The sequence below is a fragment of the Actimicrobium sp. GrIS 1.19 genome (genome assembly GCF_035984655.1).
Lineage (GTDB): Bacteria > Pseudomonadota > Gammaproteobacteria > Burkholderiales > Burkholderiaceae_D > Actimicrobium.
Genome location: NZ_JAXCHT010000005.1, coordinates 1 through 115,343 on the forward strand (window position 1 = coordinate 1; position 115,343 = coordinate 115,343).

General features: G+C 61.3%; 85 protein-coding genes, 3 tRNA genes, 1 pseudogene and 1 riboswitch (1 of these 90 running past the window's edge). Of the genes and pseudogenes, 46 read left to right on the plus strand and 43 right to left on the minus strand.

Features of this window, described 5'->3' with window-relative positions; translation table 11 throughout:
* Positions 1-92 precede the first annotated feature (92 nt).
* From RCH09_RS19700 to RCH09_RS05600, 3 genes are all read right to left on the minus strand, one after another.
* On the minus strand, positions 93-194 hold the full coding sequence (locus RCH09_RS19700) for a helix-turn-helix domain-containing protein (RefSeq protein WP_442785007.1): 102 nt from the start codon (positions 192-194) through the stop codon (positions 93-95).
* 12 nt (positions 195-206) lie between these two features.
* Positions 207-1,172, minus strand: a complete 966-nt coding sequence (locus RCH09_RS05595; protein ID WP_326940070.1) for a glycosyltransferase — start codon at positions 1,170-1,172, stop codon at positions 207-209.
* Between the two features lie 379 nt (positions 1,173-1,551).
* Positions 1,552-3,744, minus strand: a complete 2,193-nt coding sequence (locus RCH09_RS05600) for an InlB B-repeat-containing protein (RefSeq protein ID WP_326940185.1) — start codon at positions 3,742-3,744, stop codon at positions 1,552-1,554.
* On the opposite strand from RCH09_RS05600, the gene RCH09_RS05605 reads away from it, so the two are divergent.
* Positions 3,644-4,282 (plus strand): hypothetical protein, encoded by a 639-nt coding sequence (locus RCH09_RS05605; RefSeq protein ID WP_326940194.1) that lies wholly within the window; start codon positions 3,644-3,646, stop codon positions 4,280-4,282. The two genes, RCH09_RS05600 and RCH09_RS05605, sit on opposite strands and share 101 nt — an antisense overlap.
* A gap of 221 nt (positions 4,283-4,503) precedes the next feature.
* Here the strand turns inward: RCH09_RS05605 and RCH09_RS05610 are convergent, their stop codons facing one another.
* The gene (locus RCH09_RS05610; protein WP_326940071.1) at positions 4,504-6,240 is read right to left on the minus strand and encodes a right-handed parallel beta-helix repeat-containing protein; all 1,737 of its coding nucleotides are present in this window, start codon (positions 6,238-6,240) and stop codon (positions 4,504-4,506) included.
* 378 nt (positions 6,241-6,618) lie between these two features.
* On the opposite strand from RCH09_RS05610, the gene RCH09_RS05615 reads away from it, so the two are divergent.
* The 6 genes from RCH09_RS05615 (at position 6,619) to RCH09_RS05640 (ending at position 13,420) form a co-directional block, all read left to right on the plus strand.
* Positions 6,619-8,097 carry a lipopolysaccharide biosynthesis protein gene (locus RCH09_RS05615; protein ID WP_326940072.1) on the plus strand — a complete coding sequence of 493 codons (1,479 nt, stop codon included), beginning with the start codon at positions 6,619-6,621 and terminating at the stop codon, positions 8,095-8,097.
* Positions 8,098-8,103: 6 nt separating this feature from the next.
* On the plus strand, positions 8,104-9,222 hold the full coding sequence (locus tag RCH09_RS05620) for a glycosyltransferase (protein WP_326940073.1): 1,119 nt from the start codon (positions 8,104-8,106) through the stop codon (positions 9,220-9,222).
* A 188-nt stretch (positions 9,223-9,410) separates the two neighbouring features.
* Positions 9,411-10,208 carry a polysaccharide deacetylase family protein gene (locus RCH09_RS05625; protein ID WP_326940186.1) on the plus strand — a complete coding sequence of 266 codons (798 nt, stop codon included), beginning with the start codon at positions 9,411-9,413 and terminating at the stop codon, positions 10,206-10,208.
* Positions 10,209-10,292: 84 nt separating this feature from the next.
* Positions 10,293-11,537, plus strand: coding sequence for an O-antigen ligase family protein (locus tag RCH09_RS05630; RefSeq protein WP_326940074.1), 1,245 nt, complete (start codon positions 10,293-10,295; stop codon positions 11,535-11,537).
* A gap of 69 nt (positions 11,538-11,606) precedes the next feature.
* Complete coding sequence (locus tag RCH09_RS05635; RefSeq protein WP_326940187.1) at positions 11,607-12,782, plus strand: glycosyltransferase; 1,176 nt, start codon at positions 11,607-11,609, stop codon at positions 12,780-12,782.
* The gene (locus RCH09_RS05640; protein ID WP_326940075.1) at positions 12,779-13,420 is read left to right on the plus strand and encodes a polysaccharide deacetylase family protein; all 642 of its coding nucleotides are present in this window, start codon (positions 12,779-12,781) and stop codon (positions 13,418-13,420) included. The genes RCH09_RS05635 and RCH09_RS05640 overlap by 4 nt, the downstream gene beginning before the upstream one ends.
* Positions 13,421-13,426: 6 nt before the next feature.
* On the opposite strand, the gene RCH09_RS05645 is transcribed toward RCH09_RS05640, so the two are convergent.
* From RCH09_RS05645 to RCH09_RS05685, 9 genes are read right to left on the minus strand one after another with little or no spacing between them, the layout of a single operon-like run.
* Entirely contained in the window at positions 13,427-14,689 is a 1,263-nt protein-coding gene (locus tag RCH09_RS05645; RefSeq protein WP_326940076.1) for a carboxylate--amine ligase, read from the minus strand.
* On the minus strand, positions 14,686-15,573 hold the full coding sequence (locus RCH09_RS05650) for an alpha/beta fold hydrolase (RefSeq protein ID WP_326940077.1): 888 nt from the start codon (positions 15,571-15,573) through the stop codon (positions 14,686-14,688). Before RCH09_RS05650 ends, RCH09_RS05645 begins: the two co-directional genes overlap by 4 nt.
* A complete protein-coding gene (locus tag RCH09_RS05655) occupies positions 15,570-16,385 on the minus strand; it encodes an alpha/beta fold hydrolase (protein ID WP_326940078.1) in 816 nt (271 codons plus the stop codon). Before RCH09_RS05655 ends, RCH09_RS05650 begins: the two co-directional genes overlap by 4 nt.
* A complete protein-coding gene (locus RCH09_RS05660; protein WP_326940079.1) occupies positions 16,382-17,155 on the minus strand; it encodes a 4'-phosphopantetheinyl transferase family protein in 774 nt (257 codons plus the stop codon). The genes RCH09_RS05655 and RCH09_RS05660 overlap by 4 nt, the downstream gene beginning before the upstream one ends.
* Positions 17,152-23,598, minus strand: coding sequence for a non-ribosomal peptide synthetase (locus tag RCH09_RS05665; protein WP_326940080.1), 6,447 nt, complete (start codon positions 23,596-23,598; stop codon positions 17,152-17,154). Before RCH09_RS05665 ends, RCH09_RS05660 begins: the two co-directional genes overlap by 4 nt.
* Positions 23,595-30,320: a polyketide synthase gene (locus RCH09_RS05670; protein ID WP_326940081.1), complete on the minus strand. Its 6,726-nt coding sequence runs from the start codon at positions 30,318-30,320 to the stop codon at positions 23,595-23,597. Before RCH09_RS05670 ends, RCH09_RS05665 begins: the two co-directional genes overlap by 4 nt.
* Before the next feature lie 14 nt (positions 30,321-30,334).
* Entirely contained in the window at positions 30,335-31,363 is a 1,029-nt protein-coding gene (locus tag RCH09_RS05675) for an SDR family oxidoreductase (RefSeq protein WP_326940082.1), read from the minus strand.
* The gene (locus tag RCH09_RS05680; protein ID WP_326940083.1) at positions 31,360-32,649 is read right to left on the minus strand and encodes a nucleotide sugar dehydrogenase; all 1,290 of its coding nucleotides are present in this window, start codon (positions 32,647-32,649) and stop codon (positions 31,360-31,362) included. Before RCH09_RS05680 ends, RCH09_RS05675 begins: the two co-directional genes overlap by 4 nt.
* A gap of 2 nt (positions 32,650-32,651) precedes the next feature.
* Positions 32,652-33,980: a TIGR03013 family XrtA/PEP-CTERM system glycosyltransferase gene (locus tag RCH09_RS05685; RefSeq protein WP_326940084.1), complete on the minus strand. Its 1,329-nt coding sequence runs from the start codon at positions 33,978-33,980 to the stop codon at positions 32,652-32,654.
* 738 nt (positions 33,981-34,718) lie between these two features.
* Here RCH09_RS05685 and RCH09_RS05690 point away from each other — a divergent pair.
* On the plus strand, positions 34,719-34,955 hold the full coding sequence (locus RCH09_RS05690) for a hypothetical protein (RefSeq protein WP_326940085.1): 237 nt from the start codon (positions 34,719-34,721) through the stop codon (positions 34,953-34,955).
* A 95-nt stretch (positions 34,956-35,050) separates the two neighbouring features.
* Entirely contained in the window at positions 35,051-35,242 is a 192-nt protein-coding gene (locus RCH09_RS05695) for a Thivi_2564 family membrane protein (protein ID WP_326940086.1), read from the plus strand.
* A 72-nt stretch (positions 35,243-35,314) separates the two neighbouring features.
* On the opposite strand, the gene RCH09_RS05700 is transcribed toward RCH09_RS05695, so the two are convergent.
* Together RCH09_RS05700 and RCH09_RS05705 are read right to left on the minus strand one after the other, a co-directional pair.
* Positions 35,315-36,325: an AI-2E family transporter gene (locus RCH09_RS05700; RefSeq protein WP_326940087.1), complete on the minus strand. Its 1,011-nt coding sequence runs from the start codon at positions 36,323-36,325 to the stop codon at positions 35,315-35,317.
* 79 nt (positions 36,326-36,404) lie between these two features.
* Positions 36,405-39,566 (minus strand): bifunctional diguanylate cyclase/phosphodiesterase, encoded by a 3,162-nt coding sequence (locus tag RCH09_RS05705; protein WP_326940088.1) that lies wholly within the window; start codon positions 39,564-39,566, stop codon positions 36,405-36,407.
* A gap of 72 nt (positions 39,567-39,638) precedes the next feature.
* On the opposite strand from RCH09_RS05705, the gene RCH09_RS05710 reads away from it, so the two are divergent.
* From RCH09_RS05710 to RCH09_RS05735, 6 genes and pseudogenes are all read left to right on the plus strand, one after another.
* Positions 39,639-39,833, plus strand: a complete 195-nt coding sequence (locus tag RCH09_RS05710; RefSeq protein ID WP_326940089.1) for a hypothetical protein — start codon at positions 39,639-39,641, stop codon at positions 39,831-39,833.
* Between the two features lie 322 nt (positions 39,834-40,155).
* The gene (locus RCH09_RS05715) at positions 40,156-40,359 is read left to right on the plus strand and encodes a cold-shock protein (RefSeq protein WP_009665193.1); all 204 of its coding nucleotides are present in this window, start codon (positions 40,156-40,158) and stop codon (positions 40,357-40,359) included.
* Positions 40,360-40,829: 470 nt separating this feature from the next.
* Positions 40,830-41,987 (plus strand): annotated as a pseudogene (locus tag RCH09_RS05720) (ABC transporter substrate-binding protein).
* A gap of 228 nt (positions 41,988-42,215) precedes the next feature.
* A complete protein-coding gene (locus tag RCH09_RS05725; protein WP_326940090.1) occupies positions 42,216-43,106 on the plus strand; it encodes a branched-chain amino acid ABC transporter permease in 891 nt (296 codons plus the stop codon).
* Positions 43,107-43,108: 2 nt separating this feature from the next.
* Positions 43,109-45,091, plus strand: coding sequence for a branched-chain amino acid ABC transporter ATP-binding protein/permease (locus RCH09_RS05730; RefSeq protein WP_326940091.1), 1,983 nt, complete (start codon positions 43,109-43,111; stop codon positions 45,089-45,091).
* Between the two features lies 1 nt (position 45,092).
* Complete coding sequence (locus tag RCH09_RS05735) at positions 45,093-45,821, plus strand: ABC transporter ATP-binding protein (RefSeq protein WP_326940092.1); 729 nt, start codon at positions 45,093-45,095, stop codon at positions 45,819-45,821.
* Positions 45,822-45,895: 74 nt separating this feature from the next.
* On the opposite strand, the gene RCH09_RS05740 is transcribed toward RCH09_RS05735, so the two are convergent.
* A complete protein-coding gene (locus RCH09_RS05740; RefSeq protein WP_326940093.1) occupies positions 45,896-46,804 on the minus strand; it encodes a LysR family transcriptional regulator in 909 nt (302 codons plus the stop codon).
* A 126-nt stretch (positions 46,805-46,930) separates the two neighbouring features.
* On the opposite strand from RCH09_RS05740, the gene RCH09_RS05745 reads away from it, so the two are divergent.
* Positions 46,931-47,614 carry a haloacid dehalogenase type II gene (locus RCH09_RS05745; protein WP_326940094.1) on the plus strand — a complete coding sequence of 228 codons (684 nt, stop codon included), beginning with the start codon at positions 46,931-46,933 and terminating at the stop codon, positions 47,612-47,614.
* A 44-nt stretch (positions 47,615-47,658) separates the two neighbouring features.
* Positions 47,659-49,245 (plus strand): malate synthase A, encoded by a 1,587-nt coding sequence (gene aceB / locus RCH09_RS05750; RefSeq protein ID WP_326940095.1) that lies wholly within the window; start codon positions 47,659-47,661, stop codon positions 49,243-49,245.
* Between the two features lie 84 nt (positions 49,246-49,329).
* Here aceB and RCH09_RS05755 read toward each other — a convergent pair whose 3' ends face one another.
* Both RCH09_RS05755 and RCH09_RS05760 read right to left on the minus strand, forming a co-directional pair.
* A complete protein-coding gene (locus RCH09_RS05755) occupies positions 49,330-50,094 on the minus strand; it encodes a TerC family protein (protein WP_326940096.1) in 765 nt (254 codons plus the stop codon).
* 30 nt (positions 50,095-50,124) lie between these two features.
* The gene (locus RCH09_RS05760) at positions 50,125-50,817 is read right to left on the minus strand and encodes a Bax inhibitor-1/YccA family protein (RefSeq protein ID WP_326940097.1); all 693 of its coding nucleotides are present in this window, start codon (positions 50,815-50,817) and stop codon (positions 50,125-50,127) included.
* A gap of 123 nt (positions 50,818-50,940) precedes the next feature.
* Between RCH09_RS05760 and nhaR the strand changes: the two genes are divergently transcribed.
* Entirely contained in the window at positions 50,941-51,846 is a 906-nt protein-coding gene (nhaR, locus tag RCH09_RS05765; RefSeq protein WP_326940099.1) for a transcriptional activator NhaR, read from the plus strand.
* Position 51,847: 1 nt separating this feature from the next.
* Here the strand turns inward: nhaR and RCH09_RS05770 are convergent, their stop codons facing one another.
* The 5 genes from RCH09_RS05770 to RCH09_RS05790 form a co-directional block, all read right to left on the minus strand.
* Positions 51,848-52,447 (minus strand): MarC family protein, encoded by a 600-nt coding sequence (locus RCH09_RS05770; RefSeq protein WP_326940100.1) that lies wholly within the window; start codon positions 52,445-52,447, stop codon positions 51,848-51,850.
* A gap of 15 nt (positions 52,448-52,462) precedes the next feature.
* The gene (locus RCH09_RS05775; protein WP_326940101.1) at positions 52,463-53,521 is read right to left on the minus strand and encodes a restriction endonuclease; all 1,059 of its coding nucleotides are present in this window, start codon (positions 53,519-53,521) and stop codon (positions 52,463-52,465) included.
* 180 nt (positions 53,522-53,701) lie between these two features.
* Positions 53,702-55,303 (minus strand): methyl-accepting chemotaxis protein, encoded by a 1,602-nt coding sequence (locus tag RCH09_RS05780; protein ID WP_326940102.1) that lies wholly within the window; start codon positions 55,301-55,303, stop codon positions 53,702-53,704.
* A 15-nt stretch (positions 55,304-55,318) separates the two neighbouring features.
* Positions 55,319-55,885, minus strand: a complete 567-nt coding sequence (locus tag RCH09_RS05785; RefSeq protein WP_326940103.1) for a DUF7482 domain-containing protein — start codon at positions 55,883-55,885, stop codon at positions 55,319-55,321.
* 122 nt (positions 55,886-56,007) lie between these two features.
* Positions 56,008-56,526 carry a DUF1993 domain-containing protein gene (locus RCH09_RS05790; RefSeq protein WP_326940104.1) on the minus strand — a complete coding sequence of 173 codons (519 nt, stop codon included), beginning with the start codon at positions 56,524-56,526 and terminating at the stop codon, positions 56,008-56,010.
* A gap of 116 nt (positions 56,527-56,642) precedes the next feature.
* On the opposite strand from RCH09_RS05790, the gene RCH09_RS05795 reads away from it, so the two are divergent.
* Both RCH09_RS05795 and RCH09_RS05800 read left to right on the plus strand, forming a co-directional pair.
* A complete protein-coding gene (locus RCH09_RS05795) occupies positions 56,643-58,901 on the plus strand; it encodes a xanthine dehydrogenase family protein molybdopterin-binding subunit (protein WP_326940105.1) in 2,259 nt (752 codons plus the stop codon).
* A 116-nt stretch (positions 58,902-59,017) separates the two neighbouring features.
* Positions 59,018-59,104: riboswitch (cyclic di-GMP riboswitch) on the plus strand.
* Between the two features lie 86 nt (positions 59,105-59,190).
* On the plus strand, positions 59,191-61,806 hold the full coding sequence (locus RCH09_RS05800) for a S53 family peptidase (protein ID WP_326940106.1): 2,616 nt from the start codon (positions 59,191-59,193) through the stop codon (positions 61,804-61,806).
* A gap of 21 nt (positions 61,807-61,827) precedes the next feature.
* On the opposite strand, the gene RCH09_RS05805 is transcribed toward RCH09_RS05800, so the two are convergent.
* Entirely contained in the window at positions 61,828-62,250 is a 423-nt protein-coding gene (locus tag RCH09_RS05805) for a thioredoxin family protein (RefSeq protein WP_326940107.1), read from the minus strand.
* A 108-nt stretch (positions 62,251-62,358) separates the two neighbouring features.
* Between RCH09_RS05805 and tsaB the strand changes: the two genes are divergently transcribed.
* The 4 genes from tsaB to RCH09_RS05825 are packed head-to-tail and all read left to right on the plus strand — an operon-like array spanning position 62,359 to position 65,345.
* Positions 62,359-63,057, plus strand: coding sequence for a tRNA (adenosine(37)-N6)-threonylcarbamoyltransferase complex dimerization subunit type 1 TsaB (tsaB, locus tag RCH09_RS05810; protein ID WP_326940108.1), 699 nt, complete (start codon positions 62,359-62,361; stop codon positions 63,055-63,057).
* A 53-nt stretch (positions 63,058-63,110) separates the two neighbouring features.
* Complete coding sequence (rimI, locus tag RCH09_RS05815; protein WP_326940188.1) at positions 63,111-63,539, plus strand: ribosomal protein S18-alanine N-acetyltransferase; 429 nt, start codon at positions 63,111-63,113, stop codon at positions 63,537-63,539.
* A complete protein-coding gene (locus RCH09_RS05820; RefSeq protein ID WP_326940109.1) occupies positions 63,536-64,399 on the plus strand; it encodes a uracil-DNA glycosylase in 864 nt (287 codons plus the stop codon). Before rimI ends, RCH09_RS05820 begins: the two co-directional genes overlap by 4 nt.
* Positions 64,389-65,345: a DUF1853 family protein gene (locus RCH09_RS05825; protein ID WP_326940110.1), complete on the plus strand. Its 957-nt coding sequence runs from the start codon at positions 64,389-64,391 to the stop codon at positions 65,343-65,345. The genes RCH09_RS05820 and RCH09_RS05825 overlap by 11 nt, the downstream gene beginning before the upstream one ends.
* 100 nt (positions 65,346-65,445) lie before the next feature.
* Here RCH09_RS05825 and lplT read toward each other — a convergent pair whose 3' ends face one another.
* Positions 65,446-66,708, minus strand: coding sequence for a lysophospholipid transporter LplT (gene lplT / locus RCH09_RS05830; protein WP_326940111.1), 1,263 nt, complete (start codon positions 66,706-66,708; stop codon positions 65,446-65,448).
* 159 nt (positions 66,709-66,867) lie between these two features.
* Here lplT and alr point away from each other — a divergent pair, with 159 nt between their 5' ends.
* Together alr and radA are read left to right on the plus strand one after the other, a co-directional pair.
* Positions 66,868-67,944 (plus strand): alanine racemase, encoded by a 1,077-nt coding sequence (gene alr, locus RCH09_RS05835; RefSeq protein ID WP_326940112.1) that lies wholly within the window; start codon positions 66,868-66,870, stop codon positions 67,942-67,944.
* Between the two features lie 13 nt (positions 67,945-67,957).
* A complete protein-coding gene (gene radA, locus RCH09_RS05840) occupies positions 67,958-69,340 on the plus strand; it encodes a DNA repair protein RadA (RefSeq protein ID WP_326940113.1) in 1,383 nt (460 codons plus the stop codon).
* Positions 69,341-69,376: 36 nt separating this feature from the next.
* Here radA and RCH09_RS05845 read toward each other — a convergent pair whose 3' ends face one another.
* From RCH09_RS05845 to hpnC, 10 genes are all read right to left on the minus strand, one after another.
* Entirely contained in the window at positions 69,377-71,236 is a 1,860-nt protein-coding gene (locus tag RCH09_RS05845; RefSeq protein ID WP_326940114.1) for a polysaccharide deacetylase family protein, read from the minus strand.
* 144 nt (positions 71,237-71,380) lie between these two features.
* On the minus strand, positions 71,381-72,220 hold the full coding sequence (locus tag RCH09_RS05850) for a hypothetical protein (RefSeq protein WP_326940115.1): 840 nt from the start codon (positions 72,218-72,220) through the stop codon (positions 71,381-71,383).
* 4 nt (positions 72,221-72,224) lie between these two features.
* The gene (locus RCH09_RS05855) at positions 72,225-73,076 is read right to left on the minus strand and encodes a YaiO family outer membrane beta-barrel protein (protein WP_326940116.1); all 852 of its coding nucleotides are present in this window, start codon (positions 73,074-73,076) and stop codon (positions 72,225-72,227) included.
* The gene (gene wecB / locus RCH09_RS05860; RefSeq protein WP_326940117.1) at positions 73,069-74,241 is read right to left on the minus strand and encodes a non-hydrolyzing UDP-N-acetylglucosamine 2-epimerase; all 1,173 of its coding nucleotides are present in this window, start codon (positions 74,239-74,241) and stop codon (positions 73,069-73,071) included. Before wecB ends, RCH09_RS05855 begins: the two co-directional genes overlap by 8 nt.
* Before the next feature lie 298 nt (positions 74,242-74,539).
* On the minus strand, positions 74,540-75,514 hold the full coding sequence (locus RCH09_RS05865; protein WP_326940118.1) for a hypothetical protein: 975 nt from the start codon (positions 75,512-75,514) through the stop codon (positions 74,540-74,542).
* A complete protein-coding gene (locus RCH09_RS05870; RefSeq protein WP_326940119.1) occupies positions 75,511-76,503 on the minus strand; it encodes a polymer-forming cytoskeletal protein in 993 nt (330 codons plus the stop codon). The genes RCH09_RS05865 and RCH09_RS05870 overlap by 4 nt, the downstream gene beginning before the upstream one ends.
* 41 nt (positions 76,504-76,544) lie before the next feature.
* Positions 76,545-78,071 carry a glycosyltransferase family 2 protein gene (locus RCH09_RS05875; protein WP_326940120.1) on the minus strand — a complete coding sequence of 509 codons (1,527 nt, stop codon included), beginning with the start codon at positions 78,069-78,071 and terminating at the stop codon, positions 76,545-76,547.
* Between the two features lie 258 nt (positions 78,072-78,329).
* Positions 78,330-79,649 carry a hydroxysqualene dehydroxylase HpnE gene (hpnE, locus tag RCH09_RS05880; protein WP_326940121.1) on the minus strand — a complete coding sequence of 440 codons (1,320 nt, stop codon included), beginning with the start codon at positions 79,647-79,649 and terminating at the stop codon, positions 78,330-78,332.
* 3 nt (positions 79,650-79,652) lie between these two features.
* A complete protein-coding gene (hpnD, locus tag RCH09_RS05885; RefSeq protein ID WP_326940122.1) occupies positions 79,653-80,486 on the minus strand; it encodes a presqualene diphosphate synthase HpnD in 834 nt (277 codons plus the stop codon).
* Between the two features lie 73 nt (positions 80,487-80,559).
* Positions 80,560-81,390 (minus strand): squalene synthase HpnC, encoded by an 831-nt coding sequence (gene hpnC, locus RCH09_RS05890; RefSeq protein ID WP_326940123.1) that lies wholly within the window; start codon positions 81,388-81,390, stop codon positions 80,560-80,562.
* Positions 81,391-81,597: 207 nt separating this feature from the next.
* Here hpnC and RCH09_RS05895 point away from each other — a divergent pair, with 207 nt between their 5' ends.
* The 11 genes from RCH09_RS05895 to RCH09_RS05945 all read left to right on the plus strand — a co-directional run bounded on the left by RCH09_RS05895 (position 81,598) and on the right by RCH09_RS05945 (position 95,211).
* A complete protein-coding gene (locus RCH09_RS05895; protein WP_326940124.1) occupies positions 81,598-82,722 on the plus strand; it encodes an efflux RND transporter periplasmic adaptor subunit in 1,125 nt (374 codons plus the stop codon).
* Positions 82,719-85,808 carry an efflux RND transporter permease subunit gene (locus tag RCH09_RS05900; RefSeq protein ID WP_326940125.1) on the plus strand — a complete coding sequence of 1,030 codons (3,090 nt, stop codon included), beginning with the start codon at positions 82,719-82,721 and terminating at the stop codon, positions 85,806-85,808. The genes RCH09_RS05895 and RCH09_RS05900 overlap by 4 nt, the downstream gene beginning before the upstream one ends.
* A 173-nt stretch (positions 85,809-85,981) precedes the next feature.
* Positions 85,982-86,068 (plus strand) — tRNA-Leu (locus tag RCH09_RS05905).
* A 31-nt stretch (positions 86,069-86,099) separates the two neighbouring features.
* Positions 86,100-87,446: a trigger factor gene (gene tig, locus RCH09_RS05910; RefSeq protein WP_326940126.1), complete on the plus strand. Its 1,347-nt coding sequence runs from the start codon at positions 86,100-86,102 to the stop codon at positions 87,444-87,446.
* 26 nt (positions 87,447-87,472) lie between these two features.
* Positions 87,473-88,099: an ATP-dependent Clp endopeptidase proteolytic subunit ClpP gene (gene clpP / locus RCH09_RS05915; RefSeq protein ID WP_326940127.1), complete on the plus strand. Its 627-nt coding sequence runs from the start codon at positions 87,473-87,475 to the stop codon at positions 88,097-88,099.
* A gap of 170 nt (positions 88,100-88,269) precedes the next feature.
* On the plus strand, positions 88,270-89,538 hold the full coding sequence (clpX, locus tag RCH09_RS05920) for an ATP-dependent Clp protease ATP-binding subunit ClpX (RefSeq protein ID WP_326940128.1): 1,269 nt from the start codon (positions 88,270-88,272) through the stop codon (positions 89,536-89,538).
* A gap of 235 nt (positions 89,539-89,773) precedes the next feature.
* Positions 89,774-92,188: an endopeptidase La gene (lon, locus tag RCH09_RS05925; RefSeq protein ID WP_326940129.1), complete on the plus strand. Its 2,415-nt coding sequence runs from the start codon at positions 89,774-89,776 to the stop codon at positions 92,186-92,188.
* Positions 92,189-92,496: 308 nt separating this feature from the next.
* Positions 92,497-92,793 (plus strand): HU family DNA-binding protein, encoded by a 297-nt coding sequence (locus RCH09_RS05930; protein ID WP_326940189.1) that lies wholly within the window; start codon positions 92,497-92,499, stop codon positions 92,791-92,793.
* 63 nt (positions 92,794-92,856) lie between these two features.
* Positions 92,857-92,932 (plus strand) — tRNA-Val (locus RCH09_RS05935).
* Positions 92,933-92,983: 51 nt separating this feature from the next.
* Positions 92,984-93,060: transfer RNA gene (locus RCH09_RS05940), tRNA-Asp, on the plus strand.
* 216 nt (positions 93,061-93,276) lie between these two features.
* Positions 93,277-95,211: a SurA N-terminal domain-containing protein gene (locus RCH09_RS05945; protein ID WP_326940130.1), complete on the plus strand. Its 1,935-nt coding sequence runs from the start codon at positions 93,277-93,279 to the stop codon at positions 95,209-95,211.
* 75 nt (positions 95,212-95,286) lie between these two features.
* On the opposite strand, the gene ltaE is transcribed toward RCH09_RS05945, so the two are convergent.
* From ltaE to RCH09_RS05965, 4 genes are all read right to left on the minus strand, one after another.
* Entirely contained in the window at positions 95,287-96,303 is a 1,017-nt protein-coding gene (ltaE, locus tag RCH09_RS05950; RefSeq protein WP_326940131.1) for a low-specificity L-threonine aldolase, read from the minus strand.
* A 4-nt stretch (positions 96,304-96,307) separates the two neighbouring features.
* Positions 96,308-97,228 carry a cation diffusion facilitator family transporter gene (locus RCH09_RS05955; protein WP_326940132.1) on the minus strand — a complete coding sequence of 307 codons (921 nt, stop codon included), beginning with the start codon at positions 97,226-97,228 and terminating at the stop codon, positions 96,308-96,310.
* Positions 97,229-97,315: 87 nt separating this feature from the next.
* Positions 97,316-98,728: a sensor histidine kinase gene (locus tag RCH09_RS05960; protein ID WP_326940133.1), complete on the minus strand. Its 1,413-nt coding sequence runs from the start codon at positions 98,726-98,728 to the stop codon at positions 97,316-97,318.
* Positions 98,706-99,386 carry a response regulator gene (locus RCH09_RS05965; protein ID WP_326940134.1) on the minus strand — a complete coding sequence of 227 codons (681 nt, stop codon included), beginning with the start codon at positions 99,384-99,386 and terminating at the stop codon, positions 98,706-98,708. The genes RCH09_RS05960 and RCH09_RS05965 overlap by 23 nt, the downstream gene beginning before the upstream one ends.
* A 205-nt stretch (positions 99,387-99,591) precedes the next feature.
* On the opposite strand from RCH09_RS05965, the gene RCH09_RS05970 reads away from it, so the two are divergent.
* The 4 genes from RCH09_RS05970 to RCH09_RS05985 all read left to right on the plus strand — a co-directional run bounded on the left by RCH09_RS05970 (position 99,592) and on the right by RCH09_RS05985 (position 103,661).
* Positions 99,592-100,917 (plus strand): porin, encoded by a 1,326-nt coding sequence (locus RCH09_RS05970; RefSeq protein WP_326940135.1) that lies wholly within the window; start codon positions 99,592-99,594, stop codon positions 100,915-100,917.
* 88 nt (positions 100,918-101,005) lie between these two features.
* A complete protein-coding gene (locus tag RCH09_RS05975) occupies positions 101,006-102,001 on the plus strand; it encodes an ABC transporter substrate-binding protein (protein WP_326940136.1) in 996 nt (331 codons plus the stop codon).
* A 2-nt stretch (positions 102,002-102,003) separates the two neighbouring features.
* Positions 102,004-102,780: an ABC transporter ATP-binding protein gene (locus tag RCH09_RS05980; RefSeq protein ID WP_326940137.1), complete on the plus strand. Its 777-nt coding sequence runs from the start codon at positions 102,004-102,006 to the stop codon at positions 102,778-102,780.
* A 14-nt stretch (positions 102,781-102,794) separates the two neighbouring features.
* Complete coding sequence (locus tag RCH09_RS05985) at positions 102,795-103,661, plus strand: ABC transporter permease (RefSeq protein WP_326940138.1); 867 nt, start codon at positions 102,795-102,797, stop codon at positions 103,659-103,661.
* A gap of 19 nt (positions 103,662-103,680) precedes the next feature.
* Here the strand turns inward: RCH09_RS05985 and ybaL are convergent, their stop codons facing one another.
* A complete protein-coding gene (gene ybaL, locus RCH09_RS05990; protein WP_326940139.1) occupies positions 103,681-105,402 on the minus strand; it encodes a YbaL family putative K(+) efflux transporter in 1,722 nt (573 codons plus the stop codon).
* A 444-nt stretch (positions 105,403-105,846) separates the two neighbouring features.
* Between ybaL and RCH09_RS05995 the strand changes: the two genes are divergently transcribed.
* On the plus strand, positions 105,847-108,855 hold the full coding sequence (locus tag RCH09_RS05995) for a bifunctional diguanylate cyclase/phosphodiesterase (protein ID WP_326940140.1): 3,009 nt from the start codon (positions 105,847-105,849) through the stop codon (positions 108,853-108,855).
* 13 nt (positions 108,856-108,868) lie between these two features.
* Here RCH09_RS05995 and RCH09_RS06000 read toward each other — a convergent pair whose 3' ends face one another.
* From RCH09_RS06000 to RCH09_RS06010, 3 genes are read right to left on the minus strand one after another with little or no spacing between them, the layout of a single operon-like run.
* Positions 108,869-109,753: a DMT family transporter gene (locus RCH09_RS06000; RefSeq protein ID WP_326940141.1), complete on the minus strand. Its 885-nt coding sequence runs from the start codon at positions 109,751-109,753 to the stop codon at positions 108,869-108,871.
* A gap of 14 nt (positions 109,754-109,767) precedes the next feature.
* Positions 109,768-110,529 carry a sulfite exporter TauE/SafE family protein gene (locus RCH09_RS06005; protein WP_326940142.1) on the minus strand — a complete coding sequence of 254 codons (762 nt, stop codon included), beginning with the start codon at positions 110,527-110,529 and terminating at the stop codon, positions 109,768-109,770.
* A complete protein-coding gene (locus RCH09_RS06010) occupies positions 110,526-111,239 on the minus strand; it encodes a GntR family transcriptional regulator (RefSeq protein WP_442785008.1) in 714 nt (237 codons plus the stop codon). The genes RCH09_RS06005 and RCH09_RS06010 overlap by 4 nt, the downstream gene beginning before the upstream one ends.
* Before the next feature lie 121 nt (positions 111,240-111,360).
* Here RCH09_RS06010 and dctP point away from each other — a divergent pair, with 121 nt between their 5' ends.
* The 4 genes in view from dctP to mdcA are tightly spaced (each overlapping or abutting the next) and all read left to right on the plus strand, a layout consistent with a single transcriptional unit that may run on beyond the window.
* Positions 111,361-112,380 (plus strand): TRAP transporter substrate-binding protein DctP, encoded by a 1,020-nt coding sequence (gene dctP / locus RCH09_RS06015; protein WP_326940143.1) that lies wholly within the window; start codon positions 111,361-111,363, stop codon positions 112,378-112,380.
* Positions 112,377-112,931 carry a TRAP transporter small permease gene (locus RCH09_RS06020; protein WP_326940144.1) on the plus strand — a complete coding sequence of 185 codons (555 nt, stop codon included), beginning with the start codon at positions 112,377-112,379 and terminating at the stop codon, positions 112,929-112,931. The genes dctP and RCH09_RS06020 overlap by 4 nt, the downstream gene beginning before the upstream one ends.
* Positions 112,928-114,277: a TRAP transporter large permease gene (locus RCH09_RS06025; protein ID WP_326940145.1), complete on the plus strand. Its 1,350-nt coding sequence runs from the start codon at positions 112,928-112,930 to the stop codon at positions 114,275-114,277. Before RCH09_RS06020 ends, RCH09_RS06025 begins: the two co-directional genes overlap by 4 nt.
* A protein-coding gene (gene mdcA / locus RCH09_RS06030) for a malonate decarboxylase subunit alpha (RefSeq protein WP_326940146.1) crosses the window boundary here: on the plus strand, positions 114,278-115,343 show its 5' portion. The gene runs 602 nt beyond the window's last position; the window shows 1,066 of its 1,668 coding nt (coding positions 1-1,066); it begins with the start codon at positions 114,278-114,280; its stop codon lies beyond the right edge, outside the window. It abuts the gene before it with no gap.

Sequence of the window (115,343 nt, forward strand, 5' to 3'; positions counted from 1 at the left end):
TGTGCACTTTCCGCTTCTTTATTTCCGCCATTCGCCGCTACCCTAACGTGAGAAACATAGCTTAAACCGCTGTCTCAAATCGTGGGTCCACTTTACAGTGCGTGGGCTATCTGGCGAACGCTCTGGTTTTGCCGTTGCATCAGCATGATCGTGGCGCGTTCCTCGGCTTGCAGTTGTTGGTAGTGGTTTCGCATCGCCGCACCCTATCAGAGTTGGGTGTTGCACTTCAGTTTAGAGACCGCCCTGTTTTTCATCAACCATTTTATTGCGGGCCATTTCCCATCCAGCGAATTCAGTTTGCAATGCGACTCAGTCATTGCCATTTTCTGAATTAATTTCCGCCGCCGACTCGATTTCCGTCCAAATGCCCTGCAGCGATGATTGAATGCATTCGACATGGTTTCATTTTGCAGCAGCATGTCCTTCATTTTTTCCCGGGACAGCTCGGTTTGTCCGCCGCCGTAATCATTATTATTATGTATTAAGTATCCGCCAAGTCGCTTCGTGGTCGCGCAAACATCGCCATAAAAAACGATATTTCTTGCGCAATATGCGTCATTGAAGCCCTGCAAGGCATCCGGAAAAGGAAGTATTTTTGTCAAGGCCGCACGTCGCCAGAGACAAGCCGATGTCCATGCGGGCAGGGGATCGCCGCGCAGATACGATGCGAGTCCATCGCATGGTTGTTCGGTAAGCCTTACGTCAAGCGATTGCCAGCAGTGTCCTATGGTTGACGGATCGCTGTCGTTGTGAATATCAAGGTCATGAAAAACCGCGACGACGTTATCGGATTGCTCAAAGAGCGGGACGCATGTCGAGAGCTTGTTTGGGTACCAGAAATCATCAGAATCAAGTTGGGCAATGATGTCACCTTCTGCCGCCGCAAAGCCAAAGGTGCATGCCGAAATCATCTTGCCATTGGGTTTGTAGAGATAACGGACGCGATCGCCGTATTTATGTTCAATGACCGTCCTGGTATTGTCGGTAGAACCATCGTCGACAATAATAACTTCAAATTTCGTGGCGGGGTAATCCTGTGCCAATACACTATCAACGGCTTTGCACAACAGTTCAATCCGATTGTATGTTGTAATTAATACGGAGACATGTGGTTTGGTCATATGCAAATGCTTTACCGTTTTTAGCCGCCGCTTATCTTCAGCAATCTTCATGGCGAAGAATATGATCACGTGACAATATGCCTGCGGCGGCATTGTTCATTGTGCAGTGCCGCGGCAGTCAGGAGTGTCACAAGCCCCAGGGAAATAGTTTTTAAAAAATACGCTAAAGAAACTATTTTGTCTCGGTTTGAAATGACACAGCACGTCAAAACGCAACGAATCCCGTGCAGTCGATTCTTTCACTCAACATTTTAGTTGTTGCAGGAGGGACAGACGCGGTCAGATTAGCACGTGTCAGACCATCGGCGCCAGTGACTTGACGGGATGTGATGCGGCACTGACTCTGACCGGAAGCGAATCCTGTTCTGGCTGATCGGCCATGCTGAGCCGCACTGGGGGGGCGGGCAGCATGGCATGTGGTTTGGTTGAATTATCGCTCAAAGGCCCCGATATCCTTGGCCGCACCGCGCGGGCGCGAGACGAGGCCGGTGAGATCGTCGTTGACGGTGATCGGCGTGGCCTGGATGGCGGCGTCGATGGCGACGCTGCCCGCGCCAAGGGCGAGGGTGGCGGTCAGTTTCGGATCGCCATACAGTCCGGTGCTGTCCCGCGCCAGCGTACTCCACCCATTGCCATTGGCCCAGTACAAATTGCGCTTGAAGTCGAGATAGCTGTCCGACGAGCCCTCGTTGGCGTAATAGCTTGAGCTGGCCAGCGTGGCTGGTCCGGCGGCAAACAGGTTGTCGTAGATCCGGATGGTGCCGGTCGGACTGTAGTTGCCCCAGGTATTGAGGACCTGGGCATTGCCGGAGCCGCTGACGAGACGGTCGTTGTCATAGAACGTGTTGAACGCAATCGTCATGTTCATGTTTTGCGAGATTGTGTTGATGCGCAGGCCGGAGTAGGTCGCACCGGTGACGACATTGTTCCAGATCGTGCCGGAGATGATGCTGTCGGCCAGGTTCAGACCGTACTTGCCGGCGCCGTCGAACCAGTTGTGATGCACCTGCATGCCGCTGAAGCCTGCCCAGTTGGCCGGGAAGCCTACGTAGTTATTGCCCGCCAGGCCGACATTGTCGAACATCTGCAGCAGGTTGCCACCGGTGATGTTGTGCACCCAGTTGAAGCCGACATCCCAGTTGGTGGCGCCGGAATCGATATAGATGCCGTGGTTTTCCAGCGCACCGACACAGGCGATGTCATGGATGTTGTTGCCATACACCTTGACGTTGTCGCCATGGCCAGCTACCCCGCCGCCCTTGGCGTTGCCCGGTGCGGCCAGCGTCGACGGCCATGGGCCGAGTTCATTGTTGACCACGCGCCATGGGCCGGCGCCGTATTGCACATTGAGTGGCGCCGCGTCGGAACTGGCGGTGGCACTGACATCCATGCGCAGGTTGGAAATCGAGACCCAGTCACCGGTGGTGGCGTAGTAAGCCGAGTTCGGCCCCTGGATGCCGCCCTTGACGCCGGACGGTGTCGAGTAATGCACATCCTCGATGGCGTTGCCGCTGACTGGCCCCGGATAGGCGGTAATGTGGATCCAGCCGGTCTTGACCGCGCCAGTTGGCGCCGAACCCTGTTGCTGGGTGTCGCGGAAACGCAGCCAGGCGCCATCGAAGCCGGTGTCGGACCAGTTACCGCCGCGGATGACGACATGGTCGCCGGCCTGGAGCGTGGCATAGGCGCCGCCACGTGCGCTGGTTTGCAGGTAACGCCACGGCTTGCTGATGTCGCCGGCGACGGCGGTGCTGTCGTTGCCGTTCAGGGCGACGAACAGGATGCGGCCCGGATTGGGCGTGAAGGTCTGGTCGACATTGCTGGTCACGCCGTTGACGACGACGCTGATTGGCAGCGCGGTGCCGGCAACAGCATTGCCGAGATTGCCGACCTGCACAGTGAGTTGCTGCAGGCCGAGCTTGCTGCCGACCTTGGCGGTGCCGAGATAACGGTAATTGGCGACTTCGCTGCCACCGATATAGACCTTGGTGGTCGTGCCCATGCCGCTGGAGCCGAAGTTGTTGCCGAAGATCGACAGGTAGGCGCCATTGTTGCCTTCACCGCCGGTCACCGGACCGCTGACGGCGTCGATGTAGCGGACGTACGGGGCGCCGGTAATGGGAATGATTGGAACGAACGTTGCCGTCGCGCTGGTGCTGGCCGACAGCGCGATCGTGCAGGACGGGTTGCTGCCACTGCAGCTGCCGCTCCAGTGATTGAAGGCATAGCCGGACAGCGCCTGCGCCGCCAGCACGATACTGGTTCCCGTGCCGAAGGTCGCGCTACAGCTGGCGCCCGAAGCGCAGCTGATGCCGTTGGGGGTCGAACTGACTGTGCCGCCGACACTGCTGGTGAGCGACAGGACCGCCGTCGCGACAAAATTTGCTGTAGCGGAGGCATCGCCGTTCAATGTCATTGTGCAGGATGGCACAGTAATTCCGGCGCAGACGCCATTCCAGCTCGCGAAGGCATAGCCCGCATTGGGTTGCGCTGTCAGCATCACACTGGTACCCGCGGCAAAATTGGCGTTGCAGCTGACAGTGCAGGCGATGCCATTTGGGGTGGAAACGACCGTCCCGCCAGTGCTGGTGTTGACGACCAGCTTTGTGATCGCGGAAACCACGGTGCCGTTGACTGGCGGCACGACCACTACAGGAACGCCGTTGGGTGTAGCAACGACATTCGGTGCGGTAGGGACGTCCGGTACCGACGCGGATCCGGTTGCCGAACCGTCAGGCACCGCAACCGGGCTGGGATTGCTGGAAGACGCTGCACTATTGTTGTTGGTGGTGGCGGCTGTGCTGCCTCCTCCACCGCAACCACCCAGCAACAACGCCGAGATCAACAATGTTGCGAGGCTCAGCCGTAGCGGCAGGGCAGTCTTTTCGCAGGAGGATCCAGCCAGAGGGCGTACATCATCAAATGTAAGAGTCACGATAGGCGTCTTTATGTTTTTCGTTCTGCCGTACAGCCAGAATTCATTGACCGCTGACGCGGCCAACAACGAAGAATGCATGCGAGTTTGCGAGATCAAATTCGGTGGGACTTTGGCAGCGCATGTTCGCGACGCCACCAGAACCAGCACCATTTCAAGCGGGGGCGCTGGTTCAAGGAAAACTTGTTTTATGAGTAACTATTGCTTTGCGACAACTCAAGTGTAAGGGCGCATCCCTGCAATTGCAACTTGTTAAATAGTGTTAAACACAAAAAAATTGCCCAAAGGCAAAAATACGAAGAATTTTCTGAAAAGCATGGTCCGAACGGATGATGCTAAGTTGTATTTGCGCAACTTTTTTAATTCTGCAGCGTTTACATGCCTGAACGAATCGGGAATTTCACCCGTTCATGCGCTGTTCCAGATCAGTTTTGGCGGTGATGGACATCAACGCGTTGTCTCAAATGCGCCAATGTCGAATCCCAAGCCCTGCGGTCGGCGTGTCGTGATGTCGAAATCGTTGTTGACGATTCGCGCCACGGCAGCCGATCCTGCATCGATCGCCCAGCTCTCCGGCAGCAAGTGGAAATCCTTGTCCGCTGCGCGGAATTTGAGTTCGCCTGACTGCGGGTAACGATCAAACCCAACGTCGCCCTTGCCGCCGTGCCAGAAGTTCCGGTTGATGATGCCAATATTTCCACCGAATCCGACCGTTCCGCCTGCATAGTCCGTGCCGGGATGAGGGACAAAAATATTGTTTTGCATATCGATAGCATCAGGGGCAAGTTGCCAATCGTTCATGATTGCGCCGTACCTGGACTTGCCTTCGGTATTGGTATTGTTAAAGGTGTTGTTGTAGATTTTCGCCCGGTGCAGTTGCGTCGAATTCAGGCGCAGACCGGCGTAGCGCGTGTTGACGATAATGTTGTTGAATATCTTGATGCCGTCTTTGGTGCCATCGGCGAGATTGATGCCGTGCTTGCCGACGCCGCGGATGAGGTTGTGATGGAAGTTGACGTTGCCGGTCGTTTCCGAGCCGTTCGTCCCGCTCACGTACGTTTGAAAACCGCTGCCGCCAGCGATGTTCTCGATCACGTTGTACGCAATCTCAAAGTCGCCGTCGCCATCGATATAGATTCCGTGGTTTTGCAATGGGCCGCCTGTCTCGGGGCCGCAATACACGTCATGAATATGGTTGCCGAGCCATACTTCGCCGAAACCATTGCCAGCGATGCCGGCAGACTTCGCGTTGCTGTTTTTTACTGCGGTCGCTGCAGTCAGTTCATTGTTGACGACGCGCCAGTGGTTTCCCAGGATTTGTACATTAATGGGACCATCTGAGCCGCCTGCTTCGATGCGCAGGTTCGATATCGAGACCCACTGCCCGATGCCTGGCAGATTGAGTCCGTTGACCGCCGAAATCCCACCGGGTGTCCGATCACGCTTATCGGCGGTTTCGGCAACGAAGGGTCGGTAGATCATGACCATTTCGCCCGGATAACCCATCACACCGATAGGGCCGCTGCCGGCAACGCCTGTGGGCGCAGTGCCGGACTTGTTTTGAATGCGCAGGAAGTAATTTTCGAAGCCGGAATCAGTCCAGTTCGTCCCGGTCCCGCGCATGACAATAAAATCACCGGGCTGGACCACACCCCATGCGCCCTCAGTCAGGCGGCTGGTTTGCACGTGCCGGAATGGCCGGTCGACGTCGCCAACCACGGCGTTGAGGTCATTGCCGCGCACGTTGTCGACAAAGAGTATTCGTCCTGGATTGATCATGAACGAGACATCTCCGACCGATTCGTTGCCGTCGACGACAACCTTGACCGGTAGCGGCTTGCCGGCTTTTTGTCCACCGAGCATGCCAATCTGCACCGTAATCTGCTCAATATCCGGTCGGCCGCGCGCAGGTTTCAGGCCGCGGTAGTTATCCACCTCCGCATCGCCAATGAACACCTTGATCGTGCTGCCTAATTTTCCCTGCCCAAAGTTCTTGCCGAAAACGGACAGGTAGATGCCCTTGTTGTTTTCACCACCGTCGCTCGGACCTGACGCGATGTCGGTATAAATCAGAATCGGGCGCTGGACGATCCTGGGCGGTGTCGCCGCATGAAGGGACAGGTGCATTGCGGCCAGCAGCAACGCACACACCCGGGCTGAAATCCATCGGGGAAAAAACTTCATCGTGTAAATAATCCATTGAATGCTGAAATCGACGTCGACATCAAGTCAGGAAACCTGCATTGATGCAGACAGTGGGTGTCATTTCGCATCGCGTGACTGGCGGAACTGGATAGCATAGTCGCCATGCCGGCATCCCTGCAACGGCGGGGTAATTGTAGCTCCCATTGACGTTGTGACAATTGGTTATTCGCCTTTCTACCCCGGGTAAGATCAATGTTTCAGCAGATTCCGGATTGCCAATCGTGCTTCTACTGGCCATTGACAAGCGGACGGCCGGTTGTTGTTGTATTTGACAACCAGCCGTCGCTGGCCGATAGCAGTTGCGTTATTATCTCGCGGAACTTTTAACCATTCCCCTTTTTCAGACTGCACCCCGCTGTGACATCCCTCTCAGACCGCGCCGGATTTCTGGTCGTTGCCAATTTGATCAAGTATGCCGTTGGATTCATCATGCCGATGGTCCTCGTGCGCATGCTGAGCCAGGCAGACTACGGCAGTTATCAGCAAATGATCCTGATCAGCACGGCCGCCATCGGCATTCTCACCTTGGGACTGCCGACTTCCATCTATTATTTCTATCATTTCTCGGGTCCCGAAAAAACCGCGGCGCTGGTTGCACAAACCACGATCTTGCTGCTGGTAGCAGGCATTTTCGCAACGCTGGTGGTCTTCTTTGGTGCGGATCAGTTTGCTGCGACGCTGAACAACCCGTCGATGTCGGGGCTGCTGAAGCTATATGCGTTTTGCCTGGTGTTCATGATTGGCAGCGAGCACTGTCTGCATTTCATGATCAGTCAGAATCGCTATGGCCTGGCGGTGACCTTCGAGGTCGTTGAAACCGTTGTGCGGGTATTGACCCTGCTGGCCCCGTTGTGGCTGGGATTTGGATTTACCGGCCTGATCGTTGGCATCGTTGTGTTTTCCGCGCTGCGGTTCGTGGTGCGCAATGTGTACCTGTTCCAACGCAGCGGACTGGACTTTCACGGCTGGCGCAAGCAGTCCTTTTCAATGGAGCAATTGCGATACAGCACGCCGATTGCCCTGGTTTCCCTGTCGGGGCTGCTTGGCAATACGGTCAACCGCGGCATGCTGGCATCGTCGTTTACCCCGGCCAACTATGCCGTGTATGCCGTGGGTGCGCTCGAAATCCCGCTCGACGTGATCTTTCAGGCGTCCGTTGCAAATGTACTGCGCGCGACTTTGCCTGCGCTGGTCCGCGATGGCAACCTGACTGAAGTCGTGCGCCTCCTGCGCGAGTCGATGCGCAAACTCTCGATTATCGTGCTGCCGAGTTTTATCTTTCTGATGGGGCACTCCTACCAGTTCATTACGCTCCTGTTCACCTCCGCGTATGCCGAAAGCGTTGACGTATTTCGCATTTACCTGTGGCTCATGCCGCTGCATATGCTGGTGCTAAGCCTGGTTCCCCAAGTGTTTGGCAAACCGAAGCTGAATTTGTATATCGTGCTTGCAATGACGGCGGTGTTGCTGATCCTTGGCTTTGTCCTGCTCAAGACGATCGGGTTTTATGGACCTGCCATTGCCACGGTCGCAACGCAATATGTACAGACGATGGTGTACTTCATTGTGGTGCCGTGGCTGACCAAATCCAGCCTGATGAAATTGCTGCCAGTCGGACACATGGTGCGTGTCGTTGTCGCTGGATTGATTTCGCTGTCAGCTTCCTTTCTGGTGGACCATCTGACGCATTCCGGACTGCTCAATCTGGTCTTGAGCGGGGTGTTGTTCAGCCTGGTCTTCTTTATTGTCGCCATCCCCTTGCGCTTGTTTTCACAAGACGACATTCGCCTCATCAAGCGCTGGGTCGCCAAGATACTTCGCATAAAGCTGGCTTGAGAATCAATGAAAAAACGCATCCACGTTCAGCATGTCTTACTGAGTCTGCAGCCAGGCGGGCTCGAAAATGGCGTGGTGAACATCGTCAATCACTTGTCTCCCGAGCGCTTCCGGTCATCGATTTGCTGCATGAAGACGGCGGGGGAGTTTGCCGCGCGCATCAGCGATCGCACGCCCATTCATGAAATGGGCTGGCGCGGCGGGAATGATCCGATGCTGTTGTTGCGCCTGATCCGGCTGTTCCGCCGCACGCGCCCCGACATCGTGCATACCCGCAATGTGGAATCCTTTTTCTACGGCTTCGTGGCAGCGAAACTGGCGGGCGTACCCTGCATCGTCCACAGCGAGCACGGGCGCAACTTCGACGACCGGGCCATGCGCTTCCATGTGCAGCGCTGGTTCTCCGGTCTTTCCCAGGGCGTTTTCACGGTATCGGCGCAGCTGAAACAGGAATTGGTGGCACACATTGGCCTGCCGGCGGAGAGCGTTGCGGTTCTGTACAACGGCGTCGATCTGGACCGGTTTGGCTCCGGGGATCGCGCCCACGTGCGTGCCGCGCTTGGCTTGCCCGACGACGTGCTGGTGATCGGGAGCGTCGGACGGCTGGTGCCGGTGAAGAATTATCCGTTGCTGCTGCAGGCAGTGGCTGCGCTGGATCGACGCGATGTCGTGCTGATCCTTGTTGGTGACGGTCCGGAGCGGATAGCATTGGAGGCGCTGGCCGCCTCGCTTTCCATCAGCCAGCAGGTGCGTTTTCTTGGCCATCGCAATGACGTTACCGATTTGCTGTGCACAATGGATATTTTTGTCCTGCCGTCCCTGAATGAAGGCATGTCAAATACCTTGCTCGAAGCGATGGCGGCCGGTATTCCGAGTATCGCCAGCCATGTTGGTGGCAATCCTGAACTGATTTCGCACGAGCGCGATGGCTTCCTGTTTTCGAGTGGTGATGTGCTGGCCTTGACCCGATACCTGCAGATATTGTGTTCCGACGCCGACCGGCGCGCCACATTCGGCGCGGCGGGGCGCGCGCGCATGGTGCGCGAATTCTCATTCCCGGCGATGGTGGCCCGGTATGAAAAATTTTATCTCGATAGCCTCGCCAGGCGCGCGGCCGCAGCATGAGCCGGGCGATGTCCTTTGTCGTTGACATGTCGGCCCGATCGCGTGCGCTGGAACTGGCGATGAAGGTCAAGCGCAGTCCGCCAATCATCCTGATGTATCACGGGGTTTCGTCTGCGCCAGTCACGCATGGCATTCGCAATTGCGAGGGCAAGCATGTTGCTCTTGATGTCTTCATCAGTCACTTGCGCGTGTTGAAACGGTCGCGCCAGGTCATCAGTCTGGCGGCACTGGTTGACGGTCTGGTCCAGCAGCGGGATATGTCGGATACCGTCGCCATCACGTTCGATGATGGCTATCAAAACAATGCGCTTGTCGCAGCGCCTGCTCTGGCAGATTTCAACATGTCCGCCGCTTTTTTTCTGACCAGCGGGTTGATCGGGACGACCCGATGCATCTGGACCGACCGGCTGGAAATGCTCCTGGACCAAACCGCGCAGCAGAGCCTGCAGGTGTCAGGCCATGGCCTGACCTTGCCACTGCGGGACCAGGTGGAAAAGCGACGGGCATTGTCCCGGCTCAAGCGCCTGTTCAAGGAAGCGCCGCCACCGGATATTGATGCCGCTATCCTGCAGTTGGGCAAGGATCTGGCGGTCGCCGATGCTGCTGCTTCGGGGGATTACCATTTCATGAGCTGGGACCAGGCGAGGGCCTTGGTCGGGTCGGGGTTTGAGGTAGGGGCGCACACGGTATCCCACCCGATTTTGAGCAAGATTGCGTTCGATGATGCCCGCGCTGAAATTCTCGTCAGCAGGGATCGGGTTTTGCACGAAACCGGGCAGTGCAGCCCGATCTTCTGTTTTCCCAACGGAAAGCTGGCCGACTTCAACCCGGATTTGCAAAAGCTGTGCCGGGAACACTTTATTGCGGCATTATCGACCGAACGGGGGCCAGCGGTGCTGGACGATCTCTTTCAACTCAAGCGGCTTAGCCCGTCGGGGCCTGGCGCCGGCGAAAACATTGAATGGATGCTGTTGCGTGCACACTAATCTGAACAGGCCAACCGGATTGCCTCCGTGCCTCGTCGGCGCGGCGCACAGGAACGGCAACACGACATTTACCCGGGTGCTGCAATGAGCTTCCTCTACGTATTCATGAATTTTTTCCAGCCGGGGATTTTCTGGACGCAGCTTGCCGAATTCAAGCCGATGCTGGTGATGTCACTGCTCGCGATATTGGTGAGCCTGCCGAAAAAATCCGTGTACGCACGGCGCGAGGCATTCCAGCATCCGATCTTTGTCTGGATTTCGCTGTTTTTCCTGATTCAGGTCCTGTCGCTGTATTCGAGCGGCTTGTCGGCGATGTTGTCGGGCTTCTCAACCTGGTTGGTATTCTTTGTGTTTGTGGCGACCTCGGTGCTGCTGGTCTCCAACGATGTCGCGCTGTCACGCTATGTCTGGGGCATGATGGCGGGCGGCATGTTCATCGTGGTCTTCGGAATCCTTGCCGTCCTGCTCGGATGGCCACAGGCCCTTGGCGGACGCGCCGGCGCCTATGGCATGTACGAAAACCACAACGACTATTCCTTTATCGTCATCCAGATCGTGCCTTTCCTGTACATGATGCGCACCATCACCCGCAACACCATTGCGCGCTTGCTGCTGGCGGCTTCGCTGGGCACCTGTGTGATCGGCATCCTGCTGTCGCTGTCGCGCGGCGGCATTCTGGCGCTGGTACTGGAGTTCGCGCTGATCATCCTCTTTGGCATGACCGGGCGCAAGCGCTGGATGTGGGTGCCGGTGCTGGTCGTCGTCGGAGTGGCGGCGATCGGTTTCCAGTGGGCCAAGCGCGCGGAAAATCAAGGCAGCAACTACACCGCCGCGGATGCAGAAAATTCGCGATTTGAATTGTGGGATGCTGCCGTCAACATGATCATGGCCAAGCCGATCCTGGGTGTTGGCACCAGCATGTTTTATGACCATGCGCAGGAATACGGCGAAATCAGCCACGACAACCGCGGCAAGAATACGCACAACACCTATCTTGAAATTCTGACGGGCACCGGGCTGCTGGGATTCTTTGCCTTCTACAAGTTCATCTCAAAGCTGTTGCGCGCGCTGCACCGGCCATTCCTGCCTTGTGGTCCGCCCCTGCTCGATGCGGTTCGGCGCGCGACACTCATCGGCGTGTATTCCATGCTCATGCGCGCGACCCTCGACGCCAAGGTACAGGACTGGAGCTTTTACATTCTCGCCACGATCGGTCTGGTTTGCGTGATGCTGCAACGTGCTGCCGAGGCGCGCGCAAGGAAGAGCGAGGTCGCGGTGGCTGCGATGCCGGCTGGCGCCGCGCCGATGATGACTGCGGGATTGCTCTGATGCGACTGTATTCGGAGCAGGCGCGTGCCCGTGGCTGACCAGCCCAGCGGGCCGATCGAGCTGGTGACGGTGACGACGTTTTTTCCCAACGCCGTCAACCGGCAGCGTGCTGTCTTCGTCCACAACCTGTTGCGCGCAATGATGCAACGCTGCCATATCGAGGTGATCGCGCCCGTTCCTTATGCGCCGCCATTTGGCAACAATCCGGCGTGGCGCGAAAAGCGCAGTATCCCGGCTACTGAATGGATGGACGGCCTGCAGGTCGTGCATCCGCGCTTCGTGGTCGTGCCGAAAGTCGGCTGGTTGTCGGGCCTTGGGTATTTTCTCGGGATCGTGCGGACGCTGCGCCGGATCGTGAAAGATCGCAAGGGCGTGGTCATTCATGCCCATTGTGCCTACCCGGATGCGGTCGGGGTGGCACTGGCGGCGGCGCTGCTGCGCCTGCCGTTCCTGGTGACCGCGCACGGCAGCGACATCAATGTGTATGCCAGGCAGCCGCTCTTGCGCCCGCAAATCCGCTGGGCGCTGCGCCGCGCGATCGGTGTCGTTGCAGTCAGTCGCAGCCTGGAGGCCCGCATCGCTGCGCTGATTGGAACGGACGCAACCAGCATCGCCTGCATTCCCTGTGCGGCGTATGACACGACGGTGTTTTTTCCGCGGCCGCGGCAACAGGCGCGCACGGCGCTGCAGATCGCGCCACATGCCAGGGTCGTGTTGTTCGTCGGTATGCTGGTGCCGGTCAAAGGGCTCGAATTTCTGGTTGACGCATGGATTGCCTTGCAGCGCGCTGGTAAAGTGGACGCAACGGATCGGCTGGTCTTGCTGGGCGAGGGACTGCAGCGCAAGCTGCTTGCCGAGCGCATCGCAGAGGTCGGAATGGCCGAATCGGTTCTCTTTGGTGGCGCGGTGACGCAGGCGGAAGTGGCTACCTGGATGAGCGCGGCGACGCTGCTATGCTTACCGAGCCGCAACGAGGGCACGCCAAACGTGATTGTCGAGGCGCTTGCCTGCGGAATTCCGGTCGTGGCAAGTGCAGTAGGGGGGATCCCCGACCTGCTTGTGGAGGGCGAGACCGGCCTGCTGGTGCCGCCCGCAGACGTCGTTGCATTGAGTAATGCCCTTGCGCGCGCATTCGAACAGCCGTGGGATGCCAAGAGGATTGCCGATTCCGTCGCCAACCGCACCTGGCGACGCATCGCTGACCTGAATTGTGATTTCATTCAAACCGTACGCCAACAACCATGACACTTTCGATCAGCCAGGCTGCCAAGGCAGTATTGCAGCAGTTGTATTCGCCGGGCCGTTTCCTGTGGCGCTTGCCGGCCGCCCAGCCCACCGTCGCACTGACGTTTGACGACGGTCCTGATCCGGTGCATACGCCGGCGCTGCTGGATGTGCTGGCAGCGTTCGGCGTCAAGGCGACCTTTTTTCTGGTGGGTGAAAAAGCCGAAAAACATCCGGAGCTGCTGCGGCGCATGGCGCAGGACGGCCATCAGATCGGCGGCCACACCTGGGCGCATCGCGAGATCGTCGGCATGTCGCACGCCGAGCTCGACCTGGAATTGACCCGTTGCCGCGACATCATTGCCAAGGCCAGCGGGATTGATTCACGGCTGTTCCGGCCACCGCGCGGCCGGGTCGATCTGGCGTCGATCCGACGCGTCTGCGGGCAAGGATATTGTCTGGTGCACTGGACCAAAACCTACAGCGATTACAAGAAGGACGGCATCGAGAACCTGTTGCGCCGGTTTCGCGGGAATCGTCCGGTCGCACGCGACATCGTCCTGCTGCATGACCACAACGAAGACACGATCGCTGCGATGCGCACGCTGATTCCCGAATGGCAGGCTGCGGGAATCACGTTTTCCGCATTGCCTGACTGATGACGCTCAGAGTCGCCGGTCAGGAGCCAGTTCGGGCTCGTCGCCCACAGCGGGCCTGAGGACCCGCAAGACGACCCTGCGCATGATGGTCGCAATGCGGGCGATGGCCGGGCCGGGATCGCGCCAGTCGGTGTAATAAAAATAGCGGCATTTGCTCAACGCCGTTAGCCATTCGCGCACGGTCATGGTTCCCATGCGCTGTTTTTCCTGGAATGACTGCATGTCGCGCAGTACGTCGACGCCGATCAGATGACGCATGATCGGTGTTTGCTCCAGTCCCGTGATGTCATCGCCGACCATGTCGGCATAGGCCAGGGCCGGCAAGTTCAAGCCGGCTGCCGCAACCTGGCCAATGCTCATGAACGGCCGCGCATTCAGGTCGATCAGATAAAAGCGCCCGGTGCTGCGGTCAAGCAGCCATTCAACGCCGAAGATGCCGTTGTACGGAGTCCGCGCGAACAGGCGTCGGGTGCTGGCGTACAGCGTTGCCTCGGTGTCCTCATCCAGTAATGCCGGTATTTCACCCATCGTGCAGGTGCCGAAGTCGGGGGTGTGCTGATGCAGGCGCCGCTTGGTTGTCATCGCAACGATGCGGCCATTGCGATCGCAGTAGCCATAGCAGTCGAAGATGTATCCGTCGCCGCCGGGAATGACGCGCTGGACAATCAGCGAGTCCATGGCGCCGGTGCCGATGAACGCCAGCAGGGCGTCGCGGGTCGCAAGCACCTTGTTTTTTTCTTTCAGACGCGTGCCCGGAACACCGGTGTAGAACGGCTTGATCAGGTAGGGCGCCGCGTGAATGCTGCTCCAGGCAGTGGCTTCGTGGGCGCTGGGTGCAACGATGGCGGCAATGGTATTGAGGCCGGCGCGCTCGACCGCCACGTGCAGATTCTGCTTGCTGACGAGCCGTTGCAAGTCGGCATATTGTGCGGTCATCACCTGGCAATATGGCGCGAGCGCGTCACGGAATTCCGCCAGCAGCAGTGCATGTGCATCACACGACGGCACGACGATGGTCCGATGACCAATCTGCCTGGAAAGCGCCACCACAAATGCGAGCAGCGCCTGATCGTCGCCTTGGTCGGCGTCGTAATAAATGGCATGGCAATAGCGCGAGAAGCGCACCGGATCGTGACGATCAAAATAGATCGCATGCACGTTGACGCCGGCTTTGCCCAGGCAGCGCGTGGTTTCGAGTCCGGTCGAAGCGCGCGACAGGACAATCGCATCCGGGCGGTCACGCTGTTGCAGCGGTGTGGTCTGATTCATGGGTTGGAACGCTTCGAGGGTGGGCTGGCGACCTGCCTGGCCCATGGCATGATCGCCGCAATCAGTGCGGCGCGTGCCGCAATCCCGGTGGCGACATGGTCGATGTCGGGCAGGAAGGTGACCGGGATCCGGTCCGTCAGTGCGCGGTCATGCAAGGCGTCCGCAAATTGTTGCTGGTAGTTGTAGACCTCCAGGCCATCGCCGGCAAACATCATCGCGACATGCACATGGCGATCCAGCAGGGCGCGCAGGTCGCGCGAGAATTCGGCTTTCGGCGTGGAGTCGCCAATGAAACCGACCCCGGCTACTTTGGTCCGCAAGGTGTCGTGCTGCGGCGACCTGCCGCCGGCAAAAATGCCGGCCAGGGCCTTGTGGGCCAGGCGCTTCAGCGTGCGCCAGACGCCGAGTTGGCGAAACCGCAGCGACAGGCGAATCAGGCTGGATTTCACGGTGCGGTAACGGTAGGCATCGAACAGCAGGAGGCCGGTCACACGCTGGTCGACGCGCGCGGCATTCACGCTGTGAAAGGCGCCCGAGCAAAACCCGAACAGGCCAAAGCGCTGCACGCCAGTCGCCGCCGACAAGGTATTCATTGCAGTACGGAGGTCGTCGATTGCCTGCGCTTCGAAACTGATCTCGCCGCCGGCCCGATCGCTGTCGCCCAGTCCGGACAGGTCAAATCGAATCGAGGGTATGCCCATGCCGGCCAGCTCGCGCGCGAGCGTCACATTGATGCGGTGCGGCCCGACCCGATGCACGATGCCGGCGTTGAACAGGACGATCCCGGCGCCGGCCGCCGCGCCGGCACCGTCCGACGGTTCCGGCAGGCACAACGTTCCCACCAGGCCCTGCCCATCGCCGAACGCGAGTGACCGCTCGATCATGATGTTCCCTTCAGGAGTGCAACGATCGCCTTCAGGGCGTCGGGCGGAACGATCGACGAATCCATCGCTTCGTTGGAGGTCCAGTTGATCGCGGTACTGACGGTCGTCAGCGAGACGCTCTTGTTCTGGCGTGCCAGCTGCTGGCGCAATGCCTCGGCTTCCGGCACGCCGGGTCCGATCAGCAAGGCAATCTGATCCGCGTCGGTCCTGGCCAACTGCGCGTCGCCGAGACCGGCCAGTTGCGCCCGCAGTCGCGCGGTAAGGGCGAATCCGAGAACTTCCGTGCTGGCCTCGATATCCGCCTGGTCGCGTATCCGGCGCTCAATCGCCCAGCGCGCGCCGAACGACTCAGTGCGCGCGGCGCGATGTGCGGCAGCCATGGCGGCGAGGAAGGCATTGCCATCGATGACGGGGTCCCATAACACGAGGCGGCTCAGTGGCTGCTGCGTGCGGGCCGAGGCCATGGCGGCGACGGTCGCACCAAGCCGCAGGCCGAGCCACGCGATGCGCTGCGCGCCGCTGCGGCGCTGCAATTCCGTGCTGGCGGCGAGCACATCGTCGCACCACGCGTCGAGGTCGCCCACGGTATCGTCGCCGTCCGAATCGCCGGTGCCGAGATAGTCAAAGCGCAGGACATCGAAGCCCTGGCGCGCGAGCTGATCGGCCAGAATGCGAAACAGGCGATGGCAGCGAATGGCTTCCTGTCCGAACGGATTGCAGAGCAGAACACCTTCATGGCGCGGGGCGGCAGTGGCGGGGTGGTAGATGGCAAACAGCTGGCGTCCATCAGGGCCAAATCGAAATGGATTCAAACGCGCCTTTCAGTGAATGCCAATGAGGAAAACGACTGCAACCTTGCCACGCCATACGGCCAGTGTGGATTGTCGCAGACTGCCAGCGAGATGACTGCACCGTTTTCGGTACTCAGGGTGTCAAGCGCCAGCCAGTCGCGGCGCGTGGCATCAAGCAGACGCTCGCGCCGGGCCGTCAGGCCGACCGTGAGGCACTGCGGATCGCGGGTCAGGCCAACGCCAAGCGCCTTCAGATAGGCTTCCTTGCGGGTCCAGCAAATCAGGAATGGCAACGTCAACGCGTCGTCCGGCAGCGCAGAAAAGTCTGCGTATTCGTCATCGGAAAAAACCTGGCGTGCCAGCTGATGCACATGCGTCGGTGACTTGATCCGTTCGATGTCGATACCGATTTCCGGCTGGCGGCCGATCGCGACGACGGCCAGATTGCCGCTGTGGCTGAGATTGAAACCAGGTGCATCCGCGCCTGCCAGCGCCGGTTTGCCATGCGCATTGCAGTCAAAGACGAGCGTTGATGCGGCCCGACCGGCATAGCGCGCAAGCAGTGTGCGCAGACTGTAGCGCGCCTGCAGGTAATGGTTGCGATCGGCCAGCCGAATGAAACGGTCGGCGCGCCCGAACTCGTCCGCGCTCAGCACGCCGTGCCAGGCGGCGGGCGTCTGCTGGTCGATGTCAATGGTCCAGACATCGATATCGCCGCGGTCGATTGCCTGCGTGATGGACGCCCCCGGTGCGGTTGCCATCGCGGATTGGCCCGCCAGTGACGCGGTCATGTGTCGCGTCTTCCAAGGACTCCTGAAAACAGTCGATTGAACAGACCGGCCTTTGGCGCCTCGACCTCGGTGTCGTCGTAGGCACGGGCAATCTGGCGCAAGGTCTCGAAAATGAAACGGCGTGGATTGAGTCGTTTGCCGGTCTGGGTTTCCATCGCAAGGATCGCCTGCATGGCCAGCAACGAATGTCCGCCGAGGTCGAAGAAATTGTCCTTGAGCTGGATATCGCTGGTCTGGAGCAGTTCTGACCAGATGGCCGCGAGACGTTTTTCGGTCGCGGTCAGGGGCAGTTCGGCGGCGCTGCGTGCGGCAGTATCGGTGCTTGCCAGTCCTGGCCGCGGCAAGGCGGCGCGATCGATCTTACCGTTCGGCAGCAGCGGCAGGCGTGGCAGGGCGATGAAATGCTGCGGCACCATGTAGGCCGGCAGGGTGGCGGCCAGATGCTGGCGCAGCGCGGCCTCGTCGGGCGGCTCGGCGCGCGCCACCACGTAGGCCACCAGGCGCACATCGCCCGGCACGTCCTCGCGTGCGATCACCAGGCTCTCGGCCAGCGCCGGATGGGCAGCGAGGGCGGCCTCGATCTCGCCAGGCTCGATGCGGAAGCCACGCACCTTGATCTGGAAATCGTTGCGGCCGAGATGTTCGAGCAGGCCGTCGCTGCGCCAGCGTGCGCGGTCGCCGCTTTTGTACAGGCGTGCACCGGGCAGGTCCGAGAACGGATCGGCAATGAAGCGCTCGGCAGTGAGGGCCGGCTGGTTCAGGTAGCCGACGGCCACGCCGGCGCCGCCAATCCAGAGTTCACCGGGGGTGCCGATCGGGCAGGGCTGGCCGTGTTCGTCGAGGATGCGGATGACGGTGTTGGCGATCGGACGGCCGATGCGGATGCCGTTGGCCACCGAGTCGACCCGCCAGCAGGTCGACCAGATCGTGGTTTCGGTGGGGCCGTACATGTTCCACAGTTCGACGCCGCAGGCCAGCAGGCGGGCCGCCAGATCGGTGGCCAGCGCTTCGCCGCCGATCAGCGCCTTGAAGCCGGCCGGGGCCTGCCAGCCGGTGTCAAGCAGCATGCGCCAGCTGCTGGGGGTGGCCTGCATCATGGTGGCGCGGCTGTCGTCGAGCAGTGTCGCCAGCGCCTGCGGGTCGAGCGCCTGGTCGCGGCTGGCCAGCTCCACTTCGGCGCCGACGGTCAGCGGCAGCAGCAGTTCCAGCACGGCGATGTCGAACGACAGGGTGGTCACGGCGACCAGCCGGTCGGTGCTGGCGATGCCGGGTTGCTCGCGCATGCTGGTGAGGAAATTGACCACGGCGCGATGCGGCACCTGCACGCCCTTGGGCTTGCCGGTCGAGCCGGACGTGTAGATCACGTAGGCCACGTCGTCGGCGCGGGCGGCGCGCTCGTCCTCGGCCGGGGTGGTGTCCGGCTGCGCCGCCAGCAGCGCGGCGTCGTCGTCGAGCAGAATGGTGCGTGCGCGCGGCAGCGCCAGCAGGTCGGCGTGGCGGGCTTCGGTGACCAGCGCGGCGAGGTTGGCGTCGGCCACCATCCAGGCCAGCCGCTCGGTCGGGTAGGACGGGTCCAGCGGCACATAGGCCGCGCCGCTCTTGAGGATGCCGAGCTGGGCCACCAGCATGTCGACGCCACGTTCGAGGCACAGGCCGACCAGCTGGCCACGCCCGATGCCGCGTTCGCGCAGCAGCCGCGCCAGCTGGTTGGCGCGCTGGTCGAGCTGGCCATACTGCAGGGTGCGCGCGCCGCAGCGCACGGCCCCGCGTTGCGGACCGACGGCAACCTGTTGCGCGATCAGCGCGTCGACCCGCAGCGTATCCGGATACGGGCGGCTGGTGGCATTCCACGCGGCCAGTTGCGCCTGTTCGGATTGACTCAGCGCGATCTTCCAGATGGGTGTCTGCGGCGCGGCCATGGCGCACTGGAACAGATACCCATACCGATCACGAATCAGGTCGGCACTGGTCGCGCTGATCAGGTCGGTGTTGTAGCACAGGCAACCGGTCACCCCTTGTGGCCGCTCAATGAACCATAACGTGATGTCTTCGGCCAGACCCGGCTGCCTGAGATGAATCATGTCGTAGGCCAGATCGCCCCACTGCAGCGCGCGGGATTGTGCGTCCTGGAACGAGAACATGGTTTGAAAGATTGGCGAACGACTGCGGTCGCGCGGCGTCTTCAGGTCCCGCACCAACTGTTCGATCGGTACATCCGGAAACTTGAAAGCATCGATCACGGCGTCACGCACCGTGCACAGCAATTCGGCGAAATCGCCGTCCGGATTGACGGCAATGCGCAGCGGCAGCGCATTCACAAACATACCCATCACGTTTTCGACTTCCTCGGTCTGCCGGCCGCGCACCGGCATGCCGACGACGATGTCGCTTTGCCGGGTGATCTTGTGCACCAGCAGCACGTAGGCGGCCAGCATCGAGACGAACAGCGTGGTGCCGTGATCGCGCGCCATCTCGCGGGCGGCCGCCAGCGTTGCGGGGGCAAGCTGCAGCCAGGCGACGGCGCTTTGGCCCGACAGCAGCGCCGGGCGCGGGTAATCCGTGGGCAAATCCAGCGCGTCCGGCAGGTTCGCAAGGGCGCGTTTCCAGTGTTCGACCTGGTCACGCACTTCATCGCCCTGCATCGATTCGCGCTGCCAGGCAGAGAAGTCGCCGTAGGACAGCACCGGTTCCGGCAGCGTGATCGGGCCATTGGTGCGGCAGGCCTGGTACAGCGCAGCCATTTCCTTCGACAGGATATCGAATGACCAGCCATCCCAAATGATGTGATGCGGCCCGAAATAAAACACGTGCTCGTCGTCGCCGGTGCGGAACAGCTTGACGCGGAACAGCGGCATTTCCGTCAGTGGCAGGGGGGCGTCGGCAAGTTCCTGCAGCTTTTCGCGCAGCACGCGTTCGCGTTCGTCGGCAGCAATTCCGCGCAGATCTTCGATCGGTTCGATCGCATAGGTGAGGTCGGGCTGGATCACCTGCATGACCACCTCGTCGATGACCTCGATGCCGGTACGCAGAATGTCCTGGCGACGCACCATCTCGGCAAACGCGCGGCGAAATGCTGCCTCGTCAAACTTGCCGCTGAGGCGATGGGCCGAGGGCGTATTGTGAATGGCACGGTCCGGCTCGATCTGTTCGAGAAACCACAGGCGCTGCTGCATCAGCGACAGGGGTGCCGTGCGCCGTTCGGTGCGGCGGTGAATGGCCCAGCGCGCCGAAATGCCGGTCTTGCCGCGTTGTTCGATCCAGGCAGCAAGCTGCTGGACGGTCGGCGCATCGAAGATGGCACGCAATGGAATGCGCGTGTTCAGCGCAGCGCCGATGCGGGCGGCAAGGTCGGATGCCAGCAGCGAGTGACCCCCGAGCGCGAAAAAATTTCCGCGTACGTCGATGCCGGGCAGGTTCAACACCTGCTCCATGAGCGCCAGCAACTGGTGTTCCAGCGGGGTTTGCGGCGTCATGCGCACGGCCTGCGCCGCCGGTTTCGCCAGTCCCGGCCGCGGCAAGGCGGCGCGATCGATCTTGCCGTTCGGCAGCAGCGGCAGGCGTGGCAGGGCGATGAAATGCTGCGGCACCATGTAGGCCGGCAGGGTGGCGGCCAGATGCTGGCACAGCGCGGCCTCGTCGGGCGGCTCGGCGCGCGCCACCACGTAGGCCACCAGGCGCACATCGCCCGGCACGTCCTCGCGTGCGATCACCAGGCTCTCGGCCAGCGCCGGATGGGCAGCGAGGGCGGCCTCGATCTCGCCAGGCTCGATGCGGAAGCCACGCACCTTGATCTGGAAATCGTTGCGGCCGAGATGTTCGAGCAGGCCGTCGCTGCGCCAGCGTGCGCGGTCGCCGCTTTTGTACAGGCGTGCACCGGGCAGGTCCGAGAACGGATCGGCAATGAAGCGCTCGGCAGTGAGGGCCGGCTGGTTCAGGTAGCCGACGGCCACGCCGGCGCCGCCAATCCAGAGTTCACCGGGGGTGCCGATCGGGCAGGGCTGGCCGTGTTCGTCGAGGATGCGGATGACGGTGTTGGCGATCGGACGGCCGATGCGGATGCCGTTGGCCACCGAGTCGACCCGCCAGCAGGTCGACCAGATCGTGGTTTCGGTGGGGCCGTACATGTTCCACAGTTCGACGCCGCAGGCCAGCAGGCGGGCCGCCAGATCGGTGGCCAGCGCTTCGCCGCCGATCAGCGCCTTGAAGCCGGCCGGGGCCTGCCAGCCGGTGTCAAGCAGCATGCGCCAGCTGCTGGGGGTGGCCTGCATCATGGTGGCGCGGCTGTCGTCGAGCAGTGTCGCCAGCGCCTGCGGGTCGAGCGCCTGGTCGCGGCTGGCCAGCACCACTTCGGCGCCGACGGTCAGCGGCAGCAGCAGTTCCAGCACGGCGATGTCGAACGACAGGGTGGTCACGGCGACCAGCCGGTCGGTGCTGGCGATGCCGGGTTGCTCGCGCATGCTGGTGAGGAAATTGACCACGGCGCGATGCGGCACCTGCACGCCCTTGGGCTTGCCGGTCGAGCCGGACGTGTAGATCACGTAGGCCACGTCGTCGGCGCGGGCGGCGCGCTCGTCCTCGGCCGGGGTGGTGTCCGGCTGCGCCGCCAGCAGCGCGGCGTCGTCGTCGAGCAGAATGGTGCGTGCGCGCGGCAGCGCCAGCAGGTCGGCGTGGCGGGCTTCGGTGACCAGCGCGGCGAGGTTGGCGTCGGCCACCATCCAGGCCAGCCGCTCGGTCGGGTAGGACGGGTCCAGCGGCACATAGGCCGCGCCGCTCTTGAGGATGCCGAGCTGGGCCACCAGCATGTCGACGCCACGTTCGAGGCACAGGCCGACCAGCTGGCCACGCCCGATGCCGCGTTCGCGCAGCAGCCGCGCCAGCTGGTTGGCGCGCTGGTCGAGCTGGCCATACTGCAGGGTGCGCGCGCCGCAGCGCACGGCCACGTGTTGCGGACCGACGGCAACCTGTTGCGCGATCAGCGCGTCGACCCGCAGCGTGTCCCGATACGGACGGCTGGTGGCATTCCACGCGGCCAGTTGCGCCAGGTCGTCGGCGCCCGCTGCAAACGCCTGCGCCAGCGTCATGTCATCGGCGGCGACAGCGCGTTCGAGCGCCGTGCGATATAACGCCAGCCAACTGCGCACGGTCGCCTGGTCGAACAGATCGGTGTTGAACTGCAGCTCCAGCAGGATGCCGCTATCGATCTGGCTGGCATTGAGGAACAGCTCAAAATTCTCATAGTGACGCGGGTTGGTCCGCATCGACACCTTCAGACCCGCGACAGACAGGTCGTCGTCGCGAATGGCACTGTCGATGTTGAACAGTACGCTGACCAATGGCAGGCGACTGGTGTCACGTGACACCTGCAGCTTTTTCAGCAGGCTGCCGAAGGTGCAGGCCTGGTGGTCGTAGGCATCCAGTACGCGGCCGCGCGCGTCGTCGATCAGCGCCTTGATGGTGCCGCAGGACGGCGCCGCGACCCGGATCGGCAACAGGTGCACGCAATGTCCCACCAGACCGGTCTGGTCGCTGGCCAACTGGCCCGCCGCAGGCACGCCGACCACCACGTCGTCGCTGCCGGAGAGGCGCGCCATGAGTCCGCCAAAGAGGGAGAACATGGTCGCAAACAGGCTCACGCCCTGGCGCGCTCCGAGCTGGCGAATTGACTTCACGAGTGCGCTGTCGAGCAGCAGGTCCTCGCGTTGGGAGGCAAAGGTGCGGCGCGTCGGGCGCGGGCGGTCCAGCGGCAATTCCAGCACCGGGATCGATGCATCGAACAGGCCGACCCAATAGCGACAATCGGCCTCTGCGGCGGCCACCTGCTCGGGCGCGCGTTCGCGCAAGGCGTAATCGGCAAAGGCTGGCGCTGCCGGCAAGCTCGGCGGACGGGCGTCGCGGCAGTCCACGTACAGCTGCATCAGCTCCGGCGCCAGCACGCCGAACGACCAGCCGTCGCAGACGATATGGTGGCCGGTGAGGATCAGTTCGTGACGCGCATCGTCGAAGCGGATCAGCGTGACGCGAAACAAGGGACCATTGGTCAGATCGAATGCCGTGGTCACGGCTTCCGCATGCAGGCGGTCGCGGGCGTGTTGCTGTGCGGTGCTGTCGAGCTGGCGTAAATCGGCCACGACCGGTTGCAGGCGCGGTGTGTCCTGCATCATCAGCGTCATGCCGTCGGCGCTGAAGGTGGTGCGCAGCATGTCATGGCGCGCGCCAAGCTGCTGCAGCGCGGCGGTCAGTGCCGCCAGATCAAGTGCGCCGGTGATCGACAGACACATCGACTCGTTATAGGACAGCGAGGCGTCCTCCTCGAGCTGGTCGGCGAACCAGACTTCGCGCTGGGCTTCGGTCGTTGGCGCGGTTCGCGCCAGCGTGTCGCCCGCAAAGGGATCGTAATCGACCGGGGCGAGTTCGATCCCGGCCGCGTCTTGATGTGAAGTCATGCCACCAGCCTCAAGTATTTTCCGGGATTCTTCGTATCCGGAACAAACCAGGCGGGATTGCCGTGGGCGTCCTTGCCGAGCCGCGCGTTGGGAACCGGCGGGAGATCGGCATCGAACGCGGCTGCGCCTGCACTGACCCGGCGCGGCAGGAAATCGGATTCCTGCATTTCGACCAGCGCCTCCCGGAAGGCGGTACTGATGCTGGCGATATCGGCCGCGCTGTGCGCCGTCGTCAGGTAGCACGGGAAGTTGTCGAGGATGTGGATGCCGCGATTGCGCATCATTGCAAACAGCAGATCCTGCATCGGATGGTCTTCGGTGAAGAAGATTTTCCACAGTGATGAGAAATGGCGGATCTCGACCGGCGCGCCGACCTCGCGACAGATTGCATTCATGCGCGCGGCAAGCACGCTGGTATTGTCGTTCAGGGTTTCCTGCAACGCCGGTCCTTGTGCCTTGAGGTGTTCGAGCGAGGCCTTGGCCGCCGCCAGCGCCAGCGGATGGCGCACGAAGGTGCCGGCGAAATACGTCACGCCGATGGACGGGATCGAGTCGTCGCCATACTGCCAGGCGCCGCCATCGAGGGCATCGAGAAATTCACGTTTGCCGGCAATCACCCCGATCGGGAAGCCGCCGCCGATGGTCTTGCCGTAGGTGCAGATATCGGCGCGCAGACCGAACAATTCCTGGATGCCGCCCAGGGCTGCGCGAAAGCCCGTGATGACCTCGTCGAGGATGAAGACGGCGCCGATCTGCTGCGTCAGCGCACGCAATTGGCGCAGGTACTCGACAGGCTGGAAATCGGGGCGCCGGCTCTGCACCGGCTCGATCAGCACGGCAGCAATTTCATCGCCGCGTTCGCGGATGATTTCCAGCGACTCGGGCGTGCCGTAGTCGAGCACGATGACGTTTTCAGTGGTGTTGGGCAGGATGCCTGGCGCTGCCGGGACCGGCCGCAGGCGCTTGGTGCCGCGCACGATCACTTCATCGAAGGTGCCATGGTACGAACCCGAAAACAGCACGATCAGATTGCGACTGGTGACGGTGCGGGCAATGCGCATGGCGCCCATGACGGCTTCGGAGCCGGTGTTGCACAGTCCGGCGCGGTCGTGTCCGGTCAATTCACAAATCAGCGCCGCGACCTCGCCGGCGAGCGGATGCATCGGGCCGATTTCATAGCCAAGGTCAAGCTGGCGCTTGACCGCCTCGACCACGAACGGCGGCTGCCAGCCGAACAGGCTCATGCCGAAGCCATTCGTGACATCGACGTATTCGTTGCCATCCAGGTCCCACAGTTTCGACCCGTGCGAACGGTTGATCACCAGCTGATAAACGATTTCCTTGAAGGCTGGCCGGAAACCATTGACCACGCGTGGATCGGCCAGGTGCGGGCGATTGGCCTGGGTGAACTCCTTCGAGGCGCGGGTGCGCTCGATGTAGCGACTGACAAAGGCATCGAGCCGCGCGCGCTGCCGTTCGGACAGGCCGGTGCCCTCGGTATGAATGCGGGCAATGGCGCCGAACGCGGTCTTGACGTCATACTTGATCGAGGTTGCGGGGGGCGCCGCTTGCGCCTCGGCGGCGACGGCAGCCGGCGGCGGCAGCGGTGCAACCGTGGCGGCGGGCGCGGCCACGGCCAACGGCGCAGGCGCAGGTGCCACGAATGGCGTTCCCTGCAACAGCGCCAGCTGCTGCGCCATGATCTGCATCTGCTGCGCAATGACCTGATGAATGGATGCGTTGGCCGCACTGCCGTTCAGCACGACGGTGGCCACCGGGGCGGCCACGGCCGCCGCTGCCATTGCGGGCGCGGCTACCGGTGCTGGTGCCGGTGCTGCCGGGATCTGGCTGTCCAGCCATGTCGCCAGCGTGTCGAGGGTGCGGCAGCCTTCCATTAATTGCCGAAAGGTGATGTTGACCTTGAAGCGTTGCTTGAGTTGGGTCGCGACCTGCGTCAGCGTCAGCGAATCGAGCCCCAGCTCGGCAAAGTTGGCCGTCGTCGGCGCATCGTCCATGGCGATACCGGACGTCTCTTCCAGGGCATGGCGCAGTTGCGCGATGAGTTCGGGAATGCGATTTGGTGTCAGCGGTGCAGACATGATGATCTCACTTGAGTCGGGAGTGGTGGGCGGTGGCGAAGCCGGCATGACGCTTTGCGCAACCAGTTGGGCCGGCCGCGCTTCGAGCCAGTGGCGGGTCCGTTCGAACGCGTAGCCGGGCAGCGTCAGGCGATGCTTGTGTTGGCGTGTATCCAGCGCCGAAAGGTCAAGACTGACGCCATCGGTCCACAGGCGGCCAGTGGCAAGACGCAGGCTGTCGTGCTCGCTGGCGGGGCTGTCGGCCAGGCTCGCCAGCGCGAACGGCGCGGCATGGCCCGGGCGCGCGTGCTGGCGCGCCAGCGTGGTCAGAGTGCTGCGCGGCCCGACTTCCAGCAATACGCCGGGAATCTGCTTGGTCAGGTTGATCAGGGCCGGCGAAAAGCGCACGGTCTCGCGCAAGTGCCTGGCCCAATAGGCCGGATCGCAGGCCTGGGCATCGGTCAGCAGGGCGCCCGTCACGGTCGACCAGATCGGCAGTGTTGGCGCCGACAGCGTGCAGCGGCGCACTTCGGTCTCGAACGGTGCAATGGCCGGGTCCATCATGGCCGAGTGAAATGCGTGCGAGGTTTGCAGTGGCCGCACCGACACCGCCTGCTGTTCGAGTTCGCGCTGCAGTGCCGCCACGGCCTCAGCCGGACCGGCGACGACGCACATGGCCGGGCCATTTTCGGCCGCCAGACTGACGTGCCCGGGCAGACGCGGCAGCAGTTCCGCGGCCGCCAGCCGCACCGCCAGCATCGCGCCTGACGGCAGCGCCTGCATCAGCTGGCCGCGGCGCGCGATCAGCCGCACTGCATCGGGCAAGGTAAACACGCCGGCCAGCGTGGCGGCGACGAATTCGCCGAGGCTGTGGCCAATCATCGCCACCGGTTGCAGACCCAGATGCATCCAGTACTGCGCCAGCGCGTACTCGATGCAGAACAGGGCCGGCTGCGTCGTGGCAGTGGCGGTCAGCGCCGCGCCGTCGCCCTCGAACAGGCGCGCCTTGAGGTCAAAGTCGATCACGCCGTCCAGCGCATCGAGGCAGTCATCGAAGGCGCGGCGAAAGGCCGGCTCGTGTTCGTACAGCGCCGCACCCATGGCCGGATATTGCGCGGCCTGTCCGGGAAACATGAATATCACGCCGGGGCTGTGCTCACCCGGTGTGCCGCTTGCCTTGAGCGGATCAGTGCCGGCACGCAGGCGTGCAACCGCGTCTGCCACGTTCGATGCCACCACGCAGGCGCGCTGCGCCATTGCCTTGCGGCCCACGCGCAGGGTCCAGGCAACATCGGCCAGATTGACATCCTGATTACCCTCAAGATGGGCGGCCAGGCGCTGCAGCCCCGCTGACAATGCCGCCGGCGTACGCGCCGACAGCTGCAGCAACTGCGGCCCGTAGGCCAGATCGGACGCGCGCAACAGCGGCGCCTCCTCGACGATCACATGGGCGTTGGTGCCGCCGACGCCGAACGCACTGACACCGGCGCGGCGCGGAATCGCGCTGCGCGGCCACGGCGTGCGCAGCGCGGTGACCACGAACGGGGTGCTGGCGAAATCGATGTTCGGATTGGCGACCTTGAAATGCATGGTGGCTGGCAGCTCCTGATGCGCCAGCGCCAGTGCGGTCTTGATCAGGCCGCCGGCGCCGGCGGCGGTCACCATGTGGCCGAGATTGCTCTTGATCGAGCCGATGCGGCAGAAGCCGACGGCGTCGGTATCCAGACGGTAGGCCTTGGTCAGCGCGGTGATTTCGATCGGGTCGCCGAGTGGCGTGGCGGTGCCGTGCGCTTCGACATAACTGATCTGGTCGGCCTTGATCCCGGCATCGTCGAGTGCGGCATGCACGACCGCGGTCTGGCCATCGACGCTGGGCGCGGTGAAACTGGCCTTGTCGCGGCCATCATTGTTGATCGCCACGCCGCGAATGACGGCGAGGATCGGATCGTGGTCGGCCAGCGCATCGGAGACCCGTTTTAACAGCACCACCGCGGCGCCATCGCCAAACACGGTGCCTGCGGCGCTGGCATCGAAGGTACGCGTCCGGGCGTCCGGCGACAGCATGGCGCCTTCCATATACATGTAGCCGCTGTTGGGCGGACACACCACCGATACGCCGCCGGCCAGCGCCATGTCGCATTGACCGGCGCGCAGGCTGTTGACGGCCTGGACCACCGCCACCAGGGAAGTGGAACAGGCGGTATGCACGCTCACCGCGGGGCCGGTCAGGTTGAGCCGGTACGCGACCCGGGTCGTGATGAAGTCCTTCTCGTTGCCGCACAGGATCGTCATTTTTCCGAGCTGCTCCATCAAATCGGGATGGGCTTGCACATGGTGCGAATAATAGGTGTTGGTGTTGACGCCGCCAAACACGCCGACCGGCATCTGGCAGGCATCCGGAACATAGCCGCCGCGCTCCAGACATTCCCAGCACAGTTCCAGGAAGATGCGCTGCTGCGGATCCATGATGGATGCCTCGGCTGGCGTAATGCCAAAGAATGCCGCATCGAATTTGTCGACATCGGAGATCGCGCTGCGGGCCTTCACATAGGCTGGATCGGCGCGCTCTGCGGTGGCAATCGACGGGTCAAGCTGGTCGTCGCTGTACTCGGTGATCACGTCGAGTTCATCGCGCAGGTTACGCCACAAGGTCTCGATGTCGTTGGCGCCAGGAAAACGCCCGGACATCGCAATAATGGCGATGCCATCGTCGGGTTCGGCGCTGCGCCGCCCGCGCGTCGTGCGACCGGTGGCGAGCCGCGGTGCGGCCTGGTCGGTCAGTGCAAAGGCAATGGCGGCGGCGGTCGGCTGGTTGAAAAATAATGCTGCGGGCAACGCTTGACCGGTGGCCTGTTTCAAACTGGCGAGCACCCGCAGTGCATCCAGCGAGCTGCCGCCCAGGTCAAAAAAATTGTCGAGGCGCCCGGCCCGATCGATCCCGACCTGCTGCGCAAATAGTTGGCAGATCAGTTCCTCCCGTTCGCCAATCGGGCGCTGATAGGGTTGCGCCAATGCCGGACGAATTTGTGCCGGCGCCGGCAAGGCTGCACGGTCGAGTTTGCCGCTGGTGTTGACCGGCAACTCCGGCAGAAAAACGAATGCCGCCGGCACCATGAAGTGCGGCAGGCTGCTCGAGAGCCAGTCGCGCAACGCGCTGGGACCCACCGTGGCGTCGGCGGCCACGACGTACGCCACCAGACGTTCCTCTTCGCCCGGCTCGGCACGGCGGATAACGGCACTGGCGCGCACGCCCGGGAATTGCGCCAGCCTGTCTTCGATCTCGCCAAGCTCGATGCGATAGCCGCGAATCTTGACCTGAAAATCATTGCGGCCAAGGTATTCGATGGTGCCATCGGGCAGCCAGCGTCCAAGATCGCCAGTGCGGTACATGCGCGCACCCGGGGCGTCGCTGAACGGATCCGGCAGGAAGCGCTCGGCATTCAATTCAGGCCGGTTCAGATAGCCGCGCGCCACGTTGGCGCCGCCGACATACAACTCACCGGTGGCGCCGATGGGGACCGGCTGGCGCGTTGCATCCAGCAGATAAATGCGCGAGTTGGCAATCGGTCGTCCAATCAGCACGCGCTCGATCGGACCTTCCGGCGGGCAGCGCCAGAACAGCGCAACGATGGTGATTTCGGTCGGTCCGTACAGATTGAACAGTGCCACGCTTGCAAAGGCGCGCGCGCGCGCCGCCAGCGCCGGACCAAGCGCTTCGCCGCCGACCAGCAGGGTCTTGCACAGGCACGAGGTGGTGTCAGCGCGCTGATCGAGAAATGTCTGCAGCAGGCTGGGCGTGAAGCAGGCGACGGTCACGCCGTAGGTGGCCATCGTGACGGCCAGCAGGGCCGGTTCAATGGCGGCGTCAACGGGGGCCAGTTGCAGGCGCGCGCCGATTGTCAGCGCCGTCCATATCTCGATCGCCGACATATCGAATGAATACGAGCTGCGCTGCAGAAACACGTCATCGTGATCGAAGCCGCAGGCCGAACTTTGCCAGAAAACATAGTTGGCCAGACTGGCATGCTCGACCATGACACCCTTGGGCATCCCGGTCGACCCGGAGGTGTAAATCACATAGGCCAGGTTCCGGTCAGTTAGGTTGGCGATGGCGGGATCGGCCGCGTTGCCATCGGCCCAGGCAGGGTCGGTCGCATCAAGCACGAAGCGCGGCAGTGTGCTGTCGCTCGTCAGCAGCGCGAGGCGTGCGTCGAATTCGCTTGCGGTCAGAATTGCCGCGGGCGTGCTGTCCGATAACAGGTAGCCCAGTCGCTCATCCGGATAGGCCGGGTCCAGCGGCACGTAGGCGGCGCCGGCCTTGAGAATTGCCAGCAGGCCGATGATCATTGGCAGACCGCGCTCGACGCAGATCGCCACGCGCGCATCGGGTTGCACACCGCTGGCGATCAGGTGATGGGCAATTTTGTTGGCCTGGGCATTGAGCTCGGCGAACGTGAGATTCCGACCTTCGAAACCAACCGCGATTGCGTCGGGCCGCAATCGGACGTGACGCTCAAACAGCGCGTGCACGCAGTGCCCGGTTTCGAACGCGACATGCGTGTCATTCCACTGATTGAGAATTTGCGCGCGCTGTGCTTCCGACAGCGGTGGTTGTTGATCCATGGGAGCGTCGATTCCAGTCATGGCGGCCAGTCCGGTTAGTGGGTTGCGAGGTTATTCACGTACCAGGTAATTGCTTCGACCAGTCCGGCGCGCACCGTGAACTGGGGTGAGTAGCCGAGCAGTGCGCGGCCCTTGCTGATATCGGCGAGCGAATGCCGGATGTCGCCGGCCCGCAATTCTCCGTGAAACGGCGGCTCAATCCGGAGTTCCGGCCGGTTGGCGTGCAAGGCATCGGCGATCAGTGAATGCAATGTGTTTAATGTGGTGGATTCGCCATAGGCCACATTGAAGACCTGATTGATGGCGCCCGGGTTGGTGGTGGACCCGGCCAGCAGGTTGGCCTGCACGACGTTGGCGATGTAGCAGAAATCGCGCGACGTCTCGCCATCGCCATTGATGGTGCAAACCCGGCCACCAAGCATTTCATCGACCCAGCGCGGAATGACGGCGGCATATGCACCGAGCGGGTCCTGGCGGGCGCCAAACACGTTGAAGTAACGCAGGCCAATGGTCTCCATGCCATAGCAGCGGCCATACACATCGGCATACAACTCGTTGAGATATTTGGTGACGGCGTAGGGCGACAGCGGTTTGCCGATCAGATGCTCGACCTTCGGCAATTGCGCATGATCGCCATAGGTGGAACTGGAGGCCGCATACACAAAGCGCTTGACGCCGCACAGCCGGGCAGCGTCGATCATGTTGAGAAAGCCGGTGGCGTTGGTCGCATGGGTGACCAACGGTGTGGCAAGCGAGCGGGGCACCGAGCCAATCGCGGCCTCGTGCAGCACCACGTCGATGCCGCGGCAGACGTCGAGGCAGGTTTGCGCGTCGGTGATGTCGCCTTCGACAAACCTGTGCCGGCTCCATGCTGTTTCACCCACCGCGGCCCGCACCATGTCCAGATTGTGCTGGTGTCCGGTGGCGAAGTTATCGATGCTGACCACTTCCTGATTCTGACGCAACAGCGCTTCGACCAGGTGCGAACCAATGAAGCCGGCGCTGCCGGTGACGAGCCAGCGTTTCGCGCCGGCCCCGCTTGCGAGTTCGACGAGTCCGTTCATAGCCGCCATGTGTGCATGCCCAGGGCATGGAAGTCAGCGACTTTCGTCATGCATTTGACGTCGACGAACAAACCACCCGGCGCCATCTTGGTGGCGAAATCCGCGGCCGACATGGCCTTGTATTCATGATGGGCGACAGCGCAGACAACTGCGCACGATTGCGGCAGTTCATCCCAGGACACCAGCGGCACGCCATACTCGTGCACGGCTTCGGCGCTGGTTGCGACCGGGTCGTGCACGTGCACCGTGACGCCAAACGATTGCAGCTCGCGAATCACGTCGATGACCTTGGAGTTGCGCAGGTCCGGGCAATTTTCCTTGAACGTCAGTCCCAGCACGGTGACCTGCGCGCCCTTGATGGCAAAGCCATGCTGGATCAGGTTCTTGATGGTTTGCTCGGCGATGAACTTGCCCATGCCGTCATTGATGCGACGACCGGCAAGAATCACCTGCGGGTGGTAACCGAGCTTGTCGGCCTTGTGCGTCAGGTAGTAGGGATCGACGCCGATGCAGTGTCCGCCGACCAGGCCCGGCCGGAATGGCAGGAAATTCCACTTGGTGCCGGCGGCCTCAAGCACTTCGAGGGTATCGATATCCATGCGGTGAAACAGCAGCGAGAGCTCGTTCATCAGGGCGATGTTCAGGTCGCGCTGGGTGTTTTCAATGACCTTGGCGGCTTCGGCGACCTTGATGCTGGAGGCGCGATGGACACCGGCGGTGATCACGCTGCCATAGACTTCGGCGACCAGATCCAGCGTTGCAGGGGAATCGCCGGCGACGACCTTCACGATGCGCGTCAGCGTGTGTTCCCGGTCACCCGGGTTGATGCGCTCCGGCGAATAGCCGATGAAGAAACCGGTCTTCCATGCCAGTCCCGAGTGCCGCTCGATCAGCGGAATGCAGATTTCCTCGGTGGCGCCCGGATATACCGTCGATTCGAACACGATCGTGGCGCCCGGCTTGAGATTTTTGCCGATCAGTTCGCTGGCGGAAATCAACGGAGTGAAGTCCGGATTGTGCGCGTCATCGACCGGGGTCGGCACCGCGACAATGATGAAATCGGCTTCCTTCAGGCGGGTCGGATCGGTGCTGGGTTCAAGTCCGGCCGCTGCGCGCAGTTCTTCCGCGCTGACTTCGCCGGTTGGATCGACGTGACGCAAGTAGGCATCGATCTTGGCGCGCGACAGATCGAATCCGATCGTGCGGTATTTTTTTCCGAATTCAACCGCCAGCGGCAAGCCGACGTAACCCAGGCCAACTACGGCAATAACAGTCGTTTTATTCACAGCTATCGAGCTCCCTTTCCGAGTAATACAACCTGGATGGTTTCAATCATGATCAACACATCCAGAAATAAACTATTGTTTTTTACATAATACAAATCATATTGCAATTTTTGCACAGCATCTTCCAGCGATGCACCATATTCGTACCGAACTTGCGCCATGCCAGTGATTCCCGGTTTTATACTGTGGCGTACGTCGTAATACGGGATCTGCTTGCACAGGTCGGACACAAAGAATGGTCGCTCCGGACGCGGTCCGACAAAACTCATTTCTCCCAACAGGACGTTGAATATCTGGGGAAGTTCATCGATGCGCAGTTTTCTGATGATGGCGCCCACCCGCGTGATGCGCGGATCGTTCAGCGTTGCCCACTGCGGCGTACCGCTTTGTTCGGCATTGATGCGCATGCTGCGAAATTTGTAGACCAGATAGGGCTTGCCACCAAAGCCGACCCGCTCCTGCGAATACAGAACCGGTCCGCGGTCCTCCAGATAGATCAGCAGTGCGGTGACTGCCGCAATCGGCGCCGCAATGGTGGCCAGAACGGCGCTTACGGACAGGTCAAAGGCGCGTTTGCAGAACGCGCGGGAAAAGCTCTGATCGAATCCGCTGCCAAACACGAGCCAGCTTGGCTGAAACGAGTTGACCCTAATCTGGCAGGCCTCGCGCTCGAAGAACAGGGCGGAGTCGGTAATCTCGATGCCCTTCAATTTGCATTCGAGCAGTTCTTCGATCGGAAAGCTGACGCCGCGCTTGTTTTGCAGCGCCACCACCACTTCGGTCGCGCCATGCTGGCGCGCGGTTTCGTACAACGTTGACTGCTTCTTGAGCAACGAGGCGGCCGGAATGCACAGCTCATCGACACCGACGGCGACATAGCCGAGGACATTGTATTTTCGGGAGGTGCCGCGACTCTGCGCCAGATCCCTGCAGTCCCGGGCCAGTTCGCCCGCACCCAGGAACAGGACTTTCGACTCGAACATGCTTGATTGCGACGACTTGAAGAAAATGAAGCGGGTCACCAGCAGGCCGACGCAGGAAAATCCAAACACCAGGCCAAGAACGCCGCGCCCGATCTGGTACGACGGCAGCAGAAAGAAGGCAACCGAAATCAGGCAAAATCCCATGACGTAGACTGGCGCAATGCGCAACAGGATGAAGCGGAGTTTGGTGTTGACCTGATTCTGATACATGCCGAATGCGCTCATGCTGAACAGCATGGCAGCCGTAAACACCAGCGCCGGCGCGATGAATTGTCCCAGGTTGTCCCACAGCGTCCTGTCTTCATAAAAGCGGACGCGCGCACCAATATAAACCGACAACAACAACACCAAGGTCTCCGCGATCAAAAGCAAAATTATGCTTTTCGGGAAATGGTGATTGCTAATTTTGAACATCCTGCTGCCCCCCAAACACAAAAAAATCCACGAACCGCTGAGCATTCTAGCCGCGAAGGCCCCGGAAAGTGGTTGCAACTGTGGAAAGTTTTTAAGTGTGGCGTGTCGCAAACAATGCGCCGCGTCAAACCGCTCTCACTTGTTGACTTTCGTCAATGAATTTCGCGTTTTTGCCTGTGCGGGGACCCCTGGCTGGTGGTACGGATCAGCTGCCAAATCGAGGCAAAAGTAGCGCCGAATGTGCGTCTCGGCAGGGATTTTTCCATTCGGTGCCAGCAGCGAGCAATTGGCGGAACGGGTATTTGGCTGCGAATGTTCGTTAGCCGACAGAGCGCGCTGCGGTTTGCGTTCATGCTCCGTGAAGATTCAACGAGACGTCCATTGCCGCGGGTTTGCCAAACGGCTCCTTCGCGATTCTGCGAAGGCCGGCGGCAACGGACGAATCCTGTTTTTACCGTCGCGCAGTTCAGGGGTTTTCGTCTGACCGGCTGCGATTTTTCTTTACTTACTGCCTGCGCGGTTCAGTGGCATACATCTGAACCATAGCGGTTTTTCTTTACTTCGTTTAAGGGGCTCACCATGAAATATTCCATTTTGCTTTTGGCACTCGTTGGTTCAATTGCAATGAGCGCATGTGATCGTCAAGCCGTTCCGGTTGCCGTTCCAGTTGCTGTGCCTGGTCCTGCAGGCGCGACCGGCGCGACCGGCGCTACCGGCGCGGTTACGCCAACCGGCGCCACCGGCGCTACCGGTGCTACCGGCACCACTGGTGCTACCGGCACCGAGGGCGCGGGTGGTGCGACCGGCGCTACCGGCGCTACCGGTAGTGCGGGCGGCGAGGGTGCCAAGGGCGACACCGGCGATACCGGCAAAACCGGTTCAACGGTCGTGGTCGTACCGAAGCAATAAGTCGTTTCGACGCACAAAACGGCGTCCTTTGACGCCGTTTTGTGCGTGACGCTCAGTGAGCGGGCGGCGTTTCACCCCACCCACAAAAGGAAAACATGAATCTCATTCTCAGCCTGATCGTTTCTCTGGTCGTCTTCGGACTGATCTGGTGGCTCATCAGCTTGCTGCCGTTGCCAGCCCCAGTGGCGCAGGTCGTTCGCGTCCTGTTCATCATCTTGTTGATCCTGATCATCCTCTCTGCGGCTGGAATTATCCCCGGCGGATATTTGCCGCAGATAAAAATCTAGCAAGACGGCGATGCGTCAAACGTGCGCGCAGCAAGCAAAAAGCCCGGCCTGAGAGCCGGGCTTTTTGCTGTGTCAGACCAGCCGCTGTTCGTGCAATTCCTTTTTCAGATAGGCATAGAGAACCGGTGCCGCGATAATGCCGGCGAGACCGAACGAGGCCTCCATGACCAGAATGGCCACCAGCAGCTCCCAGGCGCGCGCATTGATATGGCGGCCAATGATTTTTGCGTTCAGGAAGTACTCCAGCTTGTGCACGACCACCATGAATATCAGCGACACCACGGCGATGTCCAGTGAGTGCGACAAGCCGAGGATGACCAGGACGGCGTTCGACATCAAATTCCCGGCGACCGGGATCAGTCCGGCGAAGAACGTCAAGGCAATCAGCGTCTTCGACAAGGGAAGGTGGACACCCGCCAACGGCAGCACGATCAGCAGATAGATGCTGATGAGGATGGCATTGATCGCGGCGATCCGCACCTGGGCAAAGACGATGCTTTGAAATGCGTTACTCAGATTGATCATGCGCGCACGCAAGGCGGCCGCCAGCGGCAGGTAGATCTGCGGTGTGCTGTCATACAGGGCCGCCATCGCTCCGATGATCATGCCGATCAGGATGTGGACCAGCGTGCGACCCGTCTCCTGCCCCAGCAGCTTCGCTTCGATTGCGTGTGCATGCAACCAGGCGGTCACCATCTCGCGCAGTGCCTGCGCACCTTCGGGCAGGTTGCTGATCAGCCAGACCGGGATCTGGTCGCGCGACTGATCAATGATGTCTGCCATTTTTTGAAACAGGACTTGCAGGCTGCCCGCATCGCTCTGCAGAAAATTCACGACGAACCACGTTGCCACGCACAGCAGCGACACGGTCAGCAAGCCGATGCAGGCGACCGCAACCATGCGCGCCCGCTCGCTGCTAAGGCGCCTGCCGAGCAAGGGTGTCATCAAGTGCACCAGCGAATACACCAGCAAGCCGGAGAGCAGGGCGGCAACAAGCCCTTTGAGCAGCACCACCATGAGCCCGACGGCAGCGATCAGATAGGACGCGATCAGGATGGGGTCAATTCTTCTTGATTCAGGCATGGGGTAGGGGCGTATTGAAAGCAACAATTCTACGCATATTGATATGGTCGCTGGCAATTCAAGCGGCAACCGGCTTTTTTCAGGCTACACCGAGCAATGACAGGCTTGCCCGTTGCGATGCCAGCGCAATGAAGTCGCCGGCCGGAATCGGTTTGCTGAAGAAGTATCCCTGGTATTCGTCGCAGCCATAGGCCTGCAGTGTTTCGAGCTGGAGTGCTGTTTCGACGCCTTCTGCGATGACCTTCAGGCCCAGCGTATGGGCCATGACGATAATCGCTTCCACGATGGCCATGTCGTTCGGGTCGCCAGGAATGTCATTGATAAACGATTTGTCGACTTTCACGCTGTCGACCGGAAAGCGCTTCAGGTAGGCCAGCGACGAATACCCGGTTCCGAAGTCATCGATCGACAGGGAAAATCCGAGGTCGATCATGCCATCCATCAAGCCGATCGCTTGTTCGCGGTTGTGCATCACCATGCTTTCGGTGATTTCAAATTCGAGGCAGGCCGGGTCGATGTTCCAGCCGTTCACCACGGTGGTCAGATCATTCAGCAGGTTTTCGCCATCGAACTGGCTACCGGAGAGATTGATAGCAATCCGGCCGAAATCGATGCCGGCGGCATTGAACTTCACGATGTCGGCGCAGGTGATGTCCAGCACCAGCATGCCAAGTGCGCTGATCAGTCCGGTCTCTTCCGCCAGCGTGACAAAATCGTTGGGATACAACAGGCCGCGCTCCGGATGGTTCCAGCGCACCAGCGCCTCGGCGCCGACAATCGCGCCGCTGAGCAAATTCACCTTGGCCTGGTAGTGCATCACGAATTCCTTGCGTTCGATCGCGCGGCGCAGCCGGGTCTCCAGCGCCAGTCGTTCGATGCTGTGAATATTCATCTCGGCGCTGTAAAAACGGTAGTTGTTCTTGCCGGTGCTCTTGGCGCGGTACATCGCCACGTCGGCATTCTTGAGCAAGGTCTGCGCCGACTCGCCATCGGTTGGATACGTTGCAATGCCAATGCTCGTACCCAACCGGCATTCCTGACCTGCAATTTCGAACGGCAAGGCAGCAGCATGCAGCAGGCGCTGGGCAATTTCACCGAGCTCGATCGGATCGTCATAGTCGCCGACCAGCACAATGAACTCGTCGCCACCAACGCGACCAATGATGTCGCTGCCACGCATGCATTCGAGGAAGCGTTCCGCAATTTCGCTCAGCACCGCGTCACCGGTCTCATGGCCAAAGGTGTCATTGATGTTCTTGAAGCGGTCCAGATCGAGAAACAGAACCCCCACGCGCTTGCCATGGCGACGGGCATGGATCAAGGCCTTCTCAAGTTGCTGCGTAAACAAAACGCGATTGGGCAGGCCGGTGAGCTCATCGTAATGTGCCATGCGGCGAATACGCTGTTCCGCCCGGCGGCTTTCGATGGCAATACTGGCGATGTCGGTGGCGATGCCGATCAGCTGCATCTGTTCGCCATTGGGCGTGGTCGCGTCGCCCTGGAACATGGAAAACACGCCCAGAATCTGGCCGCGCTGGTCCATGATCGGCCACGAACTGCAGTTCGCCGGCAGATGCGGAAAATCGGCGTCGCGGAAGTCGTGCACCATCACCGGACATTTCGTCAATACCGCTTCGCAGATGCTGTGTTCCTCGTCAGCGATCGGCATCGTGCTCATGCGCATCAGGAATGCGGCAGGCAAATCGGGGCCGACCGCGGCAGTAAAGCTGGACTGATCATCCTTGACCAACAACACCATGCACGACGTCGTTGGCGCATGGCGCGACAGGAACGCCGTCACCGCCGCCAGAATTGCCGGTAGCTCGATGCCGGCAGTGATCATGTGGAGAATCTGGTTCTGGCTTTCCTGCAGATATTCGGCGCGTTTGCGGGCGTTGATGTCGCGGAACACGGCGAACAGAAGCTGTTCACCATTGACGCTGCCGCAGCTCAGCGTAATCTCGTTAAAAAAGAGCTGTCCGTTTCTCACGATGGGCCACTCGAACAGCTGCGGCTCACCCGCAAAGGCCGCCGCAATCAGCGCAACGGGATCGACCCGGGACTCCTGGGACGGATGGCTGGGAGCCGAAAGTTCAGTGACGCTTCGCCCGATCAACTGTGCCTTGTCCGTCAGGTTGAACAGATTCAAGGCGGCAGGATTGCAGTCAACGTAGATATTGGCCCGATTGATCAGGAAAATCGGATCGGTCGCACTTTCATACAGCATGCGATAGCGGTTTTCGCTCGACGCGAGCGCCAGTTCGGAGCGTTTCAGGCGGCGCATATGCGTGAGCAAAAAGAAGGTCAGCATTGCCATCATGGCGACGAAGGCGCCGCCCACCAGCAATCTGTTGTGCGTGCGCTGCTGCCAGGGCAGGAGAATTTCATTCAGGCTGACGGCGTACACCATGGTCAGTGGCAATCCGGCGATCTTGCGATAGGCCAGCAGGACCAGCTTGCCGTCGCCAATAAAACGCTCCGCTTCAAACGCATCCTCGCGCGGGCCGGCGAGAATACGGGTGGCGGATTTGGTATTGCTGATGTCGGAACCCAACACCTGGTCGTCGAAGGGCCAGCGCAGCATCACAATGCCGGAATCGGAATGCATGGAAATCGTGACCTTGCGTTGTTCCGCCAGCAGGCGGTAGAAGTCATCGAAGTAATCGAGCTTCAGATAGGCGCAGAGCAAACCCAGCCGCGTTCCGTTGGGCGCAAGGATATTGCGCACCACCGGCAACAACCAGGTGCCGTCGTAACGGCTCTTGAGAGGGTGGCCTACGTGCGGTTCCCGCTGCTCCGGATGCGCCAGCATGTACTGCACATATTCGCGGTCCAGCACGCTGATTTTTTCGTTGGAAAATTCGAAGGTGGTGACGGTACTGATGCCGCCGGTCGTGACGAAACGCAGCGATTGAATGTGCGCAGTGCTTTGGCGCTGACGAATCAACAGGCGCCGCAATTCGCGTTCGTTGCCCAGGATCTGCGTGCCGGCGTTGGCGATTTCCTCGAGCGACGTGGCGATCGCGCGATCGGCATCCTGAATGGTCTGAAAGGCGTGTTCCTCGATCGAGCGAATGGTTGCCAGCTCTTCTTTTCTGGCTAATTCGATGGTGAGCTCACGATCCATCAAAATCGTCCAGGTCAGCTGCGCAATGACTGCAGCAATGACGAGGCTGATTAGAACCAGCAGGATCGTCGTGGTCGATGGGGTTCGTCGGGCCGGGATGAGCCGGCCGCTCATGGCATGCGCCCGCGGGCAGGAACCGACAGATTCGCCGCGTTGAGAAAATCCCTTGAACTTGCTGGAGCGGCCATGCGCTCAATCTCCTGGTGGATCAATGTCCGGCCAAATGCTGCTGTCGGCAGGTCGCAGTTGCAGTCGCTCATTTACGGCAGCGCTTGGGATTTCTGCAAGAATATTTCGGCAACACCGACACTCTGGTTCAATTCGGCCAGGGGACGCCCCGCGCGCCAAGAGCAAAAGTTGCACTCAGAAAATATTTTATAACTCTAACAGGTCTGTGCTGGCCTTGGTCAGCAAACGCACGCAGCGTGTCTCTGTGCGGTAACGGCCGGCGTTTTCCGCGCCGTCGGAGGGGTGCGCCCGAATGGAAACATAAGTCGCCGAAGGGACGCTGATGGCCGTTTTTGGTTGTTGCCATCCCGGCAAAATAATTAGATCGACGCAAGGATGGTTTTTCTGTGTTTATCCGTTTATAATGGGCCATCGTTGAGATTCGAGCTTGTAGAGCAGTATCAGTCTGTCCTTCCTGTCTTGGTTGAAACGATCTAACGGGCAACAGCCCAACTTAACTGAAATAGGAATTGTAATGGCAACTGGCATCGTAAAATGGTTCAATGATTCGAAGGGTTTTGGCTTCATTACGCCTGACGAAGGCGGCGAAGATCTTTTCGCTCACTTCTCGGCTATCCAGTCGAGCGGCTTCAAATCGCTGCAAGAAAACCAGCGCGTTTCTTTCGAAGTCACCGCCGGCCCTAAGGGCAAGCAAGCTTCGAACATTCAGCCTATCTAAGCTGAAACAAGCGACACCAAAAACCTCGGCATGCCGGGGTTTTTTTTCGTCCTCTTTTTGCCACTTTCCCGCAATGGAAAGGTGGACTCCCCGGAAATCCGATGGCGGTCCGGCATTGCACCAGTCGATGCACGGCAAGACAACCGCGACGCAACTGGCCTGAAAAATATTCATGCGTTGATGAATATCAATGGCGCAGTGAGCCACGGACGCGCTCGGTATGTCGCAGTGCGATTCGCGCCCATTCGGCCCACGCCCGGGCGTCGCTACCGAATATCCAGATTTGAAGCGGCGTATTCGACCGTTGGATCATCGGCCCTGAGTACTTTTACTTATGTATTATATGTTGCGCCGCCACATGACTTTTATGTTGCTGGTGCCAGAAACGACTCATACAATCGTGGACGGAGCATATAGAAATTTCAACAGCTCGATAGACACGTTTCGTACTTAAAAACATAGAGGATGACATGACTTACAAAATCAAGGCGTTGGTTGCAGCAGCTGTATTGTCCTGGTCGGCCGCAGGTATCGCTGCCGAGCCGATCAAAATCGGCGTTTCCGGTCCGTTCACCGGCGGCTCCGCGCCAATGGGCGTGTCGATGCGTGACGGTGTCAAACTTGCAGTGGCCGAAATCAACGCCAAGGGCGGCGTTCTCGGTCGTCAGATCCAGCTCATCGAGCGCGACGACGAAGCGAAGAACGAACGCGGCGTCCAGGTTGCCCAGGAGTTGATCAACAAGGAAAAAGTATCCGCCACGGTTGGATTCATCAACACCGGCGTTGCGTTGGCCTCACAGCGTTTTTATCAGGAAGCAAAGATTCCGGTGATGAACAACGTCGCCACCGGCTCGATCGTCACCAAGCAGTTCGCCGACCAACCTGAAAACTACATTTTCCGCAACGCGGCCAATGACTCGATTCAATCGGCAATGATCGTCGAAGAAGCCGTCACCAAGCATAAGTTCACCAAACTGGCCATTCTCGCCGACTCCACCAACTATGGTCAGCTCGGTCGCGAAGATCTCGAAAAGGCGCTCGACAAGAAGGGCATCAAGCCAGTCGCTATCGAAAAGTACAACATCAAGGATGTTGACATGACGGCGCAGCTGCTCAAGGCAAAACAGGCAGGCGCGCAGGCTGTTCTCACTTACGGTATCGGACCTGAGTTGGCGCAGATTGCCAATGGGATGTAAAAGCTGGGCTGGAAGGTCCCGCTGATCGGAAGCTGGACGCTCTCGATGGCCAACTTTATCGATAACGCTGGCAAGAACGGGGACGGGACCTTGATGCCACAGACGTTCATCCAGGATGCGACCAACCCGAAACGCAAGGCCTTCATTGAAGGTTATGTCAAGACCTACAGCCCGCCAAACGGCCGTATTCCATCGCCGGTGTCTGCTGCCCAGGGCTACGACTCGATCTACCTGCTCGCTGCCGCGATGAAGCAAGCCGGCACGACCGATGGACCGAAAGTGCGCGAAGCGCTTGAGAACATCACGGAAAAAGTGGATGGCGTGGTGACAACCTACGCCAAGCCGTTCTCCAAAGATGATCATGAGGCGATCAAAATGGGCGTTCCGGTCTTTGGCGAAGTCAAAGGCGGGCGCGTCGTGTTGGCAAAGTAAAGTCGATACCGGCCACCGGATGAACATGCGCGTGGCCGTTTTAGCTTCATCACCACCCTCGACTGGCGTTGCGGGTGGTCCTAACTACCCATCCCACACGGTTCGACATGCGTACTTCCTGTCCACGGCAAAAAATTTGCGTGCTGGACATGATCGAGGTCACGCAATGATCGGTTCTCGTTGATACAGCTATCGGCTGTCAAGACAGCTGGTTTATAGGCGGAACTCATGGAAATCCTGCTTCAACTCGTATTTAGTGGCATCGCGCTCGGAATGATCTACGCCGTGATCGCGTTTGGCTATCAATTGACGTTCGCCACTTCCGGCACATTGAATTTCGGCCAGGGCGAAGCGTTGATGCTTGGCGCGCTGGTCGGACTCAGCCTGGTCGGCAATATTCATGGCGGTCCCTACCTGAATTACTGGCTGATGATTCCCATTGTCATTGTCTTCGGTGCGCTGCAAGGCATGCTGGTGGAATGGATCGGCGTGCGCCCGGCAATCAAGATCAAGTCCGAGTTCGGCTGGATCATGTCAACCATTGCATTGGCGATCATTTTCAAGAACGTGGCGGAAAATATCTGGGGCAAGGACGACCTCACATTTCCGACACCACTGACCGCGACCCCGTTTCAAATTCTTGGCGCAAACGTGCAGCCCATGCAGGTTGTGGTCGTGCTAGGCGCGCTTGCGATGATGCTGGCGGTAGAAATTTTCAACCGCAAATCGATCTACGGAAAGGCCGTCGTTGCAACCTCGAATGACCGCGACGCAGCCGGTTTGATGGGTATCAATACCCGCATGGTGATCACATTTTCGTACGCACTGTCGTCGGCAACTGCGGCCTTTGCCGGTGTGCTGGTCGCGCCGCTGACGCTGACCGGAGCGACGATGGGGACGGCACTGGGACTGAAGGCATTTGCCGTGGCCATCATTGGCGGTTTGACCTCAGGCATGGGTGTCATCGTTGGCGGCTTGATTCTCGGAATCGCTGAAACGACCACCGGATTTTATATCTCGACCGGCTACAAGGAAGTACCGGGACTGGTGTTGCTGTTGCTGGTATTGGCCATCAAGCCGGCAGGACTGTTCGGCAAAGCGGCAATCAAGAAAGTATGAACATGGACAAGAAAACACTTGCAGCATCGATCATCGGCATTGCGGTACTGGTGGCATTTCCGATCGTATTGCCGAACCCTTATTACATCCACCTTGCGGAAACCATCCTTATTTACGCCATCCTGTTGTTTGGCCTCGATATTGTCGTTGGTTACACCGGCCAGGTGTCGTTGGGTCACGCCGGGTTGTTTGGTATCGGGTCCTACACCACCGGCGTGCTGTACCTGAAATTCGGCCTGCCGATTCTGGTCGCGGCACCGGCCAGTATTGTCGTGACGGCGCTGTTTGGCGCAATTCTGGCGTTGCCCGCGCTGCGCGTCACGGGGCCGTATCTGGCCATGGTAACGCTGGCGTTCGGCACGATCATCCAGATCCTGATCAACGAAATGACCTTCCTCACCGAAGGACCGCTCGGGCTGAAAGTCGCCAAGCCATGGTTGTTCGGCCACAAGACCACCGAAGTCGAGTTCTTCTATCTGGTCGCGGTCCTGATGATTGTGTCGCTGGTTGTCGTGCACCGCATCATGAAATCACACCTGGGACGGGCCTTCCAGGCCTTGCGCGACAGCCCGATCGCGTCCGATTGCATGGGCGTCTCGGTCTATCGTTACAAGGTCTACGCGTTCGTGATCAGTGCGGCACTGGCCGGTCTCGCCGGCAGCCTGTACGCCTATTCGGAAGAATACATTTCGCCCAACACCTACAACTTCGAGCTGACCATCCTGTTCCTGCTGGCGGTCATCATGGGCGGGCGCAAGACCCGCAGTGGTGCGTTGCTGGGTGCGGCCATTGTCGTGATGTTGCCGAGTTTGCTGGCCGATATCGAACTGTTCCGGCAGATCGCAACGGCAGGTGCGGTGCTCGGTGTGCTGGTATCCGGATTCCTGCTCGCCAAAGGCCGCACCACGATGCGCGCCGTCGCGGTTCCGCTGGTGGCAACCATTGGCATGGCGGTGTTTTCCTACAAGCTCGAAAACATCACCGATTGGCGCCTGACAGTATTTGGCCTGATGACCCTGTTCGTTGTCTATTACCTGCAGGACGGGATCATCGGCTTCTTGCGCGGCCTGTTCATTCGCAGTTCGGTGCGCGAGACGGGCGACGCGAGCGCGGTCAAGGGTGACGCGACCAAGGCCTGGGTGGCAGCGGCGGGTAGTGCTGCGGCTGGTTCGAATCTGCTTTCCGCCAAACAGGTGTTGATGCAGTTCGGCGGTCTCAAGGCGCTCAATCATGTTGATCTGCATATCGTCAAAGGCACGGTACATGGCCTGATCGGGCCAAACGGTTCCGGCAAGAGCACGATGATGAATGTGTTGACGGGTATCTACAAACCCACTGCAGGCACGGTTGAATTCGATGGTCGCGTCATCTCCGGGCAGACGCCTGCCGCGATTGCGCTGGGTGGCGTCGCACGTACATTCCAGAACGTGCAACTGTTCGGCGAAATGACGGCGACGGAAAACGTCCTGGTCGGCTTGCACAACACCTTCCGCAGCAACGTTCTCGACGTGATGCTCCACACCCCGCGCTACAAGCGCGAGGCCGCCGAGGCCAACGTGCGTGCGGCCGGTATTCTGCAGTTCGCCGGACTGTCGGCGCTGGCCAACGAGGAAGCCCGCAATCTCCCCTACGGCAAGCAGCGCGTGCTCGAGATCGGCCGCGCGCTGGGCTTGAATCCCCAACTGCTGCTGCTTGATGAACCCGCCGCCGGATTGACGGCGCCGGATATCAAGGAGCTGGTGGCAATCATCCGCAAGATCAAGCAGCACGGCATCACGATTATCCTGATCGAGCATCACATGGACGTGGTGATGTCGATTTCCGACATCGTGACGGTGCTCGATTTTGGACAGAAGATCGCGGAAGGAAAGCCGGCCGAGGTGCAGGCCGATCCAAAGGTCATCGAAGCCTATCTGGGTGGCAGCGCGGGCGACGACGCCCCGGCTGTGGCCGCCGCACCGACGACAACTCACGCGGGAATCTGACATGCTCACTATCACCAATCTGGAAGCATCGTATGGCAAGGTTGAAGTGCTTCACGGCATTTCAATGAGCGTTCCGAAGGGCAAAGTCGTCACATTGATCGGCTCCAACGGCGCTGGAAAGACCACGACAATGCGGGCCATTTCAGGAATGATCAAGCCGAAAGCCGGCACCGTGACGCTCGACGGCAAGGACATCACCGGTCTCGAATCGCATCGGATTGCCCGTGCCGGCCTGGCGCATTCGCCGGAAGGGCGGCGGGTGTTTTCCACCATGAGCGTGACGGACAACCTGCTGCTGGGGGCCTTCCCGCGCTTTACCCGGTCGCGCCCGCGCGGCGACGTCAAGCTCGATCTCGAAAAGGCACTGGAGCTGTTTCCGCGCCTGAAGGAACGGCAGCATCAACTGGCCGGTACGCTGTCGGGTGGCGAGCAACAAATGCTGGCGATGGCGCGCGCGGTGATGCTCAACCCGGAAGTGATCCTGCTGGATGAGCCATCGATGGGGCTGGCGCCGATTCTCGTCGATGAGGTGTTCCGCATCATCGTCCGCTTGAAAGAGCAGGGCGTCACGATGCTGCTGGTCGAGCAGTTCGCTGCAGCGGCGCTCAACGTCGCCGATTACGGCTACGTGCTGGAAAACGGTCGCATTTCGGTGCACGGCCCGGCGGAAAAACTGAAAAACGACCCGGCGGTGCAAGCCGCCTACCTCGGCGGCGGTCAGCAGCACTGAGCGCTGCGGTCGCGTCATTCATCCCGATGTGATGACGCGGCGGTGGGTTCGGATGGGCGGAGCGGTTGCGCAATTCAATCGTTCTTGCGCCAGTAATCCGGCAGTGCATAGGCATGTCGCAGGAACTCAATGAAGGCGCGAATGCGCAGTGGCAAATGGCGGCGTTGCACGAAGACGGCGTAGATATCGTTGCCAGGCGCGGCGAACTGATCCAGCACCGTCACCAGTTGTCCTGCTTCGAGTTCACTGCCGACTTCCCACATCGAGCGCCACGCCAAACCCTTGCCGCTGACGGCCCAGTCGTGCAACACCTCGCCGTCATTGCACACCATGTTGCCGGCCACCTTCAGCGTCACATTCTTCCCATTTTGGCGAAACGTCCAGCCGCGCTGGCTGCCATCGCTGCTGATCGCCAGGCAGTTATGGCTGGTGAGCTGGTCGAGCGACTGCGGTGTGCCATGCCGCTTCAGATAGGCAGGCGACGCCACCACAACGCGCTGGTTCTCGGCCAGTTTGACCCCGACCATGCTTGAATCACTCAGCGCCGCGATGCGAATGGCGACATCGATGCCCTCGGTCAGCAGGTCGGCCAGCCGATCGTTCAGGTTCAACGTCACGTGGACATCGCGGTGCTCGGCCAGGAACGAGGGAATTAGCGGCGCGACATGCTGCCGGCCAAAGCCGGCTGGCGCGGAGATGGTTAAATGGCCGCTGGCGCGGGCGCTGCCGGCCGACGCCGCCATCTCCGCCTGTTGCAGGTCGCTCAGGATGCGCTGGCAATCCTCCAGAAAGCTGGTGCCCTCGGCAGTCAGGGCGATCTTGCGGGTGGTGCGCTGGACCAGCTTGACGCCCAGGCGCTCTTCCAGCGCATCGAGCCGACGCCCGATCATCGCCGGCGCAATGCCCTCGGCCCGCGCTGCGGCAGACAGGCTGCCGCGCGCAACGATCTCGACAAAGGTAGAAATTTGCTTGAACTGATCCATGGTGTCTGCTGTTGGTTTTCATTTGATATTAAAACACACAGATGAAATGATATTTCATCCGGTTAAGTCGAATTTTGTTTGCATATACTGGAGCCTCACGCTGCTACACGGTCTGGAGTCGTTGTAATGAACCTGCATGCCATTGTCTTTGACGCTTATGGAACACTGTTCGATGTGTACGCCATTGGCGCCCGGGCCGACCAGTTGTTTCCCGGACGCGGCGCCGAGCTGGCGCTGCACTGGCGCGACAAGCAGATCGAGTACACGCGCCTGCGCACCATGTGTTCGATGTACAAGCCGTTCTGGGAAGTCACGCAGGATGCCCTGGTGTTCTGCTGCAGGAAGCTCGGTCTTGAGCTGACGCTCGACGCACGCAGCGCGTTGATGGGCGAATACGCGAAGCTGCAACCCTTTCCGGAAAATCTCGACGTGCTCACGCAATTGCAGAACATGGGACTGAAGCTGGCAATCCTCTCGAACGGCAATCCACAAATGCTTGACACCGTAGTCGAGGCCGCCGGCATGCAAAGCCTGTTCAGCCATTTGCTCTCGGTCGACAGCGTGAAGAAATTCAAGACGGCCCCCGAGGCATACCAGCTCGGCACCGATGTCTTCGGCCATCCGGCCAGGAATCTGCTGTTCGTTTCCAGCAACTGCTGGGATGTCTGCGGCGCCAGCTGGTTTGGCTACACCACATTCTGGGTCAACCGTGCCGGGGCGCCACTGGAAGAACTCGGCGTGACACCCACGGCAACCGGCGCTTCGCTGACCGACCTGCTGGCTTGGGTCAAGCAGCAGCAGGCCTCCTGATTCATTTTCGTCAAACGCATTTTCATACCACCAAGGAAAACACCATGACCCAACTCTCCCTGCCAGAAGGCATGCAAATCAGTGGCACCATCCTGCCGGCCTATGCCCAGATCCTGACCCCGGATGCATTGGCGCTGGTTGCGAAACTGAGCCGCTCCTTCGAAGCCCGCCGTCAGGAATTGCTGGCACTGCGGGTACAACGGGCGGCGCGTCTGGACGCCGGCGAGCGTCCCGATTTTCTGGCCGACACCGCCCACATCCGCAGCGGTGACTGGAAGATTGCGCCGATCCCGAAGGCGCTGGAATGCCGACGCGTCGAGATTACCGGACCGGTCGAACGCAAGATGGTGATCAACGCCTTCAATTCCGGCGCGGACAGCTACATGACCGACTTCGAAGATTCGAATTCGCCGGTCTGGGATAACCAGATCAGCGGACAGATCAACCTGATGGATGCCATCCGCAAGACCATCACGCTGGAACAGAACGGCAAGACCTATCGGCTCAACGACAAGGTCGCCACGCTGGTGGTGCGCCCGCGCGGCTGGCACCTCGACGAAAAGCATGTGCTGGTCGATGGCAAGCGCGTCTCGGGCGGTGTGTTTGATTTTGCCCTGTTCATGTTCCATAACGCGAAAGAGTTGCTGGCACGTGGCGCCGGTCCGTACTTCTATTTGCCAAAAATGGAATCGCATCTGGAAGCGCGCCTGTGGAACGACATCTTCGTCATGACGCAAAATGAACTCGGCCTGCCACAAGGCACCATCAAGGCCACCGTGCTGATTGAAACCATCCTTGCAGCATTCGAGATGGATGAAATCCTGTATGAGCTGCGCGAGCACAGCGCCGGTTTGAATGCCGGCCGTTGGGACTACATTTTCTCGTGCATCAAGAAGTTCAAGCTGGACAAGGACTTCTGTCTTGCCGATCGCGCCAAGGTCACCATGACGGCGCCGTTCATGCGCTCGTATGCCTTGCTGTTGCTGCAGACCTGCCACAAGCGCAACGCCCCGGCCATTGGCGGCATGGCCGCGCTGATTCCGATCAAGAACGATCCGGCCAAGAACGACATCGCGATGGGCGGCGTGCGCACCGACAAGGCGCGCGATGCGACCGACGGCTACGACGGCGGCTGGGTGGCGCATCCGGGTCTGGTCGAACTGGCGATGGCGGAATTCAAGAAGGTGCTGGGCGACAAACCCAACCAGATCGACAAGCAGCGCCCCGACGTCGTGGTCACCGCGGCTGATCTGTTGAATTTTCAACCGGAAACGCCGATCACCGAAGCCGGCCTGCGCTACAACATCAACGTCGGGATTCATTATCTCGGCGCCTGGCTGGCCGGCAATGGCTGCGTACCGATCCACAATCTGATGGAAGACGCTGCCACGGCAGAGATCAGCCGCAGCCAGGTCTGGCAATGGATCCGTTCGGACAAGGGCGTGCTGGAGGACGGTCGCAAGGTCACCGCCGCGATGGTGCGCGCGATGATTCCGGAAGAGCTGGTGAAGGTCAAGGAGATCGCCGGCAGCGGCGCCACTTACGACCGGGCCGCGACCATTTTCGAAGAGATGTCGACGTCGGAATCGTTTGCAGAATTTCTGACGCTGCCGCTGTACGAAGAAATCTGATTCAACAACTCCTGCGTTCGCAGGCATGAAAAAGCGGCACATCGTGAAGACGATGTGCCGCTTTTTTTTAGGCCCGGATGAATCTCAGGATTTCTGCCGCTCCGGTTCTTCTGCGTAGGAAGCATGCAGATGCACGGGCTGGTCGCCCTTGCGCCGCATGCGAATGTTGAGCAGCTCAACCACTACCGCAAATGCCATCGCGCTGTAGATATACGCACGCGGCACATGATGGCCGAAGCCTTCGGCGATCAGGACCACCGCAATCACGACCAGGAATGCGAGCGCGAGGATCTTGATGGTCGGGTGCGCCGAAATGAAGCGCCCGATCGGGCCGGCAAAAAACATCATCATGGCCACGGACGCCACCACGGCGGCCACCATCACGGCGACCTGGTCGACCATGCCGACGGCGGTAATGATCGAATCCAGCGAGAACACGATGTCGACCAGCATGATTTGCAGGACTACAGCCTGCATGGTCGCCGCTACCTTGCTGCTCTGGACGCCCTCGGTGCCTTCCATCGACTGATGGATTTCGCCGATACTTTTCCAGAGCAGGAACAGGCCGCCGCACAACAGGATCAGGTCACGTCCGGACACGCCATGCTCGAACAGTGTCAGGATCGGTTTGGTCAGCCCGATCACCCACGACAGCACCAGCAGCAAACCGATGCGCATGAACATGGCCAGGAACAAGCCCATCCGCCGCGCCCATTCGCGCCGGGCGGGCGGCAGCTTGTCGACCAGGATCGCAATGAAGATGATGTTGTCGATCCCCAGCACCAGCTCGAGCAAGGTCAGTGTGGCAAACGCCGCCCAGATTTGCGGGTCGGATAAAAGTTCAAGCATGAATCAGATCCTTGTCAGTCGTTGCGCGGCTTAGTCGTCACGACCCATGAACCCCAGCAGTTGCAACAGGCTGGTGAACAGGTTGAAGATCGAAACGAACAGGCTCAGCGTCGCCATGACGTAATTGGTTTCGCCGCCGCGTACGATATTGTTGGTCTCGTACAGAATCATCCCGGACATCAACAGGACGAATACTGCCGACACGGTTAGTGACAGCGCCGGGATCTGCAGGAACAAGCCAGCCAGCGAGGCCAGGAACGCCACCAGGATGCCGATGGTAAGGAACCCGCCCATCATGGTCAGGTCACGCTTGGTTGTCAGTGCGTAGGCCGACAGCGCCACGAAAATCGATGCGGTGCCACCAAAGGCAAGCATCACGGTCTGGGCGCCGTTGGGCATGTTCAGGTACTGGCTGATGATCGGACCGAGCGTGTATCCCATGAAGCCGGTCAGGGCGAACAGGAATCCAACCCCCATCCCCTGGTCGCGGTATTTGGTGACTGCGAACAGCAGGCCGAAGTAGCCGACCAGCGTGATGATGATGCCGGGCGAGGGCAGGCCCAATGCGGCGGTGGCGCCGGCAGTGATGGCGCTGAAGGTCAGGCAGGCCGACAGCAACAGGTAGGTATTGCGCAGCACGCGGCGGGCATTGCTGTCCAGTACGGTGCTGATTGACGCGGCATCCCTTGCAGAATTGCCGAAAAGAGAATGACGATCGTTCATGGCGTTTTCCTTCAAAAAATTGAACAGGCGACGGAGATGGTTAACCGACCGGCCGAGTGTAGGGTGATTGCGTTTTTATAAAAAGCGAAGATAATCGAATCATTACTTCGTAAAAGCAGAACAATGAAAAATACCGGACTGAACCTGCGGCACCTGTATTACTTCTGGATCGTGGCCAAGGAAGACAGCATCACACGGGCTGCGGAACGCCTGGGCGTGGCGATCCAGACCATCAGCACGCAGCTCGCACTGCTGGAAAAATCGATCGGCAAGTCGCTCTTTGCACCGCAAGGCCGGCGACTGGTGTTGACCGAAGCTGGCCGGATCGCAATGCGCTATGCCGAGCAGATTTTTGCGCTGGGCGAACAAATGGAAGCGGCGCTGGCCGATCTGGATGTCGAGCCGACCATGCGGCTGACCGTCGGCATTTCGGATTCGTTGCCCAAGCTGATCGCCTCGCGCCTGCTGGACGCGGCATTGGCCCTGCCGCAGCGGGTCAAGCTGGTGTGTTTTGAAGATCGGTTTGAAGTCTTGCTGGGCGAACTGAAAGTGCACAAGCTCGACGTGGTGCTGACCGACCGTCCGGTGCATGCCGGCACCGTCCTGCGGGTGTTCAGCCATTTGCTGGGGGAGAGCGAGCTGATGCTGTTCGGTGTGGCGGCATTGGCGGACCAGTACCGGCGCGGTTTTCCGGCCAGTCTGAACGGTGCGCCGTTGCTGCTGCCGACACGCAACAACGCCATTCGCGGACGCATCGATCACTGGTTCGAGACCAATGAGATTCGCGCCGATGTGGTCGGCGAGTTCGATGACAATGCGCTGCTCAATACCTTCGGATGGCGCGGGCTGGGATTATTTCCGGCGCCTTCCGCGCTGGCGAACGACGTCGCCGCACAGTTCGGCGCGGTGCCGGTTGGATCGCTCACCGGCGTGCGTGAACAGTTTTACGCGATTTCGAACGAGCGCAAGATCAAGCACCCGGCGGTGGAGGCGATCCTGTCGGCGATCCACCGCACCGACTTCGTCTAGCTTACAGCGAGCGCACGTAGGCGCGAATTCCCGCCAGCAGCATTTCGACCGCCATCGCTGTGAGGATCAGTCCCATCAGTCGCTCAAACGCGATCATGGCGCGCTCACCAAGTACCCGTTGCATCCGTTCGGCGCCCAGCAGCACCGCCAGCCAGACCACCGCCACGGCCGACAGCGCGGCGACATGCAACAGCACGTCGGTGTTGCTGTCGGAGGAAAACAGCAGCACGGTTGCCAGTGCCGAGGGACCGGCCAGCGCTGGAATCGCCAGCGGCACGATGAAGGGTTCGTGATTGGTATCGGTATCGCCAAACACGCCGCCCGGTTGCGGGAACACCATGCGCAGCGCGATCAGGAACAGGATCACGCCGCCGCCAATGCGCAGTGCATTTTCCGACAGCTGCAGCGCGGTCAGAAAATGCCGGCCGAAGAACATGAACAGTAACAGCAGCACGAACGCAATCAGGCATTCGCGCACCACGACGATCCAGCGGCGTTCGCGCGGCACGTTGCGCAGGGCGCTGACAAACAAGGGGACATTGCCAAACGGGTCAGTCACAAGGAACAGCAGGATGAAAGCCTGAAAGAAGGTATTGCTCATGCGTCGGCCATCACGTCAAAAGGGAAAAGCGCAGCAGGATAGCGTAGTGCCGTCCCCGCTGACAGCCATTCTTTCCTTGCACTCCGGATAACCTGTGCAACGCCAGAAGGATTTGAAGTCACCGCTGCGCAAAACCATCCTGCGCCGACACGCAGGACAGGTCGGGCTGCGGAAGTCGCCACGCACGGCCGTCTCAAGCAGCGCCTCCTGCTGCTGCGGCGCCAGCGCCTGAATCCGCTTGAGCATGGTCGGCCCGTCCATCAGGATCATGCCGACGCCGCGTCCGGCGGCGCTGGCCTGGGCGCTGAAACTGGCGGACGTCAGAAAGAAAGCCTGTTTCAGCTGGTCATGCACAAGTACCGCATACAGTGCCCGCACCCGCTCGACCTCAACGGTGATCACGCCGGCTCGGGTCCGGCCAACGGCGTGCGGCGCCGCGCTCGCCGATTGCCGGATGCTCAGGTTGGCATCGCTGGCCGGTCCGGCGTTGGTGGCTACCGCATCCATGCCCAGCATGCGCAGAAAGCCGACACAGACTTCTTCAAACCGGCACCATTCCAGTTCCTGCAGCAGATCGAGTGTCCAGCAGACAGGCGCTGCCGGATGCCGCATTGCCGGGTCCGGCGCAAGTTGGCGCGATTGCGTGGGAATGGCGTTGGTGTGCGCGAACGAATGACCGGAGCGGATGACGCCGGGGCTGTGCATCCCGCTGCGGCGCTCGCGCGTATCGTGATTGGTATCGGCCCAGGTATTGAGCGGATCGGCGTTCTGCCACTGCGATTGCATGGTGCTGTTGCGCATGCTGCTGCGCATGACGGTGGTCGCACGGGACTTGCGCTGCACGCTTTTGGCCGGCCGGAACAGGGTGCGGCGCGCCAGTTGGGCGACCCACAACAGAATGCTGCCCAGCCACAGCACCAGCAACGTGGTCGCCATCGCGCCCACCGCATCGTCGCCAAGCGCCGGGAAAAAGGGGATCAAGCCAAATCGCAGCACACCGTAAGCAATGCCAACCACGATCACGACAACGGTCGTGATGCCAAATGGGTTTGCTGCGTGTCGACCGCCTGCCATGGTTGTGCTCTTGAAGAAAGTGATGGGACATTATCCGACAGCTTGTGGCAGATATGGATGGAATTCAACTTTTCCGCGACACAATCGCTGTTGCGTCCTTGCCAGAGTTGGAATGCGGACACATCGCCCGCACCATCGACCGCAATGCCGGGGCGATAGCCGCGTTCCGAACGCGCGCCGTCAGGCCGCCGTCAGGGCCAGCGTGTCATGTCGTGCGGGTGCACCCGGTTCGTTGCGGCTGTCGGCCAGCTGGAACACCTGCTGCGCCTCGGCCAATACCGCCGCCTGTTGCTGGGTGCTTTGTGCGGCAGCGGCGGCCTGGTCGATCAGCATCGTGTTTTCGTGCGTGACGGCATTCATCTGGCCAAGCGCTGCGTTGACGCGCGCGATGCCGCTGTTCTGTTGCGCGCTGACGGCGGTGATTTCACTCATGATGTCGGTGACCTTGCCGACCGACGCGACGATTTCTTCCATGGTTTGCCCGGCCTGGTTGACCAGGCTGTTGCCGGCGTTGACCTTGTCGACGGAATCACCGATCAGCGTTTTGATTTCGCGCGCGGCGCTGGCCGAGCGCTGTGCCAGATTGCGCACCTCGGTGGCGACCACGGCAAATCCGCGACCTTGTTCCCCGGCGCGGGCTGCTTCGACAGCCGCGTTCAGGGCGAGGATATTGGTTTGAAATGCAATGCTGTCGATAACGCCAATGATGTCGACGATCTTGTGCGAACTATCCTTGATGGAGCTCATTGTCAGAACCACTTGCTGCACGGCTTCGCCGCCGCGCAGCGCCACGCCCGAGGCACTGGCAACCAGCGCCTTGGCCTGCAAGGCATTGTCGGCGTTCTGTTCAACCGTGATCGTCAGCTCGCGCATTGAATTGGCAGTGGCATTCAGCGACTGGGTTTGCTCGTCGGCGCGGCTGGAGAGCTCACGGTTGCCGTCGGCGATGTCATGCGCGGCGCTGGCGACGGTATCGGTGCCGTGGCGCACGTCGCTGACGATCTTTGTCAGACTGTCGTTCATGTCGCGCAAGGCATCGAGCAACTGGCCGGTTTCATCGCCGGAGGTGGTACGAATGGTGGTGGTCAGATCGCCCGCTGCCACGCGACGGGCAATGCCGACGGCCTGGATCAGCGGCCCGGTGATCGAGCGCGTGATACCGAAGGCGCAGCCAATCCCCGCCAGCAGCGCAACGATTCCGAGAATGATGGTCATGCGCAGCGATGCGGCAATCTCCTGCTGGCTGCGTGCGCCGCTGACTTCGACCTGTTTGGTCTGCAGACCGACCAGCGCATGAATTTTGTCGAGCAGGCGGTCGAGCGACGGAAAGGTTTCGGTGTTCATCATCCTGGCCGCATCATCGCGGCGGTCTTCTTCGACCAGATCGGCCACCTTCAGGAACGACACCGAGTAGCTGGCGCGGGCGGCCTGGATTTCCTTGATCAGGTCTTTCTCCTGCGCGCCGGTAACCAGTTTTTCGAGGCTGGCGAGGGCGGCGTCAATCGCCTTCTTGTTGCTGTCGATGCGGGCGTAACTGATGGCGCGCTGGTCGCGGTCGCTGATGAACAGCGCCAGGGTGCGGCGCACGTCGTCGCGGGCGGCGGTATCGATGGCGGTGGCGGCGCCGGCCATGACCCAGTCCTGCTCGATGATCTGTTTGTTATCTGCCGAAAAAGAAAGGAAGCGGCTGACGCTCACCAGCAAAATTGCCAGCATCAACACCATCATGACGCCGAAGCCGGCGGCCAGGCGCACGCCGATTTTCAAATTGCCAAATATCATCGAAAGCTCCCTGCTTCACTTCAAGTTTTTGAGTCGCACATGCGGCAGTGGCCCGCCCGGGGTCGATGAAACGACAGGGCAATTGGCGACAATGCCGGTCGCTGAAATCGTTACCTCGCCTTGTTCCTGGGCTTGCAGCACTTCCTCTTCGGAGCGCAACACCCTGGGGGTTTTGCCAGCGAGCCAGCTTACCTTATGGACTTGCCACAACGGAGAATAATTTTGATCGGTGTTGCTCGCGCCAATCGGCATGGGGCGCGATGGCAACACACTGCCTTGTTTGAAATTCGTGAAGCCGTAAATCCGATCGGTGGCAACGCGCTGGCCCGGTGTTTTCGGTTCGGCGGGCAGGGCATTGGCCAGTTTCGGCACGTAGTTGGCGCCAGCCTGGCGTGCTGCGTCCGGGTCGGAAACATCGGTGGTGATGTAGTACACCGGCTGGCCCTCGAACCAGCCCGCAATCAGCGGGATCTCCGCCACCATTCCGGAGTCCTGGGGCGCGGCGGCGATGGCCGGCGTCATTGGCGAGCATGCAGCAACGGCCATGCATGCCAGCGTGCGGCGGCAAGCGCGCAGGCTCATGCACATGCCATGAAAATTTGTTGTCATCTGGATGGGTTCTGATGGACTGACGGATAGCAGCCGGAAGGGTTTCCGGTGTCCGTCAGTCGCTGGTCGTGCTGCAAACTTACATTGTCGAAAAATTATTCGGCAGTCTTGACCTTGCCCATGAAGTCACGTTTGCCGATCTCGACGCCGTTATGGCGCAGCAGCGCGTAGGCGGTGGTGACGTGGAAAAAGAACTGCGGCAGCGCGTAATGGAGCAGATATGTCAGGCCCTTGAAGTTCTTGCTGTTCGGGCCGGCGCTGGTGCTGATGTCGCGTTCTTCGCTGCCATCGATTTGCGCTGCATCGAGCGTGTCGATGAACGCCAGGGTTTTGGCGATGCGCGCTTGCAGCTCGGCGAAGGTTTGCTCGGTATCGTCGTATTTCGGTACCTCGACGCCGGCCAGCCGGGCGCAGGCGCCCTTGGCAAAATCGGCAGCGATCAGCACCTGGCGCGTCAATGCAAACATGTCCGGGAACAGGCGGGCCTGCAGCAGGGCATTGGCGTCGATCTTCTTTTCCGTGGCGTGCGCCTCGGCCTTGGCCAGCACATCGGAGAGGCTGCTGAGCATTTGTTTGAAGACCGGCACGGAGGCGGCGTACATCGAGATTGTCATGGAATTCTCCTGGAAAAGTGCTGTGATGATAGCGTAATCCTTTGGTCTGCGTGGCGCTCGGAAACGCGCATTTCGGGTTACGATGATTGCCACAAAAATATCAGGCCGGGAGCCCTATGCTGATCGCAGAACCAAAGCGTGCATCGCGTCGCCAGTTTCTTCTTGTGGCGCTTGGCGTCACCGGCGCACTGACCATTGGCTGGGGGCTGGCGCCGCCGCGCCAGCGACTCGTCGGCAGCAGGCCGTTGCCACTGCTCGAGGGTGAAATCGCGCTCAACGGCTGGATCAAGATCGCCCGCGATGGCACGGTTACGGTGGCGATGCCGCGCAGTGAAATGGGGCAGGGCGTGCATACGGCACTGCCGATGCTGGTGGCCGAAGAACTCGACGTGGCGCTGTCGACCGTGCAGATCATGCAGGCGCCGATCGACAAGATCTATGGCAACGTTGCGATGCTGCCGGACGCACTGCCATTCCATCCGGATGAGCACGGCGTCGTCAAGCGCAGCGCGCAATGGCTGACTGCCAAGGCGGCGCGCGAGCTGGGCATCATGGTCACCGGCGGGTCGTCCAGCATCAAGGATGCGTGGGGACCGATGCGCGAGGCCGGTGCGACGGCGCGGGCACTGCTGGTGGCGGCGGCGGCGCGGCAGTGGAAGGTGCCCGCGTCCGAGTGCAGCACCGCTGACGGTGTGGTCAGCCATGCCAACGGCAGCCGCGCCACCTATGGCGAGTTGGCGGCCACGGCGGCCACCGGCAGTCCGGGCGAAATCCGCCTCAAGAACGTCGGGCAATTCAAGCTGATCGGGACGCCACAGGCACGCCGCGACAGTCCCGCCAAGGTGGATGGCAGTGCGCTGTTCGGGCTCGACGTGCGCCCGCCCGGGCTGGTGTATGCGGCAGTCCGGATGGCGCCGACGATCGGCGGCAGTGTCAAACAATTCGATGCGGCAGCAATCCTGGGGATGCCGGGCGTGCTGGCCGTGACGGATTTTTCCAAGGCCGCCGGCGGCGTCGCCGGCATCGCGGTCATCGCCAGGTCATTCTGGCAGGCCAGGGCGGCGGCGCAGGCGTTGCCGGTGACCTGGGAGGCGGGCCCGCATGCGGCCCTCAACAGCGCCGACATCTTCAAGGACCTGGCCACGCGGCTCGACACCGAAAGCGGATTCACCTATCACAGCACGGGTGATCTCGGCGCCGGCAGCGCTGGCGGGAAGACCATCAAGGCGCAGTACCAGGCGCCGTTTCTCGCGCATGCAGCACTGGAGCCGGTCAATTGCACTGCGCAGGTCAGGAATGGCAAGGTCACCTTGTGGGCCGCCACGCAAGTGCCGAGTATTGCTGTCGGTGCGGCCGCCAGCGTGGCCGGGGTCGGCAACGCCGATGTCAGCCTGCACGTGACTTACCTCGGCGGCGGCTTCGGCCGGCGTCTCGAAGTCGACATGGTGCGGCAGGCAGTGGCCATTGCACTGGCGGCCAAAGGCGCACCGGTGCAGCTGATCTGGACCCGCGAAGATGACATTGCGCATGACGTATTTCGACCCGCTGCGCTGGCGCGCTTTACGGCGACACTGGACGCGGCCGGAAACGTCCTCGCCTGGGACAACAAGTCGGCGTCCGGCTCGGTGACGCAGCAGTTCCTTGCGCGTACCTTCGGCCTGCCCGGCGGCGGGCCCGACAAGACGACGGCGGAAGGCGAGTTCGACATGCCGTACGAATTTCCCAACCAGCGCATCGCCCATGTGATTGCGGAAACCGCGTTGCCAATCGGTTATTGGCGCTCGGTGGGGCACTCGCACAATGCCTTTTTCAAGGAAAGCTTCATCGACGAGCTGGCGCAGGCGGCGGGCAAGGATGCCGTACTGTTCCGGCGCGATCTGTTGAAAAACCATCCGCGCCATCTGGCCGTGCTGAACGCCGCGATCGACAAGGCCGGCACGCCGGCAAGCGGGCGCGCGCACGGAGTCGCCCTGCATCAGTCATTCGGCAGCATCGTGGCCGAGGTGGCCGAAGTCTCGATCGAAGACAAGGCAATCCGGGTGCACAAGGTGATCTGCGCGGTCGATTGCGGTATTGCCGTCAATCCGAACATTATTGCGCAACAGATGGAATCGGCCGTGATCTTCGGCTTGAGCGCGGCACTGTTCGGCGCCATCACGATCAAGGATGGCAAGATCGAGCAGAGCAATTTTCATGATTATCCGATCCTGCGCATGCACCAGGCGCCGCTGGTCGAAACGATCATCCTCCCCAGCGCCGAAGCGCCGGAAGGGATTGGCGAGCCGGGGGTTCCGCCGATTGCGCCAGCGGTGGCCAACGCCGTGTTCAAGCTCACCGGCCAGCGTTTGCGCAGCCTGCCGTTGCGTTTGGCATGAGTAATCTGTGAACGATTGCAACTTTTTGGTGTGGAGTCGCCGCGACGCCGAGCAGGCAATTTACTTTCCTGCGGGAACTATTTAGACTCCGGCATACGACCTCTGCCCACGCAGAGATTTCAAGAGGGCAAACCTGTCGAAAGGCAGCGACGCAAAGCTTCCGGCCTACCGCGCATCAGCGCCATGGCAGCGGGGCCGCCAACGTCGTGGCTGCAGTTTCCGGCTTTGCCGGACTGACCGGTCCGACCTTGTCCGCGCCGCCCTCGCACCTTGTTGAGGCGACGCTGTCATGACCATCCTTTCGACTGTAATCAAATCGGCGCCGTATGCGCTCAGCCTGTGCGCAGCCGCGCTGATCAGTGCCTGCGGCGGCGGTGGCGAAACGAGCGCCACCATGACGCCGTCCCAGGACGTGGCGCCGATGGTCAATGCGACAACCACGTTCGTGATGGATACGGCGATCTTGCCGGAAAGCGCCGCTGCGATGCTGGCGCTACCGTCGTTTCGCATGGCGCCGGCACTGCTGGCTGTGCCGGAGCAGAGCGATGGCGCCAGGGCCGCACGCCACGTGCACCGACGCCTGGTCGATGGCGAACTGGCGCAGTTGTCGAACCGTCGCCTGACCGTGGACATGCTGCGGCGTGCCGGTGCGCGCACGCCGGACGCAGACCTGACGTTGAACGCCGACGAGGCGATCACGCCAATGGCCGGCACCACGCTGGTATCGACTTACACGCCGGCGCAGATTCGCGCCGCGTATGGCATGACCGCGTTGCCGGCTCCGGGCCAGGCATTGAGTGCGGCACAGGCAGCGCAGCTGGGCGCCGGTCAGACCATCTATATCGTCGATGCGATGCATGACGCGAACCTGCTGGCCGAACTGGCGGCGTTCAATCAGAAATTCGGGCTGCCAGCCTGCAGCAGCAAACTCATCACGCCGTCTACCGTCTTGCCGCTGGCCGCCGCCGGTACCACCGGTTGCGAGCTGGCCGTGGTGTACACCAATGCCAGCGGCGTGCGCAGCAGTACGCCACCCGCGGTCGATGCGGGTTGGGCCACCGAGATCACGCTGGACGTCCAATGGGCCCATGCCACTGCGCCACTGGCGCGGATCATTCTGATCGAGGCTGCCGATGCGTCGTTGAACAGTTTGCTGGGCGCGATCAAGCTGGCCAACGCCATGGGCCCCGGCGTGGTGTCGATGAGTTTCGGCGCCAACGAAGGCAGCTGGACGGCCTCGGTCGACAGCGCCTTTACTGCCGCCGGCATGACCTATCTGGCCGCCACCGGCGACTCCGGCGCGGCAGTATCGTGGCCGGCAGTGTCGCCGAACGTGGTCGCCGTCGGCGGCACCTCGCTGACGTATTCCGGCAGTGGTGCGCGCAGCGAAGTGGGCTGGTCCGGCACCGGTGGTGGCATCAGTGCTTACGTGCCGACGCCGGCATACCAGACCAACGCCGTGCCCGGCCTGGGCACAGTCGCGCGTCGCAGCGTGGCCGATGTGGCCTTCAATGCCGACCCGAGTACCGGTCAATATGTCGCCGTGCAGGGCCAGGGCAGTGCTGCGGTGAGCTGGGTCAGCGCCGGCGGTACCAGTCTGTCGACGCCACAATGGGCAGGTTTGATCGCGGTGGCAAATGCCACCCGCGCGCAGGCCGCCAGGCCGGCGCTGGGCGCGCCGCATGCCGTGTTGTATGGCCAGATTGGTGCGGTGCCGGGTAATTACGCCAGCGCCTTCGCCGATATCATCAAGGGCTCGGACGGCAGCTGCGCCGGCTGCAGCGCGAAGCTGGGCTACGACACGCTGTCCGGACTCGGTACGCCGAATGTCAACAGCCTGATCAGCGTGCTGTCCGGCGTAACGGCTGCCGCGCCACCGCCGGTCGTGACGGCGGCCGGGATTGCCGGCACCGCGGGTGTGCCGCTGGCGTTCACGGTATCGGCCAGCGGGCCGAATCCGCTCACGTATCTGCTCAGCGGCGCGCCGGCCGGCATGAGCATCGGCGCTACCGGCATCGTCAACTGGGCCGCGCCGATCGTCGGTACCTACCCGGTTGGTGTGATTGCCAAGGACAGCAAGTCAGGCTTGAGCGGGCAGGCTACCTATACCGTGACAATTTCGGCGCCAGCGCCACCGCAGATTGCAGCAGCCGCGGTCAGCGGCAATGTGGGCACGGCGCTGGGCTTCCAGGTGGCGGTCACGGCAGTCAATCCCGTCACCTATGCCTTGAGCGGCGCACCCGCCGGCATGACGATCAGTACCACCGGCGGCGTGAGCTGGCCGGCGCCAGTGGCCGGCACCTACAAGGTGACGGTGAGCGCCCGTGACAGCAAGACCGGATTGACCGGACAAGGCATCATCACCGTCGCCATCGCCGCGCCATTGCCGCCGGTGGTGAGCGCCGCGACCATCACCGGCAAGCCGGGCACGGCATTGTCGTATGCAGTCGGCGTGGTGGCGCCGAACGCGGTCAGCTTCAGCCTGGTCGGTGCGCCCGTTGGCATGAGCATTGGCAGCAACGGCGTTCTGGTGTGGGCCAACCCGGTGCTGGGAAATTATGCGGTGACGGTGGTGGCGAAGGATGGCAAGACCGGTTTGAGCGGGCAGGGCGTGCTGACACTGAAGATCGCCGCCGCCGGTCCGGTCATCAGCGCAGCGCCGATGACTGGCGTGGCCGGCAAGGCGTTGAGCGGGGCCGTCACCATTACCGATCCGGGCGCAACCTCCCTGTCGATTTCGATTTCCGGCGTGCCGTTGGGCATGGGCTTTTCCATCAACGGACTGACCCTGACGGCAAACTGGCCCAGCCCGGTGGTCGGTGTTTACAACTTGACGGTAGTGGTGACGGATTCCGCCGGATTGAGCGCCAAGCTGGTGGTGCCGGTGACGGTCACGGCGAAATAAGCGCCGCGCATCCGGACGATGTCAACCGGCCGCCAGCCGCGCGGCCAGATGCTTGTGGTCACGCCAGCGCTGGCGTTCGGCGCTGGCGGCGGTGTCGGCGGCGAGTTCGTCCAGTGACTTGTTCACGAGTGACTGCAGCAGCCGGTCGGCCACTGCCAGGGCCGGTACGACGGTGCCAAAAAAAGCCACCTGCGCACCGCGCTGTACCAGCAGTGTGGGAAAATTCTCGACATCGAAATCACCCAGCAGGTCGGCCTGGTCTTCAATGTCGATCCACAGGAAATGCTGCTCGGGATGGCGTGCCGCGAGCGCCTCGAAAGTAGTGCGGTAATCGCGGCAGGCGTCGCACCAGCCGGCGCACAAACAGGCCACCAGCAGCGTGTCGCTGCGCAGCCAGTCGCGCAACGTGGGCAGGGTCTCGCTGGAAAGTGTCAGGACGGGCATGGAGCTGGAGGCGAAGTGGCGCAGGCGTCATCGTAAACCATCTTTGTGCAGCGCAGAAGATTTGACGGAATACTGCGAAATAAAAGACCTGCGCGGTAAAATGCCGCCATGCCGATCATTCTCTCCCTCGAAACATCGTCTGACATTGCCTCAGTCGCCCTGCTGCACGGCGATGTCCTGCAAAGCCTGCAGGCCGCCGGCGCGCAAACCCATTCCCAAACCCTGCTGCCGATGGTGGCGCAACTGCTGGCCGATGCCAACCTGACGCTGGCGCAGTGCGACGCGATCGCCTTTGGCGCCGGTCCCGGCTCATTCACCGGCGTGCGCACGGCGTGCGGCGTGGCGCAGGGCCTGGCGTTCGGCGCCGATCGTCCGGTAGTAGCGATCAGCACGCTCGAAGCGATGGCGCAAGCCTGTCATGACGCCACCGGCGCACCTGCAGTGCTGGCCGTGCTGGATGCGCGCATGGGCGAAGTCTACTGGGCGCAATACCAGTTCAGTCCGGCCCTGCAGGTGGTGCTGGCGCCGCGTCTTTCAGCGCCCGAGGCGGTGCAACCCAGCGGCACAGTCACCGCCTGCGGCAATGGCCTGACGGCCTGTGCCGCGCAGTTTGCCGAGGCCGGATTCAGCCAGGGTGCGCGCGCCGACCTGATGCCGCATGCGGCCCAGGTGGCGCTGCTGGCGCGGACTGCGCTGGCGGCCGGACTGCAGGTCGCCGCGCGCGATGCGCAGCCGCTGTATCTGCGCAACCAGGTTGCCCTGACCACCGCCGAGCGCCTGCTGAAAAGCCAACAGGTGGCGGCGTGAGCGCTGTCATCCAGCTGCCGCCCGAGTTTGCGTTGCCGCTGCATTTCGCCGTGATGGAAGTCGCGGATTTGCCGGCCGTGATGGCGATTGAAGACGACGTCTACCCGCATCCCTGGACCCGCGGCAATTTTCTCGATTCGCTCAAAAGCGGTTACCAGACCTGGGTGCTGCGCGACGCCGACGGTGCGCTGCTGGGTTACTTCCTGCTGATGCTGAGCGTGGACGAGGCCCATCTGCTCAATATCTCGGTGCGCGGCGATCTGCACGGCCACGGTCTCGGTCGTTATCTGCTGGCCAAAGTCATCGACGTGGCCAATGAAAACATCCTCAGTTCGGTGCTGCTCGAAGTGCGGCCCACCAACCGGCGTGCACTGGCGGTCTATGAACGCTTTGGTTTCATCCGGATTGGCGTGCGCAAGAAGTATTACCCGGCCGCCGCCGGCCAGCGCGAGGACGCCATCGTGATGCGTTTTTCGCTATGAACGAACGGCGCGCAGCAGTACTGCAGGAACTCGGCATCGGCCCGGTGTGGCTGCGCCGCACCCGTCCGGCACTGGAGGCAGCAGTTGCCGCCGTCCCGGTAGCGCATCAGGAGTTGCCCGTTGCGGCAGCGCCGCCGACACCAGCTCGGCAGACTCCAGCGCCGCCGACACCAGTGCCGCCGCCAGCGAGTGCGGTCTCGGCCTGGGATGCGCCGGCGCAGCCTGCGGTGGCACTGGCCGTCACGCCAAACCATTCCGATGCCGAAATCGCGGCCATGAGCTGGACCCAGTTGCAGGACGCCGTGTCGAATTGCACGCGTTGCGGGCTGTGCCGCAGTCGCACCCGGGCGGTGTTCGGCAGTGGCGACGCGAAGGCGCACTGGCTGTTCGTCGGTGAAGGTCCGGGTCGGGCCGAGGACCAGCAGGGCACGCCGTTTGTCGGCCCGGCCGGCAAGCTGCTCGACAACATGCTGCAGGCCATGCGGCAACGACGCGGCGAAAATAATTTCATCACCAATGTCGTCAAGTGCCGTCCCACCGACAGCGACGGCAAGGATCGCGCGCCCAGCCCGGACGAAAGCGCAGCATGCCGCCCCTATCTGGATCGCCAGATCGCGCTGCTGAAGCCGGCGATCGTGGTCGCGCTGGGCAAGGTCGCGGCACTGGCGTTGTTGCATGCCGACCCGAAGACACCGGTCGGCGCACTGCGCGGTGTGGTCCACCGCTATGGCAATGTGCCGCTGGTGGTGACCTACCATCCTGCCTACCTGCTGCGTAAGCCGCTCGACAAATCCAGGTCATGGCGTGACCTGTGCCTGGCCGATGCGGCATTTCGCGATGTTGGACAACTTGGGATCTGAGTCCTTTCAAACGCAGTTCCATGCGCGCTGGTCCGACTTGCACAATCCGCATGTGCGTGCGCTGGCCTGGCTGATCACGTCGCCGGATCTGCTCGACCCCGCTGCGGCGCAGTGGCGCGGCAAGATCGCTCACCTGATACCGCCACCCGACGTGGATGCATGGCTGGCCGGCCTGGAGCGCGACCCCGCCATCCTGCTCGACGCGCTGGCGCTGCGGCCGTTCGAACGACTCGGACGGTACGCGGAAAAACTGCTGGCATTCCATTTTCAGCAGCACGGCACGCTGGTCGCGCACGGGGTGCAGGTGCGCACCGACAAAAATGAAACGGTGGGCGAATTCGACTATCTGTTGCGTGACGGCGAAGCGCTGGTCCACTGGGAGTTGGCGACCAAGCTGTATCTGCTGGAAGGCAGTCGCGACAGCGATTACTTCGTCGGCCCGAACCTGGCCGATACTCTGGGCCTGAAGATGTCCAAGATCCTCGATCGTCAACTGGCGCTCGGGCTGCACGCGTCGGCACAGGTACATTTGCCGGAACCGATTGCGCGGGCGCAGGCATTGATCAAGGGCTGGCTGTTTTATCACGGCGACGACCAGCCGGCAGCGCGCCTCGGGTTGATGCCGGACCACTGTCGCGGCTTCTGGTGCGCGCTCGAGGAGGCGCGCCAGCTGGAGGCTGACCGCTTTGTCGTGCTGACGCGGCTGGCCTGGCTGGCGCCCCTGCAAGTGACGCTGGCGCAGACGCTGGACAAGGCCGGCCTGCGGGCGGCGCTGCAGGCGCACTTTGCGGTGGATTCGATGCCGGTGGTGGTGGCGCTGCTGCGCCAGGACGGCGGGCTGGCGCAGGAAACCGCACGTGGCTTCGTGGTGCCGGATGACTGGCGTGAGCGGGCCGGTCAGCGCGCGCAACGCTCGTTCATTGCGGCGGCGGCGCGCCCGGATTAAGAACGCCTGACAAAACGCGCCTTGCTGCGTTGCCGCGCCTTGTCGTACAGGCGTACTGTCTGCGGCGCGGCGCCTTGCCAGACACGTTTTGTCAGGCGTTCTAGTGCTTGTGTTCGCCGATCAGCGCCAGCGAATCGAATTCGCGCTGGTTGTTGCGATGGCGTCGCATCACGACCAGCATCATGCTGGAGACGAACAGGCCGAACATGACGATGACGATATTGACATCCAGATTCAGTTTCACCATGAAGGCATACAGCACCAGCATGCCGAGCACCGACAGGTTTTCATTGAAGTTCTGCACCGCGATGGAATGCCCCGCACTCATCAGCACATGGCCGCGATGCTGCAGCAACGCGTTCATCGGCACCACGAAATAGCCCGACAGCGCGCCCACCAGAATCAGCAGCGGGTAGGCCACCCAGGTCGAGTGCACGATGGTCATCGATATCACCACCAGGCCCATCAGCACGCCCAGCGGCATGACGCTCAGCGATTTGCGCAGCGGCACGAAGCGCGCTGCGGCAACGGCGCCGATGGCGACCCCGACCGCGACCACGCCTTGCAGGATGGCGGCGCGATCGAGTGGCATGTGCAAGGATTTCTCGGCCCACTTCAGGACGATGAATTGCAGGGTCGCGGCCGCGCCCCAGAACAACGTGGTCACGCCGAGCGAAATCTGGCCGAGCTTGTCGCGCCACAGCATGGCGTAGCAACGGCCAAAATCGGTAATCAGGCGAATCGGATTGTGTTTTTGATTGGCGTAGCGCGCACCGGTGTCGGGAATGCGTAGATTGAAGACGGCTGCCAGCAGATAGATCCCGCCAATCACGCACAGGGCAGCCTCAATTGGAGTGTTGACACCGGTATCGAGCATCGGCATGTCGAAACTGAGCAGCGTCGCGGAAATATGGGGATTGACCAGGGCGCCGCCCAGCACGGTGCCGAGAATGATGGATGCGACGGTCAGTCCCTCGATCCAGCCGTTGGCCGCGACCAGTTTTTCGGCCGGCAGCAATTCGGTCAGGATGCCGTATTTGGCCGGCGAGTAGGCGGCGGCGCCGAGGCCGACGATGGCATAGGCCAGCAGCGGATGGACGTTGACGAACATCAGGCTGCAGCCGAAGATCTTGATCAGATTGGTAATGAACATGACGCGGCCCTTCGGCAGCGCATCGGCGAAGGCGCCCACGAACGCCGCCAGCAGAACGTACGACATTCCGAAGAACAACTTCAGCAATGGCGTCATCCACTGCGGGGAATTCATTTGCGTCAGGACCGCGATGGCAGCGATCAACAGCGCATTATCCGCCAGCGACGAAAAAAACTGCGCTGTCATGATGGTATAGAAACCGCGGTTCATTCGCATTCGTGAGTGCAATCCAGTTCAGTCCGGCTTGCTTTATACCATGAAAGGTTCGCGAAACTCTGAATATGGCACAGCTGCTGCGCGGGTAGCTCCGGTAAAATGGCGCACAGCTTGCACCCGCCCCGCCGAACGTTTTTGATCAGCCGCCAACCTATGCCCAGACCACTCGTCGCCATCATCGATATTGCCGCACTGCAGCACAACTTAACTGTCGCGAAACGCAAGACACCGCAGGCCCGGGTGTGGGCAGTGGTCAAGGCCAACGCCTATGGACACGGACTGGAGCGCGCGCTGCGCGGGTTCGCCGAGGCCGACGGCCTGGCGTTGATCGAGCCCGATGCGGCGGTCCGTTTGCGCGATCTGGGCTGGCGCAAGCCGATCCTGCTGCTGGAAGGATGTTTCGATGCGGTGGATTTCGCGATTGCGGCGCAGTACCAATTTGATATCGCGATTCATTGCGCCGAACAAATCGCGTTGCTGGAACAGACACGCTTCCCCAAGCCCGTCAACATCCACCTGAAGATGAACAGCGGCATGAACCGGCTGGGCTTCACGCCTGCGGCATTCGCTGGCGCCTTTGGTCGCTTGCGGGACAACCCGGCGGTGGCATCGATCACGCTGATGACCCATTTTGCCAACGCCGACGACGCCGACAATCCGGCCCTGCCGCTGGCCGAGCAGTTGCGCCGGTTTCAGCTTGGCAGCGCCGGTCTCGATGCGCCGGTGAGCGTGTCCAACTCCGGTGCCACGCTGTTGCATGCCGGGTTGACCAGTCATCAGGTACGGCCCGGCGTCATGTTGTACGGTGGCAGTCCCGGCACGGCGCCGGCGGCCGACTTTGACTTGCGCCCGGCCATGACCCTGCAGAGCGAATTGATCGGCATCCAGCAGATTCACGCCGGCGAGGCGGTCGGCTATGGCAGCCGCTTCGTCGCGCCGGTGCCCATGAGCGTGGGCGTGGTCGCCTGCGGTTACGCCGACGGCTATCCGCGCCATGCGCCCACCGGCACGCCGATCCTGGTCCAGGGGATGCGCACGCGGGTGATCGGCAATATCTCGATGGACATGCTCACGGTTGACCTGACGCCGGTGCCGACGGCGCATGTCGGCAGCTGCGTCACGCTGTGGGGCGACGACCTGCCGATCGACGAGGTGGCCCGTGCCGCCGGCACCATCGGCTATGAATTGATGTGCGCGATCGCGCCACGCGTGCGCGTCACCGAACGGTAATCAGACGAACTCCATGGCAAAAGCAAAAACCAACTACACCTGCAGCGAATGCGGCGGCATCAGTAATAAATGGACCGGCCAGTGCCCCTCCTGTCAACAATGGAACACGCTGGTCGAGACCGTCATCGAGACGCCCGGGCTGAACCGCCTGTCGCAGCCGCAGCAGCATGTCGGACTGGCGCAGGCGGCACCGGTGCTGTCGCTGGCCGATATCGAGGCGATCGATGTGCCGCGCTTTGGCACCGGCATCGAGGAATTCGACCGGGTGCTGGGCGGCGGCCTGGTGCCGGGCGGCGTGGTGCTGATTGGCGGTGACCCGGGGATCGGCAAATCGACACTGCTGCTGCAGGCGCTGGGCAGCATGTCGCGCACGCGCAAGGTGCTGTATGTCAGCGGCGAGGAATCGGGGGCCCAGATTGCGTTGCGCGCCAAGCGCCTGGTGGTCGAGGCCAGGGATCTGCAATTTCAGGCAGAAATCCAGCTGGAAAAAATTCTCGCCACCCTGGCCGAGCACCGGCCCGACGTGGCGGTCATCGATTCGATTCAAACCGTCTACTCGGATGCGCTGAGTTCGGCGCCGGGCTCGGTCGCCCAGGTGCGGGAATGCGCTGCGCAACTGACCCGCACCGCGAAGCAGAGCGGCGTGACCATCATCATGGTTGGCCACGTGACCAAGGAAGGCGCGCTGGCCGGACCGCGCGTGCTGGAACACATTGTCGATACGGTGCTGTATTTCGAGGGCGATACGCATTCCAGTTTTCGCCTGGTGCGGGCCGTCAAGAACCGCTTTGGCGCGGTGAATGAACTGGGCGTGTTTGCGATGACCGAAAAGGGGCTCAAGGGCGTGTCGAATCCGTCGGCGCTGTTCCTGTCGCAGCACGATAACCAGGTGCCGGGTTCCTGCGTGATGGTCACGCAGGAAGGCACGCGGCCCTTGCTGGTGGAGATACAGGCACTGGTGGACAGCTCGCACGGTCCGAATGCGCGGCGGCTGTCGGTCGGACTCGATCAGAACCGGCTGGCGATGTTGCTGGCCGTGTTGCACCGGCATGCCGGCGTCGCCGCCTTCGATCAGGATGTCTTCATCAATGCCGTCGGCGGCGTCAAGATCACCGAACCGGCGGCGGATCTGGCCGTAATGCTGGCGATCCAGTCGTCGTTGCGCAACAAGCCGCTGCCGCGCGGGTTGGTGGTGTTTGGCGAGGTCGGACTGGCCGGCGAGATACGTCCCGCCCCGCGCGGACAGGAACGCTTGCGTGAAGCCGCCAAACTGGGCTTTTCGGTGGCAATGATTCCGAAAGCGAATGCACCGAAAGGCAAGATCGAAGGATTGAACGTGATCGCCGTCGAGCGGATCGACGAAGCGCTCGAAAAGATCCGCGACGCCGCCGTGTAATACCGCGGCCTGCCTGGCCGGCAGGCTGCGCCGGACCTATTGGCGCGCGGCGGTCAACTGGCGTTCGGCGCAACGCACCTCGAACTGGCGCACGTTACCGGCGCTGACTTGCCAGCCGGATTGCACTCTTTGGATCGCACCATTGCCCTGGGTGATGGTGGGGCTGCCGCACTGGTTGGCCGGAATGATCCAGCTCATGTGGTCCAGTGTTGTCGCGTCGTTGGCCCTGATGCCGATTTGTCCTAGCTTGCCATCGACTTGCCATTGCACCGCCTCACGGCGCGACATGAATCGCGCCACCTCGGTCATCGTGCGCCAGACGAACTGGTGTTGCGCTTGCAGCGCACGGGTCGTGTCCAGTAACGCGCGCATCGATTCGGCATAGTAGGGCACGCCAATCGGATGGCAATAGATTTGCCGGATGGTCTGGTTGGTGGCGACGAAATGGGACAGGTCAATGAGCCACTGCGTCATTGGCGCGGCCGGCTGGTTGGCGAACATGGCTTCTTCGAACGAGGCAATGCGCCCGAACGGCGTCACCGGGATGGACCAGGTGTCGCCGTCGATTCTGGTGTTGTTGCGGAACATGCGGGTTGGACCAATGCCGAGGTTGGAAGTCGTGTAGTAGGTAATCATGCCGTGACGTGCAATCCATTCGGTCACCCACAGCGGATGGTTGCCGATCGGCGCCGAGTACTCGGTGATCGGCGTGCCGGTCGCGGCGCGCATCGCGTCATTGTTCAGCGCCAGAAATTGTTCATTGGCGGCGCGGTTGGTTTCATTGATGTGCGTGCCGAAGTAGTTATGAATCCAGCCACCGTGATTGCCTATTGCGTGACCACTGGCCTGCAGCTTCCTGATCCATTGCCGCGTGGCCGGGTTGTGGTCGACATCCATCCCGAAGCCGTCGCCGAAGCGGTTCACGTCCGGCCCGGCGGTAAAGTGGATCGAATACGGCCCCTGCGCAAACACCCCCATTTTTTCCAGTGTATCGAGGCTCTTGATGGCAGCGCCATTGTCGACGTGAATGTTCAGGATCAATCCGCCAATGCCATCGGGCGCGGCCAGCAGCCGCGGAAGGCCGACAAACTCGTCGGAGAAGAAACGCAGAAAGGCGTGCAGCAGCAAGCCGTCGGTGCTGTTCTTGAGCTGTCCCAGTGGCAGGTTCACGAACAGCGTGCGACCTTGCCCGAAGTGACGCTGTGCCGCCACCACCTGGCGCTCCGGCGTGATCAGCAGGACATCGGTGTCGGTGGCGACGTCGCCGGTCTGAAACTGCGGGTACTTGAGGTCCTGGTAGCGATAGGTCGTCATCCATCGATCAAACTGCCGCGTGCCGAACTGCACCGCCGGCTGCTGCTCGCTGCGACCGGGCGGAATGCCGATGCGCCGCATCGAATCGGTGCTGCCGATGACCGGCCCGGCGCGCATGACATTCTTGCCGAAGCGCGCATACATGGCGTAGTTAACCCCCGCCGTGTCAGCCAGTCGAGCACCTTTCGGGAGATAGGCGCCGTTCAAATCCCATGTCAGTGCATCGAACACCAGCATCAACCGGCCTCCGTGACTGACATACTCACGCAGTGCATCAGTCAGATAGGTTGAGGCACTGCGGTGGATGGTGTCGGGCGCCACGATGCCGGCGTAGCTGCGTTGCTCACTCTGGCTGGCGCGCAGGAACTGGCTGGCCGTGACGACGTCGAGCTTGACGCCTTCCTCCAGTGCCGCCTGCTGCCAGATCAGGGTGAGCTCCGGGTCGGTGCCATCGGCCACCAGCAGCGCCAGCGCATGCCGTTGATCGACACGGGACGGCAGCGCCAGCAGCACGGTGCCGATGACGGCGATGGCGAGAATGACAAGCAACCATGCCTGTCTGGATAGACGGAAGCGACGCATGACGGGTTCGTCCTGTTGATCAATCGGATGGTGGCTGGAAGCGGTGGAGGAGGGATAGCGCCGCTGGCGGGCCACGAAAGGCGTTGGCTGCGCCGACGGTGGTGACCTGCTGCCATCGGTCGTCGCCGCTGTGGCACGGCGCCGTCATTGCGTATCCTGTTGCGGCAGCATGCTGATCAGCCATGAATACAGCGCGACGAATAGCAAGACGTCAAATACGGCACCAAAACATACGTACAGCAACGGCATGTACAGCACCGACGTTTTGTACAGGATCAGCGTATGCAGCACCGCCTTGTGGGGAATCATCACGATGAAGTATCCAAGGATGCCGAGCGTGTGCGTGACCTTGACCGTCAGGCTCAGATGCAACAGGTAGTAGCCGACCGCGAGCATCAGCGGAATGGCCAGAATCAGAATGTGACCCATGGTGAGCACGTCCTGCAGATGATCGGATACGGTGTACGGGAACTGCGCCGGGGCGTACCAGAAAAACAGCAGCGCAATTGCCTGCACCCCGCACAGGATGCGCAGCAGGTACTGCAGCGGGACCATCCGGCCCTGCATCCCGAAGGTCGTTGCGAACACCAGCAAGGTGAGGGTCATTGACGTCAGTCGCGCCGAAAATCCGGGAATGGCGGCTTCGACGACATCGTTGCGCCAGTCAAAATGCAAGGTGCTGATCGACGCGGCAGGATTGGTCGCCTGCAGCGGCAGGTCCAGGCGCGCGAACCAGAACGCAATGCAGTTGCGCCAGAAATTGGTCAGTGCGGGTTCGGCAAGGATGAGCAATCCGCAGAAAATAAGCGGCAACAGGATGACCTGCAGCCACAATGCCGGCCCGATGCGAAGGCGGCAGATGGCGCGATGTTGACGCGCACTGGCATGGCGCGCTTTGGCATCCTCGATCGCCAGGGCGGCAGTGGCGAAGGCCGCGTCACGTTCCTGCAGACGCAGTGGCTGAGTGGGAGTGTGCAGTGGCATGGCGTCAATCAAACTGGTGCGTAAGCCCGATATCAACGCCAGTACGCTCGTAGGTCGGATTGCGGTAGTGATTCAGCCCTGCGCTCAATCCCCAGCGAGGACTGAGTCGATAGCGCCACGTGAGGCTGGCTTCCTTGCTGTCGAAGTTGACCAGCGTCGTGTTTTCGGTCAGCGCCTGATAGCCTTCGCTGCCCCAGGCGACCCGTGCCGCCAGTGCATTGGCGGGATCGGGGTTGTAGCTCAGCGCGACGAACTGCTGGTGCGTGTTGACTTCTCCGGGACTGCTGCGGTTGAAGCGCAAGCCGACCTCAAGCACCACGGGCTGCGCAAAATACCAGGCCCCGCCAACGCTGATGCTGCGGTCGATATGCCCGTCCGGGGCATTGTAGAAGCCAAGCCCGAACGCACTCACCAGATTTTTTTGCGGCAGCCATTTGCGGTAGAGGAAGCCGTCATAGCGGTACCGCGGCAAATAGAACGCGCCGTCACCAGCGCCAATCGAATTGGTGGTGAACCAGTCGTCATTGATGTTCCAGGTATCGGTCAGGCCGAAAAAATTGCCGTCGGTATCAAACTCCCTTTTGGCCGACAACTCGCCCTGCAACACATGTGGGCCGGTCTCGGCAACACCGCGCACGGTCAGATGTCGCCATGATGCAAAGCCGCCGCTCAGATGCTGGGTGCCGGTGCTGACGTCGAGGCTGCGCACCGGTTGCCGCACCAGCGTATCTGGCGGCGCCGTATCGCCGGACTCGGCTTGTGCGGCTGCCGCGCAGAAGCAGATCAGGATCGCAGGCAGCGGCCGGGAAAGCGCGTGGTGCGGCAGGAGCGTTGCAGGCAGGCGGCGTTCAGGCATCAACGAGAACTCCGCACGCGGTGGAGGAAAGAATGGCGGCGATGCGTTGCGCTGATTTTCCATCGCCGAAGGGGCTGTGCTCAACCTGCATGTTGCGATAACTGATTTCATCGTTGAGCAGCCGACCCGCATGCAGCAGGATCTGTTCGGCGTCGGTACCGACCAGTCGCGCACCGCCAGCGTCGACCAGTTCCTGACGTTCGGTGCTGTTGCGGGCGATCAGCACCGGTTTGGCAAAGGCGGAGGCCTCTTCCTGGATGCCGCCGGAATCGGTCAGCGTGAAGTGGCAGCGCGCCAGCACCTCGATCAATGCCGGATATTCCAGCGGCGCCGTCAGGCAGATGCGATCTCGCACCGGTTGCGGCATTTGCCTGAACGCGTCTTCAACGTCCTGTCGCACATCCGGGTTCGGATGCACGGGCCACAGCGCAATGGTGTCGGGGTGCTCTGACAACAGCGTACCGACGGCGCGGGCAATCTGCCGAATCGGTTCGCCCCAGTTCTCGCGGCGGTGCGCGGTGACCAGGATGAGCTGGTGATGCGGGTAGTCGCCAAGGAAGGCACGTGCAGCGGCGGGAATGGCTTGCCTGGATTCGCTTGTCCGACGCTGCAGTCGTTCGCGGGTCCAGAGCGCCGCGTCGATGACCGTATTGCCGACTTCAAAGATGCGCTCGGCCGGAATGCGTTCGGCCAACAGGTTGCTGCTCGCCTGTTCGGTTGGTGGAAAGTGCCAGCGCGCGAGACGGCCGATCAGCTCGCGATTTTTTTCTTCCGGAAAGGGGTCGCGCTGATGCGTGCGCAGGCCGGCTTCGACATGGGCGACAGGTACATTGTGATAGTAGCCAATCAACGCACCGATAAATGCCGAGGTGGTGTCGCCCTGCACCAGGATGATATCCGGCTGCAGGTTTTGCATCGCGGCTTCAAGCCCGTCGCTCAGCGCCGCAGTGAGGTGCGCCAGCGACGAGGATTTGCGCTGCAAGTCGATAACGATATCGGGTGGCATGTCGAAGAAGCGGTACAGCTCGTGCGCGATGGCTTCATGCTGGCCCGTGTGAATGACGAGAGCACGGTGTCCGAGCGACTGCAGCGCCTTGTGCACTGGGGCCATCTTGATGATCTCCGGCCGGGTTCCGATGCAGGTGAGGAAGGTGAGCTTTTGCATAACAATGGTCAATCATGGTTGATCAAATTGGGCAGCGAAAATATGGCAGCGGTCCCGTGCGGTGATGTCGGAACAGTCTGGTGAAAAGCGCCGCGTTGACGTGTTGGTATTTTTATAGCATCCGCAATTTCTGATGCCTTTGATAATAATCAGGCGCGCTTGCCCTTGTTCAGTGATGCGTTGTATTCATTGGTGCTTCAGACCGAGACGTTGCGCGTCAGCGTCGCGCTGGAGAGCGGATTTTCTCGATGCCGGCGCGGGCCTGGCGCGGGCGCGCCCGAAGCCGGCCGCGCACACGCTAATTGCAGATGGTTGACGCCGGCGCCGGCGCCATTCCCTTGCTGCGCAGGATCTGCGTGACGACTTCATCGGTCACGGTCCAGTGCCCGGTCTGCTGGTAAGGCAGGGTTTCTCGCATCCAGCATTGCGCCGACATGCTGTCGTGCTGCTTCCATGCCAATAGCGCCAGCAGACCCCACGCATAGTCGGCCCGGACCTGCCGCAGCCAGGCGCGGCGGTGGGATCGCATCCAGTTGCGGTAGTAATTCCGGTCGGCGTCGGGCGGCAGCGCAAAGTCGAACAGCAATGGAAAGATCTGCGCAACCTGATCGGGGTAGAACGCAGCGGGCATGTTCTTTTGTTCCGGTTGCGTCGACACCAGGAACCGCTGCGACTTCGGATCCCAGAACGTCGCACGAATTGCGCGTGCAAAATCGCGCGCCTCCAGACTCTGGGCCAGGCCCGGGCGGGACGATTTGAAGGACCAGATTTCAAGGTTGTCCATGAACAGGCCGTGCTGGAACACCGGCGACACCAGATAGATGCCGCGCGTCGGATCGTGCAGCCGGGCCAGTGTCGCTGCAGCAGCATCGCGGCTCTTGCGCCAGGACGGCTTGTCACGCAGACGCGATGGCATCGCGTCGATGAACTTGAGCCAGATGGCCAGCAATGCGTCATCGGCATCCGCCGATCGGCAACCGAGCCAGACCGGTCCGGTACGGCAGAAGCGATCGAAACAGCCGTCCGGTCGCTGCCGGGCAATGAGCCAATCGCCCCACTTTTCTGCGTAAGCGCTGATGTCCATGCCATGTTCGTGCGCCAGCAACAGGGTCTGCAGCGTGAAGTAGGGGTCGATGACGTTTCCGGTTTCGAGAATCGTGATGGCGCCGGATTGCTCGACGAAGCCTTTCAGGGCCAGCGTCGGGGTGGCTGTTCCGGTCGTGGCGTTCAGGATCAGCCAGGCTGCCGCGAGCAATTTGATCAGGCGTTTCATGGCGCCCAGACGACGCCCACACTTCTGGCCCAAACGGCACCGTGACTGACGGCCCCGCACCCGGCGATGAGGTTGTCGGCACTGATCGTGGTGGGAGCATCGCGTGCGCCGATCACGGCGCCTGAGCCAATGACGATGTCGGTTTCCGACACCACCGGGCCGGCGATGCTCGCATGATCGAGAATGTAAATACGGTCGTCGCAGATGAGCGAGCCAATGATGCGCGCGCCGGCGCCGATGATGGCGCCTTGCCTGACCTTGATGTCGCCGATGAGCGTGGTGTGATTGCCGACGATCAGATGACCGAGCACGACCAGCGAGCCTTTGTACAGGTGGCCGGGCGGCAAGCTGCAGTCGCCCCGTATCAGGTGCAGATCGTCGCTGCGGCGGATCGCGCCCGGCAGGGTGCGCAATTCGGATCGTGCACCAGCCAGTGGCGGTGGTGGCGCGACGGCCGGGTCGGCCAGGCCGAACCGGATGACCGGGGCCTGAAGCCGTTCGAAGCAGCATTGCGCGGCCAGATCGATCGCTGTGCGGGATGACAATCGACGCAGCGCCACACAGGACGGTCCGAGCTCGATCGCGCCGTCTGCATGGCCCCAGTCGAGGATTTCACTCGACGCTCCGAGCCGGAGTTCGCCACAGGCAAGCACTGCAGCAAGACTGCTCTCCCGCGGTGCCGTCAGATCGGTCGTGACGAAGATCGGCTGCCGGCACCGGATCGGGTTGGTCGCATGCAGTCCGCGCAACGCGATCAGGGGGCGCGTCATTGCAGGCCAGTTCACCTTGTCCGGCGCATCGAAAAGGTAATCGAAGTTGCCTATCGCGCCATCCTTCGTGCCGATCTCGGCAATGGCATCGCGGCGAAACTGGCGGGCAAAGTAGTCGATCTCGTTGGCATGCTGGCGTGAAATCGGCAACGGCGAACAATCGCTGGGCGTGCGCCATTCGCGTAGCGTGGGAACGAATGGCAGCGTCAGCATTGCCATGCAGAGGACACAAAAGAGCAGCATCAGTAGCGTTGTCATCATCAGGCCAGCGGCGGCTGCCGGTAGCGCACCGTTTTATCCCACACCATCTCGCGCTTGAGCAACCAGTCGAAGAACAGATTGCCGCAGGCGCGGGAAATCGCGAACAGGCTGATGAAGAAGCACAGCAGGTTCAACGGCAGCAGACGCAACCGGTTGCGGTTGCCGTCCAGCAGAACCGCCATCACGATTTCGAAGAAGGCGGCAAAGTTTCCCATGGTGCTGAACGCCATCAGCGCACACGCCGGAATCAGGCGATTGAGCAGTGCGCCGGCGTTGGCAAAGTACAGCGCGACGACGATGAACCAGCCTGCCAGCAGCAGCAACGGAATGACAAACACCAGCAGCAGCAACATGCCGTCGATGCGTTCGCGCAGGGTCAGAAACGGGCTGGTCAGGAACTGGAACCAGTAGCGCACGAGAACCTGGTTGTGCCCCTTCGACCAGCGCATCACCTGCCTGATGCGAATGGACCAGTCTTCGGGCACTTCCTCATAGCATTCGGCGCGGTTGGTGTAGACGGTTTTCCAGCCGTTGATCATCAAGCGGTAGGTCATGTCGGTGTCCTCGGCGAGGATGTCGTCATGCCATCCGCCCACGGCGGTGATCGCCGAACGCCGCACGCCGCCGACAGTGCCGCCATATTGCGGCATCAATCGCAGGTTCATGCGCGCCTGCTGATCGACCTGATAGCCGCCCGCGCGCTCCAGGTCGAGCAGGCGGGTGAGCAGATTGGCGCCCGCATTCATGGGCACCACGCGTCCCATCACGGCGCCGACCTCGGGATCAAAAAACGGTGCGACCAGCTGCTTGAGCAGGCCGCGCCCGGGCACATAGTCGGCGTCGAAGACGATGACGATATCGCCCTCCACAAAGGCCAGGGCGTCCTTGAGTGCGGCCGACTTGCCACCTTTGCCGGTGACCCGGTGAAACGGCATGATGCGGCCCGGGAAGCGCGCCACGCAGGCATCGATGATGTCGCGGGTGCGGTCGGTGGAGCGGTCATTCACGGGCACGATCTTCAGTCGATGCGCAGGATAGTTGGTGTCGAGCAGGGCCTCGATGCATCCTGCAATGACTTTTTCTTCATTGTGTGCGGCGATGAGGACAGTAATCATCGGCCAGCTGGCGCATTCGATGTCGATATACGGATGGCGCTGTTTGCCGAACAGGCGGTTGAGCGTGAAAAGGACATGGCGGGCAGCGTAGATCATCATCACGATCACGATCATGAACAACAACGCCGCCATCATCGCAACCCATGGCCGACGCTGGACATCGGGCAGCAGATCGGACAGGCCAAGCTGACGCGGCGGCAGCTGTTCGATGCGGTCGAGAACCTTGTCGCCACTTTCGGAGCGGGACAACTCCGGTGGCTTGAGCAGCATGAAGGCGGCCTCGTCGGCGCCGTCCCGGGCCGCAACCATCTGCACCGTTGTCGTTCGGGCGGCGGGCGGCTCTGCCGCTACGCCGCCGGCCGATGCGATGAATGCGATGCCCAGCAGCAGCGGTGACAGGCGCAGCGGCATCGATGCCGGCTGCGGTCTTTGCGGCGGGGACGCGACGTGACGGCGGCGTCCGGTGGACGGGAATTGGGTTCGTGGAAAAACGGGCATCGATGATCTCGGTCATGCTTGTTGGGGCCAGTGCAATACGTTGAAAAATTGTATGCGCGGCGCCGCCCGCTTCCTTGATAACCAACAAACGAAATTGAAACACGGGAAGAAAATGCGCACCGGTGCGCAAGGGCACAGGGGCTGGCTTACAACAGGAGGTGCGATTCCTTGTCAGCGCAGTGCGCGCACCAGGCGGGCAGCCTCGATCCCGCTTCGCACCGCCGATTCGAGTGTGGCCGGATAGGGACCTGCGGTGTAATCACCGGCCAGGAACAGGTTCGGTGCGGTGGTCGAGCTGGTCGGGCGCAACAGGCCGGGCGAGCAGCGAAAGGTGGCACGCTTCTCGGTGATGACTTTGCTCCACGATGGCGTGGTCAGTTCCGGTCGTGCAAACACATTGGCGAGTTGTTGCGTGATGGCGGCAATCAGTGCCGGATGACCGGCCTCGACGGCTGCCGTCGAGGCGCTGACCACCACTGCCAGCAGACCCTGTTGCTGGTCATTGAGCTGGCCGCGGTCAAACACGAATTGTCCCCACTGCGCAGTGGACGGGTCATCGATCAGCGCATGGAACGGCAGCGCGAGCCGACAGTCCGGCGCGTATTGCAGGTAGCAGGTCGTGATGGGTTCGTGCGCGAGCCCGGTCAGTGCGGTGACGTCGGCATGCGGCGCCAGCAGTGTCGCGGCATTATCCGGATCGGTGGCGAGGATCAGATGGTCGAAGCGCGCCTCCGGCCGTGGTTCGCCCACGCAATCGAGTTGCCACCCCTGCGCCACGGGCGCAATTGAACGGACCCGCACGCCGCAGTGGACGCTGGCCCCGCGCTGCGCCAGAAACCGCGCCGCCTGTTGCGGGAACAGGGCGCTCAAATCCTGGCGTGGCAACAGCATGTCGGAAGCGGCGCGCCGCGCGCCAAGACTGTCCTTGAGCACATTCAGAAATACCTGCGCGGAGGCCTGCTCCGGCGCCGTGTTGAGTGCGGCGATGCAGAGCGGACGCCACATCAGCTGGATCAGTCGGGTAGTCTGGTCAAAACGCAGCAGCAGTTCCGACACGCTGCAATCGGTGTCGAGCTGCCAGCCCATCCAGCGCGCGGCCGACGAGAAACGCATCAAGGCCAGTTTGTCAGCGCGCTGCATGCCGCTGGCACGCCACAGCGCGACCAGCACATGCAGCGGTGCTGGCAAACGCGGCGCAACGAAATCCAGTCCGCTGGACGGCGGGTAGCGCATTTGCAATGGCAGGCGCAGCAATGCGGTATCGGGATCAATCCCGACCAGCCGCATCAGGCGCAACGATTCGCGGTAGGCGCCGAGCAGGATGTGCTGCCCGTTGTCGAGCATGCGGCCATTGAGTTCGACCTGGCGGGCCCGGCCGCCAAGGGTGCGGCCGGCCTCGAACAACGTCACGCGCTGGCCGGCTTGCGCCAGCTCAACGGCCGCCGCGCAGCCGGCCCAGCCAGCGCCGATCACCGCCGTGTGCGCCGTCATCGGTCAGCTCCGAATGTAAGTACGCCACGCCAGCCAGAGCTTGCGGATGGGCGTGAGCGAGATACGCTGGTTGAGCACGTGAAAGCCGTCGCGCTCGATTTCCGTCAGCAGCGCACGGTAGATTGCCGCCATCATCAGTCCGGGTCGCTGGGCGCGCCGATCGGCTGGCGGCAGCAATGCGAAGGCCTCGTCGTAGGCAGTTTGCGCGCGCTGCACCTGGAAGCGCATCAGGTTTTCGAACGGTTCGCTGTGACGCGCATTGAGCAGGTCGGCGGCGGTCACGCCAAACTGTTGCAGCTCGTTGACCGGCAGATAAATGCGGCCGATGCGGGCATCTTCACCGACGTCGCGAATGATGTTGGTGAGCTGAAACGCCAGCCCGAGCTTTTCTGCGTACACCAGGGTTTGCTTGTCGGTGTAGCCGAAGATGCTGGCCGACAGGATGCCGACCACCCCGGCGACATGCCAGCAATAGCGCTGCAGCCCGATGTAGTCGAGATAGCGGGTTTGGTCCAGATCCATTTCCATGCCGTCGATGATGGCCTGCAGATGTTGCGGGTCGAGTCCGTACACCGCCATGTTCGGCTGCAACGCCAGCGTCACCGGATGGGTTGGCGCACCGGCTTGCATGGCGCCGATTTCCTTGCGCCACCAGATCAGCTTGGTGCGCGCCACGGCGACGTCGGTGCATTCGTCGACGGTGTCATCGACTTCGCGGCAGAACGCGTACAGCGCGGTGATCGCGCGACGTCGTTCCGGCGGCAGGAACAGAAAGCTGTAATAAAAACTGGAGCCGCTTTGGGCAGCCTTTTGCTGGCAGTACTCGTCTGGAGACATTGAAGGGCCCGGCGCGCGCCGGTGTCGAATGCGAAGCCGCTATGCTAGCCGAGTGCGCCAGTGCCGACAAACACTATGTAGTCACCGGTTCCGCTTGCATGCGCACTGCGCGCCAGGCCAACAGCATCCAGTCGCGCCGGCGGAGCTGGGGGCGGCGCCGGAATACATCGAAATCGGCCGCCTCGATCAATTCGAGAATGCGCAATCCGCCTTGCACCACCAGGCGCAGTTCCCAGCCGATCCGGCCGGGCAGTTGCAATGCCAGCGGCGCACCGCTGCGCAACAGGGCGCGCGCGCGCGCGACTTCAAACGCCATCAGCGCCCGCCATGCGGGATCGACGCGTTGCGCCTCCAGATGTTCTTGCGTCACGCCAAAGCGCGCCATGTCGTCCTGCGGCAGATAGATGCGCGATTTTTCCCAGTCGATTGCCACGTCCTGCCAGAAATTGATCAGCTGCAGGGCTGAGCAGATCGCGTCGGATTGCTGGCGCGCGGGTCTGGAGTCGGCCCGGTACAGCTGCAGCATCAGTGCACCGACCGGATTGGCCGAGCGGCGGCAATAATCCAGCAGGGTCGGAAAATCGGGATAGTGGGTGGTGACGACGTCCTGCTGGAACGCCGACAGCAGTTCGCGAAACGGGGTCAGTGGCAGCGGCCAGCTGCTGATTATATGGCCGAGCTTGATGAACATGGGATGGACCGACGCGGTGCCGGCGGCGATACGGTCGAGTTCGGCATCGTAGGCGGCCAGTGCGGCGAGGCGCTGCCCGGGGCTGGCATCGCCCTCGTCGGCCAGGTCGTCGGCGCTGCGCGCGAAGGCGTAAATGGCATCGACGGCCGGGCGCAGATGGGCCGGCAGCAACAGCGAAGCGACGGGGAAGTTCTCGTAGTGGTCAGTGGCCATGCAAGCGTGTTCCAAAAATTGCTGACTAAATAGTCATATGAAAAACCCGGACATGCTTTTATAATTAATAACCGTAGAGTCAGTAACAACTGAAATGAATCCGGATCCGACAGGGCAGCAGGTGCGATCAGCCTGACGTTTTGCCTTTTTTCTGCCCGCATAGTAAAGGAAATCACCGTGCCTGCCCGCCTAAATTCCCATTCTCCCTTGTCCACACCGACCAGATCGGCGCTGCTTGCCGTGTTCGTCGTCACGCTGCTGGGCGCCTGTTCGAAGCCCGTCGAGAAAGCCGAAGACATCCGCCCGGTGCGGGCGCTCAAACTGGCCGCCGGTAATGCCGACACGGTGGCCGAGTTCTCCGGCGACGTGCGGCCTCGCATCGAGTCGCGGCTGGGATTCCGGGTTGGCGGCAAGATCGTCGCACGCAAGGTCGACGTGGGCAATCTGGTCAAGCGCGGACAGGTGCTGATGCAGCTTGATCCGCAGGACTTGCGCCTGGCACAGTTGCAGGCCAATGCGGCGCAGAAGGCGGCGCTGAGCAATCGTGATCTGGCCAAGGCGGAATTGCAGCGCTATCAGGATCTGCGCGCCAAGAACTTCGTCAGCCAGGCCGTGCTCGATGCCAAGCAAACGGCGTTTCAGGCAGCGCAGGCCAGCCTCGACCAGGCGGTTGCCGCTTCGCAGAACCAATCCAATCAAACCGGCTACACCACGCTGGTGTCCGACGTCGAGGGCGTGGTCACGAGTGTCGATGCCGAGGTCGGGCAGGTCGTCGCGGCAGGCGCGCCGGTGGTAAAAGTGGCGCAGAGTGGCGAGAAGGAAGTCGTGATCGGGATTCCGGAAGACCAGCTTGCCATGGTGCGTCAGGTGAGCGATATCCGGGTGCATGTGTGGGCCGATCCAGGCAAGGAGTTGAGCGGGAAATTGCGCGAGTTGTCACCCATCGCCGATCCGGCGTCGCGCACCTATACGGCCAAGATCACGCTGCCGCCAGAGGCCACCGACGTCAAGCTCGGCATGACCGCCTATGTCGCGTTTCGCGCGAAAATTCCGAAGGCCATGATCAAGGTCCCGCTGAGTGCGCTGGTACGGCAGCAGAATGCGACCGCGGTCTGGGTGATTGAAAACGGCGCCGTCAAGCTGGCGCCGGTGCAGGTGGCGGGGCCGTCCGGCAATGACATCCTGCTGGCCGGTGGCGTGACAGCCGGGCAGACCATCGTCATCGCCGGCGTCAACCTGCTCAAGAACGGTCAGAAAGTGACGATCCTTGATGACGACCTGGCGGTCCGCGACGCGGCGCTGCGCAGCTCAGAATCCGGGACGCCGAAATGAAGGGCGGTTTCAATCTCTCACGCTGGGCCCTTGAACACATTCCGCTGACCCGCTATCTGATGGCGGTGCTGGTGATCGGTGGCCTGCTCAGTTACACCAACCTGGGACAGGACGAAGATCCGCCGTTCACCTTTCGCGCGATGGTGGTACGGGCCACCTGGCCTGGCGCCACAGCATTGCAAATGGCCGAGCAGGTCACCGACAAGCTGGAAAAGAAGCTGCAGGAAACGCCGTACATCGACAAGATCCGCAGCTACTCCAAGCCGGGCGAAACGCTGATCATCCTGCAATTGCGCGAGTCGACGCCGCCCAAGGACACCCCCGCGTCGTGGTATCAGGTGCGCAAGAAGATCGGCGACATTCGCGCCACGCTGCCACCGGGCGTCAACGGGCCGTACTTCAATGACGAATTCGGCGACACCTACGGCTCCATCATCGCGCTCTCCGGCGACGGCTTTACCTACGCCGAGATCAAGGATTACGCCGACTTCGTGCGGCAGCAGCTGTTGCTGGTCAAGCACGTGGCCAAGGTCGAACTGTTTGGCTTGCAGGACGAGCGCATCACGATCGAGTTCTCGCAAAAGAAATTCGCCCAGCTGGGCGTCTCGTTCGACAGCATCATCGCGCAGTTAAGTGCACAGAATTCGGTGGAAGGCACCGGCGTGCTGATCACCCCAACCGACAACCTGCAGGTGCGCGTCAGCGGCGCACTGATGACGGTAAAAGACCTGGAGAACCTGGAGCTGCGCGCCAACAACGTCAGCTTCAAGCTCAGCGACTTCGCCACGGTACGGCGCGAATACCGCGATCCACCGCAGGACAAGATGCGCTACAACGGCAAGGAAGTGATCGGCCTCGGGATCTCGATGGAGAAGGGCGGCAATATCATCGAGCTGGGCAAGAGCCTGGAAACGACGGTGGCCGCCATCAAGGCGAAACTGCCGGTCGGTGTCGAACTGTCGCGGGTCGCTGACCAGCCGCGCGCGGTCACCTCGTCGGTCGGGGAATTCCTGCACACGCTGATGGAAGCGGTATTGATCGTGCTGGCAGTGAGCTTTCTCGCGCTGGGTTTGCACACCAAACCGTTTCGGCTGGATATCCGTCCCGGTCTGGTGGTTGGCCTGACGATTCCGCTGGTGCTGGCGATTACCTTTCTGTTCATGCGGATTCTGGATATCGACCTGCACAAGATTTCGCTCGGCGCATTGATCATCGCGCTGGGGCTGCTGGTCGACGATGCCATCATCGCGGTCGAAATGATGGTGCGCAAGATGGAGGAGGGCTTCAACCGCTTCGATGCTGCCACCTTCGCCTACACCTCGACGGCGATGCCGATGCTGACCGGCACCTTGATTACCGCGGCCGGCTTCCTGCCGATCGGCCTGGCCAAGTCGGCCGCTGGCGAGTACACCTTTTCGATGTTCTCCGTGAATGCACTGGCGCTGCTGATTTCCTGGGTGGTGGCCGTGGTCTTCACGCCCTATATCGGTTACGTGCTGTTGAAGGTCAAGCCGGCGGCGGGGGCCGATGGGCATCACGAGTTGTTCAATACGCCCATGTACAACCGCTTCCGCAAGACCGTGAACTGGTGTGTCGAATGGCGCAAGACCACGATCCTGCTGACGCTGGCAGCCTTCGGGCTGGGTGTGTTTGGCTTCAAGTTCATCGAGCAGCAATTCTTTCCGGATTCGAGCCGGCCGGAGTTGATGGTCGAATTGTGGCTGCCGGAGGGCTCGTCCTTCAAGGCGACCGAGGCGCAGGCCAAGAAGTTCGAAGCGTTCATCCAGAAACAGGATGGGGTCGAAAGCGTGACCAGCTATGTCGGTACCGGCAGTCCGCGCTTCTACCTGCCGCTGGACCAGATTTTCCCGCAGACCAACGTCTCGCAGGTGGTGGTGCTGGCCAAGGATCTGAAGGCGCGCGAGACATTGCGGCTGAAGATCGCCGCGATCTTCAAGGTTGATTTTCCGGAGGTGCGCGGCCGCGTCAAGCTGTTGCCGAATGGCCCGCCGGTGCCGTATCCGGTGCAGTTCCGCGTTACCGGCACCGAAGTGACCAAGGTGCGTGCAATCGCCGATCAGGTCAAGGAAGTCATGCGCGCCAACCCGAACACGCTGGGTGTCAATGACAACTGGAATGAGTCGGTCAAGGTATTGCGGCTCGATCTCGATCAGGAAAAATTGCGCGCCGTGGGCGTGACCTCGCAAGCCGTGATGCGCGCCGCCAATACCATTCTGACCGGCAGCACCATCGGCCAGTACCGTGACGGCAACCGACTTATCGACATCGTGATCCGCCAGCCGGTTGAAGAACGTTCGACGATCTCGGCGCTGGACCAGGCCAACATCCCGACCGCCAATGGCAAGACGGTGCCGCTGTCGCAACTGGCCAAGGCGCGTTTCGTCTGGGAGCCCGGCGTGATCTGGCGCGAAGGCCGGGAATGGGCGGTCACCGTGCAATCCGATGTCGCCGACGGCATCCAGGGTCCTACCGTGTCCAGCCAGATCAATCCGAAACTGGCCGCGCTGCGCAGCCGCCTGCCAGCCGGCTACAAGATTGAACTGGCCGGCGCCGCCGCCGACAGCGGCAAGGCGCAGGAATCGATTGCCGCCAATGTTCCGCTGGTGATCTTCATCATCTTCACGCTGCTGATGCTGCAGCTGCACAGTTTCTCGCGTTCGCTGCTGGTGTTTCTGACCGGGCCGCTGGGCGTGGCCGGCGCCGCCATGGCGCTGCTGCTGCTGCATCGTCCGTTTGGCTTCGTCGCGCAACTCGGCGTGATCGCGCTGTTCGGCATGATCATCCGTAACTCGGTGATCCTGATCGACCAGATCGAGCAGGACATTGCCGCGGGCGCCGCGCCGTGGGATGCCATCGTCGAGTCAGCCGTGCGGCGCTGCCGGCCGATCATTCTCACCGCCGCAGCGGCGGTGCTGGCGATGATCCCCCTGTCGCGCTCGGTGTTCTGGGGGCCGATGGCGGTCGCCATCATGGGCGGCCTGATCGTCGCCACCGCCCTGACGCTGTTGTTCCTGCCGGCCTTGTATGCGGCATGGTTCCGTGTCAAGAAGCCGGTTGCCAGCTGAGATGGCCGGGGTGAACCCCGAAAAGGCGGCCCGCAGAGTCAAAAGTCACGCGGGCTGTTAAAAAATCCAGTAAAATCGCCGACAGAAGTTGAACAGCCTCTGACAAAGGCAGTGCAGGGCGACCGAGATTTCACTTCAGGGTCGCCCTTTGCTTTTGGCAGGCGCACTTTCCCGCGAGGATGGCGAAATTGGTAGACGCACCAGGTTTAGGTCCTGACGCCAGCAATGGTGTGGGGGTTCGAGTCCCCCTCCTCGCACCACAGAATTCTTAATACACTTTGGACGATTCACATGGCAACTGCTGTCGAAACCCTCGAAAAACTTGAGCGCCGCATCACGATCACGGTCCCTTTGGCAGATGTCCAGGCAGAAGTCGAAAAACGCCTGAAAGCGCGCGCCAAGACTGCGAAAGCCCCTGGCTTCCGTCCTGGTAAAGTGCCGATGAAAATGGTCGCCGCACAATACGGCTATCAAGTCGAAACCGAAGTGCTCAATGACAAAGTCGGTCAGGCTTTCGCCGATGCCGCCAACGAAAACAATCTGCGCGTTGCCGGTTATCCGCGCATCGAGCCAAAAGCTGCCGGCGCAGTCGAAGGCGTTGCGATGTTCGATGCGACGTTCGAAATCTACCCGGAAGTCAAGATCGGTGATCTGGCCACGGCCGAGATCGAGAAGACCGTCACTGAAGTCACCGAAGCCGAAATCGACAAGACGATCGCAATCCTGCGCAAGCAACGTGTGCATTACCACGTCAAGGGCCAGCACGATGCCCATGGCGATGGCGGAGCGAACCTGGCTGCCGAAGCAGACAATCGCGTCACCGTTGATTTCACCGGCACCATCGATGGCGTCGAATTCCAGGGTGGCAAGGCCGACGATTACGCATTTGTACTCGGCGAAGGGCGCATGCTCCCCGAGTTCGAGGCTGCCATCACCGGCCTGAAAGTCGGCGAATCGAAAGTCTTCCCACTGGCCTTTCCGGCCGACTATCACGGCAAGGATGTCGCCGGTAAAACTGCAGAATTCACGATCACGCTGAAAAAACTCGAATGGGCGCATCTGCCTGAAGTCGATGACGAGTTTGCAAAGACGCTGGGCGTTCAGGATGGCGACATCGCCAAAATGCGCGCGGATATCAAGACCAATCTTGAGCGCGAAGTCGGCGGCCGCACCAAGGCCAAGACCAAGGATAGCGTGATGGATGCGCTGATCAAGGTGGCGGAACTGGATGTGCCGAAGACACTGGTCGAGCAGGACGTCGAGCGCCTGGCCGACATGACCCGTCAAGACATGGTGCAGCGTGGTATGGATGTCAAGAGCATGCCGTTTCCACCGGAGCTGTTCACCGCGCAGGCCGAGCGTCGCGTTCGCCTCGGACTGATCCTGGCCGAAGTCGTCAAGGCCAACAATTTGCAGGCAACGGCGGAGCAGGTCAAGGCGCAGGTTGAAGACTTTGCACAAAGCTACGAAGACCCACAGCAAGTCCTGAAATATTATTTCAGCGACCGCAACCGTCTGGCCGAAGTCGAAGCCCTTGTATTGGAAGAAAACGTCGTCAATTACGTCTTGGGAAAATCGAAGGTCACCGAGAAATCCGTGGCGTTTGATGAATTGATGGGCAACAACGCACAAGCGTAAGCGGTGCGCTCTTCGAAGGAAAGCAGATGGCAAACATGATACAAAATTCCGCCCTCGATACGCAGATGCTCGGCATGGTGCCGATGGTGATCGAACAAAGCGGCCGTGGTGAGCGTGCCTATGACATTTACTCGCGACTGCTCAAGGAACGGGTTATCTTTCTGGTCGGTCCGGTCAATGACCATGCGGCCAACCTGATCGTCGCGCAGCTGCTGTTCCTGGAGAGCGAGAATCCGGACAAGGATATTTCTCTCTACATCAACTCGCCGGGCGGTTCGGTGTCGGCCGGTATGGCGATATTCGACACGATGCAGTTCATCAAGCCGGAAGTCTCGACCCTGTGTACCGGGTTGGCGGCGTCGATGGGTGCGTTCCTGTTGGCCGCTGGCGCAAAAGGGAAACGGTTTTCGTTGCCTAACTCGCGCATCATGATTCATCAGCCATCCGGTGGCGCGCAGGGTCAGGCGACTGACATCGAAATCCAGGCCAAGGAAATTCTCTATTTGCGCGAACGTCTCAACGGCATTCTCGCCGAAAAGACCGGTCGCACGATCGAGGAAATCCGCCGGGATACCGAACGCGATAATTTCATGTCGGCCGATGAGGCGCAGACCTACGGAATGATTGATAAAGTGTTAAGTACTCGCGAGTAATTCCAGCCGACAACGGTTTCGGCGCAGCGTACGCCCGACGGTAACTCGTTCGGGCGTTTTGTTTTCGGACGACGAATGCGTCAACGTAAAACCTGTTTGTTGCGCGGTGCCGTGACGAATTTTGAATTCACGCGTAAGATCAAAGAAACCCTCACCAAGACCATCCTTCCATGTCCGATAAAAAATCTTCTACCAGCGAAAAACTTTTGTATTGCTCGTTCTGCGGCAAGAGCCAGCACGAAGTCAAAAAGCTGATTGCAGGCCCGTCCGTGTTCATTTGCGACGAGTGTATCGACTTGTGCAATGACATCATTCGCGACGAGGCTTCCACCGTTGAGTCCGTCACCGGACCGAAGTCGGATTTGCCGACGCCACAAGAGATCTGTGAACTGCTGGGGCAGTACGTGATTGGCCAGGATACCGCCAAGCGCATTCTCTCCGTCGCCGTCTACAACCACTACAAGCGTCTGAAGCATCTGGGCAAGAAGGACGATGTCGAACTGGCCAAGAGCAACATTTTGCTGGTCGGCCCAACCGGTTCCGGCAAAACGCTGCTGGCCCAAACACTGGCGCGGATGTTGAACGTGCCGTTTGTGATTGCCGACGCAACGACGTTGACGGAAGCCGGCTATGTCGGTGAGGACGTCGAGAACATCATCCAGAAATTGCTGCAGAACTGCAATTACGAAGTCGAGAAAGCCCAGAAGGGCATTGTCTACATCGATGAAATCGACAAGATTTCGCGCAAGTCCGACAACCCGTCGATCACCCGCGATGTGTCAGGCGAAGGTGTGCAACAGGCGTTGCTGAAACTGATCGAAGGCACGATGGCATCAGTGCCGCCGCAGGGCGGACGCAAGCACCCGAATCAGGATTTCGTACAGATTGACACCACCAACATCATGTTCATCTGCGGTGGTGCATTTGACGGCCTGGCCAAGATCATCAGCAATCGTTCCGAAAAAAGCGGGATCGGCTTTTCCGCCAGCGTCAAGAGTCAGAGCGAGCGCACCGCCAGCGAAATGCTGCTCGAAGCGGAGCCGGAAGACCTGATCAAGTTTGGCCTGATTCCGGAGTTGGTCGGACGCTTGCCGGTGGTTGCCACGCTGAGTGAATTGACCGAGGAGGCCATGATCCAGATTCTCCTCGAACCGAAGAACGCGCTGATCAAGCAGTACTCGCGACTGCTGCAAATGGAAGGCGCAGAGCTCGAAGTCCGGCCTGCAGCGTTGCACGCCATCGCGCGCAAGGCACTGCAGCGCAAAACCGGCGCCCGTGGCCTCCGTTCGATCCTGGAACACGCATTGCTGGACGTTATGTATGAATTACCCAACCAGCAAAACGTTGCAAAAGTCGTGATTGATGAGAATACGATCACGAATGGTGCCAAGCCATTAATGATTTATCACGATCAGCCGAAGGTTTCCGGCGCAATGTGATGTTTCACCGTAAAGAAGGCTAAATAATCGGTTTTCGACCTGTTTTTTTGCCCAAACACAGTACAATTAATCCAGCAGGTACCGCGCCGGCTTAGTTGAAAAAGCCACCCGAAGGCGACTTCGCGTGTGGCTTTTTTATTTTGTTTTGTGTGGCCTGCGGATTTATGTTTCCGAACAGCCTTGTGTTTCCGGCTCTCGCGCCAACATCAATTACACGTTTTTGATAAGGCTCGCCATGACGACTTCTACTTTTACTGAGCACACTCAGCTACCGTTATTGCCATTGCGCGATGTTGTGGTCTTCCCGCATATGGTGATCCCTTTGTTTGTCGGTCGTCCAAAATCCATCAAGGCGCTTGAAGCAGCGATGGAGCAGGGCAAGAGCATCATGCTGGCGGCGCAAAAAGCTGCAGCCAAGGATGAGCCCTCCGCCGATGATATTTATGAGATCGGCTGCATCGCCAATATTCTGCAAATGCTGAAGCTGCCGGACGGCACCGTCAAGGTGCTGGTCGAGGGTGCGCAGCGCGCCCGCATCCATCACATCACCGAGCTCGATACGCATTTCGTGGCGGATCTGACGCCGGTCGAATCCGAAGCTGGCGACGAGTCCGAAATCGAGGCAATGCGCCGTGCGATCGTTCAGCAGTTCGATCAATACGTCAAACTCAACAAGAAGATTCCTCCTGAAATTCTGACCTCGCTGGCCGGGATCGACGACGCCGGGCGACTGGCCGACACGATTGCCGCGCACCTGCCGCTGAAGCTTGAGCAAAAGCAGGTCATCCTTGAGATCTTCAACGTTGCCAAGCGTCACGAACATCTGCTTGGCCAACTTGAAGGCGAGCTCGACATCCTGCAGGTCGAGAAGCGCATCCGTGGCCGCGTCAAGCGCCAGATGGAAAAATCGCAGCGCGAATATTATTTGAACGAACAGGTTAAGGCGATCCAGAAAGAGCTGGGCGAAGGCGAAGAGGGCGCCGATCTGGAAGAGCTGGAAAAGAAAATCGTTGCCGCGAAGATGCCGAAAGAGGCCTATGCAAAGGCGCAGAACGAGTTGAAGAAACTCAAGTTGATGTCGCCGATGTCAGCCGAGGCGACGGTCGTGCGCAACTATATCGACACGCTGGTCGGTTTGCCGTGGAAGAAAAAATCCAAGGTCAACAACGACCTGACCAACGCCGAGAAAGTGCTGGAAGATGATCACTACGGTCTCGACAAGGTAAAAGAACGCATCCTGGAATACCTCGCCGTGCAACAACGCGTCGACAAACTGAAAGCACCGATCCTGTGCTTCGTCGGACCTCCGGGCGTCGGCAAGACCTCGCTGGGCCAATCGATCGCCCGCGCCACCAATCGCAAGTTCGTGCGCATGGCACTCGGTGGCGTGCGTGACGAGGCGGAAATTCGCGGGCATCGCCGTACGTATATCGGTTCGATGCCAGGCAAGATTTTGCAAAGCCTGGCCAAAACCGGCGTGCGCAATCCCTTGTTCCTGCTCGATGAAATTGACAAGCTCGGCATGGATTTCCGTGGCGATCCGTCGTCCGCATTGCTGGAAGTGCTCGATCCGGAACAGAACCATACGTTCTCGGATCACTATGTGGAAGTCGACTTCGATCTGTCGGACGTGATGTTTGTGGCGACCTCGAATTCGTACAACATCCCGCCGGCACTGCTCGACCGGATGGAAGTCATCCGCCTGTCGGGTTACACCGAAGATGAAAAAACCAGCATCGCGCAACGCTACCTGCTGCCCAAGCAGATCAAGAACAACGGTCTGAAGGAAATCGAGATCAGCGTGGCGGAGTCGGCGATTCGCGACATCATTCGCTACTACACGCGCGAAGCCGGCGTGCGGGCGCTTGAGCGCGAAATCTCGAAGATCTGCCGCAAGGTCGTCAAGATGCTGCTGCTCAAAAAGCAGGAGAAGAAGGTCGCTGTCACCGGCAAGAATGTCGACAAGTTCCTGGGTGTGCGACGCTACGATTTCGGCGTCGCCGAAAAGGAAAACCAGATCGGCCAGGTGGTTGGGCTGGCCTGGACCGAAGTGGGCGGCGACCTGTTGACCATCGAGGCGGTAACGATGCCGGGCAAGGGGCATATCATTCGAACCGGCACACTCGGCGACGTGATGAAGGAATCGATCGAGGCGGCCCGCACGGTGGTGCGCAGCCGCGCCAAGAATCTCGGCATCAAGCTTGATGCGTTCGAGAAGAGCGATATTCACATTCACGTTCCGGAAGGCGCGACGCCGAAAGACGGTCCGTCCGCTGGCGTGGCGATGACCATCGCGTTGGTATCTACCTTCACCGGCATACCGGTGCGGGCCGATGTCGCGATGACCGGCGAAATCACCTTGCGTGGCGAAGTGCTGCCGATCGGTGGCTTGAAAGAGAAATTGTTGGCGGCACATCGCGGCGGCATCAAAACCGTGATGATCCCGGAACAGAACGTCAAGGACCTGGCGGAAATTCCGGATAACGTCAAAAACAAGCTCGAAATCGTACCGGTCCGGTGGATTGATAAAGCGCTTGAAATCGCCCTGGAGAGAATGCCGGTGCCGTTGACCGACGAAGAGGCGGCGTTGAGTGCGATTGCTGCGCAAAAAATTGCGGCGGCAACCGATCCGACGGTCGTGACGCACTGAGCGAAACCCGCTCACCAAAAAATGGCGCTCCGAGGGGCGCCATTCTTTTATTCCTGATTTAACAGATGACAGCGCTAACGAGCATCATTCCTCGTCAATCGGTCAACTTTATTTTGTCACCAACCAGTGCTGTTTTCGTACCCAGGAAATCGGCGGTGCGCGCATCAAACGGTGCATGTGCCGGCCCCATCAAATCGGCGGCAAACCGCTTGACACCTCGCTTTGCGGCTAGTCTAATGCTTGTTGCAGATTGTTTCTGCTTTCTACAATCGCGGTGCAACCAATAACGTCCAAACAATACCGCACACATCAATCCAATCAGGGGGAGCCTAGTGAACAAAAGCGAATTAATCGATCACATCGCCGCATCGGCAGACATTTCCAAAGCCGCTGCCACGCGTGCGCTGGATTCGATGATCGGTGCGGTCAAAACGACGCTGAAAAAAAATGGAACGGTCACGCTGGTGGGATTCGGCACATTTTCTGTTGGCAAGCGTGCGGCGCGCACAGGCCGCAACCCGCGAACCGGCGAAGCAATCAAGATCAAGTCGGCCAAAGTGCCAAAATTTAAGCCTGGCAAAGGCCTGAAAGATGCGCTAAACTAGCCGAGTTTGGCGTGGTGACAAACGCCAGAACTGACAGTTGGCTGGCTAAGTAAAAAGCGATCAGGGTGCTTAGCTCAGTTGGTAGAGCGGCGCCCTTACAAGGCGTAGGTCGGGGGTTCGAGCCCCTCAGCACCCACCAAGCAGCCGACTGCAATGCAGTATCAAGCGCAGCAGGCAAGCGTAGTAATCAGGAGTGGTAGTTCAGCTGGTTAGAATACCGGCCTGTCACGCCGGGGGTCGCGGGTTCGAGTCCCGTCCACTCCGCCAGAATTTAGTACGGATCAGTGAGGCCGAAAGGCCTCACGGCGGGACTCGAAGGGAATCCCTTGCAAGGGATTCCGCGGCCCGCAGGATGTGGGCGAGTCCCGTCCACTCCGCCAAATTATTTGAAAGGGCGAACGCGAGTTCGCCCTTTTTCACATGTATCGTCTGCGATTAAAATCATCGCAACCTTGATCGCAACTTGTTACGGATTGGCTGACCATGTTTGAATTTGTTCGTACCCATCAACGCCTGATGCAGTTCATGCTTTTGCTGATCATCATCCCATCGTTCGCCCTTGTCGGGCTGGGCAGTTACAAGAGCTTCGGCGACGGCGAGAACGTCCTTGCGAAGGTCGCCGGCCAACCGATCACGCAGCCCGAATACGATGCCGCACAGCGCGAGCAGATGGAGCGATTCCAGCAGATGTTCGGCGCCCAGTTCGACGCAAAGATGTTCGACACGCCGGAAGCACGGCAGGGCATTCTCGACAACCTGATTGCACAGCGTGCGCTGGCGGCCGAGGCAAGGCACAAGAACCTTAGCGTGTCCGACGCGGTGCTGCAGCAAAGCATCACGAGCATTCCCGGCCTGATGGGCGCGGACGGCAAATTCGACGGTGAGCGCTATCGTTCCTTGCTGGCCATGCAGGGGATGACGCCGGCCAGCTACGAGCAGCGCTTGCGCCAGGACATGGCGCTGCAGCAGCTCAATTCGGCGGTACAAAATACCGCGTTCGCACCGAAGTCGGTGGCGCAACGCATGTCCGACATCAACGACCAGGAACGCACCGTGCAGGAGCTGTTCTTCAAGCCGACCGATTTCGTCGCGCAGGTCAAGGCCACGCCGGAAATGATCAAGGCCTACTACGACAAGAACACGCGCCAGTTCGCAGTGCCGGAACAAGCAAAAATCGAATATGTCGTGCTCGACAGCGAAGCGTTGTCTGCCCAGATCAGCGTGACCGACAAGGAAGCCGCCGATTTCTACGAGCAGAACACAAAACGTTTCGGCGTCGAAGAACAGCGCCGCGCCAGCCATATCCTGGTCAGCCTGAAAAAGGGCGCCTCGGCCAGCGACAAGGCTGCGGCCAAGGCCAAGGCAGAGCAGTTGCTGGCGCAGGTGCGCAAGGCGCCGGCCGACTTCGCCAGGATTGCCAAGGCCAGTTCCGAAGACACCGGCACTGCGGCCAATGGCGGCGACCTCGACTTCTTCGGCAAGGGCATGATGACACCGCCGTTCGAGGCAGCAGTATTCAAGCTCAAGCAAGGTGAGATCAGCGATCTGGTCGAGACCGATTTCGGGTTCCATATCATCACCGTCACGGCCATCAAGCCGGCCACGATCAAGCCGCTGGAGCAGGTCAAGGCTGAAGTGGTCGCAGAGATCAAGAAACAGAAAGCCGCCAAGCAGTATGCCGAAGCCGCCGAACTGTTCACCAACACCGTTTACGAGCAGGCCGACAGCCTCAAGCCAGTCGCCGACAAGCTGAAGCTGAAAATCGAAACGGTCGACAACATTACCCGCACCGGCAATCCTGCGGTGCCGGATGCACGCTACAACAATCCCAAGTTTCTGAAAGCGCTGTTTGCTGACGATGCGATCAAGGCCAAGCGCAATACGGAAGCCGTCGAGATCGCACCGAACACGCTCATCGCCGGTCGCATTGTCGACTACAAGGCCAGCAGCACGCGGCCATTGGCGGAAGTCGAAGCGATCGTGCGCGAGCGGGTTGTCGCCTCGGAGTCGGCCGTGCTGGCCAGGAAGGCTGGCGAAGCGAAACTGGCCGCTTTGGTCGGGGCTGACAGCGACACCGGATTTGCCGCAGCGAAGACGGTCTCGCGCGCCAAGAATGATGCGCTCAATCCGGTTGCCTTCGATAACGTGATGAAGGCAGATGTCAGCAAGCTGCCGGTATCGGTGGGCGCCGACCTGGGCACCCAGGGTTACGCGATTTATCGCATCAGCAAGGTGGCGCAGTCAGAGAAGGTCGATGCCGCGCGCCGCCAGGCCGAACAGCAGCAGGTCGGCAATGCGCTGGCGCAGCAGGAAATGCTCGCCTATATCAATGTCTTGAAGGAAAAGGCCAAGGTCAAGATCTTGCGGCCGATGGACAAGACAGCGGTTGTTGTCGACGACAAGGCCGGCGCGAAATAAGCGCGCAGGCCGTAAAAAAACCCGCTCCGATGAGCGGGTTTTTTGTTGTCTGACGCGTCCGTTCGCCGGAGCCTGTCAGACCGACTTGAAAAAGGATTTGAACGCGGCCACCGTGGTCGCGACATCCGCGCGCGTGACATCCAGATGAGTGACAAGCCGAAGGTGCGGAGTGACACTGGCGATCACGCCGAGCGACTGCAAATGCGCTTTGAGCGGGGTACAATGTGCCGCTGCCAGATCGACGTACAGAATATTGGTCTGTGGCTGCGTCACGCGCAGTTGATCGATGTCCGCCAGGCCCCGGGCCAGCAAGGATGCGTTGTCATGGTCGTCGGCCAGGCGCTCGACGTGGTGCTCCAGCGCATACAGTCCCGCGGCGGCCAGCATGCCGGCCTGACGCATGCCGCCGCCAAGCATTTTGCGCCAGCGCAGCGCGCGTTTGATGACCTCGCGACTGCCGCACAGGACCGAACCGACCGGGGCGCCCAGGCCTTTGGACAGGCATACCGAGACCGAGTCAAAACCGGCCACTGCGGCACGCAGGCTGATGCCCTGCTTGACCGCCGCGTTGCAGATGCGCGCGCCATCCAGATGCGCAATCAGGCCATGCCGATGCGCGAGCGCCGTGGCCTGATCCAGATAGTCGCGCGACAGTACCTGGCCGCCGATGGTGTTCTCCAGTGCCAGCAGACGGGTCTGCGCAAAATGCACGTCATCGGGCTTGATCGCCGCTTCGATATCGGCCAGCGCGAGCGAGCCGTCGGGCTGATTTGGCAATGGTTGCGGCTGAATGCTGCCGAGCACCGCAGCGCCGCCGCCTTCGTATTTGTAGGTATGCGCTTGCTGGCCGACCAGGTATTCATCGCCGCGCGCGCAATGGGCCAGCAGGCCCATCAGATTGCTTTGCGTGCCAGACGGCGCGAACAATGCGGCCTCGAAGCCGAACAGGTCTGCGGCGACCTGCTGCAGGCGATTGACGCTGGGGTCGTCGCCATACACATCGTCGCCCAGTTCGGCGTTGGCCATCGTGGCGCGCATGGCAGCGGTGGGTCGCGTGACGGTGTCACTGCGCAAATCGATCAGTGCATTCATGGTTTCATTTCGGGGCAGTTGGGTGGACGGGGTCGACATGCGTCATCAGGTTCAATACCGGATGTTGCTGCATCACGCGTTCGCGTGCAGCCAGGGCGATATCGTGACCCTGTTCGACCGTCATGGTCGCGTCGATTTCGAGATGCACGTCGACCAGCACCAGATCGCCCATCTTGCGGGTTTTCAGGTCATGCCAGCCGAGTACGCCTGGCGTTGCCGTCAGCGTTTTCCGGATGCCTTCGATGGTCTCTTCGTTGACCGCGCGGTCCATCAGGTCATGCAGTGCATCCCAGGCGAAGCGCCAACCCATCTTGGTGACCATGAAGCCAACGATCATTGCCGCCAGCGGGTCCAGCATCGTATAGCCGAGCAAATTGCCGACAATGCCGACGCCAACCACCAGCGACGCTGCCGCATCCGAACGCGCATGCCAGGCATTGGCGATCAGCATGCCGGAGCGGACCCGTTCACCCACCGACAGCATGTAACGAAACAGCAGTTCCTTGGCCAGCAACGACCCGATTGCCACCCACAACGCAATGATCTTGACCTGCGCGATGGCCTCCGGCTGTTCAATCTTGCGAAACGCGCCCCAGAGCATGCCGATACCCACGATCAGCAGCAGTGCGCCAAGCGACAGCGAGGCGGCATTTTCGTAGCGCTGGTGGCCGTAATGATGATCCTCGTCTGGCGCCTTCTGGCTGTGATGATTCGCAAACAGGACGACGAAATCGGCGATCAGGTCTGACAGCGAATGAATCCCGTCGGCGATCAAGCCCTGCGAGCCGGAGATGATGCCGGTGGTGACTTGCGTGATGGTCAGGCCGATGTTGACGGCGACGCTGACCAGCGTGCTGCGCTTGGCGGCCTGTTGCTTGGCGCCACCATCCGGATCGTGTTCATCAAGGTCGTTGTTCAATGCCATTGCTGCGGTACCTTTTTTTAGCTGGGATGGGGTGGACGCGGTTGAACTGGCGAGTCGCTGTCGCGCATCGTATCAGTCTCTGCGCAGTCAGGTGTATTGCGTGCCTGCTGCAGCAAGCGGAAAAACCACCTCGACGCACAGTCCGATGCCATTATCCGGCGTACGCAGGCTGACGCTCGCCTGGAGCCGGTCGGCGATATCGAGGACGATGGCCAGCCCGAGTCCGGAGCCCTCGGGCTTGCTGCGATCCAGCCGGTAAAAGCGCTCGAAGACCTTGTCGCGTTGGTCGGCGGGAATCCCCGGTCCGGTGTCAACCATGCGCAGCACGGCGGTGCTGCCGGCGCGCATCAGCCCGACCGTCACGCTGCCCTCGGCATGACCATGCAGGATGGCGTTGGCCAGCAGGTTCGACAGCAACTCGCGCAGCAGCGCCCGCGATGCCGACACCATCACCAGCTCATCCATGTCGTCGACGCCCAGTTCGATATGTCGTTGCTGCGCCAGCGGCGCAAATTCGTCGAGCACGATCTTGATCAGCTCGGCCAGGTTGAGCGCGACGAATGGTTGCTGGCCATGTTCCAGCGTTGCCAGCACCAGCAACTGATTGATCACTCTGGTCGCCTGCACCACCGTTTTCCGGATTGCCTCCAGGACTTCCCGCTGACTCTGGTCGAGCTGTGCCTGACGCATACCGAAATTGATCTGCGAGGTCACGATCGCAAATGAGGTGCGCAGATGGTGTGCGGTATTGGCGACGAATTGCTGGTAAGCGTTGATGGTCTTGTCGAGCCGGGCGGCGTAATCGTTGATGGCAAAGATCACCGGCGCCAGCTCGATTGGCACACTGCTGGCGTCGAGTGTCTCGAGCGAACCCGGGCGACGCGCCAGCAGGGTCGCGCCGAACTGGTTCAGCGGACGCAGGGTCCAGCGAAACGCCACGATCAGCGCCAGCACGACAATCACCAGCAGCAGCAGATGTTCACGGATCGTCAGCATCATCAAATCACGCCGGAATGCATCATGGCCCTTGAGCGTTTGCGCCACCTGGGTGATCGCATAGTCATTGGTGGTGGTGCTGGGCAGCGCATGGGCATAGGCGATGACCCGGACCGGCTGCCCGCGCATCACGGTAACGAAATAGGCTTCCTGGTCGACCTGCAGCGGCGCGCCATAGCGCGCCAGGCCATCATCGCCGACGATCAGCCGGCCTTCCTTGCTGCGTACCGAATAGAACACCCGATCGCGGTGGCCGTTGGCAAACAGTTCGAGTGCCGCCGGCGGCACATTGATCTCATAGTCGCCTTCGACCCCTGCCAGTTGCTCGGAAATGATTTTGGCCGAACCCTTGAGCAGCTGCTGCTGCACCAGCGTGGCGATCTGGTCGGTGCTGACCCAGGTGCTGACCAGATCGATGGCCGAGATCAGCACGGTCGGCAGCAGCACCCACAAGGCCAGCCGGCTCTTGAGGCTGCGGATGTTACGGATCGGTAGCGGCAACATGGGTCAGCATGTATCCCAGTCCGCGCAGGGTAATGATTTGCGCGCCGGAGTGTTCGATCTTCTTGCGCAGCCGAACAATGTAGATTTCGAGTGCCTTGGGCGAGACCGAATCGTTGAGCGTGAACAGCCCGTCCGCCAGATCCTTCTTCGAGACGGTCTTGCCGGGGCGCCGCATCAGGGCTTCCAGCACCGCATGCTCGCGTGGTGTCAGGTTGCTCGGCTGACCGCGATTGCTGAATTGTTTCGAATTGCTGTCGTACTCCAGCTCGCCGCAGCGGATCACCGGATTGGTCTTGCCGCTGGCACGGCGCAGCAGCGAGCGCAGACGTGCTTCCAGCTCGAGGATGTCGAATGGTTTGGCGAGGTAATCATCAGCGCCCAGATTGAGATGTGCGATCTTGTCCTGCAGCGTGTCCTGCGCGCTGATGATCAGCACCGGCACCGGATTGTTCTTCTTGCGCAGATCGCGCAACACCGCCTGCCCGGGCGTGCCCGGCAGCGTCAGGTCGAGCAGGATGGCGTCATACGATTGCGTCAATAAAAAATGCGCTGCCTGCTCGCCGCTAAAAGCTTGTTCCACCGCATAGCCGGACTGGTTCAGCAGGCGCGTGAGCCACGATGACAGGTCGGCATTGTCTTCCACCAGGAGCAGTTTCATGGGGGTGAGACTAAATCATTTTGCTGCGCAGCGGTGGGCCATTCTGGTTGGGCTGACCACGACTGTTGGCGCGCTGTGGCATTTTTTATTCGCCGCATCTTTTGAAGGCAAGCAGAAGGCTTCGCCAGCCTACATTTGCTCTCGCATGCTGGTCCGATCAAAGAAGCGGGCGAGGCATGCACCTACAAAAATCAGGAGACAAAAAATGAAGAAAACGTTGTTGGCGATCGCCGTCGTGGGCGCATTCGCCGGAACCGCACACGCCCAGGGCACCACGCTGCAGGATTTGCAACAAGCCCTGGCGCAAGCCCAGAAAGCCGCTGCCGATGCACAAGTCGCGGCGCAACAGGCGATGGATGCGCTGGCGCAGATCCAGCAGGCGACGGCTGCAGCAAAAGTGCAAACGGCAGAGAATGCTCGTCCATCGTCAAGCCTGACGCAGCCACCGGGCGAGGGCCTGGTCTACAAAGGGGGCGGCGACAGTGTGCGGCTGTATGGCCTGATCGATCTGAGCGTGAGCAACAAGAACAATGCCGACAAGACCGGAAAGCGTCTCACCGACATGTCGGTCGCGTGGTTCAGCGGCAATCGCTGGGGCATCGAAGGCGAGCATGCGCTGGCCGACACCGACGGATTGAAAGCCATCTTCAAACTCGAAAGCGAGTATGAATTGCCGACCGGCTCGATGGACACGCCCGGGGTGCTGTTCAACCGCGATGCCTGGCTCGGGATGCAAAGTGATTCGCTCGGCAAGCTGACGCTGGGTCGCCAAAATACACTGGCGCGCGAATTCTCGAAGACCTACGGCGATCCGTATGGCACGGCGGCAGTGACGTTGGATGAGGGCGGCTACAGCAACAACAACAATTTCAAGCAACTGATTTTCTATTCGGGCAGCGCGACGGGTACCCGTTACGACAAGGGCGTGGTCTGGAAAAAGGAATTCGGCAAGATCGTCGCCGGCGTCGGCTTCCAGTTCGGCGGCGTGCCGGGCGACTTTGCCAGCGGCTCCACCAAATCGGTCGGACTGGCGTACAACGGCGGCGTGGCGAATGTCTCCGGCTTTTACAACACCGCCAATGTGAATCATTTCACCCATACGTCGTACTCGCTCGGCGGCAATTACCAACTGGGCCTGGTGCGCGTAAATGCCGGCTATATCAGCTACAAGGCGGATCAGCCGACGGCCATCGGCAATCGCAGCGACAAGGCCTACACCGTCTCCGCCAAATTCACTCCTGCCGGGAAATTTGACTATGAGTTGGGCTGGCAAACGATGAATGCCAACAATGCGGCAGTCAACGGCAGCGGCTATGTGCTCAATGCCTACGCCAACACCGCCAGTGCGACCAAAACGGCGACCGGCAAACGCCGGACATGGTACGGTTCCGCCTTCTACCATCTCGACAAACGCACCGAGCTGTATCTGGCGCTGGACCAGCTCAACACCGATGGCACCTACCTGGCATCGCAGGCCAACGGCTTCACGTCGCAGCATGAGCTGGCTGCCGGGATGCGTTTCAAGTTCTAAACTGTCAGCAAGGACTCGTCATTGCCCGCCAGCCTGGCGGACAATGACTGCAGGCCAATTCAAAATAACGATTCAACGGAGACGGAACATGACATATCCCCTCAAGGCACTGGCCGCCGCAATGCTGCTGGCGACCAGCCTGCATGCCAGCGCTGCAGAAAAAATCACCATCATGGTCGGCGGCATCGAGAAGCAGATTTACTTGCCGGCGAAGCTGGCCGAGCAACTGGGCTATCTGAAGGAAACCGGACTCGACATCGAACTCTTGAGCGAACCGGCCGGCGTCAACGCCGAGACCGAAATGCTGTCCGGCGCGGCGCAAGGGGTGATCGGCTTTTACGATCACACCATTGACCTGCAGGCGCGCGGCAAGATGGTGCAGTCGGTGGTGCAGTTCAGCGACGCGCCCGGCGAAGTGATCCTGGTATCGAAGGCGGCAGCCGGCAGTATCAAGTCGGCTGCCGATTTCAAGGGCAAGACCATGGGCGTGACCGGCCTCGGCTCGTCGACCAATTTTCTGACCCAGTTCCTGGCGGCCAAAGCTGGAGTCAAGAACAGCGAATTCACCACCTTGCCGGTCGGCGCCGGATCGACCTTCATCGCCGCCATGTCGCAGGGAAAAATCGATGCGGGCATGACTACCGAGCCGACCATATCGCGTCTGGTGACAACCGGCGCGGCCACCATCCTGGTCGATCTGCGCACCCTGAAGCCAACCGAGGCGGCGCTGGGCGGCCCGTATCCGGCGGCATGCCTGTATATGCCCAACGCCTGGGTTGCCACCCACAAGGATCAGGTCCAGAAAATCGTCACCGCGTTCGTCAAGACCCTGAAATACATCAACACCCACAGCGCCAAGGAAATCGCCGAGAAGATGCCAGCCGATTATTTTGCCTCCAACAAGCAGCTTTACATCGACGCGCTCGACGCCAGCAAGGCGATGTTCACGGCCGACGGCGTGATGCCGGAGCAGGGCCCGGCCACCGTGCTGAAGGTGCTGAACGGCTTTGACAAGGCAGTGCAGGGCAAGACGCTGAATCTGGCCGCCACCTACACCACCGAGTTCGTGAAAGCGGCGCGCTGACCATGTCCAATGTCGCCATCCAGCTGACCAACGTCAGCCGTAAATTCATCAGTCCGGCGGGCAAGGTCACGCAAGCCTTGCGCGACTTCAGCCTGACGGTCAACACCGGCGATTTTTGCGCCATCGTCGGCCCGACCGGCTGCGGCAAGTCGACCACGCTGGGCATGATTACCGGACTCAGTCCGCCATCGACCGGCAGTGTGGAAGTGTTTGGCCAGCCAGTGACCGGGATTCATCCGGACATCGGCTTTGTGTTCCAGGCCGATGCGGTGTTCCCGTGGAAAAGCGTGCTCGACAATGTCGCGATCGGTCCGAAGTTTCGCGGCAAGGCGCCCGCGCTGGCGCTGGAGATGGCGGCGGAATGGGTGCGCCGGGTTGGCCTGGCGGGATTCGAACACCACTATCCGCATCAACTGTCGGGCGGCATGCGCAAGCGCGTGGCATTGGCGCAGACGTTCATCAACGAGCCGAAGATCCTGTTGATGGACGAACCGTTCTCGGCGCTTGACGTGCAAACGCGCGCCCTGATGCAGGAAGAATTGCTCGGATTGTGGTCGGAACAAAAGGCCTCGGTGGTGTTCGTCACGCACGACATCGAAGAAGCGATCGCGCTGGCCGATCGGGTCATCGTGCTGACTAAGGGACCGGGCAGCGTCAAGAGCAGCTACGAGATTCCGCTGGCGCGTCCGCGCGACGTGTCCGAGGCGCGCTATTCCAAGCCCTTCATCGACCTGTCGCGCCAGATCTGGTCCGACCTCAAAGACGAAGTACAAATTTAAAGGCGAGCCCATTCATGAACACTGCCACCGCCACCTCACTGGCGCAGCCGGAAATCGGCATCGAGGAAAGCAAGGCCATCGCGCGCGCGGTCAATCATCGCCGGCTGGTGCTGTTTTTACGCATCGCGGTCGCGGTCGTCACGCTGGCCGGCTGGGAGGCCGCGGTCAGATACGGCTTGATCGATCCGTTCTTTTTCTCGCAGCCGTCGGCCATTTATACGCAACTGGAAACCTGGCTGACCGAGGGCACCGCGCAGGGACCGCTCTGGAAAGAGCTGCTGGTCACGATGGAAGAGACCGTGCTCGGTTTCCTGATCGGTAGCGCGCTGGGGATTTTTTGCGGCATCGCGCTGGGCCGCAACAAGCTCGCCGCCGATGTGTTCAGCATCTACATCAAGGTCGCCAATGCGATTCCGCGCGTCGTGCTGGGCTCGATCTTCATCATCATGTTCGGCCTCGGGATGGGATCGAAGATTGCGCTGGCGGTCGTGATGGTGTTCTTCGTCGTCTTCGGCAATGCCTTCCAGGGCGTGCGCGAAGCCGACCGCAACCTGATTGCCAACGCCTATATCCTGGGCGCCAGCAAGCGGCAAGTGACCTTTTCGGTGGTGTTCCCATCGGCGCTGACGTGGATTCTGGCCAGCCTGCATGTCAGCTTCGGCTTTGCGCTGGTGGGCGCGGTGGTCGGTGAATTCCTAGGCGCCCGGCATGGCATCGGTTTGCTCATTGCCACTGCCCAGGGCACCTTCAATGCAGCCGGGGTGTTCGCGGCGATGATCGTGCTGGCGGTGGTGGCGCTGGCGGCCGAGTATCTGCTGACGGCCATCGAGAACCGCTTGCTGATCTGGCGCCCGGCGCAGTTTGTCGAGCAGGGTACCTAGAGCGGGGTGGCGCGCTGGCTCATCCGTGGGCTGGTGCGTTTGCCGTGTCCTGCGGCGCGAAACGTTGCAGGATGTGGCTGGTCATTCCTTTGGCCAGTTCTTCCTCGCTAAAAAATACCGTGCCGGTACCCTCCTTGCGCAGATGCTGCGACTCCTCTTCGCCATGGGTACGCACCACCACCTCGATATCGGGGTTGAGCGTTCGCGCAGTTGCCGCCATGTGACGCACATGGAGCTGGTCAGGCGTTGCAATCACCAGCATTGCCGCCGTGGCGATGTGGGCCTGGATCAGCACTTCCGGTCTGGCCGCGTCGCCGGAGACGGCCTGCAATCCCTTCTTGCGCAGTGCCTCGACCACCTCGCGGTTCTGCTCGGCGACGACGTAGGGAATGCCATGCGCATCGAGTTGCTCGGCGATGCGACGACCGACCCGGCCATAGCCGACCAGCACCACCTGTCCGGTCAGATACTCGCTGGCGGTATCGGTTGGCAGTTCCGCAGTCGCGTCCTGCCGCTGCGCCAGGCTGCGTGCCAGTGCCGAGCGCGCCAGCAGCCAGCGCTGCAAGGGCGCGATGCCGGCAAACAGCAGCGGATTCAGGGCGATTGAAATCAGCGCACCGGCCAGAATCATGCTCATGCCCTGGGCCGGCAGCAGGCCAAGCGATACGCCAAGGCCGGCCAGGATGAAGGAAAACTCGCCGATCTGCGCCAGGCTGGCGGCCACCGTCAGGGCGGTATTGAGCGGGTAGCGCAGCGCGATCACCAGCGCCAGCGCCGCCAGCGATTTGCCGACGATGATGATCGCCACCACGCCAAGCAACCGTAGCGGTTGCTGCAACAGGATGGTCGGGTCGAACAGCATGCCGACCGAGACGAAGAACAGCACCGAGAACGCGTCGCGCAACGGCAGCGAGTCCTGCGCGGCACGGTGGCTGAATTCGGATTCACTCATCACGGTGCCGGCAAAGAAGGCGCCGAGCGCGAACGACACCGCAAAGATGGCCGAGGCGCCATAGGCAATGCCGATCGCGCTGGCGACCACGGCCAGCGTGAACAATTCACGCGAACCGGTGCGGGCGACTTGCCACAACAACCATGGCAGCGCGCGTCGTCCGACCACCAGCATCAGGACGATGAAGGCGGTGACCTGCAGCAGGGTCTGGCCGATGCTGGCCCACAATGGCTTGGTGTCGGCAAGGTGGCTGGTCGCGCCGCCGAGGATGCCAGCCAGCGACGGCAGCAGCACCAGCACCATGACGGTCGCGAGGTCCTCGACCACCAGCCAGCCGACGGCAATGCGGCCGTTCATGGAATCGAGCACGCCACGCGCCTCCAGCGCCTTGAGCAGCACCACGGTACTGGCGCACGACAGCGACAGGCCAAACACGAAGGCGGTCCCGAGCGGCCAGTCCCAGCACCAGGCAATGAACATCCCAAGCAGCGTGGCAATGACCATCTGCACCACCGCGCCGGGAATCGCAATGCGCTTGACCGCGAGCAGATCACTGAGCGAAAAATGCAGTCCGACCCCGAACATCAACAGCATCACGCCGATTTCAGAAAGCTGCGAGGCAATCTGCGCGTCGGCCACGAAGCCCGGGGTAGCCGGGCCGATCAGGATGCCGGCGGCCAGATAGCCGACCAGCGCAGGAACCTTGATCCGCTCGGCCAGAAAACCAAAGATGAGGGCCGTGCCGAATGCCGCAGCGATGGTGGTGATGAGCGGGATGTTGTGTTCCATGGGTTGCTTTCGATGGGACGGCAAAGGCGTTGTCGCCGTCGGAAGTGCAGGTCAGCCCGGGGGACAGGGTGTCGAAGCGCCCCATAGTGTGACACGCTGGCCTGGCCTGGCCGGAGTCCGGCGTGTCGTCGGTCTCCGCAAGGCACCGCGGGCGCGACGAAACAGGCTGGCGATTGGATGATAGCGATCTGCCGGTGGTAACGAAGTGGAGCGAATCCCGGGGTACTTTAAGTGGCATCCGCCCACTTGGGCCGCACAGGTGTTGTGGCGTCATTCCATTCATGGCACAGTAGGCGGGAGCGCACCCGCCGTCAGGCTAATCTTGCGCGGCTGGCTGGCCAATTTGTCGTGTCTCCGCAGCCCAATGCAGTTGTTCCGATGAATGGAGCGAATGATTAATCTTCCGCACCAGGTGGACGTGCTCTCGCCGGTATTCCATCGGCCATGACTCTTTCTGATCAGATCCAGCCCGTCGCCCCCGCTATCCAAACCGGATCGCTGTTGCGTTGGGCGCTGTTGACAGCCATGTTGTATTGGCTGGTGGCGTCAGCAACGCTGTTTGTCTGCGCTCACGATGGCGGTCCGGTCGCGCTCTGGTATGCCAATGCCGTCGCCGCCGCGATGCTGCTGTCGTCGCCGGTGCGGCAATGGCCGGTGCTGTTGCTGGCGGTCGCGGCAGGCAACGCCGCAGTCAATGTCGGCTCGCCGCAGTCGATGCTGACGACCGCGCTGTTCATACCCGGCAACCTGCTTGAAATCGGTTTGTCGGCGTACCTGATGCGGCGTTACGTTGACCTCGGGCGCTGCCTGACGCAGGTCGGCATGTTGCTGCGTGGCCTGGCGCTGGGCGGTCTCGTGCCGGCTCTGGCGGGCGCACTGGCCGGCGCGGCGGTGCTGTCATTGCAGCATCTCAGGCCGTTCGGGCAGGTCTGGCCGGCGTGGTACGCCGCCAGCGCGCTCGGCAGCGTCGCCGTCCTGCCGCTGATTTTTTGCCTGCGCACGTGCGGCTGGCGCGATTTGCTCGGCGGCGCGCTCAAGCCGATCGTGGCGGTCGCGATGGCGGCGGTGGTGCTGGTCTGTCTGGCCACGCCGTCGGGTCTCGGCTATCCGTATGTCTACATTCTCATCGCCCTGATTCTGGTTGCGGTGGTTGGATCGTTCGGCGCTACTGCCGTCGCGGTGCTGACCTGTTCGGCGATCAGCGGCACCTTGCTGGCGAGCGGCGCATTGCAGCCGCAGCACGGCGTTGGCGCACTCGGGATGCTGCTGGTCTATTTGCCGCTGTTGCTGACGCTGGCGCCGCCAATGCTGCTGGCGGTCGCATTTGAAAAGGTGCTGGTCACCAGTCGTGAGGCCGGCGAACGCGAAGCCCATTTCCGCGCGCTGTATGAACAAACGCCGGCGATGATGCACTCGCTCGACACGCAGGGCAGGCTGGTCAGTGTCAGCCAGAGCTGGCTGGATCGGCTCGGCTATCGGCGCGAGGAGGTGTTGGGACGGCAGTCGGTCGAATTCATGACGCCGGATTCAGCCCGTTTTGCGCGTGAGGTAGTGTTGCCGAACTTGATGAGCGGCGGACGCACGGTGGATGTGGCCTACCAGTTGGTGAGTAAAACCGGCGAACTGATCGATGTGCTGGTGTCGGCCATCTGGGCGCACGATAGCCGCGGCAATCGGGTGCGCACGATGTCGGTGCTGACCGATGTCACCGAGCGCAAGCGCCTGGCCGGCGAGCGCTCCGCCGAGCAGGAACAGATCCGGGTCACGCTGCATTCGATTGGCGATGGCGTGCTGTCGACCGACGCGGACGGCCGCATCACCTATCTCAATCCGGTTGCCGAGGAGATCGTCGGCTGGACCCTGGAGGAAGCGCGCGGACTGCTGTTTTCCGACGTGGTGTACCTGTTCGACCAAGACAACGGCGCCCGGCTGCCTAGCCCCATCGAACAATGCCTGCGCACGCAGGACCGGGTCGGATTGCCGGAGAGCGCCTCGCTGCGCAGTCGCAACGGCAAGGAGTTCGGTGTGCGCGACTCGATCGCGCCGATCCACGATACCGATGGCGTGCTGCTCGGTGCGGTGATGGTGTTCCAGGATGTCACCGAGTCGCGCCGCCACGCCGATGAAATGTCGTACGCGGCCCACCACGACGGCTTGACCGGTTTGCCCAACCGGATCCTGTTTCATGACCGGTTACGCCAGGCCTGCCAGCATGGCGCGCATCGCCGCGAGCGGTTTGCGGTGGTGTTCATGGATCTCGATCATTTCAAGCACATCAATGATTCGCTTGGCCATGCGATGGGCGATGAAGTCTTGAAAACCGTCGCGCAGCGCCTGAACCGGACCCTGCGTGCCGGCGACACCGTCAGTCGTTTGGGGGGCGATGAGTTCGTCATGCTGCTCATGGGGCTCGGCGACGGCCACGCCGTGGATGACATCGCCCAGCACGTCATCGACGAGGCCGCCTTGCCCTTGTTCCTGAACGGCGTCGAGCTGAATCTGACCGTCAGCGTCGGCATTGCGATGTTTCCGGACGATGGCGATGACCCGAACACGTTGATGAAGCGCGCCGATACCGCGATGTATCGGTCCAAGCGCGAAGGACGCAACCGCTATCACTTCTTTTCCAAGGCGGTCGACGACGCCGCCGCTGCGCGTTTGCAGCTCGAATCCGATATCCGGCGCGGCATCAACGAACAGCATTTCTACGTGCATTACCAGCCCGTGCTGGAGGCGCGCAGTCACCGCGTGATCGGTGTCGAAGCGCTGGCGCGCTGGGACCGCAATGGCACACAACCCGAAAGTCCGGCCCTGTTCATTCCCGTGGCCGAGGAGAGCGGCTTGATCGTCCCGCTCGGCAAAGTGATCCTGGAGCAGGCCTGCCACCAGCTTGCTGCATGGTCCGGCACCGGACTGCGGCACATGCAGATGGCGGTGAATGTCTCGACCGTGCAGTTGCGGGAGGCCGACTTTGTCGACATGGTCAGTGCGATTTTGCGCGAGAGCGGCGTTCCGGGCAGTCGGCTGAAATTCGAAATCACCGAGTCGACGCTGATGACCAATGCAGCGGCCATGCTGCAAGTCATGCATCGCATCAAACTGCTCGGCATCGAAATCGCCATCGATGACTTTGGCACCGGGTATTCCAGTCTGAGCTATCTGAAACGGTTTCCGGTCGATACCCTGAAGATCGACCAGTCGTTCGTCCGGGATATGGAAAGCGACGTCAATGATCGCGAACTGATCAAGGCGATCCTGGCAATTGCCGCCAGCCTGCAGTTGAACGTCATTGCGGAGGGCGTCGAAACCGAGGGGCAGGCGGCGCTCCTGATCGGGATGGGTTGCCCGCAGTTGCAGGGCTACCTGTTTGCACGCCCGGCCGATGCCGCGACCACCACCGCCTGGCTGCTGGCGCAATCCCGCCTTGACGAGCCGGCGATCGATCTTTCGTGAGCCATGCCGGTCGTCAGGAAGGTGGCGACGGCCGGGCCAGAATCACCAATGCCATGCCACCCAGGATGGCGGCCGACGACAGCAGGATTCTTGTCGTGAACGGTTCGGCCAGAAACACCATGCCGCCGATCGTGGCCAGCACCGGAACACTGAGCTGAACGGTGGCGGCGGTGACGGGCCGCAAGCCGCGCAATGCCTTGTACCAGATCACGTAGCCCAGACCGGAGGTGAGCGCGCCGGACAGCAGCGCACAGGCCACCCCGGTGCGATCGAAGCGGCTGGGCGGCGCCAGCGCCAGCAACAGCAACCCCATGGGTGCCGCCCGCAGAAAATTGCCTGCCGTGGCCGCAGTCGGATCACCCGCGCCACGCCCGCGCAACGAATACACACTCCATGCGACACCAGCTGCAATCATCAATGCCGCGTTCAGCGGCGCCGGTGACGACAGACCAGGCAACAGTAACAGCAACAAGCCGACGAGCGCGCCCAATAATCCGGCTACCTGCCAGCGCGCCAATCGGTCACCGTGCCACAAGCCGGCGCCGGTCATGGAAATCTGCACCGCGCCAAACAGCAGCAGCGCGCCCGTTGCGGTCGACAGGCCAACGTAGGCAAACGAAAATCCCGCCGCGTAGACGAATAATGCGGTGGCCGCCAGCCAGCTTCCGCCGCCCAGCAAGCGCTTGCCGCGTCGCCGCACCAGCAGCGCCAGCACCATCGCGCCAGCGACCAGCCGGATGGCGGTGAAACTGGCCGGGTCGGTGTGCGCCCCCGCCAGCGCAAGCCGGCACAACAGCGAATTGCCTGCGAAGGCGAGCAGCGCCAGCGCGGTCAATAACGCAGTGCGCATGATCTGCGCGGCTGGCGCGCGCGGTGGCGAAAATGGCCTGGTCGGCATCGATCGATCCCTGTTCAGCCGTAAGTCTTCCAGAAAAAGTAGGTGGTCATACTGACCGCAATCACGATCACCATGCGTCGTACCAGTGCCGGCGAGGCCTTGCGCGCCAGTCGTGCGCCGACGTAGCCGCCGATCATTGCACCCGCGCACATCACCAGCGCCCAGTGCCAGACAATCGCACCGGCCAGCGCGAACGGCACCACCGCGACGCCATTCATGCAGGCCGTCAGCAAGGTCTTCAGGCCGTTCATCTGGTGGATTTTGGTGAAGCCCATCTGCGCCAGCAGCGCCAGTGTCGCAATCCCCACGCCGGCGCCGAAATAGCCGCCGTAAATGCCGAGCAGGAATTGCGCCGGCAAGGCCCAGCGCGGCAGCTCGACGATATCCGGTTGCGGCCCATGCCGGCGCGTCAGCAAGGGGCCGAGGATGAACAACAGCGTGGCCGCCAGCAGCAGGAACGGCACCGCCTTGACGAAGGCGGTCTCGGGCGTAAGCAAGACCAGCAGGGCGCCGACGATGCTGCCGGCAGCGCTGGAGAAGATCATGCGCCACGCCACCGCGCCGGTCTGTTTGACCTCCTCGCGATAGCCATGCGCGCTGGCGACCGTGCCGATCCACATCGCGGTGTTGTTGGTGGCGTTGGCGGAGATGCCGGGCAGGCCGGCCAGCATCAGGGTCGGGAAGCTCAGGAACGAACCACCACCGGCAACCGAATTGATGGCGCCGGCCACGGTGGCGACGGCAAACAGGCTCAGGCCCGTCGCGATCAGGCTCACTGCGCGCCGTCGTGCATCAATTGCGGCAACGACGCGATCAAGTCGGCGAAGCGCTGGCCCTGAATCATGATGTGTCCGCGCAGCAGCGCCGCCGTGGTTTCGCCGTCGCCAGCCAGAATGGCGCGGACCACCGCATCGTGCTCCTGATATGAGGTCGTGATACGGTCACGCACGCGCAGTTGCAGGCGCCGGTACGGCCGCAGGCGGCGATGCAGGGCGCGCGCCTGTTCGATCAGAAACGCGTTGTGGCTACCGTTGTAGAGCGCGTCATGGAACGCTTCGTTCTTGTAGAAATACGCGTCCGGGTCCTTGGCGTCGCGCGCCTTCTCGCACGCATGATGGGTCGCCAGCAGATGCTTGTGCTCGGCCGGCGTCATCCGGCGCGCCGCCAGTCGCCCGCACATCGCTTCGAATTCGGCCATCACTTCAAACATCTCCACCAGCTGTTGCGGTCCGATTTCGGCGACCACTGCGCCGCGCCGCGGGCGCATCTTGATCAGACCCATCGAGGCGAGCTGGATCAAGGCTTCGCGAATCGGTGTGCGCGACACGTCAAAACGCGTTGCGAGAAGTGTCTCATCCAGATGGTCGCCCGGCGCCAGTTGGCCGACCGCAATCATTTCCTCGATTGCTTCGCGCAACTCGGCCGAGCGGTTCCTGGTGGTGCCCACTGCTGGGTCGGCAATGCTGCGCTTGTTGTCAGGTTTCATTGCCAAAGTATAGTGAATATTTAATGCTTGACAATGCATACGTTGAATATATTCTTGTATACAAGAAAAAAGTATTTGGTCGCCTATCCAGGCAATAAACAAGTCATTCGAGGAGACACGCATGTTTTTGAATAAGCGCCGTACGCTGTTGGGCGCGATCGCTGCCAGCCCGTTTGTTTCGCTGCCACTGGCCTGGGCCCAAACCACCGCATTGAAAATCTCGCACCAGTTCCCGGGTGGCACCGCCACCGAAGGCGATTTTCGCGATCGCCTGTGCCGCGTCTTCGCCGCCGAGTGCGAGAAGCGCACCAAGGGCGCGCTGAAATTCGAAGTCTATCCGGGCTCCTCGTTAATGAAGACCAACGCGCAGTTTTCCTCGATGCGCAAGGGCGCGCTGGACCTGTCGCTGGTGCCGCTGTCGTATGCCGGCGGCGAGGTCCCGGAAGTCAACATCGGCCTGATGCCGGGGCTGGTCACTTCGTATGAACAGGGTTACGCCTGGCGGACCGCCGAAGTCGGTCGCGAACTCAATCGCATCCTGCTGGAAAAAGGCATCGTCGTGGTCAGCTGGATCTGGCAGGCCGGCGGCGTTGCTTCGCGCACGATACCGATCGTCGAGCCGGAAGACGCCAAGGGCCTCAAGATTCGCGGCGGCTCGCGCGAGATGGATCTGATCCTGAAAGCCGCCGGCGCTGCCGTGGTGTCGTTGCCGTCCAATGAAATCTACGCGGCGATGCAAACCGGTGCGATGGATGCGGCATTGACCTCGTCGACCTCGCTGATTTCGTTCCGGCTGGAAGAGGTGTCGAAAGCCCTGACCACCGGTCGCGGTAATGCGTACTGGTTCATGTTCGAACCGCTGATGATGTCGAAGGTCGTGTTCGACAAACTGCCGAAGGACCAGCAGGCGGTCATCATGGCGGTTGGCACCGAACTGGAAGCCATGGCGCGCAAGTCGGCCCAGCTCGACGACTCGCTGGTCGCTGCGGTGTATCAAAAGGCTGGCGCCAAAGTGGTCGACATGAATGCTGCCACCGTCAAGCGCTGGCAGGCGATTGCCCGCACCACGGCATGGAAGGACTATGGCGAGCGCAACGAGAACTGCGCCAAGTTGCTCAAGCTGGCCGAGAAGCTGTTGTGAGCCACGGCTTCGAGATCGGCCCGGCGGCTGGCCCCGCCGTGCCCGACCACCCGCTGGTCGCCAGGCTGTCGCGCGCGCTGGATGCCTTCAACCGCGCCTTGCTGATGCTGTCGATGGCGGCGCTGGTGGTGACGGCGCTGGTGCTGACCTATTCGGTGGTGTCGCGCTATTTCTTCAAGCTGCCGACCGATTGGCAGGACGAGGCCTCGGTCTTCATGCTGGTCGGCGTGACCTTTTTTTGTTGCGCGTTCGTGCAATCGATGCGCGGACATATCGGCATCGAAGCGCTGGCGGGCTTGCTGCCGGCCGGCGTGAATGCGGCGCGCCTGCTGTTCGTCGATGCGCTGTCGCTGCTGTTCTGTGCCTTCTTTTCGTGGAAGTCGTGGACCCTGTTCCATGAGCCGTTTCGTGATGGCCAGACCACCAGTTCGACCTTCGCACCGCCGCTGTGGATACCGTACGGGATGATGGCCTTCGGCATGACCCTGCTTACCGTGCAGATCGTGGTGCAGGTGCTGGCGCGCATGACCAACCGGCGGCGGGCGGCATGAGCGAACTCACGCTGGGGGTGATGTACGGCGTAGCGACCCTGGTAGTCATGTTTTCCGGTATGCCGATCGCCTTCGCGCTGGGTGTGGTGGCGGTCAGTTTCATGTACTTTTTCATGCCGGCCTCGTCGCTGGATACCGTCACGCAAAATGTATACGAAGAGATGGCGTCGATCACGCTGCTGTCGATTCCGCTGTTCATTCTGAAGGGCGCGGCAATCGGCAAGTCGCCGGCCGGCAAGGACCTGTATTCGGCCATCCACACCTGGCTGCACAAGGTGCCGGGCGGGCTCGGGATTGCCAACGTGTTTGCCTGCGCGCTGTTTGCTGCCATGGCCGGTTCGTCGCCGGCGACCTGCTCGGCGATCGGCTCGGCCGGTATTCCGGAAATGCGCCGACGCGGCTATTCGCCCGGTTTCGCGGCCGGCATCATTGCCGCCGGCGGCACCCTGGGAATCCTGCTGCCGCCGTCGATCACGATGATTTTGTACGCAGTCGCGGCCGAACAATCGCTGGGCCGGCTGTTCCTCGCCGGGATCGGGCCGGGCATCCTGCTGGTGGCGCTGTTCTCGGGCTACGCGGTGTATCGGGCCCGCAAGGAATACCGCGCGGCGCATGATGCGTATTCGCGCCACGGCACCGCCTCGGCCTATCTGGAAGTCGAACACTTCACGCTGGCACAGAAGGTCGAGATGCTGCCGCGCGTGCTGCCGTTCATCATCCTGCTGCTCGGCGTGATGGTTGCCCTGTACGGCGGCTATGCCACGCCGTCGGAGACCGCCGGACTTGGCGCGCTGCTGGCGCTGGTGCTGATCGCCATCGTCTACGGCATCTGGAAGCCGAAGGATTTGACGCCGATCCTCAGTTCGACCATCAAGGAATCGACCATGCTGCTGCTGATCATCGGCATGTCCTTGCTGTATTCGTATGTGATGAGCTATCTGCACATCAGCCAGTCGGCGGCGCAATGGGTGGTGGCGATGCATCTGTCGAAATGGGTGCTGCTGGCGGTGATCCTGCTGATGGTGATCGTGTTCGGCTTCTTCCTGCCGCCGGTGTCGATCATCCTGATGACAGCGCCGATCATCCTGCCGCCGCTGAAAGCCGCCGGTTTCGATCTGATCTGGTTCGGCGTGGTGATGACGATTGTCATGGAGATGGGACTGATCCATCCGCCGGTCGGCCTGAACATTTTCGTCATCAAGAACATCGCGCCGGATATTCCGTTGCGCGACGTGATCTGGGGCGTGATGCCGTTTGTCGGACTGATGTTCATTGCCGTATTCCTGCTGTGCTTCTTTCCGCAGATCGCGACCGCCTTGCCGACCATGTTGATGGGGACAAAGTAGATGAGTGCACCCGAACGCATCTGGAATCATCAGCAGCGCAATCGCGCGGCGCGCATGGAACGTGGGCGCGCCGTGCTTGGCGCCGATTTGCAGGGCAAGGTGCTGCCGTCGGCGCGCATCGCCGATTTGCTGCATGCCGTGCTGGAGTGCGGCGACCGGGTCTGCCTGGAAGGGAACAACCAGAAGCAGGCGGACTTTCTCGGCAAGGCGCTGGCGACGCTGGACCCGGCGCGCATCCATGACCTGCAAATGCTGCAGTCGGTGCTGGCGTTGCCGGAACATCTGGACGTGTTCGAAAACGGCATTGCCTCGAAGCTCGATTTTTCATTCTCGGGTCCGCAGGCGGCGCGGCTGGCCCGGCTGGTTGCCGGCGGCAAGCTCAACATCGGCGCGATCCACACCTATCTCGAATTGTTCGCGCGCTATTTCGTCGACCTGACCCCGCGCATCGCGCTGGTCGCGGCTGAAGCGGCCGACCGGCACGGCAACCTGTACACCGGACCGAATACCGAGGACACCCCGGCGATCGTCGAAGCCACCGCGTTCAAGAGCGGCATCGTCATCGTGCAAGTCAACCGTATCGTCGATGTGCTGCCGCGCGTGGATATTCCGGCCGATTGGGTCGACTACGTGATCGCCGCGCCGACCCCGTTCTTCATCGAACCGTTGTTCACACGCGACCCGGCGCAGATCTCGGAAATCCAGGTGCTGATGGCGATGATGGCGATCAAGGGCATCTACGCCGAATATCAGGTCGAGCGCCTGAACCACGGCATCGGCTTCGACACGGCCGCCATCGAATTGCTGTTGCCAACCTATGCCGAGTCGCTCGGGCTAAAAGGCAAGATCGCGCGCCACTGGGCCCTGAATCCGCATCCGGCATTGATTCCGGCGATCGAGGCTGGCTTCGTCGAATCGGTCCATTCGTTCGGTTCCGAACTGGGCATGGAGGCGTACATCAGCGCGCGCCCGGATATCTTCTTTGTCGGGGCGGACGGGTCGATGCGCAGCAACCGGGCGCTATGCCAGGCCGCCGGTCACTACGCCTGCGACATGTTCATCGGCT

Coding starts and splice junctions, on each gene's coding strand:
- RCH09_RS19700 (WP_442785007.1), bottom strand. CDS start 194: ATGCGAAACCACTACCAACAACTGCAAGCCGAGGAACGCGCCACGATC.
- RCH09_RS05595 (WP_326940070.1), bottom strand. CDS start 1,172: ATGAAGATTGCTGAAGATAAGCGGCGGCTAAAAACGGTAAAGCATTTG.
- RCH09_RS05610 (WP_326940071.1), bottom strand. CDS start 6,240: ATGAAGTTTTTTCCCCGATGGATTTCAGCCCGGGTGTGTGCGTTGCTG.
- RCH09_RS05620 (WP_326940073.1), top strand. CDS start 8,104: ATGAAAAAACGCATCCACGTTCAGCATGTCTTACTGAGTCTGCAGCCA.
- RCH09_RS05630 (WP_326940074.1), top strand. CDS start 10,293: ATGAGCTTCCTCTACGTATTCATGAATTTTTTCCAGCCGGGGATTTTC.
- RCH09_RS05640 (WP_326940075.1), top strand. CDS start 12,779: ATGACACTTTCGATCAGCCAGGCTGCCAAGGCAGTATTGCAGCAGTTG.
- RCH09_RS05645 (WP_326940076.1), bottom strand. CDS start 14,689: ATGAATCAGACCACACCGCTGCAACAGCGTGACCGCCCGGATGCGATT.
- RCH09_RS05650 (WP_326940077.1), bottom strand. CDS start 15,573: ATGATCGAGCGGTCACTCGCGTTCGGCGATGGGCAGGGCCTGGTGGGA.
- RCH09_RS05660 (WP_326940079.1), bottom strand. CDS start 17,155: ATGACCGCGTCACTGGCGGGCCAATCCGCGATGGCAACCGCACCGGGG.
- RCH09_RS05665 (WP_326940080.1), bottom strand. CDS start 23,598: ATGACTTCACATCAAGACGCGGCCGGGATCGAACTCGCCCCGGTCGAT.
- RCH09_RS05670 (WP_326940081.1), bottom strand. CDS start 30,320: ATGACTGGAATCGACGCTCCCATGGATCAACAACCACCGCTGTCGGAA.
- RCH09_RS05675 (WP_326940082.1), bottom strand. CDS start 31,363: ATGAACGGACTCGTCGAACTCGCAAGCGGGGCCGGCGCGAAACGCTGG.
- RCH09_RS05695 (WP_326940086.1), top strand. CDS start 35,051: ATGAATCTCATTCTCAGCCTGATCGTTTCTCTGGTCGTCTTCGGACTG.
- RCH09_RS05700 (WP_326940087.1), bottom strand. CDS start 36,325: ATGCCTGAATCAAGAAGAATTGACCCCATCCTGATCGCGTCCTATCTG.
- RCH09_RS05705 (WP_326940088.1), bottom strand. CDS start 39,566: ATGAGCGGCCGGCTCATCCCGGCCCGACGAACCCCATCGACCACGACG.
- RCH09_RS05710 (WP_326940089.1), top strand. CDS start 39,639: ATGCGCTCAATCTCCTGGTGGATCAATGTCCGGCCAAATGCTGCTGTC.
- RCH09_RS05715 (WP_009665193.1), top strand. CDS start 40,156: ATGGCAACTGGCATCGTAAAATGGTTCAATGATTCGAAGGGTTTTGGC.
- RCH09_RS05725 (WP_326940090.1), top strand. CDS start 42,216: ATGGAAATCCTGCTTCAACTCGTATTTAGTGGCATCGCGCTCGGAATG.
- RCH09_RS05730 (WP_326940091.1), top strand. CDS start 43,109: ATGGACAAGAAAACACTTGCAGCATCGATCATCGGCATTGCGGTACTG.
- RCH09_RS05735 (WP_326940092.1), top strand. CDS start 45,093: ATGCTCACTATCACCAATCTGGAAGCATCGTATGGCAAGGTTGAAGTG.
- RCH09_RS05740 (WP_326940093.1), bottom strand. CDS start 46,804: ATGGATCAGTTCAAGCAAATTTCTACCTTTGTCGAGATCGTTGCGCGC.
- RCH09_RS05745 (WP_326940094.1), top strand. CDS start 46,931: ATGAACCTGCATGCCATTGTCTTTGACGCTTATGGAACACTGTTCGAT.
- aceB (WP_326940095.1), top strand. CDS start 47,659: ATGACCCAACTCTCCCTGCCAGAAGGCATGCAAATCAGTGGCACCATC.
- RCH09_RS05755 (WP_326940096.1), bottom strand. CDS start 50,094: ATGCTTGAACTTTTATCCGACCCGCAAATCTGGGCGGCGTTTGCCACA.
- RCH09_RS05760 (WP_326940097.1), bottom strand. CDS start 50,817: ATGAACGATCGTCATTCTCTTTTCGGCAATTCTGCAAGGGATGCCGCG.
- nhaR (WP_326940099.1), top strand. CDS start 50,941: ATGAAAAATACCGGACTGAACCTGCGGCACCTGTATTACTTCTGGATC.
- RCH09_RS05770 (WP_326940100.1), bottom strand. CDS start 52,447: ATGAGCAATACCTTCTTTCAGGCTTTCATCCTGCTGTTCCTTGTGACT.
- RCH09_RS05775 (WP_326940101.1), bottom strand. CDS start 53,521: ATGGCAGGCGGTCGACACGCAGCAAACCCATTTGGCATCACGACCGTT.
- RCH09_RS05780 (WP_326940102.1), bottom strand. CDS start 55,303: ATGATATTTGGCAATTTGAAAATCGGCGTGCGCCTGGCCGCCGGCTTC.
- RCH09_RS05785 (WP_326940103.1), bottom strand. CDS start 55,885: ATGAGCCTGCGCGCTTGCCGCCGCACGCTGGCATGCATGGCCGTTGCT.
- RCH09_RS05790 (WP_326940104.1), bottom strand. CDS start 56,526: ATGACAATCTCGATGTACGCCGCCTCCGTGCCGGTCTTCAAACAAATG.
- RCH09_RS05795 (WP_326940105.1), top strand. CDS start 56,643: ATGCTGATCGCAGAACCAAAGCGTGCATCGCGTCGCCAGTTTCTTCTT.
- RCH09_RS05800 (WP_326940106.1), top strand. CDS start 59,191: ATGACCATCCTTTCGACTGTAATCAAATCGGCGCCGTATGCGCTCAGC.
- RCH09_RS05805 (WP_326940107.1), bottom strand. CDS start 62,250: ATGCCCGTCCTGACACTTTCCAGCGAGACCCTGCCCACGTTGCGCGAC.
- tsaB (WP_326940108.1), top strand. CDS start 62,359: ATGCCGATCATTCTCTCCCTCGAAACATCGTCTGACATTGCCTCAGTC.
- rimI (WP_326940188.1), top strand. CDS start 63,111: ATGGAAGTCGCGGATTTGCCGGCCGTGATGGCGATTGAAGACGACGTC.
- RCH09_RS05820 (WP_326940109.1), top strand. CDS start 63,536: ATGAACGAACGGCGCGCAGCAGTACTGCAGGAACTCGGCATCGGCCCG.
- lplT (WP_326940111.1), bottom strand. CDS start 66,708: ATGAACCGCGGTTTCTATACCATCATGACAGCGCAGTTTTTTTCGTCG.
- alr (WP_326940112.1), top strand. CDS start 66,868: ATGCCCAGACCACTCGTCGCCATCATCGATATTGCCGCACTGCAGCAC.
- radA (WP_326940113.1), top strand. CDS start 67,958: ATGGCAAAAGCAAAAACCAACTACACCTGCAGCGAATGCGGCGGCATC.
- RCH09_RS05845 (WP_326940114.1), bottom strand. CDS start 71,236: ATGCGTCGCTTCCGTCTATCCAGACAGGCATGGTTGCTTGTCATTCTC.
- RCH09_RS05850 (WP_326940115.1), bottom strand. CDS start 72,220: ATGCCACTGCACACTCCCACTCAGCCACTGCGTCTGCAGGAACGTGAC.
- RCH09_RS05855 (WP_326940116.1), bottom strand. CDS start 73,076: ATGCCTGAACGCCGCCTGCCTGCAACGCTCCTGCCGCACCACGCGCTT.
- wecB (WP_326940117.1), bottom strand. CDS start 74,241: ATGCAAAAGCTCACCTTCCTCACCTGCATCGGAACCCGGCCGGAGATC.
- RCH09_RS05865 (WP_326940118.1), bottom strand. CDS start 75,514: ATGAAACGCCTGATCAAATTGCTCGCGGCAGCCTGGCTGATCCTGAAC.
- RCH09_RS05870 (WP_326940119.1), bottom strand. CDS start 76,503: ATGGCAATGCTGACGCTGCCATTCGTTCCCACGCTACGCGAATGGCGC.
- RCH09_RS05875 (WP_326940120.1), bottom strand. CDS start 78,071: ATGCCGCTGCGCCTGTCACCGCTGCTGCTGGGCATCGCATTCATCGCA.
- hpnE (WP_326940121.1), bottom strand. CDS start 79,649: ATGACGGCGCACACGGCGGTGATCGGCGCTGGCTGGGCCGGCTGCGCG.
- hpnD (WP_326940122.1), bottom strand. CDS start 80,486: ATGTCTCCAGACGAGTACTGCCAGCAAAAGGCTGCCCAAAGCGGCTCC.
- hpnC (WP_326940123.1), bottom strand. CDS start 81,390: ATGGCCACTGACCACTACGAGAACTTCCCCGTCGCTTCGCTGTTGCTG.
- RCH09_RS05900 (WP_326940125.1), top strand. CDS start 82,719: ATGAAGGGCGGTTTCAATCTCTCACGCTGGGCCCTTGAACACATTCCG.
- tig (WP_326940126.1), top strand. CDS start 86,100: ATGGCAACTGCTGTCGAAACCCTCGAAAAACTTGAGCGCCGCATCACG.
- clpP (WP_326940127.1), top strand. CDS start 87,473: ATGGCAAACATGATACAAAATTCCGCCCTCGATACGCAGATGCTCGGC.
- clpX (WP_326940128.1), top strand. CDS start 88,270: ATGTCCGATAAAAAATCTTCTACCAGCGAAAAACTTTTGTATTGCTCG.
- lon (WP_326940129.1), top strand. CDS start 89,774: ATGACGACTTCTACTTTTACTGAGCACACTCAGCTACCGTTATTGCCA.
- RCH09_RS05945 (WP_326940130.1), top strand. CDS start 93,277: ATGTTTGAATTTGTTCGTACCCATCAACGCCTGATGCAGTTCATGCTT.
- ltaE (WP_326940131.1), bottom strand. CDS start 96,303: ATGAATGCACTGATCGATTTGCGCAGTGACACCGTCACGCGACCCACC.
- RCH09_RS05955 (WP_326940132.1), bottom strand. CDS start 97,228: ATGGCATTGAACAACGACCTTGATGAACACGATCCGGATGGTGGCGCC.
- RCH09_RS05960 (WP_326940133.1), bottom strand. CDS start 98,728: ATGTTGCCGCTACCGATCCGTAACATCCGCAGCCTCAAGAGCCGGCTG.
- RCH09_RS05965 (WP_326940134.1), bottom strand. CDS start 99,386: ATGAAACTGCTCCTGGTGGAAGACAATGCCGACCTGTCATCGTGGCTC.
- RCH09_RS05970 (WP_326940135.1), top strand. CDS start 99,592: ATGAAGAAAACGTTGTTGGCGATCGCCGTCGTGGGCGCATTCGCCGGA.
- RCH09_RS05975 (WP_326940136.1), top strand. CDS start 101,006: ATGACATATCCCCTCAAGGCACTGGCCGCCGCAATGCTGCTGGCGACC.
- RCH09_RS05980 (WP_326940137.1), top strand. CDS start 102,004: ATGTCCAATGTCGCCATCCAGCTGACCAACGTCAGCCGTAAATTCATC.
- RCH09_RS05985 (WP_326940138.1), top strand. CDS start 102,795: ATGAACACTGCCACCGCCACCTCACTGGCGCAGCCGGAAATCGGCATC.
- ybaL (WP_326940139.1), bottom strand. CDS start 105,402: ATGGAACACAACATCCCGCTCATCACCACCATCGCTGCGGCATTCGGC.
- RCH09_RS05995 (WP_326940140.1), top strand. CDS start 105,847: ATGACTCTTTCTGATCAGATCCAGCCCGTCGCCCCCGCTATCCAAACC.
- RCH09_RS06000 (WP_326940141.1), bottom strand. CDS start 109,753: ATGCCGACCAGGCCATTTTCGCCACCGCGCGCGCCAGCCGCGCAGATC.
- RCH09_RS06010 (WP_442785008.1), bottom strand. CDS start 111,239: ATGAAACCTGACAACAAGCGCAGCATTGCCGACCCAGCAGTGGGCACC.
- dctP (WP_326940143.1), top strand. CDS start 111,361: ATGTTTTTGAATAAGCGCCGTACGCTGTTGGGCGCGATCGCTGCCAGC.
- RCH09_RS06025 (WP_326940145.1), top strand. CDS start 112,928: ATGAGCGAACTCACGCTGGGGGTGATGTACGGCGTAGCGACCCTGGTA.